Origin of the sequence: Pseudomonas sp. CK-NBRI-02 (assembly GCF_008124495.1) — a bacterium.
Taxonomy (GTDB): Bacteria; Pseudomonadota; Gammaproteobacteria; order Pseudomonadales; family Pseudomonadaceae; genus Aquipseudomonas; species Aquipseudomonas guariconensis.
The window spans coordinates 228145-340049 of sequence record NZ_VSJH01000008.1; the positions used below are offsets into that span (position 1 = coordinate 228145).

At 63.6% G+C, this 111905-nt stretch carries 105 protein-coding genes and 1 tRNA gene (2 of these 106 only partly in view); 48 read left to right on the forward strand and 58 right to left on the reverse strand.

Annotation, left to right across the window (positions count from 1 at the left end; translation table 11 throughout):
* From DQ397_RS08860 to DQ397_RS08880, 5 genes are all read right to left on the reverse strand, one after another.
* Positions 1 to 176: the 5' portion of a sulfonate ABC transporter substrate-binding protein gene (locus DQ397_RS08860; protein WP_043208287.1), read on the reverse strand. The gene continues 790 nt to the left of window position 1, outside the view; only the first 176 of its 966 coding nucleotides appear in the window; it begins with the start codon at positions 174 to 176; the stop codon falls past the left edge of the window.
* A gap of 92 nt (positions 177 to 268) precedes the next feature.
* Positions 269 to 862, reverse strand: a complete 594-nt coding sequence (gene ssuE / locus DQ397_RS08865; protein ID WP_043208286.1) for an NADPH-dependent FMN reductase — start codon at positions 860 to 862, stop codon at positions 269 to 271.
* A gap of 265 nt (positions 863 to 1127) precedes the next feature.
* Complete coding sequence (locus tag DQ397_RS08870; protein WP_043208284.1) at positions 1128 to 1379, reverse strand: DUF3077 domain-containing protein; 252 nt, start codon at positions 1377 to 1379, stop codon at positions 1128 to 1130.
* Between the two features lie 440 nt (positions 1380 to 1819).
* Positions 1820 to 2458 (reverse strand): peroxiredoxin, encoded by a 639-nt coding sequence (locus tag DQ397_RS08875; protein ID WP_043208283.1) that lies wholly within the window; start codon positions 2456 to 2458, stop codon positions 1820 to 1822.
* A 162-nt stretch (positions 2459 to 2620) separates the two neighbouring features.
* A complete protein-coding gene (locus DQ397_RS08880) occupies positions 2621 to 3937 on the reverse strand; it encodes an OprD family porin (RefSeq protein ID WP_043208282.1) in 1317 nt (438 codons plus the stop codon).
* A 497-nt stretch (positions 3938 to 4434) separates the two neighbouring features.
* Here DQ397_RS08880 and tauA point away from each other — a divergent pair, with 497 nt between their 5' ends.
* From tauA to tauD, 4 genes are all read left to right on the forward strand, one after another.
* Complete coding sequence (gene tauA, locus DQ397_RS08885; RefSeq protein WP_043208281.1) at positions 4435 to 5406, forward strand: taurine ABC transporter substrate-binding protein; 972 nt, start codon at positions 4435 to 4437, stop codon at positions 5404 to 5406.
* A 162-nt stretch (positions 5407 to 5568) separates the two neighbouring features.
* The gene (gene tauB, locus DQ397_RS08890) at positions 5569 to 6363 is read left to right on the forward strand and encodes a taurine ABC transporter ATP-binding subunit (RefSeq protein WP_043208280.1); all 795 of its coding nucleotides are present in this window, start codon (positions 5569 to 5571) and stop codon (positions 6361 to 6363) included.
* Positions 6360 to 7199 carry a taurine ABC transporter permease TauC gene (tauC, locus tag DQ397_RS08895; protein ID WP_043208278.1) on the forward strand — a complete coding sequence of 280 codons (840 nt, stop codon included), beginning with the start codon at positions 6360 to 6362 and terminating at the stop codon, positions 7197 to 7199. Before tauB ends, tauC begins: the two co-directional genes overlap by 4 nt.
* 41 nt (positions 7200 to 7240) lie before the next feature.
* Entirely contained in the window at positions 7241 to 8074 is an 834-nt protein-coding gene (gene tauD / locus DQ397_RS08900) for a taurine dioxygenase (protein ID WP_043208277.1), read from the forward strand.
* Between the two features lie 74 nt (positions 8075 to 8148).
* Here tauD and betT read toward each other — a convergent pair whose 3' ends face one another.
* Positions 8149 to 10110 (reverse strand): choline transporter BetT, encoded by a 1962-nt coding sequence (betT, locus tag DQ397_RS08905; protein ID WP_178113783.1) that lies wholly within the window; start codon positions 10108 to 10110, stop codon positions 8149 to 8151.
* 342 nt (positions 10111 to 10452) lie between these two features.
* On the reverse strand, positions 10453 to 11385 hold the full coding sequence (gene epsC, locus DQ397_RS08910) for a serine O-acetyltransferase EpsC (RefSeq protein WP_043208361.1): 933 nt from the start codon (positions 11383 to 11385) through the stop codon (positions 10453 to 10455).
* 292 nt (positions 11386 to 11677) lie between these two features.
* Between epsC and tcyJ the strand changes: the two genes are divergently transcribed.
* From tcyJ to DQ397_RS08955, 9 genes are all read left to right on the forward strand, one after another.
* Positions 11678 to 12472, forward strand: a complete 795-nt coding sequence (gene tcyJ / locus DQ397_RS08915; RefSeq protein ID WP_043208272.1) for a cystine ABC transporter substrate-binding protein — start codon at positions 11678 to 11680, stop codon at positions 12470 to 12472.
* Positions 12469 to 13137 carry a cystine ABC transporter permease gene (tcyL, locus tag DQ397_RS08920; protein ID WP_043208270.1) on the forward strand — a complete coding sequence of 223 codons (669 nt, stop codon included), beginning with the start codon at positions 12469 to 12471 and terminating at the stop codon, positions 13135 to 13137. The genes tcyJ and tcyL overlap by 4 nt, the downstream gene beginning before the upstream one ends.
* A 2-nt stretch (positions 13138 to 13139) precedes the next feature.
* Positions 13140 to 13895 carry an L-cystine ABC transporter ATP-binding protein TcyN gene (gene tcyN / locus DQ397_RS08925; protein ID WP_043208268.1) on the forward strand — a complete coding sequence of 252 codons (756 nt, stop codon included), beginning with the start codon at positions 13140 to 13142 and terminating at the stop codon, positions 13893 to 13895.
* Between the two features lie 235 nt (positions 13896 to 14130).
* Positions 14131 to 15357, forward strand: a complete 1227-nt coding sequence (locus DQ397_RS08930) for an SfnB family sulfur acquisition oxidoreductase (protein ID WP_043208266.1) — start codon at positions 14131 to 14133, stop codon at positions 15355 to 15357.
* A gap of 97 nt (positions 15358 to 15454) precedes the next feature.
* The gene (locus DQ397_RS08935; RefSeq protein WP_043208263.1) at positions 15455 to 16660 is read left to right on the forward strand and encodes an SfnB family sulfur acquisition oxidoreductase; all 1206 of its coding nucleotides are present in this window, start codon (positions 15455 to 15457) and stop codon (positions 16658 to 16660) included.
* A complete protein-coding gene (locus tag DQ397_RS08940) occupies positions 16660 to 18048 on the forward strand; it encodes an LLM class flavin-dependent oxidoreductase (RefSeq protein WP_043208262.1) in 1389 nt (462 codons plus the stop codon). Before DQ397_RS08935 ends, DQ397_RS08940 begins: the two co-directional genes overlap by 1 nt.
* A complete protein-coding gene (locus tag DQ397_RS08945; protein ID WP_043208259.1) occupies positions 18041 to 18841 on the forward strand; it encodes a MetQ/NlpA family ABC transporter substrate-binding protein in 801 nt (266 codons plus the stop codon). Before DQ397_RS08940 ends, DQ397_RS08945 begins: the two co-directional genes overlap by 8 nt.
* A gap of 1 nt (position 18842) precedes the next feature.
* On the forward strand, positions 18843 to 19949 hold the full coding sequence (locus tag DQ397_RS08950; RefSeq protein WP_043208257.1) for a methionine ABC transporter ATP-binding protein: 1107 nt from the start codon (positions 18843 to 18845) through the stop codon (positions 19947 to 19949).
* Positions 19939 to 20583 carry a methionine ABC transporter permease gene (locus DQ397_RS08955; protein ID WP_043208255.1) on the forward strand — a complete coding sequence of 215 codons (645 nt, stop codon included), beginning with the start codon at positions 19939 to 19941 and terminating at the stop codon, positions 20581 to 20583. Before DQ397_RS08950 ends, DQ397_RS08955 begins: the two co-directional genes overlap by 11 nt.
* Before the next feature lie 98 nt (positions 20584 to 20681).
* Here DQ397_RS08955 and dibA read toward each other — a convergent pair whose 3' ends face one another.
* On the reverse strand, positions 20682 to 22577 hold the full coding sequence (dibA, locus tag DQ397_RS08960) for a phosphodiesterase DibA (protein ID WP_043208252.1): 1896 nt from the start codon (positions 22575 to 22577) through the stop codon (positions 20682 to 20684).
* A 150-nt stretch (positions 22578 to 22727) separates the two neighbouring features.
* Between dibA and desA the strand changes: the two genes are divergently transcribed.
* Together desA and DQ397_RS08970 are read left to right on the forward strand one after the other, a co-directional pair.
* A complete protein-coding gene (gene desA / locus DQ397_RS08965; protein WP_043208250.1) occupies positions 22728 to 23912 on the forward strand; it encodes a delta-9 fatty acid desaturase DesA in 1185 nt (394 codons plus the stop codon).
* A gap of 98 nt (positions 23913 to 24010) precedes the next feature.
* The gene (locus DQ397_RS08970; protein WP_043208359.1) at positions 24011 to 25042 is read left to right on the forward strand and encodes a sensor domain-containing diguanylate cyclase; all 1032 of its coding nucleotides are present in this window, start codon (positions 24011 to 24013) and stop codon (positions 25040 to 25042) included.
* 14 nt (positions 25043 to 25056) lie between these two features.
* Here DQ397_RS08970 and DQ397_RS08975 read toward each other — a convergent pair whose 3' ends face one another.
* The 5 genes from DQ397_RS08975 to DQ397_RS08995 form a co-directional block, all read right to left on the reverse strand.
* Positions 25057 to 26265: a response regulator gene (locus tag DQ397_RS08975; protein WP_043208248.1), complete on the reverse strand. Its 1209-nt coding sequence runs from the start codon at positions 26263 to 26265 to the stop codon at positions 25057 to 25059.
* 138 nt (positions 26266 to 26403) lie between these two features.
* Positions 26404 to 27681 (reverse strand): 4-aminobutyrate--2-oxoglutarate transaminase, encoded by a 1278-nt coding sequence (gene gabT, locus DQ397_RS08980; RefSeq protein WP_043208247.1) that lies wholly within the window; start codon positions 27679 to 27681, stop codon positions 26404 to 26406.
* A gap of 180 nt (positions 27682 to 27861) precedes the next feature.
* On the reverse strand, positions 27862 to 29304 hold the full coding sequence (gene gabD / locus DQ397_RS08985) for an NADP-dependent succinate-semialdehyde dehydrogenase (protein WP_043208245.1): 1443 nt from the start codon (positions 29302 to 29304) through the stop codon (positions 27862 to 27864).
* 300 nt (positions 29305 to 29604) lie between these two features.
* Positions 29605 to 31281, reverse strand: coding sequence for an aryl-sulfate sulfotransferase (locus tag DQ397_RS08990; RefSeq protein WP_043208242.1), 1677 nt, complete (start codon positions 31279 to 31281; stop codon positions 29605 to 29607).
* A gap of 16 nt (positions 31282 to 31297) precedes the next feature.
* Positions 31298 to 33643, reverse strand: a complete 2346-nt coding sequence (locus tag DQ397_RS08995) for a TonB-dependent receptor (protein ID WP_043208239.1) — start codon at positions 33641 to 33643, stop codon at positions 31298 to 31300.
* A gap of 193 nt (positions 33644 to 33836) precedes the next feature.
* On the opposite strand from DQ397_RS08995, the gene DQ397_RS09000 reads away from it, so the two are divergent.
* The gene (locus DQ397_RS09000; protein WP_043208237.1) at positions 33837 to 34751 is read left to right on the forward strand and encodes a LysR family transcriptional regulator; all 915 of its coding nucleotides are present in this window, start codon (positions 33837 to 33839) and stop codon (positions 34749 to 34751) included.
* A gap of 169 nt (positions 34752 to 34920) precedes the next feature.
* Here DQ397_RS09000 and DQ397_RS09005 read toward each other — a convergent pair whose 3' ends face one another.
* Positions 34921 to 35826 carry a TauD/TfdA family dioxygenase gene (locus tag DQ397_RS09005; RefSeq protein WP_043208234.1) on the reverse strand — a complete coding sequence of 302 codons (906 nt, stop codon included), beginning with the start codon at positions 35824 to 35826 and terminating at the stop codon, positions 34921 to 34923.
* A 34-nt stretch (positions 35827 to 35860) separates the two neighbouring features.
* Complete coding sequence (locus DQ397_RS09010) at positions 35861 to 36922, reverse strand: ABC transporter substrate-binding protein (RefSeq protein WP_043208232.1); 1062 nt, start codon at positions 36920 to 36922, stop codon at positions 35861 to 35863.
* 299 nt (positions 36923 to 37221) lie between these two features.
* Here DQ397_RS09010 and DQ397_RS09015 point away from each other — a divergent pair, with 299 nt between their 5' ends.
* Both DQ397_RS09015 and DQ397_RS09020 read left to right on the forward strand, forming a co-directional pair.
* Positions 37222 to 38814, forward strand: a complete 1593-nt coding sequence (locus DQ397_RS09015; protein WP_080642062.1) for an ABC transporter permease — start codon at positions 37222 to 37224, stop codon at positions 38812 to 38814.
* Complete coding sequence (locus DQ397_RS09020) at positions 38811 to 39674, forward strand: ABC transporter ATP-binding protein (protein ID WP_043208230.1); 864 nt, start codon at positions 38811 to 38813, stop codon at positions 39672 to 39674. The genes DQ397_RS09015 and DQ397_RS09020 overlap by 4 nt, the downstream gene beginning before the upstream one ends.
* Before the next feature lie 84 nt (positions 39675 to 39758).
* Here DQ397_RS09020 and DQ397_RS09025 read toward each other — a convergent pair whose 3' ends face one another.
* The 8 genes from DQ397_RS09025 to DQ397_RS09060 all read right to left on the reverse strand — a co-directional run bounded on the left by DQ397_RS09025 (position 39759) and on the right by DQ397_RS09060 (position 47009).
* A complete protein-coding gene (locus tag DQ397_RS09025; RefSeq protein ID WP_043208227.1) occupies positions 39759 to 40034 on the reverse strand; it encodes a gamma-butyrobetaine hydroxylase-like domain-containing protein in 276 nt (91 codons plus the stop codon).
* Positions 40034 to 40999, reverse strand: a complete 966-nt coding sequence (locus DQ397_RS09030; protein WP_043208225.1) for a HEAT repeat domain-containing protein — start codon at positions 40997 to 40999, stop codon at positions 40034 to 40036. The genes DQ397_RS09025 and DQ397_RS09030 overlap by 1 nt, the downstream gene beginning before the upstream one ends.
* Entirely contained in the window at positions 40996 to 41853 is an 858-nt protein-coding gene (locus tag DQ397_RS09035) for an ABC transporter ATP-binding protein (protein ID WP_043208223.1), read from the reverse strand. The genes DQ397_RS09030 and DQ397_RS09035 overlap by 4 nt, the downstream gene beginning before the upstream one ends.
* The gene (locus DQ397_RS09040) at positions 41853 to 42635 is read right to left on the reverse strand and encodes an ABC transporter permease (protein WP_043208222.1); all 783 of its coding nucleotides are present in this window, start codon (positions 42633 to 42635) and stop codon (positions 41853 to 41855) included. The genes DQ397_RS09035 and DQ397_RS09040 overlap by 1 nt, the downstream gene beginning before the upstream one ends.
* Positions 42636 to 42650: 15 nt before the next feature.
* On the reverse strand, positions 42651 to 44057 hold the full coding sequence (locus tag DQ397_RS09045; protein ID WP_043208221.1) for an ABC transporter substrate-binding protein: 1407 nt from the start codon (positions 44055 to 44057) through the stop codon (positions 42651 to 42653).
* 123 nt (positions 44058 to 44180) lie between these two features.
* Positions 44181 to 44426, reverse strand: coding sequence for a ferredoxin family protein (locus tag DQ397_RS09050; protein ID WP_043208219.1), 246 nt, complete (start codon positions 44424 to 44426; stop codon positions 44181 to 44183).
* Positions 44427 to 44538: 112 nt separating this feature from the next.
* A complete protein-coding gene (locus tag DQ397_RS09055) occupies positions 44539 to 46263 on the reverse strand; it encodes a fumarate reductase/succinate dehydrogenase flavoprotein subunit (RefSeq protein WP_043208217.1) in 1725 nt (574 codons plus the stop codon).
* Complete coding sequence (locus DQ397_RS09060) at positions 46260 to 47009, reverse strand: GntR family transcriptional regulator (protein ID WP_043208214.1); 750 nt, start codon at positions 47007 to 47009, stop codon at positions 46260 to 46262. The genes DQ397_RS09055 and DQ397_RS09060 overlap by 4 nt, the downstream gene beginning before the upstream one ends.
* Positions 47010 to 47194: 185 nt before the next feature.
* Between DQ397_RS09060 and DQ397_RS09065 the strand changes: the two genes are divergently transcribed.
* From DQ397_RS09065 to DQ397_RS09090, 6 genes are all read left to right on the forward strand, one after another.
* Positions 47195 to 47271, forward strand: a tRNA-Arg gene (locus DQ397_RS09065).
* A gap of 211 nt (positions 47272 to 47482) precedes the next feature.
* Positions 47483 to 47992 (forward strand): hypothetical protein, encoded by a 510-nt coding sequence (locus DQ397_RS09070; RefSeq protein WP_232092057.1) that lies wholly within the window; start codon positions 47483 to 47485, stop codon positions 47990 to 47992.
* An 11-nt stretch (positions 47993 to 48003) separates the two neighbouring features.
* Positions 48004 to 48534, forward strand: a complete 531-nt coding sequence (locus DQ397_RS09075; RefSeq protein ID WP_043208212.1) for a DUF5384 family protein — start codon at positions 48004 to 48006, stop codon at positions 48532 to 48534.
* A gap of 55 nt (positions 48535 to 48589) precedes the next feature.
* On the forward strand, positions 48590 to 48913 hold the full coding sequence (locus DQ397_RS09080; protein ID WP_043208210.1) for a hypothetical protein: 324 nt from the start codon (positions 48590 to 48592) through the stop codon (positions 48911 to 48913).
* 151 nt (positions 48914 to 49064) lie between these two features.
* The gene (locus DQ397_RS09085) at positions 49065 to 50798 is read left to right on the forward strand and encodes a dipeptidase (RefSeq protein WP_043208208.1); all 1734 of its coding nucleotides are present in this window, start codon (positions 49065 to 49067) and stop codon (positions 50796 to 50798) included.
* Between the two features lie 278 nt (positions 50799 to 51076).
* On the forward strand, positions 51077 to 51514 hold the full coding sequence (locus DQ397_RS09090; RefSeq protein ID WP_043208206.1) for a CBS domain-containing protein: 438 nt from the start codon (positions 51077 to 51079) through the stop codon (positions 51512 to 51514).
* Positions 51515 to 51603: 89 nt separating this feature from the next.
* Here the strand turns inward: DQ397_RS09090 and DQ397_RS09095 are convergent, their stop codons facing one another.
* From DQ397_RS09095 to DQ397_RS09105, 3 genes are all read right to left on the reverse strand, one after another.
* Complete coding sequence (locus DQ397_RS09095; RefSeq protein ID WP_043208204.1) at positions 51604 to 52242, reverse strand: hypothetical protein; 639 nt, start codon at positions 52240 to 52242, stop codon at positions 51604 to 51606.
* Positions 52243 to 52312: 70 nt separating this feature from the next.
* Positions 52313 to 52555: a DUF2789 domain-containing protein gene (locus DQ397_RS09100; protein WP_043208202.1), complete on the reverse strand. Its 243-nt coding sequence runs from the start codon at positions 52553 to 52555 to the stop codon at positions 52313 to 52315.
* 60 nt (positions 52556 to 52615) lie between these two features.
* Positions 52616 to 53074, reverse strand: coding sequence for an aminoacyl-tRNA deacylase (locus DQ397_RS09105; RefSeq protein WP_043208200.1), 459 nt, complete (start codon positions 53072 to 53074; stop codon positions 52616 to 52618).
* Between the two features lie 96 nt (positions 53075 to 53170).
* Here DQ397_RS09105 and DQ397_RS09110 point away from each other — a divergent pair, with 96 nt between their 5' ends.
* Entirely contained in the window at positions 53171 to 54517 is a 1347-nt protein-coding gene (locus DQ397_RS09110; protein WP_043208198.1) for a nodulation protein NfeD, read from the forward strand.
* Positions 54518 to 54519: 2 nt separating this feature from the next.
* Positions 54520 to 55272 (forward strand): slipin family protein, encoded by a 753-nt coding sequence (locus tag DQ397_RS09115; protein WP_043208196.1) that lies wholly within the window; start codon positions 54520 to 54522, stop codon positions 55270 to 55272.
* Positions 55273 to 55327: 55 nt separating this feature from the next.
* Here DQ397_RS09115 and DQ397_RS09120 read toward each other — a convergent pair whose 3' ends face one another.
* From DQ397_RS09120 to DQ397_RS09130, 3 genes are all read right to left on the reverse strand, one after another.
* Positions 55328 to 55960, reverse strand: coding sequence for a LysE family transporter (locus DQ397_RS09120; protein WP_043208194.1), 633 nt, complete (start codon positions 55958 to 55960; stop codon positions 55328 to 55330).
* A gap of 119 nt (positions 55961 to 56079) precedes the next feature.
* The gene (locus DQ397_RS09125; RefSeq protein ID WP_043208192.1) at positions 56080 to 56667 is read right to left on the reverse strand and encodes a mechanosensitive ion channel family protein; all 588 of its coding nucleotides are present in this window, start codon (positions 56665 to 56667) and stop codon (positions 56080 to 56082) included.
* Positions 56667 to 58577, reverse strand: coding sequence for an ATP-binding cassette domain-containing protein (locus DQ397_RS09130; protein ID WP_043208189.1), 1911 nt, complete (start codon positions 58575 to 58577; stop codon positions 56667 to 56669). The genes DQ397_RS09125 and DQ397_RS09130 overlap by 1 nt, the downstream gene beginning before the upstream one ends.
* Positions 58578 to 58646: 69 nt before the next feature.
* Here DQ397_RS09130 and DQ397_RS09135 point away from each other — a divergent pair, with 69 nt between their 5' ends.
* On the forward strand, positions 58647 to 59129 hold the full coding sequence (locus tag DQ397_RS09135; protein ID WP_043208187.1) for a TIGR02444 family protein: 483 nt from the start codon (positions 58647 to 58649) through the stop codon (positions 59127 to 59129).
* Here the strand turns inward: DQ397_RS09135 and DQ397_RS09140 are convergent.
* A complete protein-coding gene (locus tag DQ397_RS09140) occupies positions 59105 to 60082 on the reverse strand; it encodes an AlgP family protein (protein WP_148921532.1) in 978 nt (325 codons plus the stop codon). The genes DQ397_RS09135 and DQ397_RS09140 overlap by 25 nt on opposite strands.
* 224 nt (positions 60083 to 60306) lie before the next feature.
* On the opposite strand from DQ397_RS09140, the gene DQ397_RS09145 reads away from it, so the two are divergent.
* A complete protein-coding gene (locus DQ397_RS09145; RefSeq protein WP_043213379.1) occupies positions 60307 to 60969 on the forward strand; it encodes an FKBP-type peptidyl-prolyl cis-trans isomerase in 663 nt (220 codons plus the stop codon).
* 9 nt (positions 60970 to 60978) lie between these two features.
* On the opposite strand, the gene DQ397_RS09150 is transcribed toward DQ397_RS09145, so the two are convergent.
* The 7 genes from DQ397_RS09150 to DQ397_RS09175 all read right to left on the reverse strand — a co-directional run bounded on the left by DQ397_RS09150 (position 60979) and on the right by DQ397_RS09175 (position 67347).
* Positions 60979 to 61449 carry an Rsd/AlgQ family anti-sigma factor gene (locus DQ397_RS09150; protein ID WP_043213381.1) on the reverse strand — a complete coding sequence of 157 codons (471 nt, stop codon included), beginning with the start codon at positions 61447 to 61449 and terminating at the stop codon, positions 60979 to 60981.
* Positions 61450 to 61680: 231 nt separating this feature from the next.
* Positions 61681 to 62187 (reverse strand): disulfide bond formation protein B, encoded by a 507-nt coding sequence (locus DQ397_RS09155; protein ID WP_043213384.1) that lies wholly within the window; start codon positions 62185 to 62187, stop codon positions 61681 to 61683.
* 221 nt (positions 62188 to 62408) lie between these two features.
* Positions 62409 to 63647, reverse strand: coding sequence for a heme biosynthesis HemY N-terminal domain-containing protein (locus DQ397_RS09160; protein ID WP_043213386.1), 1239 nt, complete (start codon positions 63645 to 63647; stop codon positions 62409 to 62411).
* Complete coding sequence (locus DQ397_RS24710; RefSeq protein WP_043213388.1) at positions 63644 to 64744, reverse strand: uroporphyrinogen-III C-methyltransferase; 1101 nt, start codon at positions 64742 to 64744, stop codon at positions 63644 to 63646. The genes DQ397_RS09160 and DQ397_RS24710 overlap by 4 nt, the downstream gene beginning before the upstream one ends.
* Before the next feature lie 45 nt (positions 64745 to 64789).
* The gene (locus tag DQ397_RS24715; protein WP_043213390.1) at positions 64790 to 65560 is read right to left on the reverse strand and encodes a uroporphyrinogen-III synthase; all 771 of its coding nucleotides are present in this window, start codon (positions 65558 to 65560) and stop codon (positions 64790 to 64792) included.
* On the reverse strand, positions 65557 to 66498 hold the full coding sequence (gene hemC / locus DQ397_RS09170; protein ID WP_043213392.1) for a hydroxymethylbilane synthase: 942 nt from the start codon (positions 66496 to 66498) through the stop codon (positions 65557 to 65559). The genes DQ397_RS24715 and hemC overlap by 4 nt, the downstream gene beginning before the upstream one ends.
* A 105-nt stretch (positions 66499 to 66603) precedes the next feature.
* The gene (locus DQ397_RS09175) at positions 66604 to 67347 is read right to left on the reverse strand and encodes a LytTR family DNA-binding domain-containing protein (RefSeq protein WP_043213393.1); all 744 of its coding nucleotides are present in this window, start codon (positions 67345 to 67347) and stop codon (positions 66604 to 66606) included.
* 308 nt (positions 67348 to 67655) lie between these two features.
* On the opposite strand from DQ397_RS09175, the gene argH reads away from it, so the two are divergent.
* Positions 67656 to 69050: an argininosuccinate lyase gene (gene argH, locus DQ397_RS09180; protein WP_043213396.1), complete on the forward strand. Its 1395-nt coding sequence runs from the start codon at positions 67656 to 67658 to the stop codon at positions 69048 to 69050.
* A 196-nt stretch (positions 69051 to 69246) separates the two neighbouring features.
* Here argH and DQ397_RS09185 read toward each other — a convergent pair whose 3' ends face one another.
* The gene (locus DQ397_RS09185; RefSeq protein ID WP_043213397.1) at positions 69247 to 69906 is read right to left on the reverse strand and encodes a glutathione S-transferase; all 660 of its coding nucleotides are present in this window, start codon (positions 69904 to 69906) and stop codon (positions 69247 to 69249) included.
* A 145-nt stretch (positions 69907 to 70051) separates the two neighbouring features.
* On the opposite strand from DQ397_RS09185, the gene DQ397_RS09190 reads away from it, so the two are divergent.
* The 3 genes from DQ397_RS09190 (at position 70052) to DQ397_RS09200 (ending at position 73718) form a co-directional block, all read left to right on the forward strand.
* Positions 70052 to 70360: a hypothetical protein gene (locus tag DQ397_RS09190; protein ID WP_043213398.1), complete on the forward strand. Its 309-nt coding sequence runs from the start codon at positions 70052 to 70054 to the stop codon at positions 70358 to 70360.
* A gap of 64 nt (positions 70361 to 70424) precedes the next feature.
* Complete coding sequence (locus tag DQ397_RS09195) at positions 70425 to 70670, forward strand: TIGR02647 family protein (protein ID WP_043213401.1); 246 nt, start codon at positions 70425 to 70427, stop codon at positions 70668 to 70670.
* Positions 70671 to 70853: 183 nt separating this feature from the next.
* Entirely contained in the window at positions 70854 to 73718 is a 2865-nt protein-coding gene (locus DQ397_RS09200; protein WP_043213403.1) for a class I adenylate cyclase, read from the forward strand.
* A gap of 163 nt (positions 73719 to 73881) precedes the next feature.
* Here DQ397_RS09200 and rnk read toward each other — a convergent pair whose 3' ends face one another.
* The 3 genes from rnk to cyaY form a co-directional block, all read right to left on the reverse strand.
* The gene (gene rnk, locus DQ397_RS09205; RefSeq protein WP_043213405.1) at positions 73882 to 74292 is read right to left on the reverse strand and encodes a nucleoside diphosphate kinase regulator; all 411 of its coding nucleotides are present in this window, start codon (positions 74290 to 74292) and stop codon (positions 73882 to 73884) included.
* 133 nt (positions 74293 to 74425) lie between these two features.
* Positions 74426 to 74647: a DUF1289 domain-containing protein gene (locus tag DQ397_RS09210; RefSeq protein ID WP_043213407.1), complete on the reverse strand. Its 222-nt coding sequence runs from the start codon at positions 74645 to 74647 to the stop codon at positions 74426 to 74428.
* A complete protein-coding gene (gene cyaY / locus DQ397_RS09215) occupies positions 74648 to 74980 on the reverse strand; it encodes an iron donor protein CyaY (protein WP_043213409.1) in 333 nt (110 codons plus the stop codon).
* 277 nt (positions 74981 to 75257) lie between these two features.
* On the opposite strand from cyaY, the gene DQ397_RS09220 reads away from it, so the two are divergent.
* Genes DQ397_RS09220 through DQ397_RS09245 form a run of 6 tightly spaced genes read left to right on the forward strand, consistent with a single transcriptional unit; the run spans position 75258 to position 79883 of the window.
* Positions 75258 to 75476: a lipoprotein gene (locus DQ397_RS09220; protein WP_052352483.1), complete on the forward strand. Its 219-nt coding sequence runs from the start codon at positions 75258 to 75260 to the stop codon at positions 75474 to 75476.
* A 9-nt stretch (positions 75477 to 75485) separates the two neighbouring features.
* Complete coding sequence (gene lysA, locus DQ397_RS09225; protein ID WP_043213411.1) at positions 75486 to 76733, forward strand: diaminopimelate decarboxylase; 1248 nt, start codon at positions 75486 to 75488, stop codon at positions 76731 to 76733.
* Between the two features lie 4 nt (positions 76734 to 76737).
* On the forward strand, positions 76738 to 77568 hold the full coding sequence (gene dapF, locus DQ397_RS09230) for a diaminopimelate epimerase (RefSeq protein WP_043213413.1): 831 nt from the start codon (positions 76738 to 76740) through the stop codon (positions 77566 to 77568).
* A gap of 13 nt (positions 77569 to 77581) precedes the next feature.
* The gene (locus DQ397_RS09235; RefSeq protein ID WP_043213416.1) at positions 77582 to 78292 is read left to right on the forward strand and encodes a DUF484 family protein; all 711 of its coding nucleotides are present in this window, start codon (positions 77582 to 77584) and stop codon (positions 78290 to 78292) included.
* Complete coding sequence (gene xerC, locus DQ397_RS09240) at positions 78292 to 79191, forward strand: tyrosine recombinase XerC (protein WP_043213418.1); 900 nt, start codon at positions 78292 to 78294, stop codon at positions 79189 to 79191. Before DQ397_RS09235 ends, xerC begins: the two co-directional genes overlap by 1 nt.
* A complete protein-coding gene (locus DQ397_RS09245) occupies positions 79188 to 79883 on the forward strand; it encodes an HAD family hydrolase (RefSeq protein WP_043213427.1) in 696 nt (231 codons plus the stop codon). The genes xerC and DQ397_RS09245 overlap by 4 nt, the downstream gene beginning before the upstream one ends.
* Before the next feature lie 85 nt (positions 79884 to 79968).
* On the opposite strand, the gene sutA is transcribed toward DQ397_RS09245, so the two are convergent.
* From sutA to glnK, 3 genes are all read right to left on the reverse strand, one after another.
* Complete coding sequence (gene sutA / locus DQ397_RS09250) at positions 79969 to 80295, reverse strand: transcriptional regulator SutA (RefSeq protein WP_043213429.1); 327 nt, start codon at positions 80293 to 80295, stop codon at positions 79969 to 79971.
* A 457-nt stretch (positions 80296 to 80752) separates the two neighbouring features.
* Complete coding sequence (locus tag DQ397_RS09255) at positions 80753 to 82084, reverse strand: ammonium transporter (protein WP_043213430.1); 1332 nt, start codon at positions 82082 to 82084, stop codon at positions 80753 to 80755.
* A 42-nt stretch (positions 82085 to 82126) separates the two neighbouring features.
* The gene (glnK, locus tag DQ397_RS09260) at positions 82127 to 82465 is read right to left on the reverse strand and encodes a P-II family nitrogen regulator (protein WP_002555808.1); all 339 of its coding nucleotides are present in this window, start codon (positions 82463 to 82465) and stop codon (positions 82127 to 82129) included.
* 387 nt (positions 82466 to 82852) lie between these two features.
* Here glnK and DQ397_RS09265 point away from each other — a divergent pair, with 387 nt between their 5' ends.
* The 4 genes from DQ397_RS09265 to DQ397_RS09280 all read left to right on the forward strand — a co-directional run bounded on the left by DQ397_RS09265 (position 82853) and on the right by DQ397_RS09280 (position 87800).
* Positions 82853 to 83116, forward strand: coding sequence for an accessory factor UbiK family protein (locus tag DQ397_RS09265; RefSeq protein WP_043213432.1), 264 nt, complete (start codon positions 82853 to 82855; stop codon positions 83114 to 83116).
* 180 nt (positions 83117 to 83296) lie between these two features.
* Positions 83297 to 84784: a YifB family Mg chelatase-like AAA ATPase gene (locus tag DQ397_RS09270; RefSeq protein ID WP_043213434.1), complete on the forward strand. Its 1488-nt coding sequence runs from the start codon at positions 83297 to 83299 to the stop codon at positions 84782 to 84784.
* Positions 84785 to 84948: 164 nt separating this feature from the next.
* Positions 84949 to 86736, forward strand: coding sequence for a monovalent cation:proton antiporter-2 (CPA2) family protein (locus DQ397_RS09275; RefSeq protein WP_043213436.1), 1788 nt, complete (start codon positions 84949 to 84951; stop codon positions 86734 to 86736).
* Between the two features lie 152 nt (positions 86737 to 86888).
* Positions 86889 to 87800 (forward strand): LysR substrate-binding domain-containing protein, encoded by a 912-nt coding sequence (locus tag DQ397_RS09280; RefSeq protein WP_043213439.1) that lies wholly within the window; start codon positions 86889 to 86891, stop codon positions 87798 to 87800.
* Positions 87801 to 87895: 95 nt separating this feature from the next.
* Here DQ397_RS09280 and DQ397_RS09285 read toward each other — a convergent pair whose 3' ends face one another.
* The 4 genes from DQ397_RS09285 to ycaC form a co-directional block, all read right to left on the reverse strand.
* Positions 87896 to 89737: an amidohydrolase gene (locus DQ397_RS09285; protein ID WP_167358081.1), complete on the reverse strand. Its 1842-nt coding sequence runs from the start codon at positions 89735 to 89737 to the stop codon at positions 87896 to 87898.
* A 291-nt stretch (positions 89738 to 90028) separates the two neighbouring features.
* Entirely contained in the window at positions 90029 to 90847 is an 819-nt protein-coding gene (locus tag DQ397_RS09290) for an alpha/beta fold hydrolase (RefSeq protein WP_043213444.1), read from the reverse strand.
* 39 nt (positions 90848 to 90886) lie between these two features.
* Positions 90887 to 91438: an antibiotic biosynthesis monooxygenase gene (locus tag DQ397_RS09295; RefSeq protein ID WP_043213446.1), complete on the reverse strand. Its 552-nt coding sequence runs from the start codon at positions 91436 to 91438 to the stop codon at positions 90887 to 90889.
* Positions 91439 to 91497: 59 nt separating this feature from the next.
* Positions 91498 to 92127, reverse strand: coding sequence for an isochorismate family cysteine hydrolase YcaC (ycaC, locus tag DQ397_RS09300; RefSeq protein WP_043213448.1), 630 nt, complete (start codon positions 92125 to 92127; stop codon positions 91498 to 91500).
* Between the two features lie 237 nt (positions 92128 to 92364).
* Between ycaC and DQ397_RS09305 the strand changes: the two genes are divergently transcribed.
* Positions 92365 to 93792: a mechanosensitive ion channel family protein gene (locus tag DQ397_RS09305; protein WP_043213450.1), complete on the forward strand. Its 1428-nt coding sequence runs from the start codon at positions 92365 to 92367 to the stop codon at positions 93790 to 93792.
* A 91-nt stretch (positions 93793 to 93883) separates the two neighbouring features.
* Here DQ397_RS09305 and DQ397_RS09310 read toward each other — a convergent pair whose 3' ends face one another.
* Positions 93884 to 95170: an FAD-binding oxidoreductase gene (locus tag DQ397_RS09310; protein WP_043213452.1), complete on the reverse strand. Its 1287-nt coding sequence runs from the start codon at positions 95168 to 95170 to the stop codon at positions 93884 to 93886.
* Between the two features lie 157 nt (positions 95171 to 95327).
* Positions 95328 to 96818 (reverse strand): aldehyde dehydrogenase family protein, encoded by a 1491-nt coding sequence (locus DQ397_RS09315; RefSeq protein ID WP_043213031.1) that lies wholly within the window; start codon positions 96816 to 96818, stop codon positions 95328 to 95330.
* A 136-nt stretch (positions 96819 to 96954) separates the two neighbouring features.
* On the opposite strand from DQ397_RS09315, the gene DQ397_RS09320 reads away from it, so the two are divergent.
* Positions 96955 to 97845, forward strand: a complete 891-nt coding sequence (locus DQ397_RS09320) for a LysR family transcriptional regulator (RefSeq protein ID WP_043213029.1) — start codon at positions 96955 to 96957, stop codon at positions 97843 to 97845.
* A 119-nt stretch (positions 97846 to 97964) separates the two neighbouring features.
* The gene (locus tag DQ397_RS09325; RefSeq protein WP_043213027.1) at positions 97965 to 99350 is read left to right on the forward strand and encodes a VOC family protein; all 1386 of its coding nucleotides are present in this window, start codon (positions 97965 to 97967) and stop codon (positions 99348 to 99350) included.
* Between the two features lie 64 nt (positions 99351 to 99414).
* On the opposite strand, the gene DQ397_RS09330 is transcribed toward DQ397_RS09325, so the two are convergent.
* Complete coding sequence (locus DQ397_RS09330) at positions 99415 to 100365, reverse strand: LysR substrate-binding domain-containing protein (protein WP_052352480.1); 951 nt, start codon at positions 100363 to 100365, stop codon at positions 99415 to 99417.
* Positions 100366 to 100521: 156 nt separating this feature from the next.
* On the opposite strand from DQ397_RS09330, the gene DQ397_RS09335 reads away from it, so the two are divergent.
* Positions 100522 to 101910, forward strand: coding sequence for a NorM family multidrug efflux MATE transporter (locus DQ397_RS09335; RefSeq protein WP_043213025.1), 1389 nt, complete (start codon positions 100522 to 100524; stop codon positions 101908 to 101910).
* Positions 101911 to 101970: 60 nt separating this feature from the next.
* Here the strand turns inward: DQ397_RS09335 and DQ397_RS09340 are convergent, their stop codons facing one another.
* A complete protein-coding gene (locus DQ397_RS09340) occupies positions 101971 to 103635 on the reverse strand; it encodes a bifunctional diguanylate cyclase/phosphodiesterase (protein ID WP_043213023.1) in 1665 nt (554 codons plus the stop codon).
* Positions 103636 to 103887: 252 nt separating this feature from the next.
* On the opposite strand from DQ397_RS09340, the gene rep reads away from it, so the two are divergent.
* Both rep and xpt read left to right on the forward strand, forming a co-directional pair.
* Positions 103888 to 105897: a DNA helicase Rep gene (gene rep / locus DQ397_RS09345; protein WP_043213020.1), complete on the forward strand. Its 2010-nt coding sequence runs from the start codon at positions 103888 to 103890 to the stop codon at positions 105895 to 105897.
* Between the two features lie 71 nt (positions 105898 to 105968).
* Positions 105969 to 106541, forward strand: a complete 573-nt coding sequence (gene xpt / locus DQ397_RS09350) for a xanthine phosphoribosyltransferase (RefSeq protein ID WP_043213018.1) — start codon at positions 105969 to 105971, stop codon at positions 106539 to 106541.
* 29 nt (positions 106542 to 106570) lie between these two features.
* Here the strand turns inward: xpt and DQ397_RS09355 are convergent, their stop codons facing one another.
* The 6 genes from DQ397_RS09355 to dadA all read right to left on the reverse strand — a co-directional run.
* Positions 106571 to 108436, reverse strand: coding sequence for an acetyl-CoA hydrolase/transferase C-terminal domain-containing protein (locus DQ397_RS09355; protein ID WP_043213016.1), 1866 nt, complete (start codon positions 108434 to 108436; stop codon positions 106571 to 106573).
* A gap of 127 nt (positions 108437 to 108563) precedes the next feature.
* Positions 108564 to 108968: a cytochrome c5 family protein gene (locus tag DQ397_RS09360; RefSeq protein WP_043213033.1), complete on the reverse strand. Its 405-nt coding sequence runs from the start codon at positions 108966 to 108968 to the stop codon at positions 108564 to 108566.
* Between the two features lie 154 nt (positions 108969 to 109122).
* Positions 109123 to 109671, reverse strand: coding sequence for a cupin domain-containing protein (locus tag DQ397_RS09365; protein WP_043213014.1), 549 nt, complete (start codon positions 109669 to 109671; stop codon positions 109123 to 109125).
* Positions 109672 to 109781: 110 nt separating this feature from the next.
* A complete protein-coding gene (gene alr / locus DQ397_RS09370; RefSeq protein WP_043213012.1) occupies positions 109782 to 110855 on the reverse strand; it encodes an alanine racemase in 1074 nt (357 codons plus the stop codon).
* A gap of 91 nt (positions 110856 to 110946) precedes the next feature.
* Positions 110947 to 111300 (reverse strand): RidA family protein, encoded by a 354-nt coding sequence (locus tag DQ397_RS09375; protein ID WP_043213010.1) that lies wholly within the window; start codon positions 111298 to 111300, stop codon positions 110947 to 110949.
* Positions 111272 to 111905 carry the 3' portion of a D-amino acid dehydrogenase gene (gene dadA, locus DQ397_RS09380; RefSeq protein ID WP_043213007.1) on the reverse strand. 668 nt of this gene lie beyond the right edge of the window, so only the last 634 of its 1302 coding nucleotides appear in the window; its start codon lies beyond the right edge, outside the window; the stop codon is at positions 111272 to 111274. The genes DQ397_RS09375 and dadA overlap by 29 nt, the downstream gene beginning before the upstream one ends.

Consider the following 111905-nt stretch of genomic DNA (forward strand, 5'->3'; position numbering starts at 1 on the left):
ATGCCTTGCTCGGCCAAACGCTTCTCCAGCGACCCCTTGGCCTTGAGCAGCACCAGGGTGCCGTATTTCTGATAACCGATACGCAGGCTTTCTGCCTGGGCCTGGGTGATGGCGCCGAAGGACACAGCCGCCGCAAACAGGGCGACCAGACCACGACGCAAGAAGACTGTGCGCATGGCGCTCTCCTGTGCGAGTTGGGTTCGGGTTGCACCTGCTTGCCCGTTGGCGGGCGAGTAAGGTGGGAAAACGGTGAAGCGGTGATGCCGGCTCAGATGCTCCAGCGGGCAGTGAGCAGGCGTTCGTTGAGCACGCCCGGGGCCACGGGTTTGGGCCGTCGGGCCAAGGCGCTGTGGAACAGTTCCAGTGAATCCTCAAGCCGCGCCTCGAGTGCGGCGGCCAGTTGCGCGAGCTTGCCGTGCTCGCCGTAGGCGATCTGGCTGTCGTCGGCGAAGATCCCTTGCAGGGTCTCTTGCGCCTTGAGTGCCGACAGCACCGGCTTGAGGGCGTAATCCACCGCCAGCATGTGGGCGATGCTGCCGCCAGTGGCGATCGGCAAGACCACCTTGTGCTCCAGCGCGCGCTCAGGCAGCAGGTCGAGCAGGGTTTTCAGCGCACCGGCGAAAGACGCCTTGTACACCGGCGTGGCGACTACCAGGCCGTCGGCCTGGGCGACCAGTTGCTGAAAGTGCTGGACCTGTGGGCTGTCGAAGCGGGCGTGGAGCAAGTCCTCGGCCGGGAATTCGCGCACCTGGAAAGTCACCACCTCCACGCCACGATCCTGCAGCCACTGGCGCGAGCGTTCGAGCAGCACGCCGGAGCGTGAACGGGTACTGGGGCTACCACCGAGAGAAACAACCAGCATGAAAAACGCTTCCTTCGATTCGATTGCAGGGCCGCGAGGAGTTGGCCTCGCTGGAATGGAATCGACATTAACAGGCAGTCATATATATCTAGAAATCATATTTTTTCATTTGTTTATTCCATTTTGTCGATTCAGTGATTTCGCTGGTACTCCTGTGGATGCGATGGGGAATGCACTGACGCATTCGCGGCTAAACCCGCTTCCACAGGGTGGGCGGTGATCCTTTTAGGCACGGGATTACCCGCGAAGAGGTGCCTCGGAGCAACTAATCACAGCCCCGATTCATCCCAACTTCCATATCGTCGATCAGTGCCTTGGCCATGGCACTGAGGATCCGGGCGGCGCTGCCTGACATCTGGTCGCCTTCCATCTCCGCTTCGCAGGTCAGATGGCGGATGCACCCCAGCAACACGGAGAGTTCGTCGAAGGCTTGTTGGAAGGGGATGTCGGGTTGGATGCGGTACAAGTCCAGGCAGGTCTGGACGCCTGCGGTTTTCCAGATAATGGGCTTTTCCATGGTCAGCTCTCTGCGCGGTTACAGGATCACCACCACCAGAGCCTTTCTCACGAGGTAGGGTGGCAGCCGTACACGCGGGGTGAGAAACCGAGGCGCAAGAGGAACTCGGCCAGACCGAAGTCTGCCCGGGCACGGCTGCCATAACAGGAAGGCCAGCTCTCTACGCAGTCGGGTTCTCACACCCGGTCGCCAAACAGGACGACCCGGCGACGTTATCCCCGGGGTGTTGCCCCAACAATGCAGCGGCTTCCGGCAGGTGCGTAGGATAGGTCGTTACCTGCAAAGGCCTGAAGCGCTTGGCTTGAGGTTCGGAAATATCCGACACATTGGAGGTCGGCACGCTCCTACAGGGGACACCACTAATCTCCGCGCATAAAAAAGGGCCGTCGAAACGGCCCAAAGATCCCTGCTATGGCTAAGAGCAATGCAACGAGGATTCCTTAACGATTCGGTTGCGGGGTCAGGCGCAGATAGGGTTTGACCGCCCGGTACCCTTTGGGGAAGCGCTGTTTGATTTCATCTTCGTCTTTCAACGAAGGCACGATCACCACCTCGTCGCCATCCTGCCAGTTCGCTGGCGTGGCCACCTTGTGGTTGTCGGTCAGTTGCAGCGAGTCGATCACCCGCAGGATTTCGTTGAAGTTGCGCCCGGTGCTGGCCGGATAAGTGATGGTCAGGCGCACCTTCTTGTTGGGGTCGATGACGAACAGCGAACGGACAGTCAGGGTGTCGCTGGCGTTGGGGTGGATCAGGTCGTACAGGTCGGACACCTTGCGATCGGCATCGGCGAGGATCGGGAAGTTGACCACGGTGTTCTGGGTCTCGTTGATGTCATCGATCCAGCGGGTGTGGGAGTCGACCGGGTCCACCGACAGGGCGATGGCCTTGACGCCGCGCTTGGCGAATTCGTCCTTGAGCTTGGCAGTCAGGCCCAGCTCGGTGGTGCATACCGGCGTGAAGTCGGCCGGGTGGGAGAACAGCACACCCCAGCTGTTGCCCAGCCATTCGTGAAAGCGGATCTTGCCGGCGCTGGATTCCTGTTCGAAATCGGGGGCGATGTCACCGAGTTTGAGGCTCATGGGGGTGGGCTCCTGTGCTGTGTCTGGTCGATGGATTCAATGTGCCTGCATTCGATTAAAAACAAAAAGAATAAATATTGATTTATTTATAACCATTAGGCATTTCGAGTTGCAGACATAAAAAAGCCTCGCGCTAGGCGAGGCTTTTTGTGCAGCTACGACTTACAGGAAGTTGTAAGTGTAGTTCACGATGAAGCGAGTCTGATCCTGGTCCTTCGCCGATCCCGAACCGGTGCCGCGGTAGACACCTTGGCGCAGGCTGAAGCCCAGACCTTTGAGGGTACCTTCCTGCAGCACGTAATCGATCCGTGCGTCACGCTCCCATTCACTGAAGGTGCCATGGCCATCGGAGCTGCGGCCATCCTCGCCACGCAAGTAGGCCACGGAAGCCTTCAGGCCCGGCACGCCCAGCCGCGCAAAGTCATAGGAATACTGACCGAAGGTAGTGTTCTCACCAGCCTTGGCGAACTGGTTGATCATGCTGTCGGTGAACAGATAGAAGCTCGACCCACCAGCACCTTCGTCGACCAGGCTGCCTTGGTTCAGCCATACGAAACCGCCATCGTCGCTGACCTGCTGATGACCGAGCATCAGAGAGTGGGCACCGAGGGTGTAGGTGAACATGGCGGACCAGGTCTTGTTATCAACCTCGCCAGGGTTCTTGGCGTAGCCGTTGTTGTTCTTGAACTCGTAACCCGCTTCGCCGTTGCGGCCATCCTTGCTGCTGTCGAAATAGCGCAGGTCGGTCTTAAACGACTGGTCATCAGCGATCTGGAACACGTGTGTCGCGCCCAGGAAGTGCTGTTTGTAGAAGTCTTCGAGGTTGGAGTAGTAATACTGCAGGGTCAGGTCTTTGGTGACCTTCCAGTCAGCACCGGCGTAACGGAACTTGTTGCTTTCCTGGGTAGCACCCTGGACAGAGAGACCTGTACGGTTGCTGGAAGCACGGCCCATCGCATGGGTCAGTTGACCTGCGTTGATGGTCAGGTTGTCGATTTCCTTCGAGGTGATGGTGCCACCCTCGAAGGTCTGCGGCAGCAGACGGCCATCGTTGGAGACAAGGATCGGCAGGTTCGGTGCCAGGGCGCTACCGAAGTGCGCTTCGGTCTTGGAGAACCGTGCTTTCGCGTTACCCCCAATGCGTGCCCATTGGCCCACTGCGGAGCCGTCGCTGTCGCTTGGGAAGAAGCTGCTGTTATCCGGGTGATGCCCCTTGCCACCATCCAGATGGATACCCCACAGGGCCTGAACATCAACACCGAAACCAACGGTGCCTTCGGTGAAACCGGACAAGTAGTCAAGCTTGAAGCCCTGACCCGATTCACGGTTGTCGCTCCCGCCAGGTTCACGGTTATCGTTATTGAAATACATGGTGCGCGAGCTCACAGACAGCTTGCTGTCTTCAACGAAACCGGCAGCGCCTGCTTGTTGGGCGAGAACCCCCAGTGCCACGGCCAGGGCCAGGCTGGACTTGTACATGTTTTGCTCCTCTACGTTCTAATTCTTGTGTATCTCAAGCGGCAGGATCTGTTGCCCCGCTCGCCATGGATTGGGCGATTTAGCACCAAACAGTGTCTGCGAAGTCAATCGTTACCAATCGTTTCGCGACTTTGGTCTAAGACGCCACTTGCGCCACAGGATAATGACAATCCTATAAATCCAAAATGACCGTTTTATGACTTTTTAAGATTTTTAAGGAATATATTTGGAACCTTTACTCCCCTTCGTTGTATAAACCATATTTCCTTATTCCTAATGGTTATTTGCAAACGTTTGCCCATAACTGACTTCACGTCCTCGCAAAACCGAAAAAGCGTAGCTGCCATTTCTGGCTTTGCCAGTGAAGCTGACCCTCCGATCAAGAAAACCAGCCATTGGCTCCTAAGCTAATTCTAAAAAGTTATTTATTTTTGATTTCTTAGATCACTTAGTCTCTCGTCAACCCAGCCCTGATTTGCCTGACGAGGAGCTCATCCATGATCCCGCACACTCCGTTGCGCCTGTTCGCCGCCCTGACCCTCGCCAGCGCCAGCTGGCTTGCCCAGGCCGCCGACTTGACCGTCGCCTACCAGACCACCGTCGACCCAGCCAAGGTCGCCCAAGTCGATGGCACCTATGAAAAAGCCAGCAATGCCAGCATCGACTGGCGCAAATTCGACAATGGCGCCGACGTGATCACCGCCGTGGCCTCCGGCGATGTGCAGATCGGCTACCTGGGCTCCAGCCCCCTGGCTGCCGCGGCCACCCGCAAGCTGCCGGTGGAGACCTTCCTGATCGCCACCCAGATTGGCGCAGGCGAAGCGCTGGTCGCCCGCGACAGCATCAAGACGCCGCAGGATCTGGTCGGCAAGAAAGTCGCCGTGCCGTTCGTTTCCACCGGCCACTACAGCCTGCTGGCCGCCCTCAAGAACTGGAACATCGACCCGAGCAAGGTGCAGATCCTCAACCTCGCCCCTCCTGCGATCATCGCCGCCTGGAAGCGTGGCGACATCGATGCCACCTACGTCTGGGACCCCGCCCTGGGCGTGGCCAAGGAGACCGGCAAAGTACTGATCACCTCCGGCGAGTTGGCCAGCAAAGGCGCCCCGACCTTCGATGCGTGGATCGTGCGTAATGACTTCGCCGCCAAGCACCCGGACATCGTCAAATCGTTCGCCAAGGTCACCCTCGACGCCTACGCCGACTACCGCAAGGACCCGAAAGCCTGGCTGGCCAATCCCGACAACGTCAGCAAGCTGGCCAAGCTGTCTGGCGCCAAGCCCACCGACATCCCGGTACTGCTGCAGGGCAACGTCTACCCGTTGGCCAGCGACCAGGCCAGCGTTTTGGGTGCTCCGACCACCCAGGCACTGACCGACACGGCCAACTTCCTCAAGCAACAGGGCAAGGTCGAGGCGGTGCTGCCGGACTACTCACCGTACGTCAGCGCCCAGTACCTGCCCAACTGATCCAAATGGGGGCCGCCCTCCCACGAGAGCAGCGCACTGCATGAGGGAGCGGGGTACCCGCGAATGTGCCAGTCAGTTCGAAACAGCATTCGCGGGCAACCCCGGTCCCACAAGACCGCGCAACGCCCCACCCTCGTACGACACGTCACGACGGAGCCTGCCATGGCCTTGCTCGAACTGGAGCGTATCAGCGCACAGTACCCCGGCACCGATGCCCCGGTGCTGACCGACATCAACCTGAGTCTGGGGCCACGCCAGTTGCTGGTGGCTCTGGGCCCCTCCGGCAGCGGCAAGACTTCGCTGCTCAACCTCATCGCCGGCTTCGTCGCCCCCAGCGCCGGTCGCATCACCCTCGACGGCAAGCCGGTCGAAGGCCCGGGTGCCGAGCGCGGCGTGGTGTTCCAGGATGACGCACTGCTGCCTTGGCAGAACGTCCTGGGCAACGTCGCCTTCGGCCTTGAGCTGGCAGGCGTCGCCCGCGCAGAACGCGAAGCCAAAGCCCGCGAAATGCTCGCGCTGGTCGACCTCGCGGGATTCGGCGACCGACGTATCTGGCAACTTTCCGGCGGGCAAAAGCAGCGCGTGGGCCTGGCCCGTGCGTTGGCCGCCGACCCGCGCGTGCTGCTGATGGACGAACCCTTCGGCGCCCTCGACGCCTTCACCCGCGAGCAGATGCAGGAGCTACTGCTGCAGGTCTGGCAACGCACCGCCAAGCCGGTGTTCCTGATCACCCATGACATCGAGGAAGCCGTGTTCCTGGCCAGCGAGCTGGTGTTGCTGGCGCCCAATCCTGGACGGGTGGTCGAACGCCTGCACCTGGATTTCGGCCAACGCTACGCCGCGGGTGAATCGGCCCGGGCGATCAAGTCCGATCCACGTTTCATCGAGACCCGCGAGCACGTCCTGGCGCGGGTGTTCTCTCAACGCGAAGCCGCCCGTCGGCAGGAGTCCGCATGAGCAGCCTGGACCTGACGGCCGCCGACAAACCTGTCGCCCGGCCAACCCCAACCGTCAAGGTACGCCGCCCGTTGCCCACCCGCTGGATCAGCGCCCTGACCCTGGCCAGCCTGCTGCTGGCCTGGTGGCTGGTGACCGCCGCCGGCTGGATCGAGCCGCTGTTTTTGCCCTCGCCCGCCGATATCCTGGCCAAGGCCTGGACCTTGCTCACGCAGGGCTACATGGACGCCAGCCTCTGGCAGCACCTGGGCGCAAGCCTCGGACGAATCGGCCTGGCCCTGGTCGCCGCCGCCCTGACGGCCATCCCGGTGGGCCTGGCCATCGGCCACAACCGCGTCGCCCGCGGCATTCTCGACCCGCTGATCGAGTTCTATCGGCCGATCCCGCCGCTGGCCTACCTGCCGCTGATCGTGATCTGGTGTGGCATCGGCGAGCTGTCGAAGGTGCTGTTGATCTACCTCGCCATCTTCGCCCCGATCGCCATCGCCACCGCCACCGGCGTGCGCACGGTCGACCCGGCCAAGCTGCGCGCCGCCCAATCCCTGGGCGCGACCAGGGCGCAGTTGATCCGTCATGTGATCCTGCCCAGTGCACTGCCCGACATCCTCACCGGCATTCGTATCGGCCTTGGGGTCGGCTGGTCGACCCTGGTGGCCGCCGAGCTGATCGCCGCCACCAGCGGCCTGGGCTTCATGGTGCAGTCGGCAGCGCAGTTTCTGGTCACCGACGTGGTGGTACTGGGGATCCTGCTGATCGCCCTGATCGCCTTCGCCCTTGAAATGGGCCTGCGCGCCCTGCAACGCAAGCTGGTGCCCTGGCACGGGCAAAGCCACTGATGAACACCTGCTCCGGCACAAAACATTCAAGCGAGACCGACATGAGCCTGACCATCACCCCCCTGAGCCCAGCGCTCGGCGCCCAGATCAGTGGCGTGGACCTCTCCCGCGATATCAGCGTCGAGCAACGCGATGCCATCGAGCAGGCCTTGCTCAAACACCAGGTGCTGTTCTTCCGAGACCAGCCCATCACCCCTGAGCAACAGGCCCGCTTCGCCGCCCGCTTCGGCGACCTGCACATCCACCCGATTTACCCCAACGTGCCGGATACCCCGCAGGTGCTGGTGCTCGACACTGCGGTCACCGACGTGCGCGACAATGCGGTCTGGCACACCGACGTGACGTTCCTGCCCACACCCGCCCTGGGCGCGGTGCTCAGCGCCAAGCAGTTACCCACCTTCGGCGGCGATACCCTGTGGGCCAGCGGCATCGCGGCCTTCGAGGCGCTATCGGCGCCGCTGCGGCAGTTGCTCGACGGCCTGACCGCCACCCACGACTTCACCAAGTCCTTCCCGCTAGAGCGCTTCGGCACCACGCCCGAAGACCTGGCGCGCTGGGAGACCACCCGGCGCAACAACCCGCCGCTGTCGCATCCGGTGGTGCGTACCCACCCGGTCAGCGGGCGCAAGGCGCTGTTCGTCAACGAAGGATTCACCACGCGGATCAACGAACTGAGCGAGCAGGAGAGCGAGGCGCTGCTCAAGCTGCTGTTCGCCCATGCGACCCGGCCCGAGTTCACGATCCGCTGGCGGTGGCAAGAGAACGACGTAGCGTTTTGGGACAACCGGGTGACCCAGCACTATGCGGTGGATGACTACCGGCCGAGCCGGCGGGTGATGCATCGGGCGACCATCCTGGGGGATGCGCCGTTCTGAAAGTCGCGAGTAAACCCGCTTCCACAGGGTTTGTAACGATCCTTGTGGGAGCGGGTTTACCTGCAATGAGCCGGCTAGCGGACCAGATGCAGGAACTGCATGTGCCGCTGATACTGGTCGAGGATGTCGTTGATGATCTGCTCCTTGTTGTAGCCCACCAGGTCGTAGTTCTGGCTACCTTCGGACAGATGCACCTCGGCGCGGTAGTAACGGCGGTTCTTCAGCTCCTGGGTGCCCAACCCGGCCAAGGCGAACGACGGGGTGAAGTACCCGCGCATCTGCACTTGGTAGATGAACGGCTGCTCCTCGCCCAACCCGATCTTCAAGCTCACGTTGTCGTGGCTCGGGTCGTCCTGGGTGATCACGTTCAAGCCTTTCTGCACGAAGACTTCAGTCACCTCGCCAATGGCCGGGCGCACCACGTCGTCCATGAAGCGGTACACCTCATCGCGTGACGGGAAGTGCACCGCCTGGCTCAGGCGCTGGCGCCAGCCACCCCGGCCACGGCGCGAAACGGCGAACGGTGCGAGCGAGTGCATCTGCGCGATCTGCCGCTGGGACTCCAGGTAGAACGCTTTGTGCAGCCCCCACATCATGCACAGCAGGATCAGCGAGAACGGCAGCGACGTCAGCACCACCGCCGACTTGAGCGAGTCGATGCTACCGGCGAACAGCAGGCTGCTGGTGATCAGCGCGGTCATGGCGCCCCAGAAGACGCGCAGCCAGTTCGGGCCATCCTCGTCAGCATCGCCGCCCTTGGCCGACAGCGTGGAGAGCACGACGGTGCCGGAATCCGCCGATGTGACGAAGAACACGAAGCTGATGAACACCGTCACCGCGATGACGGTCTTGCTCCACGGGTAGGTCTCCAGCAGCAGGTACAGGCTCATGGACGGGTTTTCCAGGGCCGATTGGCCCAGGGCGGTCATGCCGTGGTCGAGCACCTGGGTCATGGCGCTGTTGCCGAAGATAGACATCCACGCCAGGGTGAAGCCCAGCGGGATCAACAGCACGCCGAAGACGAACTCGCGGATGGTCCGGCCACGGGAAATACGCGCGATGAACAACCCCACGAACGGCGCCCAGGCGATCCACCAGGCCCAGTAGAACACGGTCCAGCCGCCCAGCCAGTCGCGGTTCTCGCCGTAGGCATAGACATCGAAGCTCTTGCGCGGCAAGGCGCCGAGGTAGTCGCCCAGGTTTTGGATCAACGTGTTGAACAGGTGCTGGGTGGGGCCTGCGAACAGCACGAACAGCAGCAGCGCACAGGCCAGGAACAGGTTGATGTCGCTCATCACCCGCACGCCCTTTTCCACCCCGGCGACCGCCACAGCCACCGCGGCGCCCATCATCAGGACGATGAGCGCGACTTGTATCCACTGGCTGTGGCTGATGTCGAACAGGTAATCCAGGCCCGCGTTCAGGTGCAGCACACCAAAGCCCATGTCGGCGCCCAAGCCGAACACCGTGGCGATGATGCCGAAGCCGTCGACGGCGTAGCCGATCGGCCCGTTGATGCGTTTACCGATCAATGGATACAGCGCCGAACGCAGCGCCAATGGCAGATTGTGGCGATAGGCGAAATACGCCAGGGCCATGCCGACGAAGGCGAACACGCCCCAGCCATGCAGGCCCCAGTGCAGGAACAGCAGCTCCATTGCCTGGCGCCCGGCCTCCACCGTGCCACCCTCGCCCTGGGGCGGTTGCAGCATGTGGGTGAGCGGTTCGGAGACGCAGAAGAAGAACAAGGTGATGCTGATGCCAGCGGCGAACAGCATGCCGGCCCAGGACAGGTAGCTGAACTCGGGCTCGTCATGGTCGGCACCGAGCTTGATCTTGCCGTAGCCCGACAAGGCGGTGACCACCACGAAGACCAGGTACAGGGTCATGGCCAGCATGTAGTACCAGCCGACCGTGTTGGCCGCCCAATTCTGCGCCGCGAGCAACCAGTCGCCCGCCGCTTTGGGGTTGGCGATGACCACCAGGCCGAAGATGAGGATGAAACTTGCCGCGAAGTAGAACACCGGAGGGTTCATGCGGATCTTGCCATTGGCAAGTGAGGGGGTCGGTGCACTCATTGGGCGCGCACCTCATGAAGCGTTGAAAGACTCGGATTGAACGGGTTCAGCAAAGGGGATCCTCCTGTTGAACACCGGCAATGGACCAGCGTTTTTACTTTGAACAAGCGTTCAAGTTAAACACGGATCGGCTTTCAACGCGACCTTGCCCGACCGCTGAACCGGTCATTTGCAGTGAATTCCGACACGGTCGCGGTTGAACCCGCGCCTACAAGTCCAGCTCGATCCTGGCGTCAGCGCCGGACCTGTAGGCGCGGTTACAACCGCGAATGGAGCGCCATAGAAGGCATCGGTTACGGGCTATTTCTGCCCTTCACACTCCAACTGCAGATTCGCCTGGGTGATGTTGCTCTCGGCCGGGACACTGCGGGTCAACCAGACATTGCCACCGATGGTCGAGCCCTTGCCGATGGTGATCCGCCCAAGGATGGTGGCTCCTGCGTAGATGACCACATCGTCCTCGACGATCGGGTGGCGCGGCTCGCCCTTGTGCAACATGCCGGTCTCGTCCGCCGGGAAGCGCTTGGCGCCCAGGGTCACGGCCTGGTAGATGCGCACCCGCTCGCCGATGATCGCGGTCTCGCCGATCACCACGCCGGTGCCATGATCGATGAAGAAACTCGGACCGATCTGGGCGCCAGGGTGAATATCGATGCCGGTGGCCGAATGCGCCAGCTCCGAACTGATCCGCGCCAGCAACGGCAGCCCGGCCCGGTACAGGTGATGAGCCAGGCGGTGATGGATGATCGCCAGGATCCCCGGGTAGCACAGCAGCACCTCATCGACGCTGCGCGCCGCCGGGTCGCCCTGATAAGCGGCCAGCACGTCGGTATCGAGCAGTACACGCAGGTTTGGCAGTGCGGCGGCAAAGCCTTGGATCAGCTGCAGAGCATGGGCGTCGACGTCCTCCACCTCGGCCTTGCCATGGCGCGAGGCATAGCGCAGTTCCAAGCGCGCCTGGGCCAGCAACGCAGTGAGTGCGGCATCCAAGGTATGCCCGACATAGAAGTCTTCGCTCTCTTCACGCAGGTCCACCGGGCCCAAACGCATGGGGAACAACGCCCCGCACAGTTGCTCGAGAATCTGGCGCATCGCCTCGCGCGAAGGCAGCTCGCGCCCGCCCTGTTCGCCGCTGCTGCGGCCATTGCGGGTTCGCCATTGCTCGCGGGCGCTGCGCAGGTCGCTGACGATGGTCTGCAGTTGCCAGTGTCCGGTGGATGGATGTTCGCTCACGGTGGTCTCCTGGATCGAGGCTGTGCGGGCCTTCATGGAAGCGGGCCGCGCTATGGATTCAACTGTACGGCAAATCCAGTGCTTGGAAAAAACAACGCTTTATTCCATCCTGCGCTAAGTCGGGTATAAGCAGCGCTGACAGAGTGTGTAATCCTCGCCTACCCTCAATGCTGTCCAATTCGACAAAGCTTATAAAAAGAAATAACAAAATAAATTTTTATTATTTCCAGGCCTATAAAGGCCACCTCTATAGTCGCCACCCACTACTTCCACAACAAGCGCGGGGCCCTACATGACCAAATTCGCCAAACCCCTTCTCAATGCCAGCCTGGCCCTTGTGCTTGGTACCGGCCTGTTCAGCCATGCATTCGCAGGCGAGCAGCTCAAGACCATCCAGGAAAAAGGCAGCATCAGCGTCGGCCTGGAAGGCACCTACCCACCCTTCAGCTTCGTTGACGAAAACGGCAAGCTCGCCGGCTTCGAGGTCGAACTGTCCGAACTGCTGGCCAAAGAGCTGGGCGTGAAAGCCAAGCTGCAGCCAACCAAGTGGGACGGCATCCTCGCCGCGCTGGAGTCCAAGCGCCTGGACGTGGTGATCAACCAAGTGACCATTTCCGACGAGCGCAAGAAGAAGTATGACTTCTCCGAGCCCTACACCATCTCCGGCATCCAGGCCCTGATCCTGAAGAAGAAAGCCGACCAGTTGAACATTCACAAGGCCGCGGACCTCGCCGGCAAGAAGGTCGGCGTAGGCCTGGGCACCAACTACGAGCAGTGGGTGAAGAAGGACGTTCCTCAAGCCGACGTGCGCACCTATGAAGACGACCCGAGCAAATTCGCCGACCTGCGCAACGGCCGCATCGACGCCATCCTGATCGACCGCCTGGCCGCCCTGGAATACGCCCAGAAAGCCAAGGACACCGAACTCGCCGGTGAAGCCTTCTCGCGCCTGGAGTCGGGCGTGGCCCTGCGCAAGGGCGAGCCTGAACTGCTCGAGGCGATCAACAAGGCGCTGGACAAGCTCAAGGCCGACGGGACCCTGGCCAAGCTGTCCGAGAAATATTTCGGTGCCGACGTCACTAAATGATTTCCGAAAGCCTGCAACTTGTCATCGACTCCACGCCCTTCCTGTTGAAGGGCGCGGGTTATACGGTGCTGCTGAGTGTCGGCGGCATGTTCTTCGGCTTGGTCCTGGGCTTTGCCCTGGCCCTGATGCGCCGCTCGAAGATCTTGCCGCTGGACTGGCTGGCCCGAGTGTATGTGTCGTTCTTCCGTGGCACGCCGCTGCTGGTGCAGCTGTTCGTGATCTATTTCGGCATGCCGCAGATCGGTATCGAACTCGACCCGATCCCGGCCTCGCTGATCGGCCTTTCGCTGAACATGGCCGCGTACATCTGCGAAATCCTGCGCGCGGCGATCTCCTCGATCGACCGTGGCCAATGGGAGGCTGCCGCCAGCATCGGCATGACCCGCACCCAGGCCATGCGCCGAGCGATCCTGCCCCAAGCCATGCGCACCGCCTTGCCGCCGCTGGGCAACAGCTTCATTTCCCTGGTCAAGGACACCGCCCTGGCGGCGACCATCCAGGTGCCTGAGCTGTTCCGCCAGGCGCAGCTGATCACCGCCCGGACCTTCGAAGTCTTCACCATGTACCTGGCTGTGGCAGTGATCTACTGGATCCTGTGCACCATCCTTGCGCACTTCCAGAACCGCATGGAAGCGCGGGTCAACCAGCACGACCAGGAGCACTGAAGATGATCGTAGTAGAAGGCCTGACCAAGCAGTTCAAGGGCCAGACCGTGCTCAACGGCATCGACCTGACCGTCCAGCCCGGCGAAGTGGTGGCCATCATCGGCCCCAGTGGTTCGGGCAAGACCACCTTCCTGCGTTGCCTCAACCTGCTGGAAACGCCCGACGCCGGACGCATCCAGATCGGCGACATCAGCATCGACGCCAACCGCTCGCTGGGCAGCCAGCAAGGTGCGATCCGGCGCTTGCGCCAGCAGGCCGGCTTCGTGTTCCAGAACTTCAACCTGTTCCCCCACCGCACCGCCCTGGAGAACGTCATCGAAGGGCCGGTGATCGTCAAGAAGACGCCCCGGGACAAAGCCGTCGAACTGGGCCGGCGCCTGCTGGCCAAGGTCGGTCTGGCGGGCAAGGAAGACGCCTACCCTCGGCGGCTGTCCGGTGGCCAGCAGCAACGGGTGGCCATCGCCCGGGCCCTGGCCATGGAGCCGGAAGTGATCCTCTTCGACGAACCGACCTCTGCGCTCGATCCTGAGCTGGTCGGCGAGGTGCTGGCGACCATCCGCGGCCTGGCCGAGGAAAAGCGCACCATGATCATTGTCACCCACGAGATGAGCTTTGCCCGGGACGTGGCCAACCGGGTGATCTTCTTCGACAAGGGCGTGATCGTGGAGCAGGGTGAAGCCAAGGCGCTGTTCGCCAATCCCAAGGAAGAGCGGACGCGGCAGTTCCTGCGCAAGTTCCTGGGCACCGCAGCCGGCTGATTTTTCTCGCTGTCCCCCTTACCTATTCGCGGGTAAACCCACTCCCACAGTTCTGTAGGAGCGGGTTTGCCCGCGAATGCGTTCGCGTGCGCGACACAAAAGCATGGCTTCTATACATAGTCCAAAAAGTTAGTTCATAAAGTTTTTATAAGCGAATAGGGTATATAAACCGGACCACCGGACCAGCAAACGTCAGTCGCCGCCAGCGACGCTTTCAACTTTTGTGAGGTAAGGAATGGTCTGGTCCACAAGCGATCTCGACAGCTCACCCCCGCTACTGCCAGCCAAGGTATTGCGCAACGACGCCGAGGCCCTCCAGGCTGCTCGGGAACTGGCCGACGCGGCCCGCCAACAGGCCTCGCGCCGCGACCAGCAGCGCAAGCTGCCCTGGGCCGAGATCGAACAATTCACCCGCAGCGGCTTGGGCAGCATCAGCATTCCCAAAGCCTTTGGCGGACCCGAGGTCTCGTTCCAGACCATCGCCGAAGTCTTCCGCGTGATCAGCGCCGCCGACCCGGCCCTGGGACAGATCCCACAGAACCAATTCGGCATGATTCAACTGCTGCGCCTGACCGCCACCGAGGCCCAGCAAGCCGTGCTGTTCCGCTCCGTGCTCGACGGCTGGCGAATCGGCAATGCCGGGCCTGAACGTGGCACCAAGGACACCCTCACCCTCAAGGCACGGATCGTCCGTGACGGTGAGCAATATCGCATCAGCGGCGAGAAGTTCTATTCCACCGGCGCCCTGTTCGCCCATTGGGTCGCGGTCAAAGCCCTGGATGAAGAGGGCCGCCAGCGCCTGGCCTTCGTCCGCCGGGGCAGCCCGGGCCTGCGCATCGTCGACGACTGGTCCGGCTTCGGCCAGCGCACCACCGCCAGCGGCACCGTGTTGCTGGATCAGGTCCCGGTGGACGCAGAGCTGGTGGTGGACAACTGGCGCCAGCGCGAAGTGCCCAACACCCAGGGCGCGGCCTCGCAGTTGATCCAAGCCGCCATCGATGCCGGTATCGCCGAAGCGGCCATCGACGATGCCATTGCCTTCGTGCGGGAAAAATCCCGCCCCTGGATCGAAGCCAAGGTGGATCGAGCCAGTGATGACCCCTATGTGATCGCCGACATCGGCCGTCTGAAGCTGGGGCTGCATGCCGCCGAGGCCTTGCTGCGCAAGGCCGCCCAGGTACTCGACGAGGTCAATGCAGGTCCGGTGGACGAAGCGTCGGCAGCTCGCGCCTCGATCGCCGTGGCCGAGGCCAAGGTGCTGACCACCGAAGTGGCCCTGCAGGCCAGCGAGAAGCTGTTCGAGCTGGCCGGCAGCCGCGCCACCCTCGCCGAATTCAACCTCGACCGCCACTGGCGCAATGCCCGCGTGCATACGCTGCACGACCCGGTGCGCTGGAAATACCACGCTGTCGGCGCCTGGCACCTCAACGGCACCCGCCCTGCCCGTCATTCCTGGATTTGAGTGAGCCTGCGCCAGCACCTGCACTGAACCTGCAGGGCTGGCGACAGCCTGCGATGGGGCACGGAGCAGCCCCTTACGATCCGCACTGGAGAAACACATGAACGCACTGACCCACCCCACCCCCAAGGCGGCGGTCATCACCAGCGATGCCCAGGCTCTGGCCGTCGCCGAGGACCTCGCCCAGCAACTGCAGCGCGACAGCGCCCAACGCGACCGCGAACGCCTGCTGCCCTACGCCGAACTCGAGCTGTTCACCCGCTCCGGCCTGTGGGGCATCAGCGTGCCCAAGGCTTTTGGCGGCGCTGGCGTATCCAACGTGACCCTGGCCAAGGTCATCGCGCGTATTGCCCAGGCCGACGCCGCCCTGGGCCAGATTCCGCAGAACCATTTCTATGCCTTGGAGGTGCTGCGGGTAAACGGCACGCCCGAGCAGCAACAGCGCCTCTACGCTGAAGTCGTGGCGGGCCGACGCTTCGGCAATGCATTGGCCGAGCTGGGCACCAAGACCGCCCACGACCGCACCACCCGCCTGAGCCGCGACGGCGATGGCCTGCGCATCAACGGTCGCAAGTTCTACGCCACCGGCGCCCTGTATGCCCAGCGCATTCCCACCTCGGTGGTCGATGATGCCGGCGTTCAGCAGCTGGTGTTCGTACCCGCCGACAGTCCAGGCCTGCAAGTGATCGACGACTGGAGCGGCTTCGGCCAACGCACCACCGGCAGCGGTTCGGTAGTGTTCGACAACGTGCCGGTGCGCGATGAAGACGTGGTGCCGTTCCAGAGCGCCTTCGACCGCCCGACCCCCGTCGGCCCCCTGGCGCAGATCCTCCATGCCGCCATCGACACCGGCATCGCCCGCGCTGCCCTCGAGGACGCTCTGCACTTCGTGCGCACCCGCAGTCGGCCGTGGGTCGACGCGGGGATCGACAAGGCCAGTGACGACCCGCTCACACTCAAAAGCTTCGGTCATCTGGCCATCCGCCTGCACGCTGCCGAGGCCTTGCTGGAGCGGGCCGGGGAATTCCTCGACCGGGCCCGCGACGACAGCAGCGCCGACAATGTCGCCGCCGCCTCCATTGCCGTGGCAGAAGCCCGGGCGATCAGCACCGAGGTCTCCCTCGCCGCTGGCACCACCCTGTTCGAACTGGCCGGCAGCCAGGCCACCCTGGCCGAGCACAACCTCGACCGGCACTGGCGCAACGCCCGAGTGCACACCCTGCACGACCCGGTGCGCTGGAAGTACCACGCCATCGGCAACTACTACCTCAATGGGGAAAACCCGCCGCGTCGGGGGACCATCTGATGGCCAAAGAGATCCTGCTCAACGCCTTCAACATGAACTGCGTCGGGCATATCAACCATGGCCTGTGGACCCATCCACGGGACACCTCGACCCAGTACAAGACCCTGGCCTATTGGACCGATCTTGCCCGCCTGCTGGAGCGCGGCTTGTTCGATGGCCTGTTCATCGCCGATATCGTCGGCACCTACGACGTGTATGGGCAGTCGCTGGACGTGACGCTCAAGGAGTCGATCCAGCTGCCGGTCAATGACCCGTTACTGCTGGTCTCGGCCATGGCCTCGGTCACCCGCCACCTGGGCTTCGGCCTGACCGCCAACCTCACCTACGAGGCGCCCTACCTGTTCGCCCGGCGTCTATCCACGCTCGACCACCTGAGCAACGGCCGGGTCGGCTGGAACATCGTCACCGGTTACCTGGACAGCGCCGCCCGGGCCATGGGCCTGGCCCAGCAACCCGAGCACGACCGGCGCTACGACCAAGCCGATGAATACCTGCAAGTGCTGTACAAACTGCTCGAAGGCAGCTGGGATGACGACGCCGTGGTCGCTGACCGTGAGCGGCGGGTCTATGCCGAACCGGGCAAAGTGCGCAAAGTCCAGCATCAGGGCGAGTTCTACAAGGTCGAGGGCTACCACCTGTGCGAGCCTTCGCCGCAACGCACGCCGGTCTTGTTCCAGGCCGGCAGTTCGCCCCGGGGCCTGGCGTTCGCCGGCCAGCACGCCGAGTGCGTGTTCATCAGCGGCCAGGACCAAGCCGCCACCCGCGCACAGGTCGACAAGGTCCGTGCCGCCGCCCGCGCCGCTGGCCGCGACCCACGAGCGATCAAGGTGTTCATGGGCATCACCGTGATCGTCGCGCCCACCGAAGCCCAGGCTCGTGCCAAGCACGCCGAATACCTGCGCCATGCCAGCCCCGAAGCCGGCGTGGCGCACTTTGCCAGCTCCACGGGTATCGACTTCGCCGCCTATGGGTTGGACGAACCGATCGGCTTTGCCAAGGGCAACGCAATTCAGTCCGCCACCCGCCAGCTGCAGGACAACGTCTGGACGCGCCGCCGCCTGCTGCAACAGCACGCCCTGGGCGGGCGCTACGTGACGCTGGTCGGCGCGCCCGAGCAGGTCGCCGAGCAATTGATTGACTGGATCGACCAAACCGGCCTGGATGGTTTCAACCTGACCCGCACTGTCACCCCGGAAAGCTTCGAAGACTTCATCGACCTGGTGGTGCCGGAGCTGCAACGGCGTGGCCGCTACAAGACCGCCTACAGCGAAGGCACGCTGCGCGAAAAACTGTTCGGCGCTCGTCACGCCTACCTTCCCGCCGGCCACCCCGGCGCCACCTACCGCAACCCGATGCCTGCCCCGACTGGAGCCCTGCACCATGCTTGAGAAACTGTTCCGGCCCGTCGCGGCCGCTGTCTTGTCCCTGGGCCTGAGCGGCGTCGCCCTGGCCGCCGAGCCGCTGAAGATCGGCACCACCGCAGCTTTCGCCATCCCACTGGAAGCGGCGGTGGAGGAAGCCCACAAGCAAGGCCTGGAGGTGAAGCTGATCGAGTTCAGCGACTGGATCGCCCCCAATGTCAGCCTCAACAGCGGCGACATCGACGTGAACTACTTCCAGCACATCCCGTTCCTGGAAAATGCCAAGGCCGCCGCCGGCTTCAACCTGGTGCCCTACGCCCCCGGCATCATCAACAACGTCGGGCTCTACTCCAAGCGTTACAAAAGCTTCGCCGAGCTGCCCGAAGGCGCCAGCGTGGCCATCGCCAACGACCCGATCAACAGTGGGCGCGGCCTGCAATTGCTGGCCAAGGCGGGGTTGATCACCCTCAAGCCGGGCGTGGGCTACAAAGCCACCGAGGACGACATCGTCGCCAACCCCAAGAAACTGAAGATCTTGCAGGTCGAGGCCGTGCAATTGGTGCGGGCCTATGACGACGCCGACCTGGTCCAGGGCTACCCGGCCTACATCCGCCTGGCCAACAGCTTCGATCCCACCTCGGCCCTGCTGTTCGACGGCCTGGAGAACAAGGAGTACGTGATCCAGTTCGTGATCCGCCCACAGAGCAAGGACGACCCGCGTCTGGCGAAGTTCGTCGACATCTACCAGCACTCGCCGACCGTGCGCGCCGCGCTGAACAAAGCCCACGGCAGCCTGTACCAGGCCGGCTGGGAGGGCTGAGATGAGCAACGCCAGCGCCCTCAAGGCGCCTGTCCCGCATACGTCGCCGCCTGCCCGCGAGCAGGCCCTGCGCCCGGAGGTCAATCAGGCCCATGTGCGCTTCATCGGCCTGGGCAAGACCTACCCCGGCCAGGCGCAACCTGCCTTGCAGGGCATAGACCTGAACATCCGTCGCGGCGAGATCTTCGGCATCATTGGCCGCAGCGGCGCCGGCAAGTCATCCCTGCTGCGCACCATCAATCGCCTAGAGCAACCCAGCCAGGGCCGGGTGCTGATCGACCAGACCGACATCGCCCCCTTTGACGAAGAGCGCCTGGTCGCCCTGCGCCGACGCATCGGCATGATCTTCCAGCACTTCAACCTGATGTCGGCCAAGACCGTGTGGCAGAACGTCGAGTTGCCCTTGAAGGTCGCCGGCGTGCCCAAGGCCGAGCGCCAGCGCAAGGTCAGCGAGCTGCTGGAGCTGGTGGGCCTGGCGCACAAGCATCACGTGTACCCGGCGCAGCTGTCGGGTGGGCAGAAACAACGCGTCGGCATCGCCCGGGCGCTGGTGCATGACCCCGAAATCCTGCTGTGCGACGAGGCCACCTCGGCACTGGACCCTGAAACCACCGCCTCGATCCTCGATCTGCTGCGTGACATCAACCAGCGCCTGGGGCTCACCGTGGTGCTGATCACCCATGAGATGGCGGTGATCCGTGATATCTGCCACCGCGTCGTAGTGCTCGAGCGCGGCGAGATCGTCGAGCAGGGCGAGGTCTGGCGGGTATTCGGCGCTCCGCGCCACGAGGTGACCCGCACCTTGCTCGCGCCCTTGCAGGCCAGGCTACCCGCTGCCCTGCAGGCCAATCTGCGCGCCAGCCCGACTGGCCCTGGGGATGCCGTGGTCCTGCGCCTGAACCTGCTGGGCGAACCGCAACTGTCGGAGGTGTTCAACGACTTGGGCGGGCGGATACGCCTGCTTCAAGGCGGCATCGAGACCATCGGTGCCCACGCCCTGGGGCAACTGGTGCTTTCCGTGCAGGGCTCGCCCCATAGCTCGCACCAATTGCTCGAGCGCGCCAGACGCTGGGCCGAGAACGCGGAGGTACTGGGTTATGTGGCTTGATCGTCTGCTCGAAGGGTTGCTCGATACGCTGTTGATGGTGGGCGTGTCGTCGTTCATCGCGCTGTTGGTCGGTGTACCGATGGCGGTGCTGCTGGTCACCAGTGACAAAGGTGGGATCTTCGAAGCGCCTGTGCTGAACCGAACGCTGGGCGCGATCGTCAACCTGTTCCGCTCGATCCCGTTCCTGATCTTGATGGTCGCGCTGATTCCCTTCACCCGCCTGGTGGTCGGCACCACCTATGGCGTGTGGGCCGCCGTGGTCCCGCTGACCATCGCCGCCACGCCATTCTTCGCACGGATCGCCGAGGTGAGCCTGCGCGAAGTCGACCATGGTTTGGTCGAGGCGGCGCAGGCCATGGGGTGCCGGCGCTGGCACATCGTCTGGCATGTGCTGCTGCCCGAGGCGCTGCCAGGCATCGTAGGCGGCTTCACCATCACCTTGGTGACCTTGATCAACTCCTCAGCCATGGCGGGCGCCATCGGGGCGGGAGGATTGGGCGATATCGCCTATCGCTATGGGTACCAGCGCTTCGACAGCCAGATCATGCTGACCGTGATCGCCATGCTGGTGGCGCTGGTGGCGGTGATTCAGCTAGGTGGCGACCGCCTGGCCAAAGGGTTGAACAAACGTTAGCTTGGGGACCGCCGCGCCCCAACGCAGGCTCCGCCAGCGCCTACAGGTCTGTGGGAAGTGCGAAGCCTGCAATGGGCTGCAACGCAGCCCCAAGCATTTCAGCTCCAGCGCAAGTCCACCGCCGGCACCGGCCGCCCGTACCAGTAGCCCTGCCCCAGGTCGCACTGTTGCTCGAGCAGAAAGCGCGCCTGTTCGGCCTGTTCGATCCCTTCGGCATGCACCTGCATGCCCATGCTCCTGGCCAAGGCGATGATCACCCGGACGATGGCAATGTCGTCTTCGTCGCACGGCAGGCCCGCCACGAAGCCCTGGTCGATCTTGAGCTTCTGCACCGGCAGACGCTTGAGCCGCAGCAGCGAGGAATAACCCGTGCCGAAATCATCGATGGCCAGGCTAAGCCCCAGCTCGCGCAGCCGATGCAACTGTTCAAGTGCCACTTCCGGGTCTTCCATCACCGCGCTCTCGGTGACTTCCAGCTCCAACAGGGCGGGGTCCAGACCGGTATCGTGCAGCACCTCGGCCACCTGCAGGTACAGCTCGCGCTGACCGAACAGGCGGCTGGAGATGTTCACGGCGACGAACTGCAGACCACGCCCTTCGACCTGCCATTGCACCATCTGCCGGCACGATTGGCGCAGTACCCAGGCGTCGATTTCGGCGATCAACCCGGTGCTCTCGGCAATAGGAATGAACTCGCCCGGTGAGACCATCCCACGGGTGGGGTGCTCCCAACGCACCAGTGCCTCGACGCCCACCAACCGGTTGGTCAGCAAGTCGTGCACCGGCTGGTAGAACACCCGCAACTCCTGCTGCTCCAGCGCTCGACGCAGATCGCCAGCGGTCTGCACACGTTGCTGGGCGTGGGCGGTCAATTCTTCGGTGTACAAGGCATAGCAGGCGCGACCGTTGTTCTTGGCCTTGAACAGCGCCGCATCGGCGTTGCGCAGCAGTTGCGCGGCGCTCTGCGCATCGCTTGGGAACAGGCTGATACCAACGCTCACGCTGATGAACAGGCGATGCCCCTCGAAGACGAACGGCTCGCGCAGGCGTTCAATGATGCCTTGGGCCAAGGTTGCGGCCTGGCCTACCTGTCGGCAGTTCTCGGCCAACACGCCGAATTCGTCCCCACCCAGGCGCGCCAGAGTCACGCCACTGCCCAGCAACTCGCGCAGGCGCTCGCCCACCAGTTTGAGCAACTGGTCGCCCAACGTATGGCCCAGGCCATCGTTGATGCTTTGAAAATGGTCGAGGTCCAGCAGCAGCAACGCACACCCGCGCTTGTTGGCCTGGGCGGACGCTAAGGCCTGCTCGGCGCGGTCGTTGAACAGCAGGCGGTTGGGCAGCCCGGTCAGCGGGTCGTGGTGCGCCAGGTAGGCGAGTTCCTGCTCGGTGTGCTTGATCGCGCTGATGTCGCTGAACACCGCCACGTAATGAGTGAGCGCACCGGCATCGTCGCGAATGGCACAGATCGTCTGCCACTGCGGGTAGATTTCGCCGCTCTTGCGGCGGTTCCAGATCTCTCCGCTCCACTCGCCCTTCTCGGCCAGGGAAGCGTAGATCTGCTGGTAGAACGGCAAGCCATGGCGTCCGGACTTGAACTTGCTCGGACGCTGGCCGAGGACTTCGTCCTGGGCGTAGCCGGTGATACGCATGAAGGCGCGGTTGACGTGCACGATCAGACCATTGCTGTCGGTCACCAGCACCCCTTCGAGGGTGCTGTCGAACACCGCCGCGGCCATGCGCAGACGCTCGCGATCCTCGCTGCGCAGCTGAGCACCGATGCCGATGAAATTGAGCAGGCGGGCACGGGTGACGAAGATCAGCCCGGTGGTGAGCAGTATCCAGACGAACGCATTGACCTGCCGCGCGACCGCCAGCATCTCGGAATCATCGAAAAGCCCCTGCAACACCTGCTCGGACACCACCATCCAGAGCAACGAGAACACCAAGTACAGCGCGGCCATGCGCAAGGCGTCGCGAACGGAAACAGACATGTCGGGTGGATAAGCCCCTGAAAAAGAATGGGGCATTATAAAGGCTGAAACATGCCGTGACTTCCTATCGGAAAGGGTGACTGGTTTTATTTCCTCACCCGGCGATAATGCCCGCGCGGTTCCCCTGTTTTTTCGAGGGTCTCAACACCTATGTGGTACTCCGGTTTTCTCGATCTGTCGGCCTGGCAACTGGTCGGCGTCACCCTGCTGATGACCCACGTGACCATCATCAGCGTCACCCTCTACCTGCATCGCTATTCCGCCCATCGCGCCCTGGAGCTCAACGCCGGGCTCAAACATTTCTTCCGCTTCTGGCTGTGGCTGACCACAGCGCAGAACACCCGTGAATGGACCGCCATCCATCGCAAGCACCACGCCAAGTGCGAAACGCCGGACGACCCCCACAGCCCGGTCTACAAGGGCCTGGGCACCGTGTTGCGCAAGGGCGCCGAGCTCTATCGCGAAGAGGCCCGCAACCCCGAGACACTGCGCATCTATGGCAAGAACTGCCCGGACGACTGGATCGAGCGCAACCTCTATTCGCGCTACAAGCTCGGCGGCGTGGCCATGATGGCGGTGATCGACCTGCTGCTGTTCGGCACCATCGGTATCACCATCTGGGCAGTACAGATGATGTGGATTCCCTTCTGGGCCGCGGGGGTGGTCAATGGCCTGGGCCATGCGCTGGGCTATCGCAACTTCGAGTGCCGGGACGCAGCTACCAACCTGGTGCCCTGGGGCATCGTGATCGGTGGCGAGGAGCTGCACAACAACCACCACACCTACCCCAACTCGGCCAAGCTCTCGGTCAAGCGCTGGGAGTTCGACATGGGCTGGATGTGGATTCGTCTGCTGTGCCTGCTGCGCCTGGCCAAGGTCCAGCGCGTGGCGCCGATCGCCCATCGGGTCGAGGGCAAGGCGCATCTGGACATGGACACCGCCATGGCGATCCTCAACAACCGCTTCCAGATCATGGCCCAGTACCGCAAGCTGGTCATCGCGCCACTGGTCAAGCAAGAGCTGGATCGTGTCGACACCTCGGTGCGCCACCACTTCCGCCGTGCCAAGCGCCTGCTGTCGCGTGAAACGAGCCTGCTGCAGGACCGCCATCACGTGCGTATCGAGTCCATGCTCGCCCACAGCCAGTCGCTCAAGACCATCTATGAAAAACGCCTGGCCCTGCAACAGATCTGGGCGCGCACCAGCGCCAACGGCCACGACATGCTGGCCGCCATGAAGGACTGGGTCCACGAGGCCGAGGCCAGTGGCATCCAGGCGCTGCGCGACTTCGCCGACCAGCTGAAAACCTACTCCCTGCGCCCTTCCGGCGCCTGAGCACCGTTGATCGGCACGCCTCGCCCTGGGGCGTGCCGACCGGAACTTCACTCCCCTCCCCGACTCAAATCCGGCATATCGCCCGCGTGGCGGGCCGGATCGTGGCCGCACGCTTTCACGCCGAGAATCGCTTCGTGCTCATGGCCAAAGACCTCACCTCGACCCTCTTCGGCAATCCACCGCCGGAAGCTGCACAGACCCTGCTCGCCCTCCTCCATGCCCAGGGCGAAGTCGCCCGGCTGAGCGAACGCGAGCAGCTCTACAGTTCGCTGCTCGACAGCGTCAACGCTGTGCTGTGGGCGTTCGACTGGGAAACCCGCCGGGTGCTATATGTCAGCCCCGCCTATGAGCGGATCTTCGGTCGTCCGGCCAGCCTGGTACTGGCCGATTACAACGCCTGGCGCGACAGCATCTACCCGGACGACCTGGAATACGCCGAGCGCAGCCTGGCGCAAGTGCTGGACACAGGTTCGGTGGAAGATCGCGAATACCGCATCATCAACGCCGCCGGCCAAGTGCGCTGGCTGAGCGACAAGTGCTACGTCAACCAGCAGCGCGACAGCGACCAACGCGTGATCATCGTCGGCATCGCCGAGGACATCACCGAGAAGAAGCAGCTCGAAGGCGAGCTGCAACGTCTGGCCACCACCGATGTGCTGACCCAAAGCAGCAATCGCCGCCACTTCTTCGAGTGCGCCCGCCAGGCCCTGGAAACCGCCCGGGAGGAAGGCAAGCCCCTGGCCTTCCTGCTGCTGGACATCGATGACTTCAAACAGATCAACGATACCTATGGCCACCAGGAAGGTGACCAGGTGCTTCAGCGCATCGCCGACAGCGGCCGCGCCGTGCTACGCCGAGGCGATCTGTTCGGGCGGATCGGCGGCGAGGAGTTTGCTGCCGTGTTCCCAGGCTGCACCGCCCAGATCGCCGAACAGATCGCCGGACGGCTGCAACGGGAGATCCAGCACTTGAGCTTCAGCCATGGGCAGCAAGTGTATGGCGTCACGGTCAGCCAAGGCGTGACCGAGCTCACCGATGCGGACGACCTGATCGACACCCTCTTCGCCCGCGCCGACGCTGCCATGTACCAGGCCAAGCGCCAGGGCAAGAACCAGATCGTGCGTGGCTGAGGCTCGGCGCGACCTCACTCCTGCCTGCGCAGCCGGCTCAGTTGCGCCATTCCTAGCTTGAGCAGGCGAGCCGTCTTGCCGCTGGCGACTTTCTCGAGGCCCTGCTCCTCGGACAGGCGCGACAATTGCCCGGCCAGGTTCATGGCCAGGATTTCCCGCGAATAGACCCCGCCGCCGAGCTGATAGATCGCGGCGATCAGCTCACGCAGGCTCAGCGGCAGGCGCCATCGCGTGCGCAGCGCCGAGCCAAAAGCAGCGCCAAATTCATTGAGCGACAGTTGCACCTGGTCCTCGTCCAGCTCACCGCCCGCCAGGCACCACTCCTGCAGGCAACGCAGCACGGCCAGATCGCCCAGGCAATGCAGCAAGCCCGCGCAGTAGCAGCGTTCTTCATCGATTTCGAGCAGGCGCGCCAGGCTGCGGGCGTACTCTGCGGTGTGCAGCGAAAGGTCCCAGAAATGCGCCGCGTGCCGCGCCAGCAACGGGTCACTCAGGCGCGCACTGCGCTTGAGGGCCAGGCCCAGGATAAGGTTCATGCTTTGGGTGCTGCCGAGTTTGTTCAACGCCTGCAACAGGGTCTGCACCGGTACTTCGCTATGCAGGGCGGCACTGTTGGCAGCGGCAATCAGCACCGCCGTGATCTGCGGATCGTTGCGCACTTCTTCTTCCAGCGTCTTCAGGTTCAGCCCTTGGGGGTTGAGCGCACGCTTGATTGCCACCTGCACATCGGCCAGCAGCGGCCCGCCATCGGCGCTGGCGCGGCGTTGTTCTAAGTAGGTCGGCAGCTTGATCCCCGGCTGCAAGGCCGGAGCCGGGCAGGCGACCTGCTCCCCCACCTCCAGCAGGAGTTTCTCCAAGCGTTTGCGCAGATTGTCCAGATCCAGAGGTTTGCTCAGGTAAGCGGTGGGATGCAGCGGCAGCACCTCATGCACGCTGGCACTGTCGCTGCGCTCGCTCATGAGGATGAATGGCAAGGTAGCGGTTTGTTGCTGGGCACGCACGTTGCGCAGCAAGTCCAGGCCGTCGCCGCCGGCCAGCTCGCGAGCAGCGATGATCAGGTCGGGTTTGCTCGCCAGCGCGGCCAAAGCCTCCGGTCCGTTGGCACAGACCTGCAAACGAGCATCACAGCGGACGCTGAGCAGCATGTCGCGGAGCATGTCGCGCACCCAAGGATCGCCTTCGGCAATCAGTACGCAAGGCGGGATGGGGTTGGCAGCGCTCATCGGCGGGCTCCTGGTAATCCTTGACACGCAATCCGTTGCAGCATCCTGGGCAAATCCTCGGACAACGATAGCGTCCCGTGCCTGGCTTGGGCATAAAAAAACCCGCCGAAGCGGGTTTTTTTATGCATCGCGTCAGATTCAAGCCAGCTCAGCGAAGCACTCTTCGATGATTGCCAGGCCTTTGTCCAGCAGCGCGTCTTCGGCGGTCAGCGGAACCAGGATACGCAGGACGTTTCCGTAAGTACCGCAGGACAGCAGGATCAGACCCTTGTCACGTGCCTTGGCCACGACCTGGGCAACGGCAGCGGCGTTCGGGGTGTGGGTGCCTTTCTCGAAGACTTCAACAGCGATCATCGAGCCCAGGCCACGCACGTCACCGATGATCGGGTGCTTTTCCTGGATCTTGCGCAGGCCAGTGGTCAGACGCTCACCGACAGCCTTGCTGCGGTCCAGCAGTTTCTCTTCTTCGAACACCTTGATGACGGCCAGGGCCGCAGCGCAGGCGATCGGCGAACCGGCGTAGGTGCCGCCCAGGCCGCCTGGAGCGATGGCGTCCATGTACTCGGCCTTGCCGCACACACCGGCCAGCGGGAAGCCGCCAGCGATGGACTTGGCGAAGGTGGTCAGGTCAGGCGCGACGCCCATCTGTTCCATGGCGAAGAAGGTACCGGTACGGCCAGCGCCGGTCTGGACTTCGTCGGCGATCAGCAGGATGCCGTGCTGGTCGCACAGGGCGCGCAGGCGCTTCATCAGCTCTTTCGGTGCTGGCAGGAAGCCGCCTTCGCCTTGTACCGGCTCGAGGATGATGGCAGCGATGTCGCGTGGCTCGGCGTCGTTCTTGAAGATGCGCTCGACCGAGGCGATGGCGTCGTCAACGCTGATGCCGTGCAGTTCGCTCGGGAACAGGGCGCGGAAGATGCCGCCTGGCATCAGGCCCATGCCAGCGGAGTAAGGCACGACCTTGCCGGTCAGGCCCAGGGTCATCATGGTACGACCGTGGTAGCCGCCGGTGAAGGCGATCACGCCGGCACGGCCAGTGGCGGCACGGGCGATCTTCACGGCGTTCTCGACGGCCTCGGAACCGGTGGAGACCAGCAGGGTCTTCTTGGCGAAGTCGCCAGGGACCATGGCATTGATCTTCTCGCACAGCTCTACGTAGGGCTCGTATGCCAGAACCTGGAAGCAGGTGTGGCTGACTTTGGTCAGCTGCTCTTGAACGGCGGCAACCACTTTCGGGTGCAGGTGGCCGGTGTTCAGTACTGCGATGCCGCCGGCGAAGTCGATCAGTTCGCGGCCTTCAACGTCGATCACGGTCGAGTTCTTCGCGGTGTCGACGAAGATCGGGTGGATCTGGCCAACGCCACGTGGGACGGCGTTGACACGGCGTTGCATCAAAGATTCGTTGGTCTTGCTCATAATGCCCTCATTCGCGCCGACGATAATGGCGCTGTTATTCGGGGGTGGCTGGGGTCGTTCACGATCAGCATGCGTTGATCGACTGTCGCGAACACCCTGGTCACCAGGTACTACGGTGTCAAAAAGGCCAGCGAGACGTCGCTCTCGCGCCCCGCTGGCAGAGGGAAATTCAGTACGTGATCAGATGCTGATGCACAGGTACTTGATCTCGAGGTAGTCCTCGATGCCGTACTTGGAACCTTCGCGGCCCAGGCCCGAGGCCTTGATGCCACCGAACGGTGCCACTTCGTTGGAGATCAGGCCGGTGTTGATACCCACCATGCCGTACTCCAGGGCCTCGGCGACACGGAACACTCGGCTCATGTCACGGGCATAGAAGTACGAAGCCAGGCCGAACTCGGTGTCGTTGGACATGGCGATGACTTCGGCTTCGTCTTTGAAGCGGAACAGCGGCGCCAGCGGGCCGAAGGTTTCTTCCTTGGCCACGGCAGCGCTCTTCGGTACGTCGACCAGGATGGTCGGCTCGAAGAAGTTGCCTTCGATCAGCTTGCCGCCGGACAGCACCTTGGCGCCCTTGGAGACTGCGTCTTCGATGTGCTCTTGGACCTTGGCGACAGCCTTGCCGTCGATCAGCGGGCCAGTAGTGGTGCCTTCTTCCAGGCCGTTACCGATCTTCAGCTTGGCGACAGCGGCCTTGAGCTTCTCGGCGAACGCGTCGTAAACGCCGTCCTGAACGTAGATACGGTTGGCGCAGACGCAGGTCTGGCCGTTGTTGCGGTACTTGGAGATGATCGCGCCCTCGACCGCCTTGTCCAGGTCGGCGTCGTCGAACACGATGAACGGCGCGTTGCCGCCCAGCTCCAGGGAGACCTTCTTGATGTCCTTGGCGCATTCTTCCATCAGCTGGCGACCGATTTCGGTCGAGCCGGTGAAGGACAGCTTGCGAACCAGGGCGTTGCCGGTCAGCTCGCCGCCGACTTCGCCAGCGCTGCCGGTGACCACGCTCAGCACGCCAGCCGGGATGCCGGCACGGTTGGCCAGCTCGATCAGGGCCAGGGCGGAGTATGGGGTCTGGGAAGCAGGCTTGAGGACCATGGTGCAGCCAGCGGCCAGGGCCGGGCCGGCTTTACGGGTGATCATCGCGGCCGGGAAGTTCCACGGAGTGATGGCGGCGGTGACACCGATCGGCTGCTTGATGACGATCAGGCGTTTGTCTGGCTGATGGCCAGGAATCACGTCACCGTAGACACGCTTGCCTTCTTCGGCGAACCACTCGATGAACGAGGCAGCGTAGGCGATCTCGCCCTTGGCTTCGGCCAGTGGCTTGCCCTGCTCGGTGGTCATCAGGCGGGCCAGGTCGTCCTGGTTCTCGATCATCAGCTCGAACCAGCGACGCAGCTTGCCAGCACGCTCTTTGGCGGTCAGTGCGCGCCAGGCCGGCAGGGCCTTGTCGGCAGCTTCGATGGCGCGGCGGGTTTCGGCGGCGCCCATCTTCGGCACGGTACCGATGACTTCACCGGTAGCCGGGTTGGTCACCTTGATGGTCTGACCGTTGTCCGCGTCCAGCCACTCACCGTTGATGAAGGCTTGCTGGCGGAACAACTGAGCGTCTTTGAGCTGCATGTCGGATTCCCTTGAGAGCACCGTGCACGGACGGCGCTAATTATTGATTGTTGAAAGGCGCCCAAGGGCGCCATCAGGAATTCTTGCACCAGGGGTGTTCAACGCCTGGGCATCGAGCGTTTGAAATCTCAAACGGAATGCTAAGCGGGTGCTGGGGTGTTGGACAATAGGCTGTTCGAAAAAAAGAACGAACGGTTGAACACCGAGCCGGATTTCCGGATCGGTGCAGGGAAGAAGTTCAGGTTAGTCCAAAGGCCTGAAGGAGGGTCGATGGGAGGACCGACGGCCCTCCCGGCAGGATCAGAACGCGTTGTCGAGGTCGATCACCAGTGCGCGGTAGCCGACGCTACCCGGCTGGCGACTGTGTACTTTCAGTTCCACCAGAACCTCCTGGGTACCGCTGCGCACCTCGTTGAGCACCGAGGTGGTGAGTTTTTCCGGCGTGAGGAAACCCACCGACGCCGAGTAGATGAACTGGGTATCGGTTTCCGGACGGTAGGCCACCACCGAGGTGATCGGGCTGTACCACTCATCGCCTCGCTCCTTGCCGTAGGCCCAGACCTGCTCGACGGTGCCCTTGGCTTCGTCGATGCGGTACTCCACCGCACGGCTGTAGTTGCCCGACAGTTTGGTCGGCGCGAAGTCACGTCCCCAGCCGTTGTCGAACACGGTCAGCGTGCCGCGGCCGGTCAGCCAGGCCGTGTGCTGGGTCCAGGACCAGTCGAAGTCCTCGCTCGCCACAGGTTTGAGCACTTTGTCTTGCAGGCGTGCCGGCCATCCTTGCGGCGAGGCGAGGATCCACTTCACCGTTTTGTCGCGACCGATCTTCACCACGCCCTGATGGCGGGCAGAGATGATGATGCTGTCATCGGCCGGGTCGTAGTCGATGGCGTTGACATGGGCCCAGTTGCGTCCAGTGCCGACGCCCGGAGCATCGCCGAATGGCAGGTCGCCTTCGGCCAGCTCGTTGGCCAGGGTGCTGTCCTGGCGCGCCACGTCTGCGGGCAGCTGGATCGCCGCCTTGCCCAGGGTTTCGAGCAAGTCGCCGCGGTACGGGTCGAGGATCTGGTTGAGGTCCCAGAAGTCCAGCACATCGCCCGCCTCGTTCACTTCGATGATGTGGTCACGGATCGAACGCACGCGCTTGCCGTCCGGACGTCGATAATCGCTGGTGCCCACGCGCAACAGGTAGGTGCCGTTCACGGTTTCGCGGATCTCGTGGGAGAAGTCGGCGAACTTGTCCGGCAGGCTACGCTGCCAGATGCGCCGGCCCAGCAGGTCGTACTTGGAATAGGTCTGGCCTTGGCCCCAGATCAGCTTGCCGTCGCGGGTCTGCTGGAAGCCCATGGTCCCGCCCAGGCCGTCGCGGCGGTTGGAGTCGTGGATCTGTTCGATGTCCAGGTACCAGCGCACATCGCCATTGCTGTCGGCGATCCAGTTGTTGCCCACCTGGTCCCACTCGGCGGCGCCACCCAGGCCGTTCCACTTGAAGGCGCGCGCACCGGGGATATCCCCTTGCAGATGGTTGAACAGGTACAGGCGCTTCTCGAAGCCTGGCGACACCTTGACCGGCTCCACCTCAGGCAGGGCCGCAGTCTGCTTGGCCACCACCGGCAGACGCACGGCCGGGGCGTAGATCTCGAAACGCTCGCGGATGCGCTCGCCGTCGAGCTTGTAGGTCACTTCCACTTGGTTGACGTAGTCCGGGTACAGGCCGAACACCGGGATCCCGCCGTAGGTCCACAGAGAGCGGTCAGACACCTCATAGGCGATGTCCACGCCGCGCTCGCCACGGCCCAGCACCCGAACGTGGACAGCACTGAGCGTGCGGCCACCGTCGCGGATGATCGCGGTCAGCGGCGCCAGGCGGTACGGGTTGACCACGACATCGCCAAGCAGGGCCTCGTCGTGATCCGGGACCTTGGCGGTAATGCAGGCGCCTTCGGGCAATGCGGGCGTTTCGGTCTTGGCATTCATGGCAAAGCTCCTTTTCTCAGAAGTCGTAACGGGCGGTTGCACCCACGGTGCGCGGGGTGCCGAGCACACCGGAATAGCCACCGTTGGCGGCGTTCCACAGGCTGGTGAAGTAGGTCTTGTCGCCGGCGTTCTTCACCCACAGCGACAGGTCGAGCACGCCGTCGCCCTGGTCCAGGCGCACGCCGGTAGAGAGATTGACGATGGCGTAGCTGGGGATCTGGCCGTAGTCGGAATCGTCGATGGTGCCCACCGCGCGGGAGCGGAAGGCGTAGCTGGCGGTGACGTAGGGCTCGATGCGCTCGGCCAATTGCCACTTGTACTGGCCGTTGAGGTTGGCGATGTACTTGGAGGCGCCGACCACCTGATGGCCACTGAGGTCGCAGGTCGCGCCGGGGTTGGCCAGACCCACCTCCGGCGGGCACGGGGCGTCGTCGTACTCGGTGTAGCGCACATCGTTCCACGAGCCGTTGAAGTTGAGCGTAAGGCCGCGCACCGGCAGCGCCGTGGCCTCGAACTCCAGGCCACGGGAGCGGACATTGCCGGCGTTGGCCAGGTACTGCACGCGGTTGGCTTCGTCGTAGACGTTGGCCTGGTAGCCATGCACCTCGGCCCAGAACAGGTTGGCGTTGAGCTGCAGGCGGTTGTCCAGCAGCGTGCTCTTGACCCCCAGCTCGGCGTTGTTGACCCGCTCGGTGCCCACCAGCAACGAGTCGGTGCCCAGGCGCGGCGCTGCCCCCACGGTGAGATTGATGCCGCCGGACTTTTCGCCATGGCTGAGGCTCGCATAGCCGAGCACCTGCTCGTTGAAGCGGTAGCTCAGGCTCAGCAGGCCGGAGGGGCTGAAGCTGTACTGGTTCAGATCGCCCGAGTCGTAGGCACCGGCCCGACCATTGCGCGCCGCAGCCGCACCGCCGGTGACCGCTGCGCCGCCGACAGGCGCATCCCGGGTGACCCAGGCGCTTTTTTCTTCATAGGTGCCGCGCACCCCGGCTGTGAAGTCCAGGCGGTCGGTCAGGTGCCAGGTGCCCTGAGCGAACAACGCATAGCTGTCAGTGTCGATGTGCCCGTCACCCAGGCTGGTGACGTTGGCCAGCGCGCCTGGGGGCGTGCCGCTCCAGATATCGGCCTGGGGGCCGTAGTAGGAGAACGATTGGTTATCCAGGTCCTGCTTGAAGTAATAGGCGCCGAGCACATAGTCGAAGAAGCCGCCGGTGGGCGATGCCAGGCGGATCTCCTGGGAATACTGCTTGTCGCGCACCGACACCCCGACGTTGCGGTAGACCGGCACGTTCAGGCCATCGTCGTTGCGCGGGGTGAAGTCCCACCAGCGGTAAGCGGTGATGGAGGTCAGGGTGAAGTCGTTGGGCAAGGTCCAGTTGGCCTCCACCGAAGTGCCGCCCTGGAACACCGTCACCTGCTGGTCGGCGTCGAAGTTGACCTTGCGATCCTTGCCCGACACCAGCGTAGCGCCGGCTTGGGCCGCCAGGCTTTCGTAGCGATTGACACCGTTGATGGTCGGGCCGGTGCTGTAGAGCGCCAATACGCCGTTGTCGGAGTCCTCTTCGTTGTACTCACCGATCCAGCGCAAGTTGAAGGTCTCGCTCGGCTCGAACAGCAACTGGGTCCGAAAACCCTGGCGCTTGCCGCCGTTGAGGTCGTGGCCGTTGTAGACGTTCTTCACGTAGCCATCGTCCTCGGTGTGGTAAGCGCTGATGCGCCCGGCCAGGGTTTCGCTGATCGGCCCGGAAAAACTGCCCTGGGTCTGCCAGTAACCATCCTCGCCCAGTGACGACTGGATGCTGCCTTCGCGGTGGAACGTCGGTTTGCGGGTGGTGATGTTGAGCACCCCGGCGGTTGTGTTCTTGCCGAACAGCGTGCCTTGCGGGCCGCGCAGCACTTCGAGCTGCTCGACATCCAGCAGGTCGAACACGGCCATGCCAGGGCGACCCAGATAGACGTTGTCCAGGTAGATACCCACGCTGCCTTCGAGGCCATCGCTGGCCGGGTTGTTGCCCAGGCCGCGGATCGAGATGCTCGACTGGCGGGCATGGACATAGGCGACGTTGGTGCTGGGTACCAGCTGTTGCAGATCCTGCACACGGTAAATGCGCTGGGTCTCCAGGGTCTCGCTGTCGAGCACACTGATCGGCGTGGGGACGCTCTGGGCGCTTTCCTCGCGGCGTCGAGCATTGACCGTGACAGTGCCGAGGGTGGCTTGCTGCTCGGGCACTGGCGTGGCAACGACGGTCTCTTCGGCAAGGCTAGGCAGGCTGGTGCCGGCGACAGCCAGTAGCACGCCTGCGGCCAAGGGTTGCAAGGTGAACAGCGACGCGCACGCCGGCCATCGGGGAAGTCGGGACATGCAAATGCTCCTTGAGGCATGGGCCCTGGGGCGAGCATTTCCGTTGGCGGAACCGAATCGCGGACAGTCGGGCTATATTCTTTTAAGAGATATAAATATTTTTAATTCATATTTTGTGGAATAAGTGACTCCCTTTATAAGGTTCGTAACCCTTGTCAGCAATTGCATTTCACCGAAAGTTTTCATGTAGAAAATGCATATAGATCTCCGTCAGCTTCGTCACTTCATCGCCTTGGTCGATCACCGCAGCTTCGTCGCTGCGGCGGCTGCGGTGAACCTGTCGCAATCGGCCTTCAGCCGGAGCATCCAGACGCTCGAGCACAACGTCGGCTGCCGCCTGGTCGATCGCGCCAGCAAGGATTTGTCCCCTACCCGGCAAGGCCTGCTGGTGCTGGAGCACTCGCGCCGCCTGGTGCATGGAGCCCATCACCTGGCCAATGAAATCAACCAGTTCAATGGCGCCACCACGGGTGTCGTGCGGTTCGGCTCCGGGCCGGCACCGGCAGGCGGGCTGGTTCCAAGAGCGGTGGCGCGTTTCGTGGCCGAGTACCCCGCTGCGCGCACCTGCTTTCAGGTGGATAACTGGCAGGCACTGAACCGCCGGCTGGTAGCCGAGGAGATCGAGTTTTTCGTTGCAGACACCCGTCAGTTCGAAGCCGATCCGGACTACCAAGTGCACAAGCTCAAGCCTCAGCGCTGGCATTTCTGCTGCCGCGCCGGGCACCCGTTGAGCGAGCGCGCCGAGGTCCGTGCGCGTGATCTGTTCGACTACCCGCTGGCCACGACCTTCCGCCCGCCGAACATCCGCAAGGTGCTGAGCGACCTGAGCGGCCGCCAGGATTTCTTGCCCAGCGTGGAGTGTGAACACGGCTATGCGCTGCTCAACGTGGTGCAGCAATCGGACACCATCGGCATTGCCTGCAATGCCAATCTGCGGCCCTATCAACGAGAAGGCGGGTTGGTAGCGCTCACGCTCGCCGACCTTGCGCCGGAGCATGAAGAGGCGTTCTACACCCGCTATGGCGTGGTGAGCCGCGTGGGGTATGGACTGTCGGCGTTGGCCCAGGGATTGGTGAGGCAGTTGATTGCCTGTGACAGCGAGTCATGACCGGGCAGTATGGTGCCATTGCACCGCGCCGCCTGCTTCGCGGGTGAACCCGCTCCCACAAGAAACACCGCCCCTTGTAGGAGCGGGTTTATCCGCGAATAGCGCCAGCGCAAGCAGCCCACCTAGTTGTCTCTTCGATTCCGCGATGGCGGCACAGGCCTGCAATAGATCAGCCCTTGCGAAGGGTCCGGCTCTGCTGTCCGTCCACACCCACCGGCACCTCCCCGCCCAATGTCACCCGACGCACGATGCGCGGCTGGGTGCCGTAATCGTCCACCGCGTAATGCTGGGTCGCGCGATTGTCCCAAATGGCCACGTCACCGGCCTGCCAGCGCCAGCGAACGGTATTTTCCAGGCGCGTCACATGCCCTTGCAGCAGATTGAACAGGTGCGCCGAGTCCGCCTGTGAATAACCTTTGATGCGCTTGACGAAATGCCCCAGCTGCAAGGCTCTTTCACCACTGATCGGATGCACCCGCACCACTGGATGTTCGGTCTCGTACACCGTGGAAGTGAACACCTGGCGATAACGCTCAAGCTTGGCCGGGTCCACATCGGGCTTGGTACCGGCATAGTCGTATTCGTTGCTGTGCACCGCCCAGAGCTTGTCGGCAAGCTCGCGCAGCGGCTCGGGCAGGCTTTGGTAAGCCGCTGCGGTGTTGGCCCAGACAGTGTCGCCACCAAAGGCCGGCGCCACCACACTGCGCAAGATAGAAGCCTTGGGGTAGGCTTCGACGAAGGTCACATCGGTGTGCCAGGAATTGGCCCGTTGACCTTCGGCACCATCGAGCTGCAGCAGGTAGTTCGTGCCGTCGACCACCGGCACGGTGGGATGGGCGATCGGCTCGCCAAGACGTTTGGCGAAGGCCTCCTGGCTCTGGTCGTCCAACTGCGTCTGGTTGCGGAAGAAAATCACCTTGTATTGGACCAGGGCCGCCTGAATGGCGTCGATGGTGGCGGCGTCCAAGTCGGCGGACAATGTCACGCCGCGAATCTCGGCGCCGATGCGCCCGGCGATCGGATGGATGTCGAGTGCAGCGGTGTGTGGCGCGCGGGCCAGTGCGGCATTGCTCATGGTCATGTCCTTGCGATGGGGATGGATAGGGGTTTCAGCGGGCGGCCTGGACGGCTTGGTCCTGCTGTAGGGCGGCATCGAGAAAACGCGGTTCGATCCAGTCGCTCACCTGGAAGCCACGGCGGATCAAACGCTCCTTGGCAGCCAGGTCCACACCCTGCTGCAGCAGGCCGACAAATTCGGCGTCCAGGCGTGGGTCGAAGTAATGGGCGAGGTTCTCCTGGGCCAGGTCGCCTTCGAGGATCACCCGGGGGTAGTTGGCGGTGCTGGCGACCAGGTCCACATAAGCCTTGCGGTTGTTCTCATCGCGCAGCCACTTCACCGCCTTCTGTTGGGCCGTGACCAGGCGCGCCACCAGGTCCGGGTGCTGGTCGATGAAGGCCCCGGTGCCCAGCAGTACCGCCTGGGTGCTACCCGCCCCCTTGAGGTCGCGGGAGTTCACCGGTAGCTCCACCACCCCCCGTTCGCGCAGGGACAACAGGGTCGACAGGCCCCAAGTGGCGTCGATCTGCTTGGCCGCGATGGCAGCATTGGCGGCGTTGAAATCCAGGTTGATGATCTTCAGGTCACGCTCGGACAGCCCTTGGCTGGCCAGGGCGCTGGCGAACGACAGCTGGTTGGCGGTACCGCGGAACACAGCCACGCGCTTGCCTTTGAGATCCTGCAGGCTGTGGATACCAGAGCCTGGAACTACGGCCAGATAGCTCTTCACCCCGCGCACGCCGGCAGACAGTACCCGGGTGTCGAGGCCGTTGGCCTTGCCGATGATCGCGGCCAGGTCGCCCAGGTAGGCAAAATCGGCCTGGCCGTTGGCCAGGGCTTCGTTGATCACCGGCCCCGCGCCTTTGAAGAAGCGCCAGTCGATGTGGATGCCGTCCTTGGCAAACTCCTGCTCCAGCAATTGCTGGCTACGCAGCACATCCACCACCCCGCCCGCGCTGGGCTGGCTGCCGGCACTGAGGTCCGGCACGGCAATGCGGATGCTATGGGGTGCGTCCGCCTGGGCCGCTTGAGCGCTCAGCACGCTGGCCGCCAGCAGGCCCGCCAACAGCGGCGAGGCGAACGTACTGAACAAACGTCGGAATGGGATTTTCATGACCAGGCTCCTTGGCAGGCTGCCACCGGCGATGGCCGGCGCTTTGGCCAGAAGCTAGGCCGGGCGAGTTAAAACCCACAAAGACCAAAACTTCATTTTTTAGTAACCAAAAGTCATAACCCAAGCGTCACGGGCGCTGCCGGACGGCTTGCGGAAAACGCATGGAAAATATGAGGAAAACGCAACGGCGCAGGGCTTTCGTGGCGTCTTGAAGACATGTTCTTATCCTTTGATGAACGTACTTATGAATTTTTAATTCCATAAGCGCATAACCAAGGAATGATTCAAGAGGTGCCTGGATGAGCGAGGTTTTGAGCAAGCGTGGACAAGGCCTTCTGGGGCCGCTGCGCCCCCCTTTCGCGACACAGGGCCGCTTACAGGAACCTCTGCTGCCATGGTTGGTGCCATTGGGGGTGGCGGCGCTATGGGTCATCGCCAGCCATTGGCACTGGATGAGCGAGCAGATCCTGCCAGCCCCGTCGGTGGTCTGGCAGAGCGCGCTGGAATTCGGCTCCGGTGAGCTCTGGAGCCACCTGTGGATAAGCCTGCAACGCCTGCTGCTCGGCCTGCTCGCCGGCATCGCCAGTGGCCTGCTGCTGGGCACCTGGCTGGGCGCCTCACGCAGGGCTCAGGCCTGGGTATTGCCGACCTTCGTGGCCTTGGCACAGATCCCCACGCTGGCATGGATCCCACTGTTCATGCTGTTCTTCGGTATCGGTGAAATGCTCAAGCTGGTGGTGCTGATCAAGGCGGTGATCGTGCCGGTGGCCCTGCATACCTTGGTCGGCGTACGCGATGCCCAGCCCAAACTGCGCGAAGCCGCCGCTGCGCTACGTTTGCCGACACACCTGCTATTCCTGCGCCTGCTGCTGCCCGCCGCCCTGCCGGCCTTCCTGACCGGTATACGCCTGGCCCTGGCCACGGGCTGGACCTCGCTGCTGGCCGTGGAACTGCTGGCCTCCAGCGAAGGGATCGGCTACCTGATGGTCTGGGGTCGGCAGCTGTTCATGCTTGATCTGGTGTTCCTGTGCATCCTGGTGATCGGCTTGGTCGGCGCCTTCATGGACCGCGGTTTCTCGGCACTGGAGCGGCGCCTGCTGTATTGGCCGCAACCGGCAACCGGTGAGCAACAACGCAGCGCCCACGCATCCGCCTGGCAAGGTCTGTTGCTGCCGGTTGCGCTGCTGGCGTTATGGCAGGCCGCCAACAGCTTCGGCTGGGTCGACGGCAACATTCTCACTTCACCTTGGGAAGTCCTGCGCAGCCTGCTGGCGGGGCTGGCGGACGGCTCACTGCCCGAGGCCCTCTACCTGAGCCTGCAGCGCACCCTTGTCGGGCTGTTGTTCGGCGGCGGCGCGGGTTTTGCCCTGGGTGTCCTGCTCGGCCTGTCGCAACCGGCCGAGCGCATGCTCGGACCAAGCCTGTCGGCGCTGCGCCAGGTGGCGCTGTTCGCCTGGGTGCCGCTGCTCACGGCTTGGTTCGGCCTGGGTGAAGAGGCCAAGGCCGTGTTCGTGGGCCTGGCGGCGTTCTTTCCGCTGTTCATCGCCACCCAGCGCGGCATCGCCAGCCTCTCGCCGCAATTGGGCGAGGCGGCTCGCGTCTTGCGCCTGAGCCTGCCACGACGCCTGCGTCTGCTGGTGCTGCCCGGGGCGGCGCCGGCGATTTTCGCCGGCCTGCGCCTGTCGCTGATCTACGCGTGGCTGGGCACCATCGGCGCCGAATACTTCATGCCCTCCGATGGCGGTATCGCCAGCCTGATGCTCGGCGCGCAGCAACTGTTTCGCATGGACCAGGTCATGGCGGCCATGGTCTTGATCGGCCTGGTCGGCGCTCTGCTGGGCACCCTTGGACAACGCCTCGAATCGCGCGCCACGCGCTGGAGAACCGCATGAACGCTTTCAACACCTCGGCCCTGCACGCGGCCAATCAACCCGACACCACGCCGCCGCTGGTCAGCTTCGACGGCGTCGGCAAAGTCTTCAGTGTCGATGGTCAGCCGTTCGAGGCCATCCGTAATTTCAACCTGGCGATCAACGAGGGCGAGTTCATCGCCATCGTCGGCGCCTCCGGCTGCGGCAAGTCCACCCTGCTGCGCCTGCTGGTGGGGCTGGACACCGACTACAGCGGCAGCATCCGCGTCGATGGCCAGCCGGTCAGCGGCATCGGTGGCGAACGCGGCATCGTATTCCAGGAGCACCGGCTGTTTCCGTGGCTGACGGTGCAGCAGAACATTGCCTTGGGCCTGGTCAACGAGCCGCTCACCCAAGGTGAGCGGGCACGTCGGGTCCATGAGTTCGTGCAACTGGTGGGGCTGGCAGGGTTCGAGTCGGCCTACCCGCACCAGCTCTCCGGCGGCATGGCCCAACGCGTGGCAATCGCCCGCGGACTGGTCGCCAGCCCACGCATCCTGCTGCTGGACGAACCCTTCGGCGCCCTCGATGCCCTGACCCGCCAGCAATTACAGGACGAGCTGCTGGCGATTCGCGAGCGCTCAGGCATCACCACTTTGCTGGTCACCCATGATGCCGAGGAGGCGACGTACCTGGCTGACCGGGTAGTGGTGCTGGAGCCGCGACCGGGGCGGATCAAGTCAGTGGTGGATATCGACCTGCCGCATCCGCGCCAGCGCACCGGCGTGGCGCTGCACCATCTGCGCGAGAAGGTGTTGCATCAGATCACAGGCGATGGCGGTTATCTGAAACCAGCGGCAGCGCGCGTGGAAGGGCTGCGGCCGGAATTGATCGCGCTGTGAGTCACGGCGTGTTCGCGGGTGACTCCGCTACAGCGCCCGCACGGACCAAATACGAGCGAGTTACCCGCGAACGCGCCGGCAACCTCACCCTAGGTCCCGCAGGTATGCCCAAGGGAAGATCCCGCGCTCATGCCCATCGCTGAACACCAGCTGCACGCCATACCCCTGCACCTCGATCCGCTCTACACGCACATCCTCACGTACCACGGCGATGCCACCGCGCAACTTCGCCGCGCGGCATTGCGAGCAGGGGCAGGCGCCGCGCAGGCGGGCATGGCTGACGATCTGCAACGCATCGGGCCAGTGCACGGCCAATTCGCCTCGCCCATGCAGGTTGCGCAGCGACTGGGGCGCGTTCATCACGCCGCCCCTTGCAGTTGCGCCAGGGCAATGCGCACGGCCTTGCGCACCTCGGGGTCGCCATCGGCCTCGGCGGCCTGCAGCGCTGGCAACGCCCGGGCCTGGCCCAACTCGCCCAGGGCCAGCGCTGCCTCTTTGCGCAGATTGGCGATGGCATGCCCGAGCAGCTGGGCCAGGGCATCCAACGCCTCGCCATGGCGCAGGCGGCCCAACGCCCGTGCCGCACGCAGGCGCACCTGCCAGTAGCTGTCGTCCAAGGCCGCGATCAATGCAGGCCCGGCAGCGCCCAATCCGACCTTGCCCAGCGTGGTGGCAGCTTCTTCGCGTACTTGCCAGGCCTCGTCCCTTAGCGCTGCGACCAATGCCGGCAGCACGCTGGTATCGCGGGCCAGGCCCAGAGCGCCGATGGCAGCACGGCGAACTTCGGTGTCAGTCTCTTCCCCGGCCAGCCGCGCCAGCGCCGGCAAGGCGGGGGCATGCTTGAGCCAGCCGAGGATGCCCACGGCCTCTCGACGCACCGAAGCGTCGGCGTCATCGAGGGCCAGCAGCGCAGGGCCTGCAGCGTCCTCCAGGCGCAGCTCACGCAATGCCCGCAAGGCACTGGCGCGAACGAACGCGTCGGCATGACTGGCCCACGGCAGGATGAGCGTGCCCGCCTCCAGGGACTTGAGTTCGCTCAGACTCTGGGCCGCCGCCAGGCGCACCGGCTCGGCGACATCGGCCAAGGCGGCACACAACGCCTGCACCACTTCGGGCTCTTCCCAGGCTTCCAGCAGGCGCGCGGCTTCGGCGCGGACCTCGACATGCGGATCGACCAGCAGGGCATCGGTCAGCCAGGGCAGGCCGTCCGGGTCTTCCAGGTCGGCCAGTTCGATCAGGGCGATACGCCGCACGCCAGCATCGGCATCGGCCAGGCGTGGCAGCAGCGGGAGGATGTCAGGGTTATCAGTGATTCGTTCGGTCATAGGGCTATCCGCAGCGGTGGATGATCGGTGCCGGGCAGGCCCAGCGGGGTCAGGCGCGGCAGTTCGCGGCCTTCTTCGTGGCGCAGCAGCGCCAGGCAATGGCGCTTGAGATGGGTGAATTCGGGGCTTGTCAAAAGGCTTGCGCGACGTGGCCGCGGGAAGCTCAGTGGCAGGTCCTCGATGAAGCGTCCGGGTCGCGGGCTCATCACCAGGATGCGATCGGCGAGGAACAGCGCCTCGTCGATGTCATGGGTGACGAACACCACGGTGGTGCGAATGCCACTCCAGACCTCCAGCAACAGCTCTTGCATGCGCGAGCGGGTCTGGGCATCGAGCGCGCCGAAGGGTTCGTCCATCAACAGCAGATGTGGGCGGTTGATCAGCACGCGGGCGATTTCGGCGCGTTGCTGCATGCCGCCGGAAAGCTGGCTCGGCCAGCGCTCGGCGAAGTCGGCGAGCCCCACCCGTTGCAACATGTCCTGGGCGCGGCGCTGGCGCTCGGCCTTGCCCACGCCCTGCATCTTCAGGCCGAAGGCGACGTTGTCGAGCACGCTGCGCCAGGGCAGCAAGGTGTGGTGCTGGAACACCATGCCGCGCTGGGGCGAAGGGCCTTCGACTGCCTGGCCATCGACCTCGAGCCGCCCGGCGCTGGGCGCCAGGTGGCCGGCTAAGGCGCCGAGCAGGGTTGATTTGCCACAGCCCGAAGGCCCGAGGATGCACACGAACTCGCCTGGAGCGACGGCAAAGTCCAGGGTTTGCACCGCCTCGAAGGCATCGCGCCCCTGGCCCAGGCGGATCGACACGCCATGCGCCTCGATGCGTCCGGCCTGCGGCGCCTGTCGATAGCTGTTCATCAGGCTGCCCTCCGCGCGCGGTACCAGGGAGTGGCCAGCGCGCCCAGGCGCTTGACCAGGGTGCTGCTGCCCATGCCCAGCACGCCGATCAACAGCATGCCGACGATGATGTCCGGGTAGTTCTGCAAGGTGTAGGACTCCCAGGTGTAATAGCCGATGCCGAACTGTCCGGAGATCATCTCGGCGGTGACCAGGCAAAACCACGACGTGCCCATGCCGATGGCCAGCCCGGTGACGATGCTCGGCAGCGCGCCCGGCAATACCACCTCACGCAGGATCGCGCCGCGTCCTGCGCCTAGGCTGCGCGCCGAGGCCACCAGGCGCGGGTCGACCGCCTCTGCGCCGTGCACGGTATTGAGCAGGATGGGAAACAGCGCGCCGGTGAAGGTGATGAACACCATCGACAGCTCAGACGACGGAAACATCAGGATCGCCAGCGGAATCCAGGCCACCGCCGGAATCGGCCGCAGCACTTCCAGCGGTGGCAACAGGGTGTCCTCGGCCCACGTCGAGCGACCGATCAACAGCCCTAGCGCGACACCCAACACTGCGGCGGCCAGATAACCGGCGAATACCCGCGCCAGGCTGCTGGACACATGCGCCAGCAAGGCGCTCGATGCCAACAGCTGCCAGGCGGCCTCGAGCACGGCACTCGGCGTGGGCACATAGGTGAACGTGAACAGGCCAAGGTCCAACTTCTGGCTGGCCGCCACCTGCCAGAAAAGCAGGCAGGCCAGCAAGGACGCCAGGCGCAGCGGCCAGCGCGTGAGGTCGCGGGTCATGACATTGCCTCCGGATCAGCGCTGGGCGAGCAGCTTGCGGTTGGCACTGACGAAGTCCAGCGCCTCACCGCCGTGGGCTTTGGCGTACTGTTCGGCCTGGTCCTTGAGCAGGAAGGCCGCCAGCTCGCCCTTGGCGTTGCGCACGAACCAGGCCTGGTTGGCCAGCAGCTTGATGCCGCTGTCGGCGGCCTGGGCGTAGATCGCGCGGATGTCCTTGCCCTCCTGTTCCAGTTGCGCCAGGGCGCCGAGGGCGGCCTCTGGCGAGGCGTAGTGGCGGACCTTGTCTTCGCCGCGCACCCAGATCTGCGCCAGGCGGCTGAAATCTTTGATCGGCTGGCCAGTCAGCGCATCGGTGGCACTGAGCGGCAGTGGAGCGTAGTTCTTCAGCGCCTTGTCGTAGTCCAGGCCAGCCTGCTTGAAGGCGGCGCGGATGTACTGATCGTCGATGAACTGGGCGGTGTCCAGGCCTCGGTCGGTCTTCTTCAGTAGCTTGAGGGTATCGATGGATGTGGCCACGGCCTGGCGGTACTCAGGTTTCCAGGTCAGGTCGCGGGTCTGCAGGCCCAGCGGGCCGTGGAACAGGTAGTTCACCTCGGCTTCGATGCCAGTGACCTTCTCGATCAGCTCGCTGTACTTCTCGGGCTCGGCGGCGATCAGACGGTCGGCTTCGAGGCTGGCGCGCAGGTAGGCGGTGACCACTTCTGGGTACTGCTTGGCATAGTCGGCATCGACCAGGGCGCCATGGAAGGTCGGTGCGTTGGCCTGGGCGCCGTCGTAGATCTTGCGGGCGAAACCACGGTTGGGGAACAGCTCGGCGAAGGGCACGAAGTCGGCGTGCGCCTCGATGCGGTTGCTGCGCAACGCCGAGCCTGCGATCTCTGGGGCCTGGGCGATGATGCGCACGTCTTTTTGCGGGTCCCAGCCCTGGGCGGCGACGGCGCGCAGCAGCATGCCATGGGCGGTGGAGGCGAACGGCACCGAGATGGTCTTGCCCTTGAGTTCGGAGAGCGCCTGCACGGTCGACGCCGCCGGCACCACGATGCCGTTGCCGCTGCCCTGTACGCTGCCGGACAGCACACTGATGAACAGGCTGCGCTTGCCAGCATCCAGATGCGCGACGCCATTGAACGAGCCGGGGAAGTCGGCCATGGCGCCGAAGTCCAGCTTGCCCGCGACCATTTCGTTGGTCAGCGGCGCGCCACTGGTGAAGTTCTTCCACTCGACCTGGTAGGTCGCGTCCTTGTACTTGCCGTCATGGGGCAGGTACTTCTCCAGCAGGCCCAGCTCACGGATCAGCAGGCCACCAGTGGCGCAGTTGATGGTGGTGTCCTGGGTGCCGATGGCGATGCGGATGGTTTCGGCGTTGGCATTCAGGCCAATGGTTGCCAGCGCGAGGCCGGCCACGGTTGCTGCAAGGCGCATGGTGTTTCCCCTCGAATCGTTTTTAGGTGTTGGCGTCGTCTCCGCCACCTGGCGCGGTGGTGGGAAACGAGGGGGCATTTCGAATGGGCGTCCGGTGGTGGGCCGGATGGCGTGTGGCGTGGTTCAGCGCAGCAGGTAGGGAATGTCCACCTTCACCGCGCCGGTCGGGCAGTCTTTCTCGCACGGCATGCAGTACCAGCATTCGTCGAAGGCCATGTAGGCCTTCTGGGTCGCCGGGTTGATGGCCAGCAGGTCCATGGGGCAGACCTCGACGCAGACGGTGCAGCCTTTCTCGGCGATGCATTTGTCTTCGTCGATGGTGACCGGGGCGTTGCTGCGAAAGAAAATCTCTTGGGGTTGGTAGGCCATTTCACGGAGTCCTCGGGGTTCGTTGAGCCTCTGCACCGTCCTGCGGGGGCAAGGTCTTGCCCGGCGGTGCCTTGTTCGCGGGCAAAGCCGCTCCCACTGGGTTCGTCGATGCCTAGGCAGCGTCGGCTTTGACCCGCAGCCGGTCATAGGCAGTCTGCTCTTGGGCATCCAGGGCAATCAGGTAGGGCTCGATGGGTTTCTTGAAGCTGGTCATCTGGCCGTCCTCGCCTTTCTTCAGGTGGCAATGGCAGAACCACTCGCCATCGTTGCGCTCCGGGAAATCCACCCGATGGTGATACAGCCCCCAGCGGCTCTCCTCGCGGAACAGCGAAGCCCTTGCGGCCATCTCGGCGCAGTCGCGGATCACGCTCACTTCCATGGCACGCATCAGCTCATGGGGGTTGCTGGCCTTCATCTGCGACAGGTCACGCTCGATCTCGGCAAAGCGGGCCAGGCCGATCTCCATCTTCTTGGTCACCTTCGGCGGCTGCAGATAGTCGTTGACCATGCGCCGCAGCTTGTACTCGACCTGGGCCGGTGGCAGGCCGTGTTCGCGGTGCAAAGGCGCGAACACCCGTTCGCGCTCGCGCTCGACCTGAGCCGTGTCCACCTCGGCGAAGGGGCGCCCAGCGACGTAGCGGGCAGCGTTGACCCCAGCGAACCAGCCATAGGTGAAAGCGCCGAGCATGTAGTTGTGCGGCACTGCAGCCATGTCACCGGCGGCATACAGGCCGCGAACACTGGTTTCGGCCTTTTCGTTGACCCACACACCAGAGGCTGAATGCCCGGAGCAGAAGCCGATCTCGGAGATGTGCATCTCGACCATGTGCTGGCGGTAATCGGTGCCACGGTTGGCGTGGAACTGCCCACGGCTGGGGCGCTCGTTGCTGTGCAGGATCTCTTCGATGTTTTGGATGGTCTCCTCGGCCAGGTGATCGAGCTTGAGGAACACCGGACCGTTGCCGCCTTCGAGCTCCTGGTGGAACTCCCACATCATCTGCCCGCTCCAGTAGTCGCACTCGATGAAGCGCTCGCCCTTGCTGTTGGCGGTGTAACCACCCAGGGGGCCGGTGACGTAGGCGCAGGCCGGGCCGTTGTAGTCCTTGATCAGCGGGTTGATCTGGAAGCACTCCAGATTCGCAAGCTCCGCCCCCGCGTGATAGGCCATGGCGTAGCCATCGCCGGCATTGGTCGGGTTCTCATAGGTGCCCATCAGGTAGCCCGACGAGGGCAGGCCCAGCCGTCCGGCCGCACCACAGGCGAGGATCACCGCCTTGGCGCGGATCACCTGGAACTCTGCGCTGCGGCAATCGAAGCCCATGACCCCGGCAGCGGCACCTTCGCCATCGAGCAGCACGCGGGTGCAGACCATGCGATTGGTGATCTCGACCCGCGCGCGTTTGAGTTGGCGATAGAGGACCTTCTTGATGTCGTGGCCCTCGGGCATGGGAAGCACGTAAGCCCCCATGTGGTGGACCTTCTTCACCGCGTAGTCGCCGGTCTCGTCCTTCTCGAACTTCACGCCCCAGCGGTCCAGTTGCTCGAGGGTTTCGAAGCTGTGGGTGGCGTAGGCATACACAGCGGCCTGATTGACGATACCGTCGTTGGCTACGGTGATTTCCTTGGTGTACTGCTCGGGCGTGGCGTGGCCTGGAATGATCGCGTTGTTCAGGCCGTCCATGCCCATGCTGATGGCACCGCTGCGCTTGACGTTGGCTTTGTCCAGCAGCAGCACGCGCAAGGACTTGTCCTGTTCCTTGGCCTTGATCGCGGCCATAGGCCCTGCGGTGCCGCCGCCGATGACGATGATGTCGTAGTCGCGGGTCTCGATGCTCATGCCTTGGCTCCCTTCTGGCGGTCGATGCGCAGGCGGTACTGGAAGGCATCGCCGCGGTAGTAGAGGTGTTCGAAGTCCAGCGGCGTGCCGTCGGCGGCGTGGGTCAGACGCTCGATGCGCATGATTGGCGAGCCCTCCTCCACTTCCAGCGCCTGGGTCAGGTCGGCATCGGCCAGCACTGCATCGATGGCCAGGTCGGCGTGGCCCAGGGCGATGCCACAGTCGTTTTCCAGCAGCAGGAAGATGTCGCGGGTGACCAGGTCAGCCTTTTCGAGCTTTTCGCCAACGGCCTTGGGCAGCCAGGTCAGTTCCAGCGACACCGGCTCACGGTTGATCAGCCGCACCCGGCGGATCTCAGTGACCAAGCTGCCCTCCTCCACCTGCAGACGCTCGGCCACCAGTGCACTGGCCGGTACATGACGGAAGCTGCGCAGGCGGTTGATCACCTCGTAACCCATTTGGCTCATGGATTCGCCCAGGCCTTGCAGGGTGGTGACGTTCTGGAACGCCTTGGGCTTGGCAACGAAGGTGCCTTTGCCATGGATCTTGAAGATCAGACCCTCCTTCTGCAGATCGCCCAAGGCCTGGCGCACAGTGATGCGGCTGACGTCGAAGGCCTTGCCAAGCTCGGCTTCGGAGGGCATGCGGCTGTGGGGCGGATAGGTTCCGTCGAGGATGCGCTCACGCAGCAGCTCCTTGAGCTGGCTGTACAGCGGTACCGGGGACAGGGGGAGCAATTCGGCCATGATTCTCTTCACTCTGACGTGACTTGTTATAACAAGTTGTGACCAGAGGATAGCGCATAAGCGTTACGTGAGAAATATCGTTTTCGAATATGGATATTTTCCGCGACCATGCCGTTGTGGCAAAAACAGCTACAGATCAAGGCGATGGACGCAACCCCACGAGATGGGTATCATTGCGCCCCGTTGCACTCGTAGCTCAGCTGGATAGAGTACTGCCCTCCGAAGGCAGGGGTCGTGGGTTCGAATCCCGCCGAGTGCGCCATGTATCACCGAAGCCCGCCTTGTGCGGGCTTTGTCGTTTCTGGCCGGTTGATACATCCCTTCCAGCGTTATTCCTGTTTGCGCTAACCCCCTTACTTCTTGATTCGACCAGCTTTACCGAAGCGAAACTCTGCGCTTAAAATGATGGCATTACGCCTCCATTAGAAATGGACTGCTGCAAGGTTACTCACACCCCTCCAAGGAATTTGGGAATGAAAATGCTGAAACAGTGTCTGCCATTGGCCGTTGCCGCCGTTCTCGTAGGTTGCCAGGCAACCGGCGAGCAGTACCAATCAGATGTGTTTGACGCCAGCCAGGTGAACACTCAGCAAGAGGCCAAGACCGTGAAGATCCTCACGGTTTCTCCGACCAAGATCAAAGTCAGCAACGAGAAGAACAAGAAAGCCGCGATGATGGTCGGTGGTGTTCTGGGCGCTTTGGGTGGTGCAGCATTGGGCGCAGGCCACAACAAGGACACCGCTATCGTCGGCGGCGTCGCCGGTGGTGCCGGTGGTGCTATGGCAGGCTCGCTGGTCAGCGACACCTCCCTGGTGCCAGGCGTGCTGATCGGTTACCAGGAAAACGGCAAGATCTACACCTCGGCCCAGGTTGGCCGTCCATGCGACTTCGAGGTGGGTGGTATTTCCCTCATGGTCATGACCATGGCCAACGAAACCCGCATTCAACCAAATGCCACCTGCCCAGAACCGAAGAAGAGCTGAGGTCGGCAGGCATGAAATCTATTGTTCTGGGCACCGCCCTCGCACTGTCTGCCGCTACCGCCATGGCCGGTCAGTTCGATCAGCTGTATCAAATCGAACAACAGACCAAACAGGCTGAAGCCGCAGCGCAAACCGAACGCCTGCGCCAGGCCGAAGCGGCCCAGCGGCGTGCCGATGCCCGCGAAGCAGCCGCCCGCCAGCAGCGCGCCGCCGCCCAGCGTGCCGCCGCCCAGCGCGCGGCTGAACAGCAGCAGGCACAGGCGGCTGAGCGCAAGCGCGTGCAGGCCCGTGAAGAAGGCTATGAAGACGAATTGCGCGCATTGGAGCTGGAAGAGCGCCGCCTGGCCTTGCAAGCGAAAAAAGCCAAGGTCGCCCGCGCCAACGATTACATCGATGCCGAACTGCGCGACAGCGCCGCACGCACCGACGTGATCCAGTCCAATGCCGATGCCGCCCGCAACGTGACCTCAGGCACCAAGTCCTTGCTCGAAGATGCTGGCAAGGCAGAGGTCAAGCGCGCTGGCAGCCTGTTCGGCGAATAACCATTCATAGGAGCCCCCGGTGCAGCATCGGGGCGCCTACTGCAGAGATCACACCATGCTACGACTGATCACGCTGGCCGCAGCGGGCCTGCTGCTGAGCGGCTGTCTGAAAGAAGAAGCCGAGTTCCCCACCGTCGACCTGCATGGTCGGCTGGTCGTCGATCAAGCGATGACCGACTCGCGTCAGGCACAGGGCATCCAGGGCGAGTATTTCAAACGCGTCCTGAGCGTCAACGGCCAGGACATGGATTTTGGCGACTTCGTCAAGCAATATTGCCCGGACAGCAACACCCGCAACGAAACCTGCATCAAGGCTTTTCGTATCAAGAAAATCGACGATGTCAGTGGCGCTACGCGGTTCTTGCCCAACGGGCTCTGATTACGCAGGCCCCAACTCACAAAGGCCCAGATCACGACCTGGGCCTTTTCGTTGCTGTGACACCCTCCCGCCTCCAAGTCATTGATGTTAGCGTGAGCATCCACGTGCGCCCTGCACGGACATTCACGATTCGCGAAGGAGTGCGACATCCATGTATCTCAGAAAACTCGCTGCCACGACGCTGTTGCTGGCCGGCATTGGTTTTTACAGCCTCCAGGCCCAGGCCAACCTCTCCGTGCAGCAGTCCAGTGCCATTCTCACGGCCTTCGAAGGCCAGGAACCAACGGACTTCAAACAGTTCATCGGCAAGCTCAACGACAGCCACCTGGCCAAGGCCGACACGCTGAACGAAACGCTGACCACCTACCTGGCCGGCAAGCCGCTCAACGCTGATCAGCAAAACGAGATCAACCGACTGCTCGGCCTGTACACCCGGATCAAATACGGCAAGGCAGCCACCGAAACCCTGCGCGAGCTGGTGGCCATTCCGACCTTCCAGGTCGAGGGCGTTCCGCAGCACGAGAATCCGCAGTTCCTCAAAATCGCCGAAAAGATCAAGACCCTGGCCGAGGGCTTCGGTCTGAAGTTCCGCAACATCGACAACCGGGTCTATGAAATCTCCCTGGGCGACAACGACAAGGAAGTCGTCGGTATCCACGCCCACGCCGATGTGGTGCCGGTGAACCCGGATAACTGGAAACTCGAAGACGGCACGCGCCTGGACCCGTTCAAGGTGACCCTGGTAGGGGACCGCATGTACGGGCGTGGCACCGAGGACGACAAGAACGGCATCGTCGTGGCGCTGTACGCGCTCAAGGTGGCCAAGGACGAAAAACTGCCGCTGGCCCGGCAGTTCAAGCTGCTGGTGGACACCACTGAAGAAACCAGCGGTGATGCCATCCCCTACTATTTCGCCCGCAACCCGGTGCCCAACTACAACCTGGCGCTCGATGGCGGCTATCCAGTGGTGATCGCCGAAAAAGGCTATGGCACCGTTATGGCGAGCTTCCATCGGCGTCCGGCCACCGGCACGGGCGCGGAAGTCACCACACTCACCGGCGGCCTGGCCACCAACCAGATCCCCACCACTTCGGTGGCGACCCTGCTCGGCGACAATCCCGCCGCCCTGGCCGATGCCCTGAACAAGGCAGGCGCCGAGTACGTCAAGCGCAACGGTGGCGACTTCACCATCGACGCCAAGGTGGCCGGCAAGGAAGTGATCCTCACAGTGACCGGTGTCTCGGCCCACTCTTCGGAGCCTGAATCGGGCGTCAACCCGGTTTCGCGGATGCTCGTCTTCCTCAATGGCCTGGGCAACCAAGTGCCCCTCAAGCAAAACCACATCACCGATGTGGCGCGCTATGCGGCAGACAACTGGGGGCTGGACTACCTGGGCAAACAGCTGGGCGTGAACTTCGAAGACAAGTTCATGGGGCCGCTGACCGCCTCGCTGACCTACGTCGGGCTCGACCAGAAAGCCCTCAAGCTTGCGGTGAACCTGCGCATCCCCAAAGGCAAGCCGCTGCCCACCCTCAAGGACGAGCTGGCCGACAAGCTGGGCACCTGGGCGCGCGGCAGCCACACCTCGGTGGCCTTCGAGTACAGCCTCGACGAGCCGATGTACCGCAACCCCGAGGGTGAATGGGTCAAGGCCCTGCTGGATGTGGCCAGCCAGAACCTGGGCCTGCCTCACGAGTTCGGCACCTCTGCTGGCGCCACCTCGGTGCATGACCTGCCTAACGGCGTGCAGTTCGGCCTGGCGATGCCCAACGTGAAGTACACCGGGCACAACGACAACGAGTTCAAGACCGTGGAGCAGTTCATGCTGGATCTGCAGATCGTCAGTGAGATGATCGCGCGGATTGGACAGATGCCCAAACTCTGATCGGCATTCTGCAAGCCGTGCCGGTTGCCCACTCCCACATTGTCCATCCAAGGCCTTGTGGGAGCGGCTGTCTTGAATGCCTTGATCCTATTGAGCCTGGGGCCGCTGTGCGGTCCATCGCTGTGCTGGCCTGTTACAGATGCGCGCGAGCAGGCCTTTTAAAGATCACATGACGTTTTTCAATCGAGTCCATGCCGTTTCCTGCATTGCCGTGCAGGCTGGCGTGCCGGATGCTTTAGTTATTCCGACACATCGGTTTTCACCCCGCAGAGGCCCGTATGAAGAACGTCGAACAAATCCTCAAGACCAAGTCCCAGCATCAGACCGTCTACACCATCGGCCCTGACGACTCGGTGCTCGACGCCCTGAAGCTGCTGGCGGAGAAGAACGTCGGTGCCTTGCCGGTGGTGGAAAACAACCAAGTGGTGGGGATCGTCAGTGAGCGCGACTACGCCCGCAAGCTGGTGCTCAAGGGGCGCTCATCGGCGGCGACGCCAGTGCGCGAGATCATGAGTGCGCCGGTGGTCACGGTCGAGCCCAGGCAGAGCCTGGAGTACTGCATGAACCTGATGACCGACCGGCACCTGCGCCATCTGCCGGTGGTGAGCAACGGCGAGTTGCTCGGCCTGCTGTCGATCGGCGACTTGGTCAAGGAAACCATCGCCGAACAGGCCAATCTCATCATGCAGTTGGAGCAGTACATCCGCGGTGATTGATACCTGCTGAGTGGCCGCACTCGTCCGTCCGGTTCTCAGGGCTGCTGTGCTCCCGTCGCAGCGGCTCCATGGCGCTTGGCTCCCAGACGCTAGTGGTATGCGCGCTCCAGCTCGTCCAACTGGTGGTCGAAGCTGCGCAGGCGCGCTGACCAGGTGTACACCAACACCTCAAGGTCCCGATTGAGCACCGCGGTATTGCCGCCATCGCGGCCCTGGGGGTCGCACAGGTCCAGCTGATAGCGCTCGCGCGCCATGGCCGTGGCTACGCTGGAAAGGTCGCGGGCGTTGGCCAACCAGCGGTGTTGATGGTCACGGATCTCGCGGTCCAGTTCCCGGCACTGACGCTTGAGCGCGTCCAGACTCTGCTCCAGGGGTGTGCCCTTGAGCTCACCCATGACCTCTTCGAAGGTCCGCCCTGAATGCCAGTAGCTACCCCAGAAATAGCGATCGAAAACCGTCTCGACCCGACGCAGGGCGACCTTGGTGTTCCAGATGGTCACCAACGTATGCCCCTGGATCACCTCGCGCTTGTTCAAGCGCAACTGTTGCCAGGCGCTCCAGGCCAGAGCGCAAAGCGCCACCGCCGCCGTGATGGCGGCGGCGGCATACATGAACTGCAGCGCGTGGTCCATGGAGTGGACGTGGCGGATGCCGTAGAAGTAACCGGCCGTCAGCGTGCCCAGGATCGTCACGGAGCACCAGAAGCCTGATGCGTAGGGATCTTTCATCGCGCTATCCCCTGTTGTTTTACCTGAGCATAGCAACGGCCAATTCACCCATCAGGTGCCGCTCGGCGCTTTATTTGCGGGGGCGACGCAAGGCCTCGTTGAGTTGATCGAACGGCACGGCCCAATCGGCATCCTCTATCACGCTCTCCTTGAGAAAGGCCCGCTGGGCCTCGGTCCAGAACGGCGCATCCACCAGTTTGATCTCGTTCTTGAGTGGTGAATGCGTGGTGATGAACTTGTCGATGCTCTCGGCATCGTCCGCCAGCCCCAGTTGCTTGAACAGTTCGGCGAATGGATGGTTCGGTGCTTCCATGGTGCCTCCTCGGGCCGGGCGGCCGTCCACGACGCCGGCCCGGCAGTGGGTTGATGATCATCAGCACAGTTCGCGCACTTCGGCGCGGGGAACCAGCTTGAGGTATTGCTCCATGCTCATGTGGATCAGGTGATCGTGATCCCCCGCCTCCAGATAGACATCACCCTGGCGGGTAAGGCTCGGGTCGAGCAGCATTTTTATGTCATAGGCATCGCCCAGGGCTGGCACAGCGCCGCGCTCGCAGTCGCCGAACAGACTCGGCAGGCCGCTTTCACGGGTCAGTTGCCAGGCGCCGGACATACGCACCTTGCTCATGTCCAGATGGCGGTTGGCCGGTAGCACGGCCATGATGTAGTTGCCATGCCGGTCATCGAGCATCACCGACTTGGCGACCCGCTCGGCAGGTACGCCGGCCGTGCGCGCCGATTCCAGGCTCGTGGCCGAGTGAGGATGGGGAATGATGTCGTAGTCGCAGTTGGCCTTGTCCAGGCGCTGCTGCAGGGTTTTGGCCATACGCATGATGCACCTCCGGTTTACCCCCATCTAGGAAGTTTAGGCCGAGGTCCGGCGGGTACGACTAAACTTCGGTGACAGGCCCGGACAAGGTGACGACAGGTGATCGCTCGCGGCTGGCGCTGGCTGCTGCTGATGCTCGTGCTCGGCATGGTTCCGAGTGGCTTTGCAGCGCCCGGTGCCAGCGTCTGGTTGCTGGATGTCGACGATGCCATCGGCCCAGCCACTGCCGACTACCTGGTACGCGGCCTGGAACAGGCACAGGCACAAAACGCACAACTGGTGGTGATCCGCCTGGACACCCCGGGCGGGCTGGACAGCGCCATGCGCCAGATCATCAAGGCGATTCTCGCAAGCCCCGTGCCCGTGGCCAGCTTCGTCGCCCCCAGCGGGGCCCGGGCAGCCAGCGCCGGCACCTATATCCTCTATGCCAGCCACGTGGCCGCCATGGCGCCAAGCACCAATCTGGGCGCCGCCACGCCTGTGCAGATCGGGGCGGCACCGCCGGGCAAACCTGAGCCCAACGCGCTGCGCGAAGACGACACCCTGGCGCGCAAGCAGGTCAATGATGCCGCCGCGTACATTCGCGGTCTGGCCCTGCTGCGTGGGCGCAACGCCGAGTGGGCAGAGAAGGCCGTGCGCGAGGCGGTCAGCCTGTCGGCCAGCGAGGCGGTGCGCATCAAAGTCATCGACCAATTGGCCGATGACCTCCCGGACCTGTTGAAGCAACTGGACGGCAAGACCTTCATCGCTGCCGGCCAGCCGCGCCAGTTACACACCGCCGGCGCCGCCATCGTCGAACACCTGCCGGACTGGCGCACCCGACTGCTAGCAGTGATCACCAATCCCAGCGTGGCGCTCATCCTGATCATGATCGGGATCTATGGCTTGCTGTTCGAGTTCATGAACCCGGGCTCCGGCGTCGGCGGTGTGATCGGTGGCATCTGCCTGCTGCTGGCCCTGTACGCCATGCAGTTGCTGCCGGTGAGCTATGCGGGGGTAGCGCTGATCCTACTGGGCGTGACCTTCATGGTCGCCGAGGCGTTCTTGCCGAGCTTCGGTGTGGTCGGCTTCGGCGGCATCGTCGCGTTCGTGGTCGGCGCGGTGATTCTCATGGACACCGACGCACCGGGCTTCGGCATTCCTCTGGGGCTGATCGTCGCCTTGGCGGCGGTCTCGGCACTGTTGCTCGGCGGCGTCTTGGGCATGGCCATCAAGGCCAGGCGACGCGCCTTGGTCAGTGGCGATGCCGGGCTGGTGGGCAGCTTGGTCACGGTGACCCAGGTGGTGGCAGACAATCCGTTCTGCGGCTCTGTGCAGGCCCAGGGCGAACAATGGCAAGTCCAGTGCGCGACCCCGCTGCAGCCTGGCCAACATGTGCGCGTGACGGCCCGCCATGGCGTGATGCTGGAGGTCAGTGCCACCGCGCCCTGCGCGCAAGGAGAGTGAAGATGTTCGTTCAATTCGGTTTTGGCGCCTTGCTGGCGGTCATCGGCCTGCTGTTGCTGTCGGCCCTGCGCATCCTGCGCGAGTACGAGCGGGGCGTGGTGTTCCAACTGGGGCGCTTCTGGCAGGTCAAAGGGCCGGGCTTGATCATCCTGATCCCGGGGATCCAGCAGATGGTGCGGGTCGATCTGCGCACCGTGGTACTCGACGTGCCGCCCCAGGACGTGATCACCCGCGACAACGTCTCGGTCAAGGTCAATGCCGTGTTGTACTTTCGCGTGCTCGACCCGCAGAAGGCGATCATCCAGGTGGAAGACTTTCTCAGCGCCACCAGCCAGCTGGCCCAGACCACCCTGCGCGCGGTACTCGGCAAGCATGAGCTGGACGAACTGCTGGCCGAGCGTGAGCAGCTCAACTTGGACATACGCCAAGTGCTCGACGCGCAGACCGATGCGTGGGGCATCAAGGTGGCCAACGTCGAGATCAAGCACGTTGACCTCAATGAATCGATGGTTCGGGCCATCGCCCGTCAGGCCGAAGCCGAGCGTGAACGGCGGGCCAAAGTGATCCACGCCGAAGGTGAACTGCAGGCCTCGGAGAAGCTGATGCAGGCGGCGCAGATGTTGAGCAAGGAGCCAGGGGCGATGCAGTTGCGCTACATGCAGACGCTGGGGGCGATTGCCGGGGACAAGAGCTCGACCATCGTGTTTCCGCTGCCGGTGGACTTGCTCAAGGGGTTGGTCGATAAGCCCCGTTGATCCTCACTGCAGCCCCCACCGGCTCGAAGCCAAGCCTGTGGGGGCTGCGAACGGTTCAGACCGGCGCGCGGCGCAAGGTCGCCAGAAACGCCGCCGCACCGATGAACAGGCCGGCAAACGTGCGGTTCATGCGCTTTTGCTGCTTTGGCGTGCGCAGCAACCGCAGTACGCGGGCCGCCAGGCCGGTGTAGCCGGCCATGACCAGCATGTCCACGGTGATCATGGTGCCGGTGATGGCCAGGTACTGGGGTACCAGCGGCGCATGCGGATTGATGAATTGCGGCAACACCGCGAGCATGAACACCAGTGCCTTGGGGTTGCTGACGTTGACCAGGAAACCGCGGAACACCAGGCTCATCGGCTTGCCGATAGGCCGCACGCCCGAGGTGTCATTCATGTCCATGGGCAAGGCGCGCCACTGTTTGTAGGCCAGGTACACAAGGTAAGCGACGCCGAACCATTTGATGAGCTGGAAGGCGGTGGCCGAGGCGGCAAGGATGGCGCCCACACCGGCGGCGATCACGGCGATCTGCACGATCAGGCCCAGTTGCAGGCCCAGGGCATTCCAGTAGCCACGCCAGAACCCGTACTGCAGCCCGCTGGACATCGAGGCGATGGCCCCGGCACCCGGCGACAGGCTGATTACCCAGCACGCGGCAAAGAAGGCCAACCAGGTTTCCATCGACATCGCACACCTCGCTCTGACATATCTTGCAAAACGTAAAGCTAAGGGGTTGGTGAAAAAATCACCAGCGATATTTCGTGGCTTCTATCATCCCCACAAAGACACCAACACGGTCCAACGCGTCAATCCGCTTCGACCGGCTCGCCCTTCGACACCGTAGCCGCTTCGGTCCCACGCCACCGGCGCACGGCTTTCTGGAAGAACTGACTGTTCGGCACCTGCACCAGCGCCCCGCCCGCCTCGGGCGTTTCCATCAGCGTGGTGTACAACAGGTTGATGGCAATCACCCGGCCCTTGACCCCCGGCTTGTCGAGGGTGTCCACCAGCTCGACCACATCACCGATACGGAACGGTCCGACGGTGAAGATCAGCACCGCGCACAGCAGGTTGGAGAGCACGCTCCAGATGGCGAAGAACGCCACCGCCGCCACCGCGACAAAGCCTGACAGCGCCGTCCACAGCACCGTGGCCGAAACGCCCAGACGCTCGAGCACGAACAACAGCGCACTGCCCATGATCAGCCAGCGCAGACCGCCACGCACCGGCACCAGCAGCTCGGGTGGCAGCGGATAGCGGTTACCCAGCCGACTCAGCCCACGAGCGATCACACGCTGCAAGATGAACGCGGCGATCAGGATCAGCAGGATCTGCAGCCCAAGCCAGAACGCGTCCATCCATTGCCCTGGCAGCAGCGAGCGCAGTTCCTCCATCAGGACAACGCCTCCAGCTCGGCTTGCATGGCCTCGAGGGTTTCCAGCGCTTGCATCCAGGCTTCTTCCAGCTCGCCCTCGCGCTGCTTGAGCTTGGTCTGACGCGCCAACAAGTCACGCAGTTCGTCCTTGCGGGACGCCTCGTACAGACCACCATCGCCCAACGCCGTCTCGATCTCGGCCAATTGCCCATGCACTTGGTTCAGCTCGGCCTCGAGCTTCTCGGCGGCGCGCTTGTGCGGTGCCAGTTGCTGACGCAACGCGGCGGCGGCCTGACGCTGGGCCTTCTTGTCGGTCTTGTCTGGGTTGGCCGGGGCATTGCTGACCGGCGCACTGCGTTGGCGATAGTCGATCAACCACCGGCTGTAGTCGTCCAGGTCACCGTCGAAGGCTTCGACCTTGCCATCGGCCACCAGCAGGAAGTCGTTGGTGGTGCTCTTGAGCAGGTGACGGTCGTGGGAAACCACCACCACCGCGCCGCTGAACTCCTGCAGGGCCATGGTCAGGGCCAGGCGCATCTCCAAGTCCAGGTGGTTGGTCGGCTCATCGAGCAACAGCAGGTTCGGACGCTCCCAGGCGATCAACGCCAGGGCCAGGCGCGCCTTTTCGCCGCCGGAGAAGTTCACCACCGGCTCGTCGACGCGGTTGCCGTGGAAATCGAACCCACCGAGGAAGTCACGCAGGGTCTGCTCACGTTCGGCCGGCGCAATGCGCTGCAAGTGCAGTAGGGGGCTGGCCTTGTCGTCCAGGGAGTCGAGCTGGTGCTGGGCGAAGTAGCCCACCGCCAGGTTCTCACCCCGCACCAGGCGCCCGGCGATGGGTTCGAGCTCACCAGCGAGGTTCTTGATCAGGGTCGACTTGCCGGCGCCGTTAGGGCCCAGCAGGCCGATGCGTGCACCGGGCGCCAGCTGCAGCTTGACCTTCTCCAGGATGGCCTTGTCGCCATAGCCCAGACGGCCTTCGGAAAGGTCCAGCAGCGGGTTGGAGATTTTCTCCGACTCGCGGAAAACGAAGTCGAACGGCGAGTCCACATGGGCGGCAGACAGCTCCTCCATGCGCTCCAGGGCCTTGATCCGGCTCTGCGCCTGACGGGCCTTGGTGGCCTGGGCGCGGAAGCGCGCGATGTACTTTTCCATGTGCGCGCGGCGGGCCTGCTGCTTCTCATAGGCCTGTTGCTGCTGTGCCAGACGCTCGGCACGGGTGCGTTCGAAGGCGCTGTAGCCACCTTTGTAGAGGTTGAGCTTGCGCTGCTCGACATGCAGCACATGGTCGACCACCGCATCCAGGAAGTCGCGGTCGTGGGAAATCAGCAGCAGCGTGCCGGGATAGCCCTTGAGCCAGTCCTCCAGCCAGAGGATGGCGTCCAGGTCCAAGTGGTTGGTGGGCTCGTCGAGCAGCAGCAGATCGGATGGGCACATCAGGGCCTGTGCCAGGTTCAGGCGCATCCGCCAACCGCCGGAGAAGTCGCCGACGCGCCGGTCCATCTGCTCGGTGGTGAAGCCCAGACCTGCCAGCAGCTTGCGCGCGCGGGCATCGGCGGTGTAACCGTCGGCGCTGTCGAGCTCACTGTGCAGACGCGCTACGGCGGTGCCATCGTGGGCTGCCTCGGCGACAGCCAGGTCAGCCTGGATCTTGCGCAGGCGTACGTCGCCGTCGAGCACATAGTCCACCGCCAGGCGATCAAGGGTGTCGACCTCCTGGCGCATGTGGGCGATGCGCCAATCGCCAGGCAGTTGGCAGTCGCCTGCATCGGGCGATAGCTCGCCGCGCAGCAAGGCGAACAGGCTGGATTTTCCGGCACCGTTGGCGCCGATCAGGCCGGCCTTGTGACCGGCGTGCAGGGTCATCTCGGCGCCTTCTAGCAAGCGCTGCGGACCACGCTGTAAAGTGAGATTCGATAGTCTGATCATGATGGTCGCGGAGTCTATCAGCTTCCCTTCTGGGCACACAGGCCACGTTGACCACTGGCGAGTCCGAACATGCAGAACGAATTGTGGAATCACGCCTTGGCGCTGTATCGCCAGCCCGGGGTCGAAGCGGCCTGCCTTGCACTGCAAGGGGCAGGCGCGGATGTCTGTCTGCTGCTTTGCGGGACTTGGCTACAGGCCCGCCGTGTCGCACCCGATGCGATGCGCGCGGCTGCGCTACAAGCCATTGCCGGCCCATGGCAGCAACAGGTCATAGCTCCCCTGCGCGTGCTGCGCCAACAATGGCGCGAAGCGGCGCAAGGCGATGCGCAGTTGGCGTCGCTGCGCGAGCAGGTGAAGGGATTGGAGCTGGAAGCGGAGCGCACGTTGCTGGCGCGTTTGCAGGCGTGTGCGGGGCAATGGCCTGCGGACCCGAAAGGCCCGCCAGGCGATTGGCTGCAATGGCTGGTGCCCGAGCAAGCCCGTGGCCACGACGCGCTGAATCAGCTGCGCGCCGTGGCCAATGGGCGTCAGGAGGCCGACGGCGCCGACTGAGCCGGGGTGCTGGCCGGTGCTGGCGACGCGGCGGCAGGCGCTGCCGAGTTGGTCGCTGGCGCAGGGCTGCTGGTCACCGGTGCGGCAGGCTTGGCTTCTGCTGGCTTGCTGGCGGCAGGCTTGGCCGCAGCTGGTTTGGCCGGGGCCTTACGCGCAGCAGGCTTGGCAGCCGTGGTCTTGGTTGCGGCTGGTTTGGCGGTAGTCGCCTTGGCTGCGGCCGGTTTGGCTGCGGCGGGCTTGGCTGCAGGCTTGGCGACGGCAGGTTTGGCGGCAGTCGGCTTGGCGGCGGCTTTGGCTGGGGCCTTGGCTGCAGGCTTGGCAGCGGCTTTCGCCGGGGCCTTGGCCGCAGTCTTGGCAGCGGCTTTCACCGGGGCCTTGGCCGCAGGCTTGGCAGCGGCTTTCACCGGCGCCTTGGCAGCGGGCTTGGCGGCTGCGGTCTTGGCAGCGGCGGTTTTGGCGGTGGGTTTTGCGGCTGGTTTTGCAGTCGCCTTGGCAGCCGGACGGGCAACGGCTTTAGTCACTGCCGGCTTGGCAGGTGCCTTAGCGGCCGACGCGCGCTGGTCGAGCGCCTTGCTGGCAGCCTCGCGCACTTTGCCAACACCCTGGGCAAGTTTCAGGCTTTCCTGAGCGTCACGTTTAAGTTGTTGAATATAAGTGCGAGTCTGCGCCTGACGCTCCTTGAGCGAGTCGAGCAACTCCTCAAGTTCAGCGGACACTTTATGTGCCTTGTTCTGAGCCTTGGCTTTACCGGCCTTGGCGGCGTCCTGCAACTTCAGGCGTGCGTTGTGCAGTTTTTCCTGGGCTTTGCCGCGCTGTTTCTCCAACTTGGCCAGCAGTTTCTCGGCATCCGCCAGCGCTTGCGAGCAGGCATCTTCCAAATGTTCGAGCAGACTACCCGAAAGTTGCTGGAGCAGGTGCAACGGCGTACTGACTGGCTTCTTCTTGGCCGACATGGTTTACCTCCTGGCTGACGAGATTGCGGCTCATACTATGCTTCTGCTGCTACCGCCGCTAGGGCATGTGGACAGTATTATGAACGCCGCGTTGCATGCCTGGGCAAAGTTGTCATCTTGCAGCTCGGTGCAAGTGTAGTTGCCCAATAAAGTGTTGCTGATATTTACACATCTTTGGCCAACAAGGCTGGCATACTTTGCGCTCATCGCAGCAGGAGTTGACCGTGCCTCGTTATCTTATTCTCGGCCTGTGCCTGACAGCGCCTTTGGCCTGGGCCAACCCTGAAGCATCCCCCTCCAACCACGACCTGGCGTACAGCCTTGGCGCCAGCCTGGGTGAACGCCTGCGTGACGAAGTGCCCGGCCTTGAGCTCGACGCTTTGGTCGAGGGCCTGCGCCAGGCCTACCAGGGCCAGCCACTGAAGCTCGACAAGCCGCGCATGCAAGCCATTCTCCAGCAACACGAAGAACAAGCCAGCGCGGCCGCCGAACAGGCCCAGATTGATAAAAGCCTGGCAGCGGAGAAACGCTTCCTGGCTAACGAGCGGGCGCGGGCAGGTGTCCACGAGCTGCCAGAAGGCATTCTTTACAGCGAGCTGGCAAGCGGTACGGGCAACTCACCCAAAGCCGGTGGCAAGGTCCAGGTACGCTACGTAGGAAAGCTGCCGGACGGCTCGGTGTTCGACCAGAACCAGCAGCCCCAATGGTTCAACCTGGACTCGGTGATCGAAGGCTGGCAAGTGGCATTGCCGCACATGAAGGCAGGGGCGAAGTGGCGCCTGGTGATCCCGTCGGCACAAGCCTATGGAGCCGAAGGTGCGGGCGACCTGATCGCGCCCTACACCCCCTTGGTCTTTGAAATCGAACTGCTGGCGGTGGCCGACTGACGCCTGCCCTCAGGCCTGCACCGCGCCCTCTTCCTTGTGCGCGTTGTGCAGTACCTCGATCAGGCAGTCCTCGAGTTCGAAGCGCTCGTGCAACAGGCTGCCGAGTTCGCCCAATTTCTTGGAGAAGCGCTCGGGGTCCTTGCACTCGCCCTTTTCGCAATGGTCGTTAAAGGCCAGTGCAATCTGGGTGATGTCGTTGATTCGCGGGTTGATCTGCTCGGCGAGCTGCAGCGCACCCTCGTCACCGAACGCCTTGGCCTCGGTGACCAGTTGCTCACTCACTTCGAAATGCCACGCCGAAACGTAGTCGACGAGCACCGCGCAAAAATCACGGTTTTTGTCTTTGTCGGCGAAGGCCGGTTTGGCGTCGCGCAAGGCGCGAAAGGCCTGGACCAGCTCCGCTCGTTCCTGGAGCCAACGGTCGATCAGCTTGTGAACCCCACCCCAGCGTTCCTGAGCGTTCTGACAACTATCGAGCATGGCGATCTCTTCCCTTCTGGGTAGATGCCGCTGCACCTCGTGCGCTAATACCGCGGCACAAAGGTGACATCAGCAGGACGGCATCGAGCAGTTGTGTTTTCGGTAAGCGTGCTGCGAGATTATTCCCGCACGTGCTGGGCTTCAAGGTACGCAGTGGACAAAGTTCATACAAGCGTTTAATACCCTGGCAGGACACCGCTGGTCGTGCGATCCCATGACATTTGTCGTGGATCAACCTTTGCCGAGTTGGCGCATGCGGTAGCCCAGCAACCAGCTCAGCGGAAGGGCCGACAAAGACAGGAACGCCAGCAGACTCCACTCGGGCAAGGTCAGGTCAACGAAGCTCCAGGTCAGCGAGGTGCAGTCGGGGCCACCCAGTACCAGCATCTTCAACGCCTGCTCCCACGACTGCTCCAGCATCCACGCGAACGGCATCTGGCAGGCATCGACCGTCAGCCCCGCCCCTTGCAACCAGACATGCCTGGATGCCAGGAGCGCCCCACTCAACGAACAACCCAGCGCCAGCACCGCATAGTTGCGCTTGCCGACCATGCCCGGCGAATGCAACACCGCACACATACACACCCATGCGTACAACCCAAGCAGCAATCGCTGACTGAAACACAGGGAGCACGGCACCAGGCCAAGGGTGTTTTCGAGACAGAACGAGGCAAGCAGGACCGCCGCCGAGGCGAAACCGCCAATCAGAAAAAAGGTGCGCAAGCGGGCCGGCAGCATGAGCGAGAAGGTCCCGGATCAAAATGAAGTAGCCCGGAACGGTAGTGGAAAGAGGCGCTTTGTTTCAAGGCGCTACAGGAGAGACAACTCCCTGATTGAAAAAGGAAAGTCTGCAACTTCGAGTAGGAGATTTCCGAAGAGAGTTAGCGTAAATGCCGCCAACCTAACAGGAGAAGTTACAGCGCCAGGTACCCACGGCTCGGCGTGGGTACCTGGTTCGGTCAGGCTCGCACGCCCTCGGGCAGTGGCAAAGCCAAGAGTCGCTCGTCCAGCAGGCCCAGCCCCTCCTGGAATAACTGATTACTGCGTTCGGTCTCACCCAGCCCGGCCAACAGCCGGGCCAGCTCAGCACAGGCTTCCGGATTGCGCTCCATACGCAGGCTGCTTTCGAGGTAGTCCCGGGCCTTGCCCCACAGTCGGTTCTGCAGGCTCAGACGGCCCAGGGTGAGCAGCAGGCTTGGGTCCTGCGGGTGGTCCTTGAGCCAGCCTTCGGCCGTTTGCAGCTGTCGGGCCGGATCGTCGCCGCGCACCAGCCCATACAGACGGGCCAGGTGGCTTTCGTATTGGCGCTTGAGCGCCGTGCGCAGCACCTGTTCGGCTTCGCCCTGGGCACCGAGCTGGCGCAGCTGCTCAGCGTAGGCCGATACCAATTGCGCCTCTTGGCGCTGGGCCGCCGTAAGCTGTTGCCAGGCCCGCTCCAAGGCTTGGCGGGCAGCTTGGGCATCTTCGCCGCGGGTCGCCGCCAGGCCGAGGTTCTGACCCCAGGCGCGTTGCTCCAGCTCGGCGAGTTCCTTGGCCGGCAGCACTTTGCCTTTGCGCAGCTCCGGCAGCAGACGGATCAACGCCGACCAGTCACCTTGCTCCAGATGCAGGCGGTACAACAGGCGCAGCACCTGGTTGTTGTGAGGGTGACGCTCCTGCATGGCCAGCAGGGTTTCATGGGCACCGCCAATGTCGCCGCGATCCATCTGCAATTGCGCATGGGTCAGGGCGATGGCCAACTCGGCCTGGGGCTGACGCTCCAGGGCGCGCTCGAGCAGACTGTCGCTGTCTTCGACACGCCCCAGCTCATTGGCGGCTCGGGCCGCGCCAAGGTAGTAAAGCAATGGCTGGCGCTCGGCCTCGGCAGCGCGGTGCAGGTGGCGCTGGGCACTCGCCCAACGGCCTTCGGCAAGGTCCAGTTGCCCCTGCTCGATAGCGATGCGTGTACGACGGCTGCGGTTGCGCCGCGACCAGGGGTTGACCACACCGCTCGAAGTCAGCACCAGACCGATCAAGTAACGCACCAGCCAGAGCACCACGACAATGGCGACCAGCGCTGCCAAGGCCGCCCACAGTCCGGACTGGTAGCGGAACCCACCGTAGGCGACCAATACATAGCCACTGTGCTTGGCGACTGCGATGCCCAGTGCCGCGGCTATCACGATCGCCAGCACCGCCAGCAGGTAGACGCGCTTCATGGCTTGCCCCCTTCGGCTTCCGCTGGCAGGTGGCGACGCTGGATGTACGCCTGCACCGCGGCCAGGCTCTCGGACAGGTCAGGAGTGACCACCGAGACCGGCTGTTCGGCCAGTTCGTTGAGGCTGGCGAGCATGGCCTTGCTCTGCGGGTTGTCGGCGTTGAAATTGGCCAGCAATACGCTGCGGGCATCGTCCAAGGCCTGTGTATAGACCTTCGCTTGGCCGTTGAGCGCCGCCCATTGTGCCTGCTCGATGGTCAGACTCAGCGCCAGACGCAGCTGGTTGAGCGATTGTCCGGACAACAGCGGCCGCACGTTCTCGTCGGCGTTGAACTCGATCTGGAAGTACTTGGAAATCTCCGCCCACCATTGGGAGAGGCGGCTGGCGCCATCGCCATCGGCCGTCAGGGCGCCCAGGGCATCGGCCTTGGTTTCGAACTCAGGCGATTGTGCACTGAGCTGCTGGACCAGCTCGCGCTGGGCTGCCAGCTTGAGGAACAGACCGGTGCGGTCCGGCTGCTCGGTGCTGTTCAGGGTGGCCAGGCTGCGCGCCAGTTGTTCTCGGGCAGCGAATGCCCCAGGGTCGCTTTGCTCGCGAAGAATCTCGTCCGCCCCTTCGACCAGGGCCTTGGCGCTGGCGATGTCCTGCAGCGCAGAAAGACGCAGTGTCGCCAGGCGCAGCAGGTGCTCGGCCTCGGCCAGGCGCCATTCCTTGCGGCTCTCGCCCAGAATGGTTTCCAGACGCTGGTTGAGGCGTTGCTGGTCGCCCTGCAACTGTGCCACCAGACGACGGCGGTCCTCCAGCTCGCTGGCCGCCGGCAGGGTGGCCAGTTGCGCGCTGATCTGCTGCTCGCGTTGTTGCAACGCCTCGGTGCGCTCGTTCAGGGCCTGCAGATGCTGGCCCTGGCCCTGCTCGCTGCCTTGCAGCTGACGGACCTGCCAGACACCCCAGCCACCGACGGCGACCCCTGCCGCGCCGAGCAGCAGGGCCAACAGTGCCAGGCCGTTGCCAGAGCGCTTGGCAGGCGTGGCGGAGGTGGATTCCGGCGTATCGGACGCCGTGGGTTGTTCGTTGTTGGACAAGACAGTTTCGCTCACGTATCCATCCTTTGCATGGGGGCGCGTCGCATTGAGCTTAGCGCCTTAGTCGGCAGGTGCAGTAGTTCGCTGCACGGCTGCCATCAAGGCCGCGGCATTGGCGCCACGGCAATCCACTATCTGTTGGGCGCCCAACGCCCTGGCTTGTTCGGCTACCCGCGGGCTCGGCACGAACAATGGCAGGCGCGCCAGGCGTGGCCAGTCGGCCCCCGCCAGCTGCAGCAGGTGCTCCAGCCCCTGCCCACTGCTGACCACCAGGCCATTCAGGCGTTCCGCCTCGATGCGGCGCAGCAGGGTGCCAGCCGGATACACCGGCAGGTTGCGTCGATACAGTTCCAGATAATCGACACTAGCACCTTGCTCTGCGAGACGCCCGGCCAGCAGTTCGCGACCTCCGACGCCCCTCACGATCAAAACGCGAGGGGTGGCGGCCCGGTTCATAGCCTCGCGCAGGTGCGGTAGCGCGAGCAAGGCCTCGCTGTCGTCACCTTGCGCCGAAAAGTCAACTTTCAAGCCCTGCGCCTGCAGCACCTGCGCCGTGGCCGCCCCCACAGTGAACCAACCTTCTCGCGGCGGCTGCAGGCCGGCCTGGCCCAACTGCTCGAGTAACAAGCGCGCGGCTGGCTTGCTGACCACGATGATCACCTGGTAACCGTGCAAGTCCGCCAGGTATTGGTGCTGCCCGGCCTGCAGCGCCACCGGTTCGATGGTCAGCAAAGGCAGGCTGCTGCTGGCGATCCCTACCTGCGCGAGGCTTTGCGCCAGCGCCTGGCACTCCTCTTCGGGGCGGGTCAGCAGCAGGCGCCAAGGGCTCACGGGTGCCCAGCCTCGCCGTAGACCTCCTTGAGGATGGCCTCGGCCCCCTGGCCAAGCAGATCTTCAGCGACCTGCACACCCAAAGCCTCGGCCTGGCCACGCGGGCCGCGGGCTTCGGCCACCAGCAACGTGCCGCCGCTGGGCTGGCCGACCAGGCCACGCAGCCACAGTTGCTCGCCTTCAAGTACCGCGTAGCAGGCGATCGGCACCTGGCAACCGCCGTTCAGGCGTTTGTTCAGCGCCCGCTCGGCCACCACGCGATCGGCGGTGTCGGTGTGATGAAGCGGCGCCAGCAAGGCGTGGATCGCCTGGTCCGCACTGCGGCATTCGATGCCCACCGCGCCCTGGCCACCGGCGGGCAGGCTCTCGTCGACGCTGATGGTGGAACTGATGCGGTCTTCGAAACCAAGGCGGATCAAGCCAGCTGCGGCGAGGATAATGGCGTCGTATTCGCCAGCATCGAGCTTGGCCAGGCGGGTATTGACGTTGCCGCGCAGGAAGCGGATCTGCAGGTCCGGGCGTCGCGCGAGCAACTGAGCCTGGCGGCGCAGGCTGGAGGTACCGACGATACTGCCGGCCGGCAGCGCATCGAGGCTGGCGAAGGTATTGGATACGAACGCATCGCGTGGATCTTCGCGCTCGCAGATGCAGTACAGGCCCAAGCCTTCAGGGAAGTCCATGGGCACGTCCTTCATCGAATGCACGGCGATATCGGCCTCGTGCTCGAGCAGGGCGGTTTCCAGTTCCTTGACGAACAGGCCCTTGCCGCCGATCTTCGACAATGGCGAGTCGAGCAGCTTGTCACCGCGGCTGACCATGGGCACCAGGGTCACGACCAGGCCAGGATGGGCCTCTTCCAGGCGGGCTTTGACATATTCGGCCTGCCACAGGGCCAGGGCACTTTTACGGGTGGCAATGCGGATTTCACGAGTGGACATGGAACGCCCCGATCCAGGAGAAATGCCGCCGATGATAACAGCTCCGCCAGCGCACCTAGCAGATTCAGGTCATCACCCGGCCTTCCCTGGCCGACATCCGCCGGTTCAGAGCGTCTGCATCATCTTGCGCACACCCGCCACGTGGCGGCGACTGACTGTCAGCGCATCGCCGTCGAGCCCTTTGAGGAACAGCTGGAAGTGCCCAAGCGGCGTGCGTTGCAGGCGTTCGATACGCTCCCGGGCGACCAGGGCGTTGCGGTGGATGCGCACGAAGCGCTCGCCGAACTCGTCCTCCAGGGCTTTGAGCGGCTCGTCCAGCAAGACCTCCCCGGCCTCGTGGCGCAAGGTCACGTACTTGTGGTCGGCAATGAAATAGATCACCTGGGGCAAGGGAATCAGCTCGATACCCTTGCGGGTCCGCGCACTGATATGACTGCGCGGGCCGCCGCCTTCATTGGCCGGGCGGGTGAGCGCGGCGAGCTGGGCGCGGTTGGGTTTGTCGGCCTTGCGCAAGGCTTCGCGCAGGGCCTGAGGCTGGATGGGTTTGGTCACATGGCTGAGGGTGCTTTCCCGGAAAGCCTGGCTTCCGTACTCGTCGTCACCGGTACAGAACACCACCGCCGGTGGCGCTTCGCGCTCGCACAGCCGGGCGGCCACCTGAAGGCCATCCAGACCAGGCATGCCGATGTCCAACAGCACCACATCAGGCTTGAGGCTGTCGATCAAGGCCAGGGCCTCCTCGCCGTTGGTGGCACTGGGCTCCAGCACGGTGTAGCCCTCCAGCTCGCCAAGCATCCGGGTCAGGCGTTCACGGGCCAGGGGTTCGTCATCAACGATCAGGACATTCATAATTACGCTGGATTCCTGAGTGAGTCTCGCATGGGTATAGCGTAGACAAGGTGTAGGGCGACCGACACGCGGTCACGCTCTAGACCGATGCGACGGCCAAAGATTCACTGGCCCGGCAGATTCGCCGCCAGTCCTCTGTCCAACTGTAGACGGTCCGTGGAACACTGCCGTTCAATCGTTGAATATCCCCACACACCGATTCACCCTGGGCTTTGCGAGATTTCTCTCGACCAGCGCCCTGCGGCGCGCGCTCCAACCCTGTTATGATCGGCGCCACTTTTTCGTTCACGCCTTCAACGAGTGAATCCATGAGCACCGACAAGACCAATCAGTCCTGGGGCGGCCGCTTCAGTGAGCCCGTCGACGCCTTCGTCGCCCGTTTCACCGCCTCGGTCGATTTCGACAAGCGCCTCTACCGCCACGACATCATGGGTTCGATCGCCCACGCCACCATGCTGGCGCAGGTCGGCGTACTCACCGACGCCGAGCGCGATGCCATCATCGACGGCCTGAAGACCATCCAGGGCGAGATCGAAGCGGGCAGCTTCGACTGGCGCGTCGACCTGGAAGACGTGCACATGAACATCGAGGCCCGCCTGACCGACCGCATCGGCATCACCGGCAAGAAGCTGCACACCGGCCGCAGCCGCAACGACCAGGTGGCTACCGACATCCGCCTGTGGCTGCGCGACGAGATCGACCTGATCCTGGCCGAGATCACCCGCCTGCAGCAGGGCCTGCTGGAGCAGGCCGAGCGCGAAGCCGAGACCATCATGCCCGGCTTCACCCACCTGCAGACCGCGCAGCCGGTGACTTTCGGTCATCACCTGCTGGCCTGGTTCGAGATGCTCAGCCGCGACTACGAGCGCCTGGTCGACTGCCGCAAGCGCACCAACCGTATGCCGCTGGGCAGCGCCGCGCTGGCCGGCACCACCTACCCGATCGACCGTGAGCTGACCTGCAAGCTGCTGGGCTTCGAGGCCGTCACCGGCAATTCGCTGGATGGCGTCTCGGACCGCGACTTCGCCATCGAATTCTGCGCCGCGGCGAGCCTGGCGATGATGCACCTGTCGCGCTTCTCCGAAGAGCTGGTGCTGTGGACCAGCGCACAGTTCCAGTTCATCGACCTGCCCGACCGCTTCTGCACCGGCAGCTCGATCATGCCGCAAAAGAAGAACCCGGACGTCCCGGAGCTGGTGCGTGGCAAGAGCGGCCGCGTGTTCGGCGCCCTGACCGGCCTGCTGACCCTGATGAAAGGCCAGCCGCTGGCCTACAACAAGGACAACCAGGAAGACAAGGAGCCCCTGTTCGACGCCGCCGATACCCTGCGCGACTCCCTGCGCGCCTTCGCCGACATGATTCCGGCGATCAAGCCCAAGCACGCAATCATGCGTGAAGCGGCCCTGCGCGGCTTCTCCACTGCCACGGACCTCGCCGATTACCTGGTCCGTCGTGGCCTGCCGTTCCGTGACTGCCACGAGATCGTCGGTCACGCGGTGAAGTATGGCGTCGACACCGGCAAGGATCTGGCCGAGATGAGCCTGGACGAACTGCGCCAATTCAGCGATCAAATCGAGCAGGATGTCTTCGCCGTGCTGACCCTGGAAGGCTCGGTCAATGCGCGCAACCACATTGGCGGCACCGCACCGGCCCAAGTGCGTGCAGCCGTGGCCCGCGGCAAGGCGCTGCTGGCTTCGCGTTAAGCCGCTTCGCGAGGGTTTGCCCTCAGTCGCGGCAGTTCGGCGCCTCGATGAACTCACGCCCCCAGCGTTTTAGTGATTTCAGTGGGAGCGGGTTCATCGAGGTGCCGAACCGCCGCGAACACCGGCAAAGCCGGTGCCTTGCAGCACGATGGGTGATGAACCCGCTCCTCTTGGTCGCATACGGCCGCTACTTCTCTCAGCGCTTGCTGCGAACCATCTCCAGGAAAGCCGGCATCGCCGCCTCCTTGTCCGCCACGATCTTCGCCATGTGCGGGTTCGCCCCCAGCACCTCCAGCAATGCCTTGGCCTCGGGGAACTCGGCCAGGAAATCGACGTTCAGCACCTTCTTGCCCACTGCGCAGGCCAGGTCCACCGAGAAGCAGAACATCAGATCGGCCAGCGTCAACGTTTCGCCTGCCACGTAAGGGGCAAACTTGCCGTTGCGCTTGAGCGTGGCAAAACCGGCCAGCAGCTCGGTGCGGGCGCGCTCCTTGATCAGCGGCTCGACGGCCATACCGAAGAAAGCCTCGGAATAACAGGTCCGCGCCGGAAGCTCGATATACAGTTCGATTTCCTTGACCAGCTCCCGCACCTTGGCCTGTGCGAAGGCATCTGCCGGCAACAGCGGCTTACCGCCCTGGGTCTGCTCGATGTAATCGAGGATCACTGTGGTTTCGCTGAGAAAACCGTGCTCGGTCTCGAGCACCGGTACCTTGCCGCGGGGACTGATCGCCAGGGCTTGCGGGGTCTGATTGGGAACGAACAGCACCTCTTCGAATGGCAGCCCTTTCTCCAGCAAGGCCAGTTTGACCATGTTGTAGTAGTTGCTGACCGCGAATCCGTGAAGCTTGAGCATTGTTACAGCCTCCAGGCCGTGTGGGGATGGCCCGGCTTTTATAGACTCATCCCCAGGCTCTGACCAGCATCATCGACCCTATCGATGGCCAGGCATGGCCCGCGCAAGCATGGCAAACTGTGCATCCCACTCTAGGAGCACTGCCATGAGCGAGCCCAGCGACATCGACAACAACGAAGAGGAAGCCTTCGTAGAGGCAACCCTGACCCAGGCCATCGAGAACCAGATCGAAAGCGGCGAGCCGCCGGCAGCCAAGGCCACATTCAACAAACTGACCCTGGTCGGCTACGAACGCGAGGACATCCTCAACCTCATGGCCCATGTCCTGGCCATCGAGATCGACGCCATGCTCGACGAGGACCGCCCCTTCAATGGCGAGTGGTACGAGAACGCCTTGCGCGCCTTGCCCGAGCTGCCACCTGAAGCAGATCAAGGCGACGACGACGAAGCCTGACTACACTCCAGGATCAGGCACCGATCACGGTGCCTCCGTCCTTGTCTGGAAGTCAGGAGTCCCCATGTCCTTTACCCCCGAACTGATCGCTGAACTGGAAGTCCTCGCCCTGTTCAACCTGGATTCCCACCAGGAAGGCATCAAGGTCCACAGCAACGCTGCCCCTGCCCTGGTGGCCGCAGCCCGCCGCCTGTACGACAAGCAACTCACCGACCAGCCCGATGGTGGCTACCTGACCAGCCTGGGGCTGGATGCCGCCCAGAGCGTTCAGCAAGTGCTGACCATCCTCAAGGCCGCGCAGCCAGCCTGAGTCTTTCGCCGCCGTTACGTACAGCCCAATCCGCCCGACATGTCTGTCGGGACGGGTTTGGTTGTGAATGCGGCCTGCAATGACGGGGAAATGACGCCAAAAAACCCGTTTTTTTGCTTATCCGACCCCATCACTCAGGCTAAACTCGCCGGTGCTTCCCCTGGCCGTGTCCTTGAGTGTGCAATGAACAGCCCCCACGAAATCCGCCCCGACCTCGAGCAAGGCATCGACCGCAAGGAACTGGCGAAACTGCGTGCGCGCTTTCTGCACCTGAACCAAGGCCGCCTGGAGCGTGCGCGGGAAGGGCTCTCCACCCGCCAGCAACAGGTGCTGACCGCACTGCCCCTGCTGTTTCACGTCAACCACCCCGTGCTCCCAGGTTATGTCTCGGGCACGACGCCAGCGGGTGTCTCGGGCTTCGAGCCTGGCCCCGATCTGCTGGCCGAAGCCCAGCGCCTGGCCCGCTCCTTCACCTACAAACCCCGCCACGGCACGGCGCCGCAGCCGATCCACGGGCTTTTTCTGATGGGCAGCCTGGGCACGCTGGCCCAGGCCGAGCAGAGCGACATGGACCTGTGGGTATGTCACGCCCCAGGGTTACAGGAAGACGAACTGGCCGAACTGCGGCGTAAATGCCAGCTTCTGGAAACCTGGGCCGCCAGCCAGGGCGCCGAGGCGCATTTCTTCCTCATCGAGCCCCAGGGGTTCGTCCAGGGCGAGCGCAATGGAGAGCTCAGCTCCGACGACTGCGGGACTACCCAGCATTACCTGCTGCTCGATGAGTTCTACCGCACCGCGATCTGGCTGGCCGGGCGCACACCACTGTGGTGGCTGGTGCCCGTGTACGAGGAACACAACTACCGGGCCTACACCCAGACCCTGCTGTCCAAACGGTTCATCCGCGCCGAGGACGACCTGGACCTCGGTCACCTGGCGCATATCCCGCCCGGAGAATTCGTCGGCGCCGGCTTGTGGCAGTTGTTCAAGGGGATCGACTCGCCCTACAAGTCATTGCTCAAACTGTTGCTCACCGAGGTCTATGCCAGCGAACATCCCGATGTGCGCTGCCTGAGCCTGGAATACAAGCAGGCGGTGTTCGCCAACCAGCTGGACCTCGACGCGCTGGACCCCTACGTGATGGTCTACCGGCGCATCGAGCAGTACCTGCAACAACGGGGTGAGTCCACCCGCCTGGAGCTGGTACGTCGTAGCCTGTACCTGAAAGTGAACAAGAAACTCAGCGAGCTCGGCCGCTCCCGCGCCAGCGGCTGGCAACGCCAGTTGCTCGCGCGTCTGACCAATGAGTGGGGCTGGGACGAACGCCAACTGGCCATGCTCGATACCCGTAGCCAATGGAAGGTACGCCAGGTAGCCGCGGAACGCCGTGAGCTGGTAGCCGAGCTCAACCACAGCTATCGCTTCCTCACCCAGTTCGCCCGCGACCAGAGCGCCAGCAGTCGTGCCGACCAACGCGACCTCAATGTGCTGGGTCGACGGCTGTATGCGGCCTTCGAGCGCCGGGCCGGCAAGATCGAGGTGATCAACCCGGGTATCGCGCCGGACCTGGCCGAAGACACCCTGACCCTGGTCCAGTCGCCCAACCGCAAGGAGCCGGGCACCACCCATTGGGGCCTGTACAACGGCAACCTGGGCGTACACGAATGGGAGCACTTCAGCCCACTCAAGCGTTGCCGCGAGCTGCTCGAACTGCTCACCTGGGCCCATCGCAATGGCGTGATCGACAACACCACGCGCCTGGCCTTGCACCCCGGCGACAGCGACCTGACCGACTTTGAGCTGTTCAATCTGCTGGGCAGCTTGCAACAGAGCATCCCGCTGCCACTGGGGACGGTCAGCGAAGTCCGCCTGCTGCAACCGAGCGTGGCCGATGAGATCCTGCTGCTGGTCAACGTCGGCGTCGATCCGCTGCGTCATCATCGCGATCTGAACATCCTGATGACCACCGAACGCACCGACTCGCTGAGCTACGCCGGGGTGCGCGAAAACCTCGTCCTGACGCTCGATCAGGTCACCCTCAACAGTTGGAACGAGGTGCTGGTCCAGCGCTACGACGGCGAACACGCGCTGGTGCGCTGCCTGCGCGACTTCCTCAACAGCCTCGGCCAGCGCAATCAACGCCCCCGGCTACGGGTGCGCTGCTTCTGTCGCAATCGCGCCCAGGCCATCGCCCTGCGGGTCGAGGAAATCTTCGACACCGCTCAATTGCTGCTCGAGCAGAGGCTCAACCATCGCTACCTGCTGCAGGTGGCGCAGCACACCCATGTACTGGAACTGCAACCTGGACAAGTCACCCTGACCACCCTGCCCGATCATGACGCGGTACTGGGTTGTCTGGGCGAGGAGCGCGGCCAGTACAGCCCTCTGCACCTGGATGCCAACGCCTTGCAGGACCATGACCTGCCGCTGGTGCTGGAACAGGGCCGCCGCGATTGCCTGCAGGTGTTCTATCGCCTGCCGGAGGGGTGGGCCGACCTGTACGTGCTGGATGAATACAACGCCCTGTGGCATCAACGCCTACCGTTGCAGGACGAGGCACACCTGTTGCTGCCGCTGCAACGCTTCCTGCGCTCGGTCGTGGTGCGACACGATGCGCAGCTGCCGCTGGACAGCCTGCAGCAGGCGTCGCTGGAAATCCTTTACTACCAGTTGCTGCCATCAGGCCCTGGCAAGGCGCGCAGCCTCGAGCCACGGCCGTCACCGCGCGAAGGCATCGGCCAGCCCTACTACGAGGTTCAGGCGATCCTGCAGGCCGGGGCGGCGGACGAGATGCACATCACGCTCTACTGCAACCAACAGGAGTTCTCCGAGCTGGAGCATGGCGACCAGCTGTACGCCGTGGTCGCTCGGCAGATCCTGGGGCAACGCCGTGGCGCGGGCAGCTATCGGTGCTACATCACCGACCTGGACTTGTCCGAACTGCTAGGTGACGACCAAGGCTCCACCGCGCTTTATCTGCGCTACAAAACCGAGTTGGAGCGGGCGCTCAACGATGGCCTGGAGCAGTTGCAGGCGACCTTGGAGCCTTGATGCCTCCAGGGCGCGGACCGGGCCGAGAGCCTGGCGGTGGCACTTGCGTAGTATCGCGGGTGGACCCCGCTCCCACAGGGCCGGCGTAGATCCTTGCGAGAGCGGGTCTACCCGCGAAAGTACCCGATCGGACAATGCAAGACGGTGAGCCCATCTGTGTGTCTCAGAGGTCGTAGTCCCCCGCAGCTTCCGGCTGGTACTCAACGGCCAGCAGCTTGAGCTTGAGCGTCTTGCCGCCCGGGGCTGGCCAGTCGATCTGGTCCCCGACCGACAGCCCCAGCAACGCACAACCGATCGGCGCCAGGATCGAGACGTTGCCTTCGGGGCCGGCATCCTTCGGGTAGACCAGGGTCAGGTGATAGTCCTTGCCACTGGCTTCCTCGCGGCAGTGCACACGCGAGTTCATGGTCACCACACCGGCCGGGACGTCCTCGTGACCGACCACCTGATCGGCGCGGTCCAGCTCGTCCTGAAGGGCGAGCACACCCGGCGTACTTTCGTCGAGGCTGTCGATCAGGCGCTCGAGACGCTGTACGTCCAATCGGGTGAGGATGAGGGAAGGCTTGGTGCTCATGATCCAGTCAGACTCCTTTTTAACAGGCAGATAAAGCAAAACCCCGCCCAAGGGCGGGGTTTGTGAATGCTTTTGACGTCATCGACGCAAGCCCGACACTACCACAGCCGGACAAATACTCAAGCCCGGACCGTCAATGGCCGATGTGCTGCCCTCGCAGGGCCTGGGCTTCACGGCAGATCTGCCGGCGCCGTTCGTCGTCGGCCGAACGCCATTCGCGGATGTGCTCGACATGACGGAAACACCCGGTACAGACCCGGCGCTCGTCGAGCCGACACACGCTGATGCAAGGCGACGGCACCGCCGGGCTGACGTTACTGTAAAGCGGCTTGGGTGGCCGAGGCTGGTCGCTCATTCAGATCTCGTCGAAGTCCAGCTTCTCGCCGGCTCGCTCCCAGACGATACGCTCGAGCATCTCGCCCAGCAGCTCTTCGCTCTTCTCGCAGACCCACTTGCCGCTCTCTTCGTCGTAGTCGAAGTGGAATCCCCCGGAACGGTCGGCCAGCCAAAGCTGGCGCAGCGGCTCCTGGCGGCTGAAGATCAGCTGGCTGCCGCTGTCGAACTTGATGGTGAGCACCCCGGCGGAGTTCTCCATGTCCACGTCCAGGCCGCTCTCATCGAACAGGTCTTCCAGGGCCTGTTGGGTCGCGTCGACCAGATCGTGGAAACGCGCTTCGCTCAAACTCATTGCAGGTACCTCGAAATTGGCTGCTTACGGCAAGCCGGGCAAGATACGGGCGACTTGCCGGGAATGCAAAGCATCAAGCTATAAGCTTCGCGCTATAAGCTTCAAGCTTCGAGCGGGAAGCTGCAAGCGGCGGAAAAAAAGCTGAGCCTGCGTCGAACCGTACGTCCTTGTCAGTGAAGCTTGATCGGGCCGCCAGGCGGACCGGTCCTTGCATAGGCAATCCGGCAGGCGCTCGGTATACTCGGGCGCAATACTGCATATTTCAAAGGATTCGCCAATGAAGCGCCTGATTTCCTCCCTCGCGGCGCTGGTCGCGGTTGCCTGCCTCGTTTCGGCCTGCGGTCAGAAAGGCCCTCTGTACCTGCCGGAAGACGGCAAGGACGGCAAGGACGCCCGTAAATCGCACCAGCATCAAGCGGTCCAGCCGGCCCAACCGGCCGAGACGCTCGAGCCTGCCGAACCCGCCCAGCCAGAGTCGCAGCCCGCGCAGTACTAAGGAAATCCAATGGACGCTTTCAACTACCGCGACGGCGAGCTGTTCGCGGAAGGCGTGGCCCTGTCGGCCATCGCCGAACGTTTCGGCACCCCGACCTACGTGTACTCGCGCGCCCACATCGAGGCCCAGTACCGCAGCTACACCGATGCCCTGCAAGGCACCGAGCACTTGGTCTGCTTCGCGGTCAAGGCCAACTCCAACCTGGGCGTGCTGAACGTCCTGGCGCGCCTGGGTGCAGGCTTCGACATCGTTTCCGGCGGTGAATTGGAGCGTGTGCTAGCCGCTGGCGGACGCGCCGATCGGGTGGTGTTCTCCGGTGTCGGCAAAACCCGTGACGACATGCGTCGCGCGCTGGAAGTCGGCGTGCACTGCTTCAACGTCGAATCCACCGAAGAGCTCGAGCGCCTGCAAGTGGTGGCGGCCGAGATGGGCAAGGTCGCCCCGGTCTCGCTACGCGTGAACCCGGATGTCGATGCCGGCACCCACCCGTACATCTCCACAGGTCTCAAGGAAAACAAGTTCGGCATCGCCATCGCCGACGCCGAAGCCATTTACGTGCGCGCCGCGCAACTGCCCAACCTGGAAGTGGTGGGCGTGGACTGCCACATCGGCTCGCAGCTGACCACCGTCGAGCCCTTCCTCGATGCCCTGGACCGCCTGCTGGTGTTGGTCGACCGCCTGGCCGAGTGCGGTATCCACCTGCGTCACCTGGACCTGGGCGGTGGTGTCGGCGTTCGCTACCGCGACGAAGAGCCACCGCTGGTATCGAACTACATCCAGGCCATCCGCGAGCGCGTCGGCGAACGTGACCTGGCCCTGGTGTTCGAGCCGGGCCGTTACATCGTCGCCAATGCCGGTGTCCTGCTGACCCGCGTCGAGTACCTCAAGCACACCGAACACAAGGACTTCGCCATCATCGATGGAGCGATGAACGACCTGATCCGCCCGGCCCTGTACCAGGCCTGGATGGGCGTCAGCGCGGTCAAGCCGCGTGCCGGCGAAGGCCGCACCTATGACCTGGTCGGTCCGATCTGCGAAACCGGCGACTTCCTGGCCAAGGACCGCGTACTGAACCTGGCCGAAGGCGATCTGCTGGCCGTTCAGTCCGCCGGCGCCTATGGTTTTGTCATGAGCTCGAACTACAACACCCGTGGCCGCTGCGCCGAAGTGCTGGTCGATGGCAACGAGGCTTTCGAAGTCCGTCGCCGGGAAACCATTGCCGAACTGTTCGCCGGCGAAAGCCTGCTGCCGGAGTGAAACCATGCTGCTGCGTTTCACCAAGATGCACGGGCTGGGCAACGACTTCATGGTCCTGGACCTGGTCAGCCAGCACGCGCACATCCAGCCCAAGCATGCCAAGCAGTGGGGTGACCGCAACACCGGCGTCGGCTTCGACCAGCTGCTGATCGTCGAGGCGCCGAACAACCCGGACGTGGACTTCCGCTATCGGATCTTCAATGCCGACGGTTCCGAGGTCGAGCAGTGCGGCAACGGTGCGCGCTGTTTCGCCCGCTTCGTGCTGGACAAGCGCTTGACCGCCAAGAAGCGCATCCGCGTGGAAACCAAAGGCGGCATCATCGAGCTGGACGTGCGCAACGACGGCCAGGTGTGTGTCGACATGGGCCCGCCGCGCTTCGCCCCGGCCGAGATACCCTTCATCGCCGATGAACAGGCCCTGAGCTATCCACTGGAAGTCGACGGCCAGGTCCATTCGATCGCCGCCGTGTCCATGGGCAACCCACACTCAGTGCTGCGTGTCGACGACGTGAGAACGGCCCCGGTGCATGAGCTGGGCCCGAAAATCGAACACCATCCGCGCTTCCCGCAGCGGGTCAATGCCGGCTTCATCCAGGTCGTCGACCGCCACCACGCCAACCTGCGGGTCTGGGAGCGTGGCGCCGGCGAAACCCAGGCGTGCGGTACCGGGGCCTGTGCGGCCGCGGTAGCCGCCATCAGCCAAGGCTGGATGGATTCGCCGGTGAGCATCGACCTGCCGGGCGGCCGCCTGAACATCGAGTGGGCCGGCCCCGGCAAGTCCGTACTGATGACTGGCCCAGCCGTACGCGTGTATGAAGGACAGGTTCGTCTCTAATCGAGTAACCGCCATGACCGATCAGCCCCAGGTTGTACCCGAGCAGGCCCCCAGCCTCGATGCCGAGGCCGTGGTCGCCTACCTGCGCGCCCACCCGACCTTCTTCGCCGAACACGACGAGCTGCTGGTAGAGCAGCGCATCCCCCACCAGCGTGGCGACAGCGTGTCGCTGGTGGAGCGTCAGCTGAAGTTGCTGCGCGATCGCAACATCGAGATGCGTCATCGCCTCTCGCAATTGATGGATGTGGCCCGGGACAACGACCGGCTGTTCGACAAGACCCGTCGCCTGATCCTCGACCTGCTCGACGCGGGCAGCCTCGAGGAAGTGGTCATGGCCGTGGAGGACAGCCTGCGCCAGGAATTCCAGGTGCCTTTCGTCAGCCTGATCCTGTTCGGCGAAAGTGCAGCCCCTGTCGGCCGCTGGGCCAGCAACGGCGAAGCCCAACAGGCCATCGGCGCGCTGCTGGGCAGCGGCAAGACTGTCAGCGGCAACCTGCGCGAGCATGAGCTGGCGTTCCTGTTCGGCGAGGAGCAGCGCAAGGAAGTCGGCTCCAGCGCGGTCGCCGCGCTCGACTACCAAGGGCTGCACGGCGTACTGGCGATCGGCAGCCGCGACCCGCAGCACTACAAGAGCAGCGTCGGCACCCTGTTCCTGAGTTATATCGCCGAAGTGCTCGGCCGCGTCGTCCCGCGCTTCACCCAGACCCTGCGACCGGTGCGCTGATGGAACGCCAGTTGGAGGCTTATTGCGATCATCTGCGCAATGAGCGCCAGATGTCCGAACATACCCAACTGGCTTACCGTCGCGACCTGCAGAAGGTCATCGAATTCTGCGCCGCCCAAGGCATCACCGACTGGAATGCCCTGCAGGTCCAGCAGTTGCGCCAGATGGTGGCGCGCCTGCACCAGCATGGCCAGTCCGCTCGAAGCCTGGCACGCCTGCTTTCGGCAGTGCGCGGGCTGTACCGATACCTGAACCGCGAAGATCTGTGTCAGCACAACCCGGCCAATGGCCTGGCCGCGCCCAAGGGCGAGCGCCGACTGCCCAAAGTCCTGGACACCGATCGAGCCCTGCAGTTGCTCGACGGCGGCGTGGACGATGACTTCATTGCCCGTCGCGACCAGGCGATTCTCGAGCTTTTCTACTCCTCCGGGCTACGCCTGTCTGAGCTGACCAACCTTGACCTGGACCAGCTGGATCTGACCGCCGGGCTGGTTCAGGTACAAGGCAAGGGCAACAAGGCCCGTGTGTTGCCGGTCGGACGCAAGGCCCGCGAGGCCCTGCAGCAGTGGCTGAAGCTGCGCGGCATCAGCGCACCTCGGGACAACGCAGTGTTCCTGACCCGCCAAGGCACCCGCCTCGGCCAACGGGCGATCCAGATGCGGGTCAAGGCCGCGGGCGAGCGCGAGCTGGGCCAGCACCTGCATCCCCACATGCTTCGCCACTCTTTCGCCAGCCACCTGCTGGAGTCTTCCCAGGACCTGCGCGCAGTGCAGGAAATGCTTGGCCACGCCGACATCGGCACCACGCAGATCTACACCCACCTGGACTTCCAGCACCTGGCCGCGGTGTACGACAGCGCCCATCCTCGGGCCAAACGCAGCAAAGGCACAGACTCATGAGCATCAAGCTGATTACCTTCGACCTGGATGACACCCTGTGGGACACCGCACCGGTAATCGCCAGCGCCGAAATCGTCCTGCGCGACTGGCTCGCGGCCAATGCCCCGATCCTGGGCGGCGTGCCGGTCGAGCACCTGTTCGCCATCCGCGAGCGCCTGGTGCAGGCCGAACCCGGTCTCAAGCACCGCATCAGCGCCCTGCGCCGCCGTGTGCTGTTCCATGCGCTGGAAGAGGTCGGCTATAGCGAGAAACAAGCCTTGGAGCTGGCCAACGAAGGCTTCGAGGTGTTCCTGCACGCACGCCATCAGGTGGAGGTGTTCCCCGAAGTGCAACCTGTGCTGGAAATCCTGCGCCACCAGTACATGCTCGGCGTGGTCACCAACGGCAACGCCGACGTGCGTCGTCTGGGGCTGGCGGACTACTTCAGGTTTGCCTTGTGCGCCGAGGACCTGGGCATCGGCAAGCCGGACCCGGCACCGTTCATGGAAGCCCTGCGTCGGGGCGAGGTCCAGGCCGGTGCTGCAGTGCACATTGGCGACCATCCCGCTGACGATGTCGCGGGCGCCCAGCGCGCTGGGCTGCGGGCGGTGTGGTTCAATCCCCAAGGCAAGGCGTGGGTGGGCGAACGGGCACCGGATGCAGAAATCCAGCGGCTGTCGCAGTTGCCGGACGTTCTGTCGCGCTGGCGCTGAAAGGGGCGGTTTACCGCACAACCCGACAAAACCCGCGCCCACAAAAAAGCCCGCAGCGACGGCGGGCTTTTTTGCGTTCAGCCACTCAGATAGGGCGGCTGCCGTACTTGTTGTCCGGCTTTTTGGGTGGATCGGCGACCACGTTGGCTTCGACCTCCTGAACCTTGCCACCACGCGCAAGGAACTCTTCCATGGCCTTGGCCAGCGCATCGCGCTCCTTCTGCTTGGCTTCCATGCTTGGCATCTCGTCCACCGAGACCGCCGCCTTGGATTTACCCTTGGCTACCGGTGCGGGGCTGTCGTCTTCGCCAGCGTCTTCCGCGCCGTCGTCGGCCGCAGCTTCAAGGCCCTCATCGGCCTCGTCTTCATCGCCTACTTCGAGGTCGTCATTTTCCAGATCGTCGTCGCTCATGTTCTACCTCATGACTTGCGAAAAGCAGGTTAGTTATAGACCAGTGGAGCCGTAGACCGGCAGCCACCAGTGAAAATTCAACTGGCCGTGGGTTGGCCACTGCCCGGACGTCTCTCTCCTGATGTGGAGACTGTCGCCCAACAGGCTCTGCTCCTGGCAGAACCTGAAAAATCATCGAGCCATCGGCCGGAAAAAAGCGCCGGCAGCACCTGCTGGCCATGCGCTACTGGCAAGCCTAGCAAAGGGTGGAGAAGTGTGTGGACAGCTCATCGAACACCCTTCGGCGCGCATTCTAGCGCGCTCGTTGAAAAAGCAAAGCTCCCTGAACGCCCAGCGCGTTGTAAGTTTTAGGCCTGTGTCACGAACGTGCCGGGTAAACCGTTTGCTCTTCGCTAAACAGCGAAATCCAGGCAAAAAAATGCCCGGCGAACCGGGCAAGTTTTCCAGCGCGTCGCGGTTACAGGTTGTAGCCGCGCTCGTTGTGTTGAGCCAGATCGAGGCCGACCGACTCTTCTTCTTCGTTGACCCGCAGCCCCATCAACACGTCCAGCACCTTGAGGATCACGTAGGTGACGATGGCGGTGTAGACCACGGTGAAAAGCACGCCCTTGGTCTGCACCCAGACCTGCGCGGCGATGTCGGTGACCGCGCCGAAGCCGCCCAGGGCAGGCGCCGCGAACACACCGGTGAGAATGGCGCCGACGATACCGCCGATGCCGTGCACACCGAAGGCGTCCAGGGAGTCGTCATAGCCCAGCTTGCGCTTGAGGCTGGTGGCGCAGAAGTAGCAGATCACGCCTGAAGCCAGGCCGATGATCAGCGCGCCCATCGGCCCCACGGTGCCTGCCGCCGGGGTGATGGCCACAAGGCCTGCGACCACACCGGAGGCGATGCCCAAGGCGCTGGGTTTGCCGTGGCCTATCCACTCGGCAAACATCCAGCCCAGCGCTGCGGCGGCGGTGGCGATCTGGGTGACCAGCATCGCCATGCCGGCGGTGCCGTTGGCCGCGGCGGCGGAACCTGCGTTGAAACCGAACCAGCCGATCCACAGCATGGCCGCGCCCATCAGCGTATAGCCCAGGTTGTGCGGGGCCATCGGGGTGGTCGGGTAGCCTTTGCGCTTGCCCAACACCAGGCAGCAGACCAGGCCGGCGATACCGGCATTGATGTGCACCACGGTGCCACCGGCGAAGTCGAGTACGCCCCAATCCCACATCAGCGCGCCATCACCGCTCCAGACCATGTGCGCGATCGGCGCATAGACCAGGGTGAACCAGACGCCCATGAACACCAGCATGGCCGAGAACTTCATGCGTTCGGCGAAGGCGCCGACGATCAGCGCCGGGGTGATGATGGCGAAAGTCATCTGGAACGTGATGAAGACTGCCTCGGGGAACAGCGCGGTGGCCGAGGTCAGGTTCTGAGGCGTGACGCCGCTCAGAAACGCCTTCGAGAAGCCGCCGACGAAGGAATAGAGATTGACCACGCCCTTTTCCATACCGGTGGTATCGAATGCCAGGCTGTAGCCGTAGACCACCCACAGAATGCTCATCAGGCCGGTAATGGCGAAGCATTGCATCATCACCGACAGCACGTTCTTGGAGCGGACCATGCCGCCATAGAACAAGGCCAGACCCGGAATGGTCATGAACAGCACCAGCGCCGTGGCAGTGAGCATCCAGGCGGTATCGCCGGAATTCAACGCCGGGGCAGCTTCCTCTGCCAAGGCCAGGCCGGGCATTACGAGGGACAATAGGGCTCCTAGCCCTGCGATCTTACGCAGAGTCATGTTGTTTTCTCCTGGGGCGTTGGGTTTGTGAGGCGGTGTTACTTAGATCGCGTCGGTATCGGTTTCGCCGGTACGGATGCGGATGGCCTGCTCCAGATTGACCACGAAGATCTTGCCGTCACCGATCTTGCCGGTGTTGGCGGCCTTGGTGATGGCTTCGATGACACGGTCAAGGTCCTTGTCGTCGATCGCGACGTCGATCTTCACCTTGGGCAGGAAATCGACCACGTACTCGGCACCGCGGTACAACTCGGTATGGCCTTTCTGCCGACCGAAGCCTTTTACTTCGGTCACGGTGATGCCCTGCACGCCGATTTCCGACAGCGACTCGCGCACGTCGTCCAGCTTGAACGGCTTGATGATGGCAGTGACTAGCTTCATGAAACTTCTCCCGATTTGGTGGACTTGCCCCAGGAAAACAAACCCGTCTCAAGTCTAAGCGCAGCGGTTGGCTTTGTAACCCGTCGTCGGAGCCCTCTCGCCAAAGTCGAGGGGCCGTTGGTTCCAGCCTCGCACTGCCTGGTCACAAGAACTGCATCAGTGCATGGCTCGAAATGGTCTTTGCAGAAACCTTGCCACTTCGGATAACCCGAGCAAAAACAGTCGATTACGCTCAGAGGCAGGCTTTGGCCAATCGCCAGCAGAGAAAACACGCACAACTTCGGTGCGTCGAACCGCTGCAGACTGCGCAAAAAATGTGCAGGGCAAACGCCATCCAGGTGCGTGCTACACTGCGCACCTCTCAACGATTCAAGCGGACAGCCCAACATGCTCGCGCCCAAAGCCTTTCTCGACGCCCTGAGCGACCAGGCCTCTCGCCTGTTCAGCGGCGACACCGCACAGCCACGCGCCGAACTGGAGAGCCAGTTCAAGGTCCTCATGCAGGGCGCCTTCAGTAAGCTGGACCTGGTCAGCCGGGATGAATTCGACAGCCAGATGGTAGTCCTGGCGCGCACTCGCGCACGCCTTGAAGCCCTGGAAAAGCAGGTGGCCGAGCTGGAAGCGCGGATCGCTCCGTCCGCTGAGCAATAACAGCCGCCCGCTTTCGCCGATGCCTGTTCTGCGGTGTTCTCATGAACACCGCGGTCCCTACAGGCCGTCGGTCACTCCCTGCAAAACCCCGACGCACTCTTTCGCAATCGCCCTTCCCCAGGCGCTCTATGCTTGCCCAACCGCAGGAAGCGGTTTTCCCCAAGCGACCACGGAGTGTCCATGTCCCTCGCCCTCGTCCACAGCCGCGCCCAGGTCGGCGTGCTGGCGCCTGCTGTCAGTGTCGAAACCCATCTGGCCAACGGCCTGCCCACCCTGACCCTGGTCGGTCTGCCCGAAGCCACGGTCAAGGAGAGCAAGGACCGCGTGCGCAGCGCCATCGTCAACTCCGGCCTGGACTACCCCGCCCGACGTATCACCCAGAACCTCGCCCCGGCCGATCTGCCCAAGGACGGCGGGCGTTACGATCTGGCCATCGCCTTGGGCATCCTGGCCGCCAATGGCCAGGTTCCGGTGGCGCCCCTGAGCGAAATCGAGTGCATCGGCGAGCTGGCGCTGTCGGGTGGATTGCGCCCAGTGCAAGGCGTGCTGCCTGCGGCACTGGCTGCGCGAGAGGCTGGGCGAGCCCTGGTGGTACCCAGGGAGAACGCCGAGGAAGCGAGCCTGGCGAATGGCTTGGTGGTCTACGCGGTGGGCCATCTGCTCGAGCTGGTGGCCCACCTCAACGGCCAGTCGCCCCTATCACCCTTTGCAGCCAACGGCCTGCTGCTGCGGGAGCGGCCCTACCCGGACCTCAGCGAGGTCCAGGGCCAGACTGCCGCCAAGCGTGCGCTGCTGGTGGCTGCGGCCGGTGCACACAATCTGCTTTTCACCGGACCGCCCGGCACGGGCAAGACCCTACTCGCCAGCCGCCTGCCCGGGTTGCTCCCGCCGCTGGATGAGCACGAGGCTCTGGAAGTGGCGGCAATCCAATCGGTCAGCGGTCATAAGCCGCTGGACTGCTGGCCCCAGCGCCCCTTCCGTCATCCTCATCACTCGGCGTCAGGCCCGGCCCTGGTGGGCGGTGGCAGTCGACCTCAACCGGGCGAGATCACCCTGGCGCATCATGGCGTGTTGTTTCTGGACGAACTGCCGGAGTTCGAGCGACGCGTGCTCGAAGTGCTCCGCGAGCCGCTGGAGTCAGGGGAAATCGTGGTGGCCCGTGCCAAGGATCGCATACGCTTTCCTGCACGCTTTCAGCTGGTAGCGGCCATGAACCCCTGCCCTTGCGGTTACCTGGGTGATCCCACCGGGCGTTGCCGGTGCAGCACCGAGCAAATCCAGCGTTATCGCAACAAGCTGTCCGGCCCGCTGCTCGACCGGATCGATCTGCACCAGACCGTGGCCAGGGAAAGCACCGTACTGACCCACCAGCCCTGCGGCGAGTCCAGCGCCAGCGTCGCCCGCCTGGTGGCCGAGGCACGTGAGTTACAGCAGCGGCGCCAGGGCTGCGCCAATGCCTTTCTCGACCTCAACGGCCTGCGTCGCCACTGTGCGCTGGAAGCGGTCGACCAGACCTGGTTGGAAAATGCCTGCGAGCGCCTGACTTTGTCCCTGCGGGCGGCCCATCGCCTGCTCAAGGTAGCCCGTACCTTGGCAGACCTTGAACAGAGAGAATGCATTGGGCGTGCGCACCTGGCCGAAGCGCTCCAGTATCGACCAAGCACCTGATCATCAGACAGCACCCGGTTCGCGGATAATCCGCTGCCCAAAGGTATCGATTCCGGAACGATGCTTCCCGAAGCGACGGGATTGTCCTGTTTGCTGCTCAAGACGAAAATGCCCGCCTCTGCTATCCATTGCCTAACCCTCTCGTCGCTCAAGGAGTCCGAGCCATGCCCCACGAAGCCAGCCTGCTGCAAACGGCGGTGATTTTCCTGCTTGCCGCCGTCATTGCCGTACCCCTGGCCAAGCGCCTGCAACTGGGGGCGGTAATCGGCTATCTGCTCGCTGGTGTGGCTATCGGGCCCCAGGCACTGGGGCTGATTCGCGACACCGAGAGCGTCGCGCACATCTCCGAGCTGGGCGTGGTCCTGCTGCTGTTCATCATTGGCCTGGAGCTCTCGCCACGGCGGCTGTGGCTGATGCGCAAGGCGGTGTTCGGCGTGGGTCTGGCCCAGGTGCTGATGACCGGTGCGGTCATTGGCGCCATCGCCCTGTTCGGCTTCGGCCAGCCGCTGCCCAGCGCCATGGTGCTGGGCTTGGGCCTGGCCTTGTCGTCCACCGCATTCGGCTTGCAGAGCCTGGCCGAAAGCAAACAGCTCAATGCCCCTCACGGTCGCCTGGCCTTCGCCATCCTGCTGTTCCAGGACATCGCCGCCATCCCCTTGATCGCCCTGGTGCCACTGCTGGCCGCCAGCGGCCCGGACACCAGCCATGGCGACAGCCTGCAGCATGGTCTGCAGGTATTCGCCAGCATCGCCATCGTCATCGTCGGCGGCCGCTACCTGCTGCGCCCGGTATTCCGCACCGTGGCCCGTACCGGCCTGCCGGAGGTGTCCACCGCGACTGCGTTGCTGGTGGTGATCGGCACCGCCTGGCTCATGGAGCAGGCCGGCATTTCCATGGCCTTGGGCGCCTTCCTCGCCGGTCTGCTGCTGGCGGACTCGGAGTACCGTCACGAGCTGGAGTCACAGATCGAGCCGTTCAAAGGTCTGTTGCTGGGGTTGTTCTTCATCAGTGTGGGCATGGGCGCCAACCTCGGGTTGCTGCTGGAGATGCCGCTGGTACTGCTCGGCCTGACCCTGCTGCTGGTGGCAGTGAAACTGCCGTTGCTGATGCTGGTCGGGCGCCTGGCCGGCGGCTTGAACACCGCCAGCGCCCTGCGCCTTGGCGTGGTGCTGGCGGCAGGTGGCGAATTCGCCTTCGTGGTGTTCAAGCTGGGCAAGGACCAGGGCCTGTTCGATGCCCGTACCCACGACATGCTGCTGATGACCATCACTCTGTCGATGGCCATCACCCCGCTGTTGCTGCTGGCCTGCGCACGCCTGCTCAAGCGCCCGCAACCGGCTCGCGAGGTGCCGGAGCACTACAAGAGCATCCAGGCCGACACGCCACGGGTGGTGATCGTCGGCATGGGCCGCATGGGCCAGATCGTCTCGCGCATCCTGAGGGCGCAGAAAATCCCCTTCATTGCCCTGGACACCTCGGTGGACACAATCGAGATGACTCGCACCTTCGAACAGGTTCCGGTGTTCTACGGCGACCCGCAGCGCCCGGAGGTCTTGCATGCGGCCAAGGTTGGCGAGGCCGAGTACGTCATCATCACCACGGATGATCCGGAAGTGACCACCCGCACCGCCGAGCGGGTCAAGCGCCTGTATCCGCACCTGAAGGTGATCGCCCGGGCGCGCAACCGCCAGCATGTGCACAAGCTGATGGACGTGGGCGCCGAGCCGATCCGTGAGACGTTCTATTCCAGCCTTGAGATGAGCCGCCGCACCCTGCTCGGACTGGGCTTGTCGGGCGAGCAGGCCGCAGACCGAATCCAACGCTTCACCGAACACGACGAACAAGTGCTCGAAGCGCAAGGCCGCGTGCGCGACGACCGGGCCAAGGTGATGCAGACCGCCCAGGAAGCGCGCAAGGAGCTGGAGCGGCTGTTCGAGTCGGATGCACCGTAGGCCATAGCCTCAGCGCACCGCTATGCCTGCGAAGATGGACTGATCCTGCATGGGCCGCACAGCGGCCCCTACTCATTCATGGGCCTTCGCCGCTCAAAACAGACTCGCTACGGTAGACTGCGAAATCCCTCGCCTGCGTTTCGAGAATGCCCATGGAAGACCTCAACTCCCTCTACTACTTCACCCAGGTAGTCGAGCACGGCGGTTTCGCGCCGGCCGGCCGGGCCCTGGACATGCCCAAATCCAAGCTCAGCCGGCGCATCGCCGAACTGGAAGAGCGCCTGGGCGTGCGTCTGCTGCATCGCACCAGCCGGCACTGCTCGCTGACGGAAGTCGGCCAAGCCTATTACCAGCGCTGCCTGGCCATGCGGGTGGAGGCCGAGGGGGCCGCCGAAATCATCGAGCGCAACCGCAGCGAGCCCCGCGGCCTGGTACGCATCAGTTGCCCCACGACCTTGCTCAATGCCTGGGTGGGGCCGATGCTGACGCGCTACATGGCCAAGTACCCGCAGGTGGAGTTGTTCATCGAGAGCACCAACCGCCGGGTCGACCTGCTTCACGAAGGCTTCGACATCGCACTGCGGGTGCGCTTCCCGCCGCTGGAGAATACCGACATGGTGATGAAGGTGCTGAGCAATAGTACTCAGTGCCTGGTGGGGCAGCCGTCGTTTCTCGAACAACTGCCGGAAAACTTCGAGCCGCAGATGCTGGGCCAACTGCCCAGCCTGCATTGGGGTAGTTCGCAGCGTGAGTACCAGTGGGAATTGTTCCAGGACGAAAGCATGGCGCAGAAGCTGGTGATCGCACATAAGCCCAAGGTAGTCACTGACGACCTGTTCGCCTTGCGTCACTTTGTGGTGGCAGGTGTGGGAATCGCGCATTTGCCACGGGTAGCGGTGCGCGAAGACCTGGCGGCAGGCAGGTTGGTGGAAATGCTGCCGGGTTGGCACCCGCGCTGCGGGATCGTCCATGCGATCTTCCCGTCCCGGCGGGGGTTGCTACCGTCAGTGCGGGCGTTGATCGATCATCTGGCCGAGGAGTTCGCGGTCAGCGATATGGCGTGAGTTGGCGGGTGACGCTTTGCAGCCCTGGCACGCGGTCGCCAGCCCCCACAAGAGCCTGTTGAATGCTGTGGGGGCCGGCGCCAGCCTGGTGGCTTTCAGAAGGCGAAGCAGGAACAGCCCAACGCTCCCCAGAAGCCCTGGAAGTCATTCACCGGCACGGTCGAATGACGCGCTTTCTCATGGCTGTGCGCATGTACGCCGCACGGCCCGACACATTGATGTGCCACCGCCGCCAAGGACGGTGTACCCACCCGCCAATGCCCCGGAACCTTGGTCACCGGCGACCACTCCGGCAGCACCGGCACCTGGGGCGGTCCGAGCTTGTCGAACTCCGCTGCGCCATAGACCACCTTGCCATCGACAATGGTCAGCACCGACTCGATGCCCTTGATCGCCTCTTCATCGACACTGAAGAAGTCAAGTGACAGTGCCGCCAGGTCCGCCAACTGCCCCACCTTGATCTGACCTTTCTTGCCCTGCTCGCTGGAGAACCAGGCGCTGCCCTGGGTGAACAGTTGCAGCGCAGTCTCGCGGCTCAGTCCCTGCGGATACAACGCCATGCCACCCACGGTCTTGCCGCTGACCAACCAGTACAGCGAGGTCCACGGGTTGTAGCTGGACACCCGTGTCGCGTCGGTACCGGCGCCCACCGGCACGCCCATGTCGAGCATGCGCTTGATCGGTGGCGTCTGCTCGGCAGCCTTGGCGCCGTAGCGGTCGACGAAGTATTCCCCCTGGAAGGCCATGCGGTCCTGGATGGCGATGCCACCGCCCAGCGCACGCACTCGCTCGATGTTCTGCGGTGTGATGGTCTCAGCATGGTCGAAGAACCATGGCAAGCCATTGAACGGGATATCGCGATTGACCTTCTCGAACACGTCGAGCATGCGCGAGATCGATTCGTTGTAGGTGGCGTGCAGGCGGAACGGCCAGCGCTGCTCAACCAGATGGCGCACCACCGGCTCCAGTTCCTGCTCCATGGTCTGCGGTAGATCCGGGCGCGGCTCGAGGAAGTCCTCGAAGTCGGCGGCGGAGAACACCAGCATCTCGCCGGCGCCGTTGTGGCGGAAGAAGTCGTTGCCGCCATGCAGCTTGACGCTGGAGGTCCAGTTCTTGAAATCGGCCAGCTCCTCCTTAGGCTTCTGGGTGAACAGGTTGTAGGCAATCCGCACGGTCAACTGGTTGTTGTCGGCCAGTTCCTGGATCACCTGGTAGTCGTCCGGGTAGTTCTGGTAGCCACCACCGGCATCGATAGCGCTGGTCAGGCCCAGGCGGTTGAGCTCACGCATGAACTGGCGCGTGGAGTTGACCTGATACTCCAGCGGCAGCTTCGGCCCCTTGGCCAAGGTGGCGTAGAGGATCATCGCGTTGGGACGCGCAATGAGCATGCCGGTCGGGTTGCCGAACTTGTCACGCTGGATCTCGCCGCCTGGTGGGTTGGGCGTCTCCTTGGTGTAGCCCACGGCGTTGAGGGCGGCACGGTTGAGCAGCGCGCGGTCGTAAAGGTGCAGCAGGAACACCGGCGTGTCCGGTGCGGCCTGGTTGATTTCTTCCAGCGTCGGCATGCGCTTTTCGGCGAACTGGAATTCGTTCCAGCCACCGACCACTCGCACCCATTGGGGCGTGGGGGTGCGTGCGGCCTGGTCCTTGAGCATGCGCAGGGCATCGGCAACCGATGGCACGCCTTCCCAGCGCAGTTCCAGGTTGTAGTTCAGGCCACCGCGGATCAGGTGCAGGTGCGAGTCGTTCAGACCGGGGATCACCGTGCGTTGCTTGAGGTCGATGATCTGCGTGGTGTTGCCTTTGTGGGCCATGGCCTCGGCGTCGCTGCCCACGGCAATGAAGCGGCCGTCCTTGATGGCGACGGCGGTCGCGGTGGGCTTCTCGCGGTCAACAGTATGCAGTTTGCCGTTGAACAGAATCAGGTCGGCGGACATGGAACCTCCTTGGCTTGTTGCGTAAGCGGAACCGGCTTGGCCGGCGAAAGGCAATGCGGACCAGAGCGCGCCGGCGGCACCGAGGACGGTACTGGTGGCGAGGAACTGGCGACGGGTCTTGTCGTTGCGATCCTTGGACATGGTCTTCTCCGTCTAGGCGGCAGCGGCCGGAGCCGCTGCGGGGCATGCCGATAAGTGCAGTGCGGTGGGTTGTGAAAGGGTAGCCCTGTTCACCATTTGTGCTGCCTGGCGAGCTCGATTCGCGGGCTCACCCGTGAAAGCCTGCCACGATCACTTCTGAAGAAACGCCAGCAGATCTTCGTTCAGCTGCTGGGCATGGGTCACTGCAAACCCATGCGGTGCCCCGGCATACACCTTCAGCTCAGCCCCGCGGATCAACGCCGCCGCCTGCTTGCCGGTGGTCTCGAACGGCACGATCTGGTCGTCGTCGCCATGGATGACCAACGTCGGTACATCGATCTTCGCCATGTCCGGACGGAAGTCGGTCTCGGAGAAGGCTGTCACGCAGTCCAGGGTGCCCTTGATCGAGGCCATCAGGGCGATGTTCAAGGTCTGGGTCTGCACGCCTTGGGAGACCTGCTGCCCATGGTTCAGGCCATAGAACGGTGTGGCGAAATCGGCGATGAACTGCGCACGGTCGGCACGCAGACCGGCACGGATGCTTTCGAACACCGACAGGTCGACCCCCTCGGGGTTGTCGTCACGCTTGCCGAACACCGGCGTCACCGCCCCCAGCAACACCAGCCCGGCCACCCGCTCGCTGCCGTGACGGGCGATGTAACGGCTGACATCACCGCCCCCCATCGAGAAGCCGACCAGGGTCACGTCACGCAGATCGAGGTGTTCGATCAACTGGGCGATGTCATCGGCGAAGGTGTCGTAGTCGTAGCCATCCCAGGGCTGGCTCGAACGCCCGAAACCACGGCGGTCGAAGGCGATGGCGCGGTAGCCGCGGCTGGCCAGGAACTCCATCTGCGAATCCCACATGTCGGCGTCCAGTGGCCAGCCGTGGCTGAACAGCACAGGCTTGCCGCTGCCCCAGTCCTTGTAATAGATCGAAGTGCCATCGCGGGTAACGAGGGTGGTCATATCGGTATCTCCTTGAAAGTGTCGAGCTAAAGGCGTGGTTCAGCCGCGCAGCCAGTCGGCGCAGCGACGGGTTACCCACGGCATGATGTAGAACACCACGGGCAGGATGACGAACAGGTTGACGATCAAGTTGCCGGTGATCGCGCCGCCCAACTGCGGAAAGCGCGCGAAAAGCGGCGACAGCAGTTGCGGGATGACCAAGGTCATGGGGCAGATCACCAGGTAAGTCAGCAGCGCCTGCTTCCAGCGCGGCGGTTGGGATGCACCGGTGGTGGGCGGGGTGAACCAGAACTCCGGATCGTCATGGACCTGGGTCTGGTCGCCTTCCTCCAGCAGCGGCAGCACCTCGTTGATCAGCGCCTGGCGCTCGGGAGAGTCGACCCAGGCCTGCAGCTGGTCGGCCTCAGCGAAGCGCACCACGGTGGTGAACTGACGGCCACCGTCGTCAGGACGGATCACATTCACATCCAGATGACCCGGCTGCTGGCGGGCCACGCTGACGGTGTGCCGCAACCAGGCTTCATAACGCGCCAGCGCATCGGTGCGCACTTTGTGCTGGATGACCAGCGTCACCACGGTACGGTTGTTCATCGGCCTTCCCCTGGACAAGATGAGGCCAGACGCCGGGATCCGGCGCCTGGTGAAGTGGGTTACTTGCCAGCAGTCAGCGTGCTATAGCTGGTCATCAGGTTGCGGTAGTCCGGGATGTGGTTGGAGAACAGGGTACCCAGGCCCTCGATGTCGTTGCGCCAGTCGCGGTGCAGCTCACAGGCCACGCCGAACCAGGTCATCAGTTGCGCACCGGCCGCTTCCATCCGGCGCCAGGCGGCGTCGCGGGTCATCTCGTTGAAGGTCCCGGAGGCATCGGTGACCACGAACACTTCGAACTCTTCTTCCAAGGCCGACAGCGCCGGGAAGGCCACGCACACTTCGGTCACCACACCCGCGATGATCAGTTGCTTCTTGCCGGTGGCCTTCACCGCCTTGACGAAGTCTTCGTTGTCCCAAGCGTTGATCTGGCCTGGACGCGCGATGTAGGGGGCGTCCGGGAACTGCGCCTTGAGCTCCGGTACCAGCGGGCCGTTGGGGCCTTGCTCGAAGCTGGTGGTGAGGATGGTCGGCAGGTTGAAGTACTTGGCCAGGTCCGCCAGGGCCAGCACGTTGTTCTTGAAGCGGTCAGGCTCGATGTCCCGTACCAGCGAGAGCAGGCCTGCCTGGTGGTCGACCAGCAGTACGGCAGCGTTGTTCTTGTCCAGGCGGTTGTAGGTGAATTTGCTCATGGTCTGTGTTCCTTCAGTGAGTGAGTTGGGGTGTTGCCTTGACTGCATGGGTACAGATTAAAAACATCACCTTTGAAGCACTAGATAGCGAAAACTGGCTCTAGCGTTCTATTTTCGGAACGATGATCGAAGCGACACCCTTTGCGAGCCTTTTGCCGCTGTGCGGCCCCGGCTCCATTGCCTGCCCGCCCAACCTGCTCTTTACTACCCACAGCCTTTCTCTGTCGCGAGACTTCCATGCTGGCGTTCATTCAGTCCTCCCCGCTGTTGCTCGGCGCCGCCCTGCTGCTGCTCGACCTGGTGTTATGGCAATTGATCCCGGTCGAGCGCCGGGCCTGCCGTATCGGCGCTCGGCTGGTTATTTTCCTGTTGTTCAGCTGGGTCCTGTTGGCGGCGGGCATGAGCCCGTTGCAATCGGCGCCCTGGGTGGACGACGTGCCCCGCAACCTGATGGCCACCGCGCTGGAGATCGCCTGGTGGCTGTTCTTTGCCCGTACCGTGACAGTGGTGTTCGGCCTGGTGCTGATCGCCCGGGGCGGTCATGGCGGGCGGTTATTGCAAGACGTGCTCGGGGCACTGATCTTCGTGGCAGCGGTGATCGCGGCAGCGGCCTACGTGATGCAACTGCCGGTCAAGGGTCTGCTGGCAACCTCAGGCGTCATGGCCATCGTCATCGGCCTTGCATTGCAGAGCACCTTGGCGGACGTGTTCTCAGGCATCGTGCTCAACACTACGCGGCCTTATCAGATTGGTGATGCGATCTCCATCGACGGTACCGAGGGCAAGGTGCTGGACATCGACTGGCGCGCCACGCGCCTGCTCACCGGCAATGGCAGCCTGGCGGTGGTGCCCAACTCGGTGGTGGCCAAGGCCAAGCTGCTCAATTTCAGCCGTCCGGCGGACGTGCATGGGGTGTCGATCAGCGTGGTGGTGCCGGCCAAGGTGCGCCCCAAGCGGGTATTCGATGCGCTGGAAAAAGCCCTGCAGGGCACCAGCGCGCTACTCACGACACCGCCGCCCAAGGTGACCGTGAAAGCCTCAACGCTAGAGTCGGTGGAGTACGAGGCCAGCGGGTTCGTGGCGACCATGGAGCGCAAGGTCGAGGTGCGCAACCAACTGTTCGACCTGGCCCATCGTCATCTGGAGGCCAACGGGGTGATGTGGAACGTGGACCTCGCCCTGCCCCCACGCAGTCGCCAGCGCGAGCTGCTGGATGACGTGCGGGTGTTCCGCTCCTTGACCAGCGATGAACGCGACGCCTTGAGCCAGCGCATGACCGCGGTGGAATACCTGGCGGACCAAGTGATCCTGGGCGTGGGGGAACACTCCGACTATGTGCTGGTGATCGGCAGTGGCGTGGTGTCGGCGTCGATTCGCGATGGCGAACGCCTGATCGAAGCCGGGCGCATGGGGCCTGGCGAGGTGCTGGGAATCGAAGGCCTGATCGACGAGGAGGAGTCGCTGGCCGAATTTCGGACCCTGACAGGCTGCCTGCTCTATCGCATCGACAAGGAGCAGGTGCGCAACTGCCTGGCCCAGCGGGGCGAGGTACAGACCGCTCTGACCAAACTGCAGCGTTTCCGTCGTCAGAACCGGGAGTCCTTGCTGATGCAGAAACCGCCCGTGGTGAAGAAAGGCGGCTTCCTCAGCTGGCTGCACAAGTGATGCGTCCAGGCGCCTTTCGCGGGTAGACCTAGTCCTACAAGGCCAGCGCTGCCCTGTGGAAGCGGGTTTGCCCGCGCACAAGCCGACGCGGTCAGAGCACCACCCGCAGGCATTGTCCCGCGTGATACAGCGAGAAGCCCGACTCATAGAAGGCCGTGCGCAGCGAAGGCGCGCTGACCGGCTTCATTGGCGAGAACGGGATCGGCAGGCTGTTCGGGTCATCCTTGAGCAGGAACTCGGCGAACGCACGGCCAATCACCGTCCCAGTCGTGTTGCCCCGGCCGTTGTAGCCAGTCACCGCCACCAGCCCAGGGGCCGGCTCGAACAGGCGCATCAAGTGATCCGGCGTGAAGTCGATGCAACCGGTCCAGTGCATCTCCCACTCGACCTTGCCCAGCTCCGGGTAGTAATGGCTCTGGATGCGGTCTGCCCAGCTGCGCACGAACCAAGCCGGCTTGTTGTCCACTCGGCCGAGGCTGCCGAGCAGCAGACGGCCTTGGTCGTCGCGGCGAATGCTGCTGAGCACGGTGCGGGTGTCCCAGGAGCCCTGGCCATGAGGCAGGACCTTGTCGGCCGCGGCGCCCTGCAGCGGCTTGGAAGCCACCTGGTAGTAGTAGCCACGGAAGAAGTGCTTCTGCAGGTTGCTCCACTCGCCTTCGGTGTAGGCACCGGTGGAGATCACCACCTTGTCGGCGCGCACCGAGCCGCGAGCGGTGTTCACTCGCCAGCCATCGCCGTCGCGCTCAAGGCCTTCGACCGAAGATTGCTGGAATACCCGTCCGCCCAGGCGTGCCACGGCGGCAGCCAAGCCCTGGGTGTAGGCCATCGGGTTGATGGTGCCGGCGCGGCGGTCGAGCAGCGCGGCGGAAATCTTGTCGGTGCCGCAGTATTCCTGGCAGCGGGCCCCGGTCAGCAGCTCGACATCCGCGCCGCGACGACTCCACTGGGCGTGACGCGCCTCGAGGTCGGCAATGCCAGTGGCGTTGTGTGCCATGTGCAGGGTGCCTTTGTGCTGGGCCTGGCAGTCGATGCCGAGGCGCTCGATCATCGCGAACACTTCGGCAGGCGCTGCGCCGAGAACTTTGTTCAGGCGGCTGCCCTGCTCCAGGCCGAGGGTCGCCTCGACATCGTCGGGACGGATCCAAGTGCCGGCATTGACCAGACCGACGTTGCGTCCAGAGCCACCATGGCCGATCTTCCAGGCCTCCAGCAGGATCACCGACTTACCCTGTTCGAGCAGGTGGATCGCTGCGGACAGCCCGGTGATGCCGCCGCCGATCACACAGACATCGGCCTTGTGCTCACCCGCCAGCGCCTGGGCGGCGACGGTCGGCTTGGTGACGAACTCCCACAGACATTCTTGACGCAATTCGGACATGGCCCGGCTCCAGCAGTGTTGTTCTTGTTGGGGCCGCTGCGCGGCCCTTTCGCGGCTGGACCCGCTCCCACAGCTACATCACAGGTCAAAAACCCTGTTGTACCTGTGGGAGCGGGTCCACCCGCGAACCGGGGGCAAGGCCCCCGGCCTGCGATCATCAGTCGAACACGATCCCCTGCGCCAGCGGCAGCTCGCGCGAGTAGTTCACGGTGTTGGTCTGACGACGCATGTAGCCTTTCCAGGCATCGGAACCGGACTCACGACCACCGCCGGTTTCCTTCTCGCCACCGAACGCGCCGCCGATTTCCGCGCCGCTGGTGCCGATGTTGACGTTGGCGATACCGCAGTCGCTGCCCGAGGCGCTCTGGAAGCGTTCGGCCTCACGCAGGTCGGTGGTGAAGATGCACGACGACAAGCCTTGCGGTACTTCGTTATTCAGGCGCAGGGCCTCTTCGAAGTCGTCATAGGCCAGCACATAGAGGATCGGGGCGAAGGTCTCGTGGCGCACCACCTCGCTCTGGCCCGGCATCTCGACGATGGCCGGCGAAACGTAGTAGGCGTTGGGGTATTCGCTGGCCAGCTGGCGCTCGCCGCCGAAGACCTGGCCACCTTCGTCGCGGGCCTTGGCCAGCGCGCCTTGCATGGCGTCGAAGGATGGCTTGTCGATCAGCGGGCCGACCAGGTTGTCCTTGCGTGGGTCACCGATGCGCACCTTGCCGTAGGCGGCTTTGACGCGGGCAACCACTTCGTCCTTGATGGAGCGGTGCACGATCAGGCGACGCAGGGTGGTGCAGCGCTGGCCCGCAGTACCGACCGCGGCGAACAGGATGCCGCGCACGGCCAGGTCGAGATCGGCGCTCGGGGCCAGGATCATGGCGTTGTTGCCACCCAGCTCGAGGATGCTGCGGCCAAATCGGGCGGCTACACGTGGGCCCACTTCGCGGCCCATGCGGGTGCTGCCGGTGGCGCTGACCAGCGGTACGCGTGGATCATCCACCAAGGCTTCGCCGGCTTCGCGACCACCGATCACCAGCTGGCTCAGGCCTTCCGGTGCATCGCCAAAGGCTTTCAGGGCCTTCTCGAACAGTGCCTGGCAGGCCAGGGCGGTCAGCGGGGTCTTCTCGGACGGTTTCCACACCACGGCGTTGCCGCAGACCAGCGCCAGCGCGGTGTTCCAGGCCCAGACCGCTACGGGGAAGTTGAAGGCGCTGATGACGCCGACCACGCCCAGCGGGTGCCAGGTCTCGCGCATGTGGTGGCCTGGACGCTCGGAAGCGATAGTCAGGCCGTACAGCTGACGCGACAGGCCAACGGCGAAGTCGCAGATATCGATCATTTCCTGCACTTCACCCAGGCCTTCCTGGGTGATCTTGCCGGCCTCGATGGACACCAGTTCGCCCAGCTCGGCCTTGTGTGCACGCAGCACTTCACCGAACAGACGCACCAGCTCGCCACGGCGCGGGGCCGGCACGCTGCGCCAGGCTTCGAAAGCTTTGTGGGCCTGGTCGATGCGGGCAGTGGTCTCGGCTTTGCCGAGCAGTTTCACCGAGGCGATCTGGCTACCGTCGATCGGGGTGTGAACAGGGTAGTCACCCTGGGTGTAAGCCTCGGCGGCAACGCCAAGGCGCTCGAGCAATCCAGCGACCATGTGCTTCTCCTACAGGGGGTGAAGGGTTGAAAACCTGATGTGGATCAGTATTAATCCGATGACACTAGCGCAACAAACGACCTTTATTCCGCATATCATTCCGTCAGGTAATGATCCTCCTGCCGTAGAGACCGCTATGTCCAAACGCCTGGTACCCTCGATGACCGCCTTGCAGTGCTTCGAGGCTGCTGCTCGCCACTTGAGCTTCACCCGCGCGGCCGAAGAGCTGCACCTGACCCAGAGCGCGGTCAGCAAGCAGGTCGCGCAGCTCGAAGAGATGCTCCGGCATCATCTGTTCCTGCGTATCCGCCGACGTTTGCAACTCACACCAGCCGGCTCGCTGTACCTGGCCGAAGTCAACAAGATTCTCACCCAGGTGGACATGTCCAGCCGCTACGTCCTGACCTATGGCGAGCAGACCGAAGTATTGAAGGTAGCCACCCAACCAAGCTTTGGCGTGCGCTGGTTGATTCCGCACCTCAAGGGCTTCGGCAAGCGCTACCCGAACATTCATTTGGACATCCGCAACGAAATGGAGCCTTTCGCCCTGCTTCAGGGCTCGGCGGATGCAGTGTTCTTCTATGGCCAGGGCACCTGGCCAGGCGCCACCTGCGTGGAGCTGTTCGGCGAAGAGGTGGTGCCGGTGTGCGCGCCGGAGCTGTTGCAAGGCCGTGAGCTCAAGGACGCCAGTGCGGTGGCGCAGCTTGTGTTGTTGCAAAGCACCTCGCGCCCGGAGGCCTGGCACGAGTGGTTCCTGGAGCAAGGGCTGCATACCGACAACAGCTACCACGGGCCACGCTTCGACACCTTCTATATGGCGCTGAGCGCGGCCCAAGCCGGTTGCGGCGTGGCGCTGGTGCCCCGCTACCTGGTGGCCAAGGAACTGGCCGAGGGCAGCCTGGTGATGGCCTGGAACCATGCGATGAAGAGCAACGGCGCGCATTACCTGGCGTTCGCCGAACATGCCGCGGAGGTGCCGAAGGTGCGGGCGTTGGTGGAGTGGATCAAAGACCAGCTGCAAGGCTGATAGGTGGGACCAGAAGGTCGATCCAAAAAGGAATGACACCTGCACTTTTTTTCGCTTGTGGGGAAAGTGCATTCCCAGCTTTCATGTAAGGGTACTCACTCACCCCCAGGAAGCTAGCGATGCCCGCCCACGATTTCGTCAGCCCCGACAGCATCCGCGCGCAGTTCTCTGCCGCAATGTCCCTCATGTACAAACAGGAAGTGCCTCTGTACGGCACGCTGCTGGAGCTGGTGAGTGAAATCAACCAGCAGGTCATGACCCAGCAGCCCAAGATCGCCGAAGCCCTGCGCTGGACCGGTGAAATCGAGCGCCTCGATCAAGAGCGCCACGGCGCCATCCGCGTCGGTACCGCCGAGGAGCTCGCGACCATCGCCCGCCTGTTCGCGGTCATGGGCATGGAGCCGGTCGGCTACTACGACCTGAGCAGCGCCGGCGTGCCTGTGCATTCCACCGCGTTTCGCGCGGTACACGAGCAGTCCCTGCACATCAGCCCGTTCCGCGTGTTCACCTCGCTGCTGCGCCTGGAACTGATCGACAACCCGCAGCTGCGCGAACTGGCCCAGGGCATCCTGGCCAAGCGCAAGATCTTCACCCCGCGGGTGCTGGAGCTGATCGCCCAGTGCGAGCGCGACGGCGGCCTGAGCGCCAGCGATGCCGATACGTTCGTGCAGGAAGCGCTGCACACCTTCCGCTGGCACCAGGACGCCACTGTCACGGCCGAGCAGTACCAGCAATTGCACGACCAGCATCGCCTGATCGCCGATGTCGTGGCCTTCAAGGGCCCACACATCAACCACCTGACCCCACGTACCCTGGACATCGACGCCATCCAGCTGGGCATGCCAGCCAAAGGCATTCCGCCCAAGGCTGTGGTCGAAGGCCCGCCCACCCGCCGACACCCGATCTTGCTGCGTCAGACCAGCTTCAAGGCGCTGCAGGAAAAGGTCGCGTTCAGCGATGCACAAGGCAGCCACACCGCGCGTTTCGGCGAGATCGAACAACGCGGTGCGGCGCTGACCCCCAAGGGTCGCCAGCTCTATGACCGCTTGCTCGACGCCACCCGCGAGGCCCTGGGCGGCGCACCGGCCGAAGCCAACGCCGAACGCTACATGGCGCTGCTCAAGGCGCAGTTCGCCGAATTCCCGGACGACCTGGTGCAGATGCGCGAACAGGGGCTGGCGTACTTCCGCTACTTTGCCACCGAAAAAGGCTTGGCCGCCCGCGACCAGCAAGGTCGTCCGACCACCCTGCAAGGCCTGATCGATGCCGGCCACGTGCATTTCGAGGCGCTGGTGTACGAAGACTTCCTGCCGGTCAGCGCCGCCGGGATCTTCCAGTCCAACCTGGGCGACGATTCCCAGGCCGAGTACGGCAGCAACGCCAACCGCGAGGCATTCGAAGCGGCACTGCAGATGAAGGTACAGGATGAACTGGCGCTGTATGCCCAGAGCGAGCAGCGCTCACTCGAGGCTTGTGCCCAGGCGCTGAACCTCAAGTCGCTGTAAGCCATTAGCCGGTAAACCCGCTCCCAGGCCCCTTCAGGAGCGGGTTTACCCGCGAACAGCCAGATCAATCGGAATTCGAGCGATCCCGCGATTGGGTCTCAAGGATGCTCACATCCGGTAGGTTCATCGCCGCCGCCTCTTCCTGCAAGAAGGCGCTCAACCTGCGCAAACGCTCTCCCCCAGGCCTCGTTCGTGGCCACACCAGGTAGTAATCCATGCCACTGGGCACCGCTGTCGGCCACGGCAGACTCAGGCGTCCCTGGGCCACGTCCTCGGCCACCATCAGCAGATCGCCCATGGAGATGCCATAGCCACGGGCAGCTGCGATCATGCCCAGCTCCAGGGTATCGAACACCTGCCCGCCCTTGAGCGAGACCTTGTCGGTGAGCCCCATGCGCTCCAGCCAGGCGCGCCAATCGCGTTTGTCCGGCGTCGGGTGCAACAGCTCGATGCCGGCCAGGCGTCGCTCGTCCCATGGGCCATCATCGAGCAGGCCCGGCGCGCCCACCGGGATCAGCAGCTCGGAGAACAGCCGACGCACCTCCCAGTCCGCGGGAAATAACCCATCGCTGAGCAACACCGCACAGTCGAACGGCTCCTGATTGAAGTCCACATGGTCCACGTCCATCCAGGCGCTGGTCAGTTGCACCTCGTTGCCTGGCTGCAGGTGACGGAACTGGCTCAGGCGCGACAACAGCCAGCGCATGGTCAAGGTCGACGGGGCCTTCATGCGCAAGATGTCGTCTTCGCCGCGCAAGGTGTCGCAGGCCCGCTCCAGCGCACTGAAGCCCTCACGCACGCCGGGCAACAGCACCCGCGCCGCCTCGGTCAGTTGCAGGCTGCGACCGTTGCGCACGAACAAGCGGCAGGCGAAGTGATCCTCCAGGGTGCGGATATGCCGGCTGACCGCGCTCTGGGTGATGGACAGTTCCTCACCGGCGCGGGTGAACGAGCTCAGCCGAGCGGCGGCTTCGAATGCGCGTAGCGCATAGAGCGGGGGAAGCTGACGAGACATCTGGCACCTGCCCAGCGGGGCGAGAATGGAATGCACAGGATCATATATGCATGAGTCCGACTCATGCCAACGATCGCATTTATCCTTTTGTGCAAAGTTGACCGAAGCCTCAGAATCAACGGCTCGCTCAACAGATTCAGGAAAAAGGACATCCCAATGCACGTCGCGCCCACCACCGAACTCAAGGCTCTGCTGCGCCTGGCCGGCCCGCTGATCGCCTCGCAGTTGGCGCACATGCTGATGGTACTGACCGACACCCTGATGATGGCCCGCATCAGCCCACAGGCCCTGGCCGGGGGTGGACTGGGGGCCGCCAGTTATTCGTTCGTGTCGATCTTCTGCTTGGGCGTGATTGCTGCGGTCGGCACCTTGGTCGCCATCCGCCAGGGCGCCGGGGACGTTCCCGGCGCGACCCGTCTGGCGCAGAACGGCCTGTGGCTGGCCTGGGGCCTGGCCCTGGTGGCCGCGCTGGTGCTGTGGAACCTGGAGCCGGCCCTGCTGCTGTTTGGCCAACAGCCGGAGAACGTCGCCTCGGCGATGGAATTCCTCACGCTGCTGCCGCTGGCCCTGCCCGGCTACCTGACCTTCATGGCCCTGCGTGGCTTCACCAGCGCCCTGGGCCGTTCGACGCCGGTGATGGTCATCAGCCTGGTGGGCACGGTGCTCAACTATGTGTTCAACCATGCGCTGATCGAAGGCATGTTCGGCCTGCCCAAGCTGGGCCTGATGGGCATCGGCCTGGTCACGGCGGTGGTGTCGATGGGCATGGCCATTGCGCTTGCCCTGTACATTCGCTGGCACAAGGCCTACGCCGCCTACCCGCTGCGCAAGGGCCTGTCGCGCCCATCCCTGCCCGCCTTGCGCGAGCTGTGGCGCCTGGGCCTGCCGATCGGCGGCACCTACATGGTAGAGGTCGGCCTGTTCGCCTTCGCCGCCCTGTGCATGGGGGTGCTGGGCAGCACGGAGCTGGCGGCGCACCAGATCGCCCTGCAGATCGTCTCCACCGCGTTCATGGTGCCGACGGGCCTGTCGTATGCGGTGACCATGCGCGTGGGGTTGTACTACGGTGGTGGGAATCTGCTGGCCGCACGCAGCGCCGGGCGGGTGGGGATCGGTTTCGGGGCGATGATCATGTTCGCTTTCGCGGCATTGTTCTGGTTACTGCCCGATACGCTGGTCGGTTTGTTCATCGACCGTGACGACCCAGCTTTCGCGGCGATCTTCCAATTGGCCGTGAGCCTGGTGATGGTCGCGGCCTGGTTCGAATTGTTCGATGGCATGCAGACCATCGCCATGGGTTCTATCCGCGGGCTGAAGGACGCCAAGACCACCTTCCTCATCGGCCTGTGCTGCTATTGGCTGGTGGGGGCACCCAGCGCCTGGCTGTTCACCTTCACCCTCGGCGGTGGCGCGGTGGGTGTGTGGTGGGGCCTGGCCTTGGGGCTGGCCTGCGCAGCGGTGGCGCTGCCCCTTGGCTTCGAGTGGCGGACCAAGCGGATGCTGGGCAAGGCGCACAAGGCTGAAGCTGCACCGATGTCGGTGTGATCCCACAGGGCTGGCGAAGCCCTGTGGGAGCGGGTTCCCCCCGCGAAAATACCGCCGCAGCTATAGACTCACTACCTGCGCCTGCGCCGCCTGCTGCAGGTAATCCATCAACGCCTCCACCGGAAGGGGTTTGCTCACCAGGTATCCCTGCACTTGGTCGCAGCCGAACCCACGCAGCAGCGCTAACTGCTCTTCGGTCTCCACCCCTTCGGCCACCACCTCTAGGTTGAGGTTGTGCGCCAGGTTGATCATGGCGTGCACCAGCTTGCGGTTCTCCTCGCGTAGCTCCATGCCGCCCACGAAGCTGCGATCCACCTTGAGCAGAGTGATCGGCAGGCTGTTCAGGTGCACGAACGACGAAAAACCTGTGCCGAAGTCATCCAGGGAAAAGCGCACGCCCAGGCGCCCCAAGGCGTCCATCGTCTGGCGGACCAGCTCGTTGCGGCGCATGACGGCAGTCTCGGTGAGCTCGAATTCCAGCCAGCGGGCATCGACACCATGCTCGATGATCAAGCGGCTGAGCGTGGCCAGCAACTGGCTGTCCTGGAATTGGCGGAAGCTCAGGTTAACCGCCATGTGCAAGGGTTCGAGCCCGCGCTCTCGCAAGGCCTGCATGTCGCGCAGGGCCCGGGAGATCACCCAGTAGCCCAAGGGCACGATCAAGCCGCTCTGCTCGGCCAGGGGCACGAATTCGCTCGGTGGCAGCAGGCCTCGCTCGGCATGACGCCACCGCACCAGGGCCTCGAGGCCGACGATGCGTCCATCGCCCAGGCTCAGCCGGGGCTGGTAGTGCAGCTCCAGCTCGTCGCGACGCAGGGCCCGGCGCAGCTCGCTTTCCAGATCGGCCAGGCTGCGGGCGTTGCGGTTGATCCGCTCGTTGAACACATGGAAGGTGCAGCCCTGGCTGCCCTTGGCCTGGCGCATGGCGATATGGGCGTGCCACATCAGCGGATCGGCGCCGGCCTGGGCCCGGGCGTGGGCCACGCCCAGGCTGGCACCGAGCAACAGGCTCTCGCCATCGACCCAATAGGGTTCGGCGAGGGCCTCGACGATGCGCTCGGCCATCCACTCGGCGCGGTTGGCATCACGCCGGGTGTCGATCAGCAGGGCGAATTCGTCGCTTCCCAGGCGGGCCAGCTGGTCCCCGGCCTCCAGTTGCTGCTTCAACCGCGCCACCACTTGCAGGATGAGGCGGTCGCCGCCCTGATGGCCCAAGGCATCGTTGACGTGGCGGAAGTTGTCCAGGTCCAGGTGACCCAGCGCGACGCCACGGCCTTCGTTTTCCGCCAGACGCGCCGTCAGCAGCGCCTGGAAGCCCTGACGATTGGCGATGCCGGTCAAGGGGTCCTGCTCGGCCAGGCGCTGCAAGGTGGCCACCAGCACGCCCCGCTCGCGCACGTGGCGCAGGGAACGACGCAGCGCATCGCCACTCAACTGCTCGCGCACCAGCCAGTCGCTGACCGCGCTGGGTGGCGTGTCAGGCTCTTCATCGAGCAACAGGATGGTGGGCAGGTCACAACGACCGGGGGCCGGCTGCAATGCCGGCCTCGCCAAAACGACGGCTTGGCGGTCATTGGCGAACAGACTGTCCACCGATTCCCAATTCGGTGCGGTCAACAAGACCGCGCTCCCGGCCAGCGGCTGCAGGCACTCGCGCAGCAGGGTGGCCCATTCCGGCTCATCAGCCAACAGCAGCAAACGCAACGGTTCGACAGGCGTGGACAAGCGAGCTCCTTAGGCTTGAACAGTAGGACGACGGGCGCGGAGCATCCAGCCCTCACGAATGAAAATAATTTTCACTTAAAGTGCCACTCCATAGCCAGTATCCCGACGCATTTTGTCGTGCATCCTGCGCGAAAGTAACAAAAGCGGCAAATCCGATTCGCGCCTTGCATCACACTGTCAGACGGTAACGCCACAACCGCCCCATGCCTGCTAGAATGCGCGGCTATTTTCTGGTGACCCCCGGTTTCTAGCATGTCCCGACTCAATCCCCGGCAACAAGAAGCCTGTGACTACGTCGGCGGCCCTCTATTGGTGCTCGCCGGTGCAGGCTCCGGCAAGACCAGCGTGATCACACGCAAGATCGCCCACCTCATCCAGAACTGCGGCATCCGTGCCCAGTACATCGTGGCCATGACCTTCACCAACAAGGCCGCGCGCGAGATGAAGGAGCGGGTCGGCACCCTCCTGCGTCCAGGTGAAGGCCGCGGCCTGACCGTGTGCACCTTCCACAACCTGGGGCTGAACATCATCCGCAAGGAGCATGAGCGCCTGGGCTACAAGCCGGGCTTCTCGATCTTCGACGAGACCGACATCAAGGCCTTGCTGTCGGACATCATGCAAAAGGAATACTCAGGCGACGACGGCATCGACGAGATCAAGAACATGATCGGTGCCTGGAAGAACGACCTGATCCTGCCCGCCGAGGCCCTGGAAAAAGCCCGCAATCCCCGCGAGCAGACCGCCGCCATCGTCTACACCCACTACCAGCGTACGCTCAAGGCGTTCAATGCAGTGGACTTCGACGACCTGATCCTGCTGCCGGTGAAGCTGTTCGAAGAACACAAGGATGTACTCGAACGCTGGCAAAACCGTGTGCGCTACCTGCTGGTGGACGAATACCAAGACACCAACGCCAGCCAGTACCTGCTGGTGAAAATGCTGATCGGGATGCGCAACCAGTTCACCGTGGTGGGCGACGACGACCAGTCGATCTACGCCTGGCGGGGCGCACGTCCTGAAAACCTCATGTTGCTCAAGGAGGACTACCCCTCCCTGAAAGTGGTGATGCTGGAGCAGAACTACCGCTCCACCAGCCGCATCCTGCGCTGCGCCAACGTGCTGATCGCCAACAACCCACATGCTTTCGAGAAGCAGCTGTGGAGCGAGATGGGCGTGGGTGACGAGATCCGTGTGATCCGCTGCAAGAACGAGGAAGCCGAGGCCGAGCGCGTGGCCATGGAAATCCTCACCTTGCACCTGCGCACCAACCGGCCCTACAGCGACTTCGCCATCCTCTACCGGGGTAACTACCAGGCCAAGCTGATCGAGCTCAAGCTCCAGCACCACCAGGTGCCGTACCGCCTTTCCGGCGGCAACAGCTTCTTCGGACGCCAGGAGGTCAAGGACCTCATGGCCTACCTGCGCCTGCTGGTAAACCCGGACGACGACAACGCCTACCTACGCGTGATCAATGTGCCGCGCCGGGAAATCGGCTCCACCACCCTGGAAAAACTCGGCAACTACGCCACCGAGCGTGGCGTGTCGATGTACGCTGCCAGCGAGGAGCTGGGCCTGGGCGAGCACCTGGATGCCCGTTACACCGAGCGCCTGCAGCGCTTCAAGCACTGGCTCGACGGGGTGCGCCAGCGCGTGGCCCTGGAAGACCCGATCGCGGCCCTGCACGACATGATCCGCGACATCGACTACGAGAACTGGATCCGCCAGAACACCGCCAGCGACAAGGCGGCGGAGTTCCGTATCAGCAACGTCTGGTTCCTGATCGATGCCTTGAAGAACACCCTCGAGAAGGACGAAGAGGGTGACATGACCATCGAGGACGCCATCGGCAAGCTGGTGCTGCGCGACATGCTCGAGCGCCAGCAGGAAGAGGAAGAAAACGCCGAAGGTGTGCAGATGATGACCTTGCACGCCTCCAAGGGCCTGGAATTCCCTTACGTGTTCATCATGGGCATGGAGGAGGAAATCCTTCCGCACCGCTCCAGCATCGAGGCCGACACCATCGAGGAAGAGCGGCGTCTGGCCTACGTGGGCATTACCCGCGCCCGCCAGACCCTGGCCTTCACCTTCGCCGCCAAGCGCAAGCAGTACGGCGAAATCATCGACTGCACCCCCAGCCGGTTCCTGGACGAACTGCCGCCGGACGACCTGGCCTGGGAGGGCCTGGACGACGCGCCTGTCGAAGTGAAGGCCGCGCGCGGCAACAATGCGCTGGCCGACATCCGGGCCATGCTCAGACGCTGATCAACCCTTATTATTCAACCTTTGCCGCGGCCTGGTCCGTGGCCACCTTTGCTACATCGAGGAATACCACAGTGGAAGCACTGAAGCAGAAGATTCGCGAAGAAGGCATCGTGCTTTCCGATCAGGTTCTCAAAGTCGACGCGTTTCTCAACCACCAGATCGATCCGGCGCTGATGCAGCTGATCGGTGACGAGTTCGCCCGTTTGTTCGCCGACTCCGGTGTGACCAAGATCGTCACCATCGAAGCCTCAGGGATAGCCCCGGCGGTGATGACCGGCCTGAAGCTGGGCGTGCCGGTGATCTTCGCCCGCAAGCACCAGTCGCTGACCCTGACCGAGAACCTGCTGACCGCCTCGGTGTACTCCTTCACCAAGCAGACCGAGAACACCGTGGCCATCTCGCCGCGTCACCTCAACAGCAGCGACCGCGTGCTGGTGATCGATGACTTCCTGGCCAACGGCAAGGCATCCCAGGCGCTGATCTCGATCATCAAGCAGGCCGGTGCCACCGTTGCGGGCCTGGGCATCGTGATCGAAAAATCGTTCCAGGGCGGCCGCGCCGAACTGGACAGCCAGGGCTACCGCGTCGAGTCGCTGGCTCGGGTCAAGTCGCTCGAAGGCGGCGTGGTCACGTTCATCGACTGATGCCTCCTGGGGCCGCCTTGCGGCCCCTGCTACCTCCGGGTGGCGGCCAACCCTGCCAGCAGCAATCGCTGGTACAGCTCTTCCTTAAGCCCCTGCGGCTGCGCCAACCCCATCCGCGCCAACTGCGCCGGATAGGCCTCGGGCGCGGGCGCATCCAGCGCTGCCTTGCCCAACGCCAGCACTTCACTCAATTTGAATTTGCTCTTGAGCCAGTTGAGTGCCCGAAGCAAATCCCGCTCCTCGGCCGTGAAATCACACCCCAATGGATACTCCGGGAACAGCCGCGCATGCCGCTCGCGTATCGCCTCCAGACGCTCGGGCGTGTTGTCGGTAAAGCGCGTGGCCAGCGTGAAGCCTTTGGGCAGCTTGCCCGCCGCCTTCGCCTGCTCCATCAACGGCTGCTGGAAACGTGAATCGCTGATCGCCAGCAACCTGGCGATGACTTCGCTATCGGTCTGTCCACGCAGATCGGCGATACCGTATTCGGTCACCACGATGTCACGCAGATGCCGGGGAATGGTGCAGTGACCGTAGTTCCAGAACAGGTTGGAAGTCACCTCGCCCCCGGACTCGCGCCAGCTGCGCAGGAGCAGCAGGGAGCGCCCGCCCTCCAGGGCATGCGCTTGCGCGACAAAGTTGTATTGCCCGCCTACCCCGCTGAGCACCCGGCCATCCTCAAGCTGGTCGGCCACGCCGGCACCGAGCAAGGTCATGCCGAATGCTGTGTTGATGAAACGAGCGTCGCGGCGCTGGCGACGCTTGAGCGACTCCTGCCCGTACAGCTCGTTGATGTAGCTGATCGCGGTCATGACGAAACGGTCGCGTTGCTCAAGAGGCATCTCCCGCAGACGCCGGTAGAACGCCTCGGGGCCCAGGAAGAATCCGCCGTGCACCAAAGCCCCGTCCTCGTCGGCCGGGCGCCGTACTACCCCCGCCTCGGCCAGCACCAGCAAACCGTTGACGAACATCTCGCTGCAGCCATACAGCCCCTGGGCAATGGCATCGCGCCCACCCTCGCGCTCGATCAATCCCTGCCAGGGCGTGAGGTCCAGAGCATCGAGCAGTGCCCGGTAGCCGGCGTTGTCACCCTGGCGCGCCAACAAGGCCGCGGTCACCGCATCGCCCATGGCGCCGATGCCGATCTGCAGGGTACCGCCATCGCGCACCAGGGCACTGGCGTGAAGCCCAATGCAGTGGTCCTGGGTGGTGACCGGCATGTTCGGGGTACAAAACAACCGGCGCCGCTCAGGCTCGTCGATCAACAGGTCGAAGGCTTCCCGGCCAAGTTCGGCCCCTGCAGGCATGTAGGGCAGCTCGGTGTGCACCTGGCCGAGCAGCAGGATGGTCTCACCGGCGGCGCGACGACGGGCGATCATCGGCAACAGGTCGAGGGTGATGTCCGGGTTACAGGCAAGGCTCAGGTGATCGGGGCGCTCGGGCGTGGCGGCTACCAACTGGGCGATCAGGTTCAGGCCATTGGCGTTGATGTCCCGCGCCGCATGGGTGTAGTTGCTGCTGACATAGTCCTGCTGGGCGCTCTCGCTGTGCAGCAGGCTGCCAGGCTGCAGGAAGAACTGCTCGACGCGGATGTTGCCGGGCAGGCTGTCGTTGCGCAGGTCGGCGAGGTAGTCGAGCTCTTCATAATCGGCAAAAACCCGCTCGACGAAGGGCTCCAGAAAACGACGTTGCAAGCCATCGCCAAGCGGCGGCCGCCCGAGGCTCAAAGCGGTGTAGATCGTCAGTTGGCGCTCGGGTAGCTGGCGCACCCTGGCATACAACGCGTTGACGAAGGCATTAGGTTTGCCCAGGCCCAAGGGCAGGCCCATGTGGATGTGGGCGGGTAGACGGGCCAGGACCTGTTCTACCGCCTGGTCGAGGGAACAGCACTGGGTCATGGGGCCTCCTGTGAACATCCATGCGCAGGGGTTGGACCGTTATTACCCGTGAAAAAGCCACCCCATTTCGTAGCCCAGAAACACAAAGCCCGCCATGGGAGGCGGGCTTGGGGGAATCAGGCAGGGATTACAGCCCCGACATCTTCTTGATGGCGCCCTTGAGCTCGTCATCCGAGCAGTCGGCACAGGTGCCTTTGGGCGGCATGGCGTTGATACCGGTAATGGCCTTGGCCAGGATGCCGTCCAGACCACCCTGGTGGTCAGCACGCTCCTTCCAGGCGGCGGTATCGCCGATCTTCGGCGCGCCGAGCAAGCCGCTGCCATGGCAAGCGTTGCAATGCTTGGCGATGATTTCATCTGGGGTCTTGGCACCACCGCCACCTGCGGTAGCAGCCACTGCCATGCCTTTGCACTCCTGGCCCTGGACGCACACCTGGCCGACCGGCTCGAGGCGCTTGGCGATTTCGTCGTTGGTCGCAGCGGTTGCGCTCATTGCCCAAAGGGCGAATACGGCTGCTGGTACGGCCAGCATCTTCTTGATTTGGTTCACGCGAACACCCTCATGGTGGCTAATCACGCCCGCGGCCACGGATCTGCGAGCGTTTGAAAGTATAGCGGGAACCCCGAAACCGTGGAACGACCCCACAAGGGAAAGGGGTATTGCCGAAACAATGCACTGCGCTGGATCAAAAGTTCGAGGGTGTCGCCGCGCTGATCAGCCTGGCAGGCTCTTCGAAGGGGTTGCGAAAACGGTGTGGACGGGTGCTTTCGAAGTAGTAGCTGTCGCCGGCCTCGAGGATGAACGTCTCGGTACCGACCACCAGCTCGAGCCGGCCTTCGAGCAGGATGCCGGTCTCTTCGCCGTCGTGGGTGAGCATTTCTTCGCCGGTATCGGCCCCGGGCGGATACACCTCGTTGAGGAAGGCGATCGCCCGGTTGGGGTGCGATTTGCCCACCAGCTTCATGGTCACTGCACCGTCGGAGATGTCGATCAGTTCGTGAGCCTTGTAGACGACCTGGGTAGGGCTTTCAGGCGCCAGCTCCACGGAGAAGAACTCGACCATGGACATGGGGATGCCGCTGAGCACCTTGCGCAGGGAGCTGATCGAGGGGCTCACGCTGTTCTTCTCGATCATCGAGATGGTGCTGTTGGTGACGCCCGCGCGTTTGGCGAGTTCACGCTGGGACAGGCCCTTGAGCTTGCGGATGGCTTGCAGTCGTTCACCGACGTCCAAAGCTGGAGCCTCCTGAAACGGTCGAGGTGGGAGCGAAGTGTGAACGATATGATGGCAACGCCGTTCAGTATTTACAACACTTCGCCCCGCAGCCTGTCCGCTTCAGCGCCTCATTCGCCGATATAGTCCAGCGGTACACGCTTGAGGTTGCAGAAGATCTGGTACGGGATCATCCCGGCCTGGGCAGCCACGTCGCTGGCCAGCACCTGCTTGCCCCACAATTCCACCGGACTGCCGACCGTGGCTTCGGGTACGTCGGTCAGATCGACGCAGAGCATGTCCATCGACACCCGGCCGATCAGTTGGGTGCGTTTGCCGGCGACCATCACGGGCGTGCCGGTCGGTGCCTGACGCGGATAGCCGTCGGCATAGCCCATGGCGACCACGCCGACGCGGGTCGGGCGTGGGGTGATGAACTTGGCGCCGTAACCTACCGGCTCACCGGCCGGCAGTTCGCGCACGCTGATGATCCGCGATTGCAAGGTCATCACCGGCTGCAGGCGCTCGGCCTGGGGCTGGGACACTTCGAACGGGGTGGCGCCGTACAGCATGATGCCGGGGCGCACCCAGTCGCTCGGCACCTGGGGCCAGCCCAGCACCGCAGGCGAATTGCGCAGGCTGCACTCGGCCGCCAGGCCCTGGCGGGCGGCTTCGAACACTGCGACCTGTTGGGCTGTGGCGTCGACATCCAGTTCGTCGGCGCGAGCGAAGTGGCTCATCAGCACGATACGCGCCACTTTCCCGCTGGCCAGCAGGCGCTGGTAGCTTTCTTGGTAATCCTTCGGGTGCAGGCCGACCCGGTGCATGCCGGTGTCCATCTTCAACCAGACCGTCAATGGCTTGTGTACTGGCGTCTTCTCGATCGCTTCGAGCTGCCACAGCGATTGCACCACGCACCACAGGTCATGTTCGGCGATCAGCGCCAGCTCGCTCGCCTCGAAGAAACCTTCGAGCAACAGCACCGGGGCTTTGATCCCGGCGGCGCGCAGCTCCAGCGCTTCCTCGATGCAGGCCACGGCAAAACCATCGGCCTCGGTTTCCAGGGCCAAAGCGCAACGCACCGCGCCATGGCCGTAGGCATCGGCCTTGATCACGGCAAGGGCTTTGGCGCCGGACAGCTCACGGGCCAGGCGGTAATTGTGGCGAAGGGCTTGAAGGTCGATCAGGGCACGGGCGGGACGCATGGCGGCAGCCTTCTGGCAGTCTGGTTATGAATTAAGTCCCTGGCGCGACAGGCGTGGGGTAGTGCCCGCCGAGCCAGGGTGAGGGAACGGTTTACGGCAGCGCGGCGACTACCGACATCTCGACGAGGATTTCCGGCTCGCACAGCTTGGCCTCGACCGTCGCGCGGGCCGGAGCGACGCCTTGGGGCAGCCACTGATCCCACACCGCGTTCATGCCCAGGAAATGCGCGTCGATGTCCTTGAGGTAGATGGTCACCGAGAGCAAACGGGTCTTGTCGGTGCCGGCCAGCTCCAGCAGGCGCTCGATGTTGGCCAGCACCTCGCGGGTCTGCTGTTCGATCCCGGCGTCCAGATCGTCCCCCACCTGGCCCGCCAAGTAGACAGTGCCGTTATGGGTGACGATCTGGCTCATGCGTTCATTGGTGAGCTGGCGCTGGATTGCCATGCTTGGAAATCTCCTGGTTGTTGCCGTAACGCGAAATATCGAGGCCTTCGGCGCTGATCTGTGGCTTCTTGCGCGCGATCAGGTCGGCCAGCAAGCGACCGGAACCACAGGCCATGGTCCAGCCCAAGGTACCGTGACCGGTGTTCAGGAACAGGTTGCGGTACGGGGTGGCGCCCACGATCGGGGTCCCGTCCGGGGTGGCCGGGCGCAGGCCGGTCCAGAAGCTGGCCTGGCTCAGGTCGCCGCCGCGAGGATAAAGATCGTTGACGATCATCTCCAGGGTTTCGCGCCGACGCGGGTTCAGCGAAAGGTCGAAGCCTGCGATTTCGGCCATGCCGCCCACACGAATGCGGTTGTCGAAACGGGTGATGGCGACCTTGTAGGTTTCGTCGAGAATGGTCGAGGTCGGGGCCATGTCCGCGTTGGTGATCGGTACGGTCAGCGAGTAGCCCTTGAGCGGGTAGACCGGCGCCTTGATGCCCAGCGGCTTGAGCATCTGCGGAGAATAGCTACCCAGGGCGAGGACGTAGCGGTCGGCCGTTTCCAGCTTGCCGTCGATCCATACACCATTGATGCGGTCACCCGCGAAGTCCAGGCGCTGGATG

Excerpts from the sequence above, each read along its gene's own strand:
- sutA (WP_043213429.1), bottom strand. The coding sequence starts at position 80,295 with ATGAGCGACGACGATCTGGAAAATGACGACCTCGAAGTAGGCGATGAA.
- DQ397_RS08940 (WP_043208262.1), top strand. The coding sequence starts at position 16,660 with ATGGCCAAAGAGATCCTGCTCAACGCCTTCAACATGAACTGCGTCGGG.
- DQ397_RS08880 (WP_043208282.1), bottom strand. The coding sequence starts at position 3,937 with ATGTACAAGTCCAGCCTGGCCCTGGCCGTGGCACTGGGGGTTCTCGCC.
- DQ397_RS08990 (WP_043208242.1), bottom strand. The coding sequence starts at position 31,281 with ATGAATGCCAAGACCGAAACGCCCGCATTGCCCGAAGGCGCCTGCATT.
- DQ397_RS09080 (WP_043208210.1), top strand. The coding sequence starts at position 48,590 with ATGCTACGACTGATCACGCTGGCCGCAGCGGGCCTGCTGCTGAGCGGC.
- DQ397_RS09120 (WP_043208194.1), bottom strand. The coding sequence starts at position 55,960 with ATGTCGATGGAAACCTGGTTGGCCTTCTTTGCCGCGTGCTGGGTAATC.
- dapF (WP_043213413.1), top strand. The coding sequence starts at position 76,738 with ATGCTGCTGCGTTTCACCAAGATGCACGGGCTGGGCAACGACTTCATG.
- ycaC (WP_043213448.1), bottom strand. The coding sequence starts at position 92,127 with ATGAGCAAATTCACCTACAACCGCCTGGACAAGAACAACGCTGCCGTA.
- tcyL (WP_043208270.1), top strand. The coding sequence starts at position 12,469 with ATGATTTCCGAAAGCCTGCAACTTGTCATCGACTCCACGCCCTTCCTG.
- DQ397_RS09075 (WP_043208212.1), top strand. The coding sequence starts at position 48,004 with ATGAAATCTATTGTTCTGGGCACCGCCCTCGCACTGTCTGCCGCTACC.
- DQ397_RS09140 (WP_148921532.1), bottom strand. The coding sequence starts at position 60,082 with ATGTCGGCCAAGAAGAAGCCAGTCAGTACGCCGTTGCACCTGCTCCAG.
- DQ397_RS09090 (WP_043208206.1), top strand. The coding sequence starts at position 51,077 with ATGAAGAACGTCGAACAAATCCTCAAGACCAAGTCCCAGCATCAGACC.
- tcyJ (WP_043208272.1), top strand. The coding sequence starts at position 11,678 with ATGACCAAATTCGCCAAACCCCTTCTCAATGCCAGCCTGGCCCTTGTG.
- DQ397_RS08875 (WP_043208283.1), bottom strand. The coding sequence starts at position 2,458 with ATGAGCCTCAAACTCGGTGACATCGCCCCCGATTTCGAACAGGAATCC.
- betT (WP_178113783.1), bottom strand. The coding sequence starts at position 10,110 with ATGAACCCTCCGGTGTTCTACTTCGCGGCAAGTTTCATCCTCATCTTC.
- DQ397_RS09085 (WP_043208208.1), top strand. The coding sequence starts at position 49,065 with ATGTATCTCAGAAAACTCGCTGCCACGACGCTGTTGCTGGCCGGCATT.
- desA (WP_043208250.1), top strand. The coding sequence starts at position 22,728 with ATGTGGTACTCCGGTTTTCTCGATCTGTCGGCCTGGCAACTGGTCGGC.
- DQ397_RS09270 (WP_043213434.1), top strand. The coding sequence starts at position 83,297 with ATGTCCCTCGCCCTCGTCCACAGCCGCGCCCAGGTCGGCGTGCTGGCG.
- DQ397_RS08870 (WP_043208284.1), bottom strand. The coding sequence starts at position 1,379 with ATGGAAAAGCCCATTATCTGGAAAACCGCAGGCGTCCAGACCTGCCTG.
- DQ397_RS08995 (WP_043208239.1), bottom strand. The coding sequence starts at position 33,643 with ATGTCCCGACTTCCCCGATGGCCGGCGTGCGCGTCGCTGTTCACCTTG.
- DQ397_RS09020 (WP_043208230.1), top strand. The coding sequence starts at position 38,811 with ATGAACGCTTTCAACACCTCGGCCCTGCACGCGGCCAATCAACCCGAC.
- DQ397_RS09100 (WP_043208202.1), bottom strand. The coding sequence starts at position 52,555 with ATGGAAGCACCGAACCATCCATTCGCCGAACTGTTCAAGCAACTGGGG.
- DQ397_RS09050 (WP_043208219.1), bottom strand. The coding sequence starts at position 44,426 with ATGGCCTACCAACCCCAAGAGATTTTCTTTCGCAGCAACGCCCCGGTC.
- DQ397_RS09000 (WP_043208237.1), top strand. The coding sequence starts at position 33,837 with ATGCATATAGATCTCCGTCAGCTTCGTCACTTCATCGCCTTGGTCGAT.
- DQ397_RS09305 (WP_043213450.1), top strand. The coding sequence starts at position 92,365 with ATGCTGGCGTTCATTCAGTCCTCCCCGCTGTTGCTCGGCGCCGCCCTG.
- DQ397_RS09070 (WP_232092057.1), top strand. The coding sequence starts at position 47,483 with ATGAAAATGCTGAAACAGTGTCTGCCATTGGCCGTTGCCGCCGTTCTC.
- DQ397_RS09025 (WP_043208227.1), bottom strand. The coding sequence starts at position 40,034 with ATGAACGCGCCCCAGTCGCTGCGCAACCTGCATGGGCGAGGCGAATTG.
- DQ397_RS09310 (WP_043213452.1), bottom strand. The coding sequence starts at position 95,170 with ATGTCCGAATTGCGTCAAGAATGTCTGTGGGAGTTCGTCACCAAGCCG.
- DQ397_RS09290 (WP_043213444.1), bottom strand. The coding sequence starts at position 90,847 with ATGACCACCCTCGTTACCCGCGATGGCACTTCGATCTATTACAAGGAC.
- tauA (WP_043208281.1), top strand. The coding sequence starts at position 4,435 with ATGATCCCGCACACTCCGTTGCGCCTGTTCGCCGCCCTGACCCTCGCC.
- DQ397_RS09130 (WP_043208189.1), bottom strand. The coding sequence starts at position 58,577 with ATGATCAGACTATCGAATCTCACTTTACAGCGTGGTCCGCAGCGCTTG.
- alr (WP_043213012.1), bottom strand. The coding sequence starts at position 110,855 with ATGCGTCCCGCCCGTGCCCTGATCGACCTTCAAGCCCTTCGCCACAAT.
- DQ397_RS09195 (WP_043213401.1), top strand. The coding sequence starts at position 70,425 with ATGTCCTTTACCCCCGAACTGATCGCTGAACTGGAAGTCCTCGCCCTG.
- argH (WP_043213396.1), top strand. The coding sequence starts at position 67,656 with ATGAGCACCGACAAGACCAATCAGTCCTGGGGCGGCCGCTTCAGTGAG.
- DQ397_RS09005 (WP_043208234.1), bottom strand. The coding sequence starts at position 35,826 with ATGAGCAATGCCGCACTGGCCCGCGCGCCACACACCGCTGCACTCGAC.
- DQ397_RS09245 (WP_043213427.1), top strand. The coding sequence starts at position 79,188 with ATGAGCATCAAGCTGATTACCTTCGACCTGGATGACACCCTGTGGGAC.
- DQ397_RS09325 (WP_043213027.1), top strand. The coding sequence starts at position 97,965 with ATGCCCGCCCACGATTTCGTCAGCCCCGACAGCATCCGCGCGCAGTTC.
- DQ397_RS09335 (WP_043213025.1), top strand. The coding sequence starts at position 100,522 with ATGCACGTCGCGCCCACCACCGAACTCAAGGCTCTGCTGCGCCTGGCC.
- DQ397_RS08930 (WP_043208266.1), top strand. The coding sequence starts at position 14,131 with ATGGTCTGGTCCACAAGCGATCTCGACAGCTCACCCCCGCTACTGCCA.
- DQ397_RS09175 (WP_043213393.1), bottom strand. The coding sequence starts at position 67,347 with ATGAATGTCCTGATCGTTGATGACGAACCCCTGGCCCGTGAACGCCTG.
- cyaY (WP_043213409.1), bottom strand. The coding sequence starts at position 74,980 with ATGAGTTTGAGCGAAGCGCGTTTCCACGATCTGGTCGACGCGACCCAA.
- DQ397_RS09035 (WP_043208223.1), bottom strand. The coding sequence starts at position 41,853 with ATGAACAGCTATCGACAGGCGCCGCAGGCCGGACGCATCGAGGCGCAT.
- DQ397_RS08955 (WP_043208255.1), top strand. The coding sequence starts at position 19,939 with ATGTGGCTTGATCGTCTGCTCGAAGGGTTGCTCGATACGCTGTTGATG.
- gabT (WP_043208247.1), bottom strand. The coding sequence starts at position 27,681 with ATGAGCAAGACCAACGAATCTTTGATGCAACGCCGTGTCAACGCCGTC.
- rep (WP_043213020.1), top strand. The coding sequence starts at position 103,888 with ATGTCCCGACTCAATCCCCGGCAACAAGAAGCCTGTGACTACGTCGGC.
- DQ397_RS09160 (WP_043213386.1), bottom strand. The coding sequence starts at position 63,647 with ATGAAGCGCGTCTACCTGCTGGCGGTGCTGGCGATCGTGATAGCCGCG.
- DQ397_RS09150 (WP_043213381.1), bottom strand. The coding sequence starts at position 61,449 with ATGCTCGATAGTTGTCAGAACGCTCAGGAACGCTGGGGTGGGGTTCAC.
- tauD (WP_043208277.1), top strand. The coding sequence starts at position 7,241 with ATGAGCCTGACCATCACCCCCCTGAGCCCAGCGCTCGGCGCCCAGATC.
- tcyN (WP_043208268.1), top strand. The coding sequence starts at position 13,140 with ATGATCGTAGTAGAAGGCCTGACCAAGCAGTTCAAGGGCCAGACCGTG.
- DQ397_RS09265 (WP_043213432.1), top strand. The coding sequence starts at position 82,853 with ATGCTCGCGCCCAAAGCCTTTCTCGACGCCCTGAGCGACCAGGCCTCT.
- DQ397_RS09220 (WP_052352483.1), top strand. The coding sequence starts at position 75,258 with ATGAAGCGCCTGATTTCCTCCCTCGCGGCGCTGGTCGCGGTTGCCTGC.
- DQ397_RS08950 (WP_043208257.1), top strand. The coding sequence starts at position 18,843 with ATGAGCAACGCCAGCGCCCTCAAGGCGCCTGTCCCGCATACGTCGCCG.
- rnk (WP_043213405.1), bottom strand. The coding sequence starts at position 74,292 with ATGAGCACCAAGCCTTCCCTCATCCTCACCCGATTGGACGTACAGCGT.
- DQ397_RS09235 (WP_043213416.1), top strand. The coding sequence starts at position 77,582 with ATGACCGATCAGCCCCAGGTTGTACCCGAGCAGGCCCCCAGCCTCGAT.
- DQ397_RS09040 (WP_043208222.1), bottom strand. The coding sequence starts at position 42,635 with ATGACCCGCGACCTCACGCGCTGGCCGCTGCGCCTGGCGTCCTTGCTG.
- DQ397_RS09190 (WP_043213398.1), top strand. The coding sequence starts at position 70,052 with ATGAGCGAGCCCAGCGACATCGACAACAACGAAGAGGAAGCCTTCGTA.
- ssuE (WP_043208286.1), bottom strand. The coding sequence starts at position 862 with ATGCTGGTTGTTTCTCTCGGTGGTAGCCCCAGTACCCGTTCACGCTCC.
- DQ397_RS08945 (WP_043208259.1), top strand. The coding sequence starts at position 18,041 with ATGCTTGAGAAACTGTTCCGGCCCGTCGCGGCCGCTGTCTTGTCCCTG.
- DQ397_RS09375 (WP_043213010.1), bottom strand. The coding sequence starts at position 111,300 with ATGGCAATCCAGCGCCAGCTCACCAATGAACGCATGAGCCAGATCGTC.
- DQ397_RS09320 (WP_043213029.1), top strand. The coding sequence starts at position 96,955 with ATGTCCAAACGCCTGGTACCCTCGATGACCGCCTTGCAGTGCTTCGAG.
- DQ397_RS09135 (WP_043208187.1), top strand. The coding sequence starts at position 58,647 with ATGCAGAACGAATTGTGGAATCACGCCTTGGCGCTGTATCGCCAGCCC.
- DQ397_RS09285 (WP_167358081.1), bottom strand. The coding sequence starts at position 89,737 with ATGTCCGCCGACCTGATTCTGTTCAACGGCAAACTGCATACTGTTGAC.
- hemC (WP_043213392.1), bottom strand. The coding sequence starts at position 66,498 with ATGTCCACTCGTGAAATCCGCATTGCCACCCGTAAAAGTGCCCTGGCC.
- DQ397_RS09315 (WP_043213031.1), bottom strand. The coding sequence starts at position 96,818 with ATGGTCGCTGGATTGCTCGAGCGCCTTGGCGTTGCCGCCGAGGCTTAC.
- DQ397_RS08975 (WP_043208248.1), bottom strand. The coding sequence starts at position 26,265 with ATGAGCGCTGCCAACCCCATCCCGCCTTGCGTACTGATTGCCGAAGGC.
- DQ397_RS09155 (WP_043213384.1), bottom strand. The coding sequence starts at position 62,187 with ATGCTGCCGGCCCGCTTGCGCACCTTTTTTCTGATTGGCGGTTTCGCC.
- DQ397_RS09095 (WP_043208204.1), bottom strand. The coding sequence starts at position 52,242 with ATGAAAGATCCCTACGCATCAGGCTTCTGGTGCTCCGTGACGATCCTG.
- DQ397_RS09115 (WP_043208196.1), top strand. The coding sequence starts at position 54,520 with ATGTTCGTTCAATTCGGTTTTGGCGCCTTGCTGGCGGTCATCGGCCTG.
- DQ397_RS09295 (WP_043213446.1), bottom strand. The coding sequence starts at position 91,438 with ATGAACAACCGTACCGTGGTGACGCTGGTCATCCAGCACAAAGTGCGC.
- DQ397_RS09060 (WP_043208214.1), bottom strand. The coding sequence starts at position 47,009 with ATGGCCGAATTGCTCCCCCTGTCCCCGGTACCGCTGTACAGCCAGCTC.
- DQ397_RS09105 (WP_043208200.1), bottom strand. The coding sequence starts at position 53,074 with ATGCGTATGGCCAAAACCCTGCAGCAGCGCCTGGACAAGGCCAACTGC.
- DQ397_RS08935 (WP_043208263.1), top strand. The coding sequence starts at position 15,455 with ATGAACGCACTGACCCACCCCACCCCCAAGGCGGCGGTCATCACCAGC.
- tauB (WP_043208280.1), top strand. The coding sequence starts at position 5,569 with ATGGCCTTGCTCGAACTGGAGCGTATCAGCGCACAGTACCCCGGCACC.
- DQ397_RS09280 (WP_043213439.1), top strand. The coding sequence starts at position 86,889 with ATGGAAGACCTCAACTCCCTCTACTACTTCACCCAGGTAGTCGAGCAC.
- lysA (WP_043213411.1), top strand. The coding sequence starts at position 75,486 with ATGGACGCTTTCAACTACCGCGACGGCGAGCTGTTCGCGGAAGGCGTG.
- xerC (WP_043213418.1), top strand. The coding sequence starts at position 78,292 with ATGGAACGCCAGTTGGAGGCTTATTGCGATCATCTGCGCAATGAGCGC.
- DQ397_RS09030 (WP_043208225.1), bottom strand. The coding sequence starts at position 40,999 with ATGACCGAACGAATCACTGATAACCCTGACATCCTCCCGCTGCTGCCA.
- DQ397_RS09185 (WP_043213397.1), bottom strand. The coding sequence starts at position 69,906 with ATGCTCAAGCTTCACGGATTCGCGGTCAGCAACTACTACAACATGGTC.
- DQ397_RS09355 (WP_043213016.1), bottom strand. The coding sequence starts at position 108,436 with ATGACCCAGTGCTGTTCCCTCGACCAGGCGGTAGAACAGGTCCTGGCC.
- gabD (WP_043208245.1), bottom strand. The coding sequence starts at position 29,304 with ATGCAGCTCAAAGACGCTCAGTTGTTCCGCCAGCAAGCCTTCATCAAC.
- DQ397_RS09010 (WP_043208232.1), bottom strand. The coding sequence starts at position 36,922 with ATGAAAATCCCATTCCGACGTTTGTTCAGTACGTTCGCCTCGCCGCTG.
- DQ397_RS09360 (WP_043213033.1), bottom strand. The coding sequence starts at position 108,968 with ATGCTGGCCGTACCAGCAGCCGTATTCGCCCTTTGGGCAATGAGCGCA.
- DQ397_RS09125 (WP_043208192.1), bottom strand. The coding sequence starts at position 56,667 with ATGGAGGAACTGCGCTCGCTGCTGCCAGGGCAATGGATGGACGCGTTC.
- DQ397_RS09275 (WP_043213436.1), top strand. The coding sequence starts at position 84,949 with ATGCCCCACGAAGCCAGCCTGCTGCAAACGGCGGTGATTTTCCTGCTT.
- DQ397_RS09055 (WP_043208217.1), bottom strand. The coding sequence starts at position 46,263 with ATGAGCATCGAGACCCGCGACTACGACATCATCGTCATCGGCGGCGGC.
- DQ397_RS09200 (WP_043213403.1), top strand. The coding sequence starts at position 70,854 with ATGAACAGCCCCCACGAAATCCGCCCCGACCTCGAGCAAGGCATCGAC.
- dibA (WP_043208252.1), bottom strand. The coding sequence starts at position 22,577 with ATGTCTGTTTCCGTTCGCGACGCCTTGCGCATGGCCGCGCTGTACTTG.
- DQ397_RS09045 (WP_043208221.1), bottom strand. The coding sequence starts at position 44,057 with ATGCGCCTTGCAGCAACCGTGGCCGGCCTCGCGCTGGCAACCATTGGC.
- DQ397_RS09210 (WP_043213407.1), bottom strand. The coding sequence starts at position 74,647 with ATGAGCGACCAGCCTCGGCCACCCAAGCCGCTTTACAGTAACGTCAGC.
- DQ397_RS09015 (WP_080642062.1), top strand. The coding sequence starts at position 37,222 with ATGAGCGAGGTTTTGAGCAAGCGTGGACAAGGCCTTCTGGGGCCGCTG.
- DQ397_RS09330 (WP_052352480.1), bottom strand. The coding sequence starts at position 100,365 with ATGTCTCGTCAGCTTCCCCCGCTCTATGCGCTACGCGCATTCGAAGCC.
- DQ397_RS09255 (WP_043213430.1), bottom strand. The coding sequence starts at position 82,084 with ATGACTCTGCGTAAGATCGCAGGGCTAGGAGCCCTATTGTCCCTCGTA.
- tauC (WP_043208278.1), top strand. The coding sequence starts at position 6,360 with ATGAGCAGCCTGGACCTGACGGCCGCCGACAAACCTGTCGCCCGGCCA.
- glnK (WP_002555808.1), bottom strand. The coding sequence starts at position 82,465 with ATGAAGCTAGTCACTGCCATCATCAAGCCGTTCAAGCTGGACGACGTG.